Source organism: bacterium (assembly GCA_024224155.1).
In the GTDB taxonomy this organism is placed as follows: domain Bacteria; phylum Acidobacteriota; class Thermoanaerobaculia; order Multivoradales; family JAHEKO01; genus CALZIK01.
This window is the reverse complement of record JAAENP010000095.1, coordinates 57,672-147,354: the sequence shown is the minus strand read 5'-3', so window position 1 is coordinate 147,354 and position 89,683 is coordinate 57,672. Positions and strand designations below refer to the sequence as shown.

Annotated in this window: 84 protein-coding genes and 1 tRNA gene (1 of these 85 running past the window's edge); 63 read left to right on the top strand and 22 right to left on the bottom strand. The window is 64.0% G+C overall.

Annotated elements, in window-relative coordinates; genetic code table 11:
• Positions 1-384: endopeptidase La (locus GY769_05700; protein ID MCP4201414.1), on the top strand; the 384-nt coding region annotated here is incomplete at its 5' end.
• 93 nt (positions 385-477) lie between these two features.
• Here the strand turns inward: GY769_05700 and GY769_05695 are convergent.
• From GY769_05695 to GY769_05680, 4 genes are all read right to left on the bottom strand, one after another.
• A complete protein-coding gene (locus GY769_05695) occupies positions 478-1,296 on the bottom strand; it encodes a hypothetical protein (GenBank protein ID MCP4201413.1) in 819 nt (272 codons plus the stop codon).
• Between the two features lie 28 nt (positions 1,297-1,324).
• A complete protein-coding gene (locus GY769_05690) occupies positions 1,325-2,371 on the bottom strand; it encodes a S1 RNA-binding domain-containing protein (protein MCP4201412.1) in 1,047 nt (348 codons plus the stop codon).
• A gap of 128 nt (positions 2,372-2,499) precedes the next feature.
• Positions 2,500-6,057, bottom strand: a complete 3,558-nt coding sequence (gene smc / locus GY769_05685) for a chromosome segregation protein SMC (GenBank protein ID MCP4201411.1) — start codon at positions 6,055-6,057, stop codon at positions 2,500-2,502.
• Between the two features lie 83 nt (positions 6,058-6,140).
• Positions 6,141-7,142, bottom strand: a complete 1,002-nt coding sequence (locus tag GY769_05680) for an aldo/keto reductase (protein MCP4201410.1) — start codon at positions 7,140-7,142, stop codon at positions 6,141-6,143.
• 121 nt (positions 7,143-7,263) lie between these two features.
• Here GY769_05680 and GY769_05675 point away from each other — a divergent pair, with 121 nt between their 5' ends.
• The 10 genes from GY769_05675 to GY769_05630 all read left to right on the top strand — a co-directional run bounded on the left by GY769_05675 (position 7,264) and on the right by GY769_05630 (position 18,680).
• Positions 7,264-9,318, top strand: a complete 2,055-nt coding sequence (locus GY769_05675) for a M1 family metallopeptidase (GenBank protein ID MCP4201409.1) — start codon at positions 7,264-7,266, stop codon at positions 9,316-9,318.
• Entirely contained in the window at positions 9,315-10,253 is a 939-nt protein-coding gene (locus tag GY769_05670; GenBank protein ID MCP4201408.1) for a hypothetical protein, read from the top strand. Before GY769_05675 ends, GY769_05670 begins: the two co-directional genes overlap by 4 nt.
• Positions 10,250-11,452 carry a hypothetical protein gene (locus GY769_05665; GenBank protein ID MCP4201407.1) on the top strand — a complete coding sequence of 401 codons (1,203 nt, stop codon included), beginning with the start codon at positions 10,250-10,252 and terminating at the stop codon, positions 11,450-11,452. Before GY769_05670 ends, GY769_05665 begins: the two co-directional genes overlap by 4 nt.
• Positions 11,449-12,816: a M24 family metallopeptidase gene (locus tag GY769_05660; GenBank protein MCP4201406.1), complete on the top strand. Its 1,368-nt coding sequence runs from the start codon at positions 11,449-11,451 to the stop codon at positions 12,814-12,816. Before GY769_05665 ends, GY769_05660 begins: the two co-directional genes overlap by 4 nt.
• Before the next feature lie 160 nt (positions 12,817-12,976).
• The gene (pyrR, locus tag GY769_05655; GenBank protein ID MCP4201405.1) at positions 12,977-13,537 is read left to right on the top strand and encodes a bifunctional pyr operon transcriptional regulator/uracil phosphoribosyltransferase PyrR; all 561 of its coding nucleotides are present in this window, start codon (positions 12,977-12,979) and stop codon (positions 13,535-13,537) included.
• The gene (locus GY769_05650) at positions 13,534-14,475 is read left to right on the top strand and encodes an aspartate carbamoyltransferase catalytic subunit (protein ID MCP4201404.1); all 942 of its coding nucleotides are present in this window, start codon (positions 13,534-13,536) and stop codon (positions 14,473-14,475) included. Before pyrR ends, GY769_05650 begins: the two co-directional genes overlap by 4 nt.
• Complete coding sequence (locus GY769_05645) at positions 14,472-15,764, top strand: dihydroorotase (GenBank protein ID MCP4201403.1); 1,293 nt, start codon at positions 14,472-14,474, stop codon at positions 15,762-15,764. Before GY769_05650 ends, GY769_05645 begins: the two co-directional genes overlap by 4 nt.
• A 44-nt stretch (positions 15,765-15,808) precedes the next feature.
• Positions 15,809-16,657, top strand: coding sequence for an inositol monophosphatase (locus GY769_05640; protein MCP4201402.1), 849 nt, complete (start codon positions 15,809-15,811; stop codon positions 16,655-16,657).
• Between the two features lie 32 nt (positions 16,658-16,689).
• On the top strand, positions 16,690-17,739 hold the full coding sequence (locus tag GY769_05635) for a M23 family metallopeptidase (protein ID MCP4201401.1): 1,050 nt from the start codon (positions 16,690-16,692) through the stop codon (positions 17,737-17,739).
• Between the two features lie 227 nt (positions 17,740-17,966).
• Complete coding sequence (locus GY769_05630) at positions 17,967-18,680, top strand: hypothetical protein (protein ID MCP4201400.1); 714 nt, start codon at positions 17,967-17,969, stop codon at positions 18,678-18,680.
• A gap of 58 nt (positions 18,681-18,738) precedes the next feature.
• On the opposite strand, the gene aroC is transcribed toward GY769_05630, so the two are convergent.
• The 3 genes from aroC to GY769_05615 are packed head-to-tail and all read right to left on the bottom strand — an operon-like array spanning position 18,739 to position 21,080.
• A complete protein-coding gene (gene aroC / locus GY769_05625; protein MCP4201399.1) occupies positions 18,739-19,929 on the bottom strand; it encodes a chorismate synthase in 1,191 nt (396 codons plus the stop codon).
• Between the two features lie 21 nt (positions 19,930-19,950).
• Positions 19,951-20,376 carry an acyl-CoA thioesterase gene (locus GY769_05620; protein MCP4201398.1) on the bottom strand — a complete coding sequence of 142 codons (426 nt, stop codon included), beginning with the start codon at positions 20,374-20,376 and terminating at the stop codon, positions 19,951-19,953.
• Between the two features lie 14 nt (positions 20,377-20,390).
• Positions 20,391-21,080, bottom strand: coding sequence for a glycosyltransferase family 2 protein (locus tag GY769_05615; protein ID MCP4201397.1), 690 nt, complete (start codon positions 21,078-21,080; stop codon positions 20,391-20,393).
• 147 nt (positions 21,081-21,227) lie between these two features.
• On the opposite strand from GY769_05615, the gene GY769_05610 reads away from it, so the two are divergent.
• From GY769_05610 to GY769_05575, 8 genes are all read left to right on the top strand, one after another.
• Positions 21,228-21,749 (top strand): gamma carbonic anhydrase family protein, encoded by a 522-nt coding sequence (locus tag GY769_05610; GenBank protein MCP4201396.1) that lies wholly within the window; start codon positions 21,228-21,230, stop codon positions 21,747-21,749.
• Entirely contained in the window at positions 21,749-23,011 is a 1,263-nt protein-coding gene (locus GY769_05605) for a histidine--tRNA ligase (protein MCP4201395.1), read from the top strand. Before GY769_05610 ends, GY769_05605 begins: the two co-directional genes overlap by 1 nt.
• The gene (aspS, locus tag GY769_05600; protein ID MCP4201394.1) at positions 22,990-24,795 is read left to right on the top strand and encodes an aspartate--tRNA ligase; all 1,806 of its coding nucleotides are present in this window, start codon (positions 22,990-22,992) and stop codon (positions 24,793-24,795) included. The genes GY769_05605 and aspS overlap by 22 nt, the downstream gene beginning before the upstream one ends.
• Positions 24,796-24,843: 48 nt before the next feature.
• Positions 24,844-25,935 carry a 3-dehydroquinate synthase gene (locus GY769_05595; GenBank protein ID MCP4201393.1) on the top strand — a complete coding sequence of 364 codons (1,092 nt, stop codon included), beginning with the start codon at positions 24,844-24,846 and terminating at the stop codon, positions 25,933-25,935.
• Between the two features lie 84 nt (positions 25,936-26,019).
• Positions 26,020-27,768, top strand: coding sequence for an HD domain-containing protein (locus GY769_05590; GenBank protein ID MCP4201392.1), 1,749 nt, complete (start codon positions 26,020-26,022; stop codon positions 27,766-27,768).
• A gap of 30 nt (positions 27,769-27,798) precedes the next feature.
• Positions 27,799-28,164, top strand: a complete 366-nt coding sequence (locus GY769_05585; GenBank protein MCP4201391.1) for a hypothetical protein — start codon at positions 27,799-27,801, stop codon at positions 28,162-28,164.
• Between the two features lie 30 nt (positions 28,165-28,194).
• Positions 28,195-29,121, top strand: a complete 927-nt coding sequence (gene ftsY, locus GY769_05580; GenBank protein ID MCP4201390.1) for a signal recognition particle-docking protein FtsY — start codon at positions 28,195-28,197, stop codon at positions 29,119-29,121.
• Between the two features lie 818 nt (positions 29,122-29,939).
• Positions 29,940-31,163, top strand: a complete 1,224-nt coding sequence (locus GY769_05575; protein MCP4201389.1) for a low specificity L-threonine aldolase — start codon at positions 29,940-29,942, stop codon at positions 31,161-31,163.
• Between the two features lie 101 nt (positions 31,164-31,264).
• On the opposite strand, the gene GY769_05570 is transcribed toward GY769_05575, so the two are convergent.
• Together GY769_05570 and hpt are read right to left on the bottom strand one after the other, a co-directional pair.
• Positions 31,265-31,642 (bottom strand): RidA family protein, encoded by a 378-nt coding sequence (locus GY769_05570; GenBank protein ID MCP4201388.1) that lies wholly within the window; start codon positions 31,640-31,642, stop codon positions 31,265-31,267.
• A 1-nt stretch (position 31,643) separates the two neighbouring features.
• Entirely contained in the window at positions 31,644-32,189 is a 546-nt protein-coding gene (gene hpt, locus GY769_05565; GenBank protein MCP4201387.1) for a hypoxanthine phosphoribosyltransferase, read from the bottom strand.
• A gap of 46 nt (positions 32,190-32,235) precedes the next feature.
• Here hpt and GY769_05560 point away from each other — a divergent pair, with 46 nt between their 5' ends.
• Positions 32,236-33,759, top strand: a complete 1,524-nt coding sequence (locus GY769_05560; GenBank protein ID MCP4201386.1) for a hypothetical protein — start codon at positions 32,236-32,238, stop codon at positions 33,757-33,759.
• Positions 33,760-33,792: 33 nt separating this feature from the next.
• Here the strand turns inward: GY769_05560 and GY769_05555 are convergent, their stop codons facing one another.
• Complete coding sequence (locus tag GY769_05555; protein ID MCP4201385.1) at positions 33,793-34,626, bottom strand: purine-nucleoside phosphorylase; 834 nt, start codon at positions 34,624-34,626, stop codon at positions 33,793-33,795.
• Between the two features lie 145 nt (positions 34,627-34,771).
• Here GY769_05555 and GY769_05550 point away from each other — a divergent pair, with 145 nt between their 5' ends.
• The 19 genes from GY769_05550 (at position 34,772) to GY769_05460 (ending at position 53,638) form a co-directional block, all read left to right on the top strand.
• Positions 34,772-36,400: a lysine--tRNA ligase gene (locus GY769_05550; protein MCP4201384.1), complete on the top strand. Its 1,629-nt coding sequence runs from the start codon at positions 34,772-34,774 to the stop codon at positions 36,398-36,400.
• 20 nt (positions 36,401-36,420) lie between these two features.
• A complete protein-coding gene (locus GY769_05545) occupies positions 36,421-37,593 on the top strand; it encodes an FtsX-like permease family protein (GenBank protein ID MCP4201383.1) in 1,173 nt (390 codons plus the stop codon).
• 80 nt (positions 37,594-37,673) lie between these two features.
• On the top strand, positions 37,674-38,264 hold the full coding sequence (locus GY769_05540) for an ABC transporter ATP-binding protein (protein MCP4201382.1): 591 nt from the start codon (positions 37,674-37,676) through the stop codon (positions 38,262-38,264).
• Positions 38,265-38,309: 45 nt separating this feature from the next.
• A complete protein-coding gene (locus tag GY769_05535) occupies positions 38,310-40,736 on the top strand; it encodes an ATP-dependent Clp protease ATP-binding subunit (protein MCP4201381.1) in 2,427 nt (808 codons plus the stop codon).
• Positions 40,737-40,790: 54 nt separating this feature from the next.
• Complete coding sequence (gene bamA, locus GY769_05530; protein MCP4201380.1) at positions 40,791-43,238, top strand: outer membrane protein assembly factor BamA; 2,448 nt, start codon at positions 40,791-40,793, stop codon at positions 43,236-43,238.
• Between the two features lie 16 nt (positions 43,239-43,254).
• Complete coding sequence (locus tag GY769_05525) at positions 43,255-43,821, top strand: OmpH family outer membrane protein (GenBank protein MCP4201379.1); 567 nt, start codon at positions 43,255-43,257, stop codon at positions 43,819-43,821.
• A gap of 54 nt (positions 43,822-43,875) precedes the next feature.
• A complete protein-coding gene (gene fabZ, locus GY769_05520) occupies positions 43,876-44,298 on the top strand; it encodes a 3-hydroxyacyl-ACP dehydratase FabZ (protein MCP4201378.1) in 423 nt (140 codons plus the stop codon).
• Between the two features lie 14 nt (positions 44,299-44,312).
• Positions 44,313-45,131 carry an acyl-ACP--UDP-N-acetylglucosamine O-acyltransferase gene (gene lpxA, locus GY769_05515; protein ID MCP4201377.1) on the top strand — a complete coding sequence of 273 codons (819 nt, stop codon included), beginning with the start codon at positions 44,313-44,315 and terminating at the stop codon, positions 45,129-45,131.
• Complete coding sequence (locus tag GY769_05510) at positions 45,124-46,083, top strand: Gfo/Idh/MocA family oxidoreductase (protein MCP4201376.1); 960 nt, start codon at positions 45,124-45,126, stop codon at positions 46,081-46,083. The genes lpxA and GY769_05510 overlap by 8 nt, the downstream gene beginning before the upstream one ends.
• A 33-nt stretch (positions 46,084-46,116) precedes the next feature.
• A complete protein-coding gene (gene mtnP, locus GY769_05505; protein MCP4201375.1) occupies positions 46,117-46,983 on the top strand; it encodes an S-methyl-5'-thioadenosine phosphorylase in 867 nt (288 codons plus the stop codon).
• Positions 46,958-47,758 carry a 5'/3'-nucleotidase SurE gene (gene surE, locus GY769_05500; GenBank protein MCP4201374.1) on the top strand — a complete coding sequence of 267 codons (801 nt, stop codon included), beginning with the start codon at positions 46,958-46,960 and terminating at the stop codon, positions 47,756-47,758. The genes mtnP and surE overlap by 26 nt, the downstream gene beginning before the upstream one ends.
• Positions 47,755-48,411 carry a protein-L-isoaspartate(D-aspartate) O-methyltransferase gene (locus GY769_05495; GenBank protein ID MCP4201373.1) on the top strand — a complete coding sequence of 219 codons (657 nt, stop codon included), beginning with the start codon at positions 47,755-47,757 and terminating at the stop codon, positions 48,409-48,411. The genes surE and GY769_05495 overlap by 4 nt, the downstream gene beginning before the upstream one ends.
• Positions 48,412-48,422: 11 nt before the next feature.
• A complete protein-coding gene (locus GY769_05490) occupies positions 48,423-49,022 on the top strand; it encodes a DedA family protein (protein ID MCP4201372.1) in 600 nt (199 codons plus the stop codon).
• A 4-nt stretch (positions 49,023-49,026) separates the two neighbouring features.
• Complete coding sequence (locus GY769_05485; GenBank protein ID MCP4201371.1) at positions 49,027-49,305, top strand: acylphosphatase; 279 nt, start codon at positions 49,027-49,029, stop codon at positions 49,303-49,305.
• A gap of 14 nt (positions 49,306-49,319) precedes the next feature.
• Positions 49,320-49,841, top strand: coding sequence for an adenine phosphoribosyltransferase (locus tag GY769_05480; protein MCP4201370.1), 522 nt, complete (start codon positions 49,320-49,322; stop codon positions 49,839-49,841).
• Between the two features lie 89 nt (positions 49,842-49,930).
• Positions 49,931-50,007, top strand: a tRNA-Arg gene (locus tag GY769_05475).
• A gap of 25 nt (positions 50,008-50,032) precedes the next feature.
• Positions 50,033-50,773: a hypothetical protein gene (locus GY769_05470; GenBank protein MCP4201369.1), complete on the top strand. Its 741-nt coding sequence runs from the start codon at positions 50,033-50,035 to the stop codon at positions 50,771-50,773.
• Positions 50,774-50,816: 43 nt separating this feature from the next.
• On the top strand, positions 50,817-52,106 hold the full coding sequence (locus GY769_05465; GenBank protein MCP4201368.1) for a thymidine phosphorylase: 1,290 nt from the start codon (positions 50,817-50,819) through the stop codon (positions 52,104-52,106).
• A 38-nt stretch (positions 52,107-52,144) separates the two neighbouring features.
• On the top strand, positions 52,145-53,638 hold the full coding sequence (locus tag GY769_05460) for a hypothetical protein (protein ID MCP4201367.1): 1,494 nt from the start codon (positions 52,145-52,147) through the stop codon (positions 53,636-53,638).
• 90 nt (positions 53,639-53,728) lie between these two features.
• On the opposite strand, the gene GY769_05455 is transcribed toward GY769_05460, so the two are convergent.
• Together GY769_05455 and GY769_05450 are read right to left on the bottom strand one after the other, a co-directional pair.
• Entirely contained in the window at positions 53,729-54,904 is a 1,176-nt protein-coding gene (locus GY769_05455) for a hypothetical protein (protein MCP4201366.1), read from the bottom strand.
• Complete coding sequence (locus GY769_05450; GenBank protein ID MCP4201365.1) at positions 54,904-55,953, bottom strand: hypothetical protein; 1,050 nt, start codon at positions 55,951-55,953, stop codon at positions 54,904-54,906. The genes GY769_05455 and GY769_05450 overlap by 1 nt, the downstream gene beginning before the upstream one ends.
• A gap of 167 nt (positions 55,954-56,120) precedes the next feature.
• Here GY769_05450 and GY769_05445 point away from each other — a divergent pair, with 167 nt between their 5' ends.
• From GY769_05445 to guaA, 5 genes are read left to right on the top strand one after another with little or no spacing between them, the layout of a single operon-like run.
• A complete protein-coding gene (locus GY769_05445) occupies positions 56,121-57,416 on the top strand; it encodes a competence/damage-inducible protein A (GenBank protein MCP4201364.1) in 1,296 nt (431 codons plus the stop codon).
• Positions 57,413-58,024, top strand: a complete 612-nt coding sequence (gene thpR / locus GY769_05440; GenBank protein ID MCP4201363.1) for an RNA 2',3'-cyclic phosphodiesterase — start codon at positions 57,413-57,415, stop codon at positions 58,022-58,024. Before GY769_05445 ends, thpR begins: the two co-directional genes overlap by 4 nt.
• Entirely contained in the window at positions 58,021-58,635 is a 615-nt protein-coding gene (gene plsY, locus GY769_05435; protein ID MCP4201362.1) for a glycerol-3-phosphate 1-O-acyltransferase PlsY, read from the top strand. Before thpR ends, plsY begins: the two co-directional genes overlap by 4 nt.
• Positions 58,632-59,672, top strand: coding sequence for an NAD(P)-dependent glycerol-3-phosphate dehydrogenase (locus GY769_05430; GenBank protein ID MCP4201361.1), 1,041 nt, complete (start codon positions 58,632-58,634; stop codon positions 59,670-59,672). Before plsY ends, GY769_05430 begins: the two co-directional genes overlap by 4 nt.
• Positions 59,673-59,728: 56 nt before the next feature.
• Positions 59,729-61,273 (top strand): glutamine-hydrolyzing GMP synthase, encoded by a 1,545-nt coding sequence (gene guaA / locus GY769_05425; GenBank protein ID MCP4201360.1) that lies wholly within the window; start codon positions 59,729-59,731, stop codon positions 61,271-61,273.
• A 25-nt stretch (positions 61,274-61,298) separates the two neighbouring features.
• Here the strand turns inward: guaA and GY769_05420 are convergent, their stop codons facing one another.
• Together GY769_05420 and GY769_05415 are read right to left on the bottom strand one after the other, a co-directional pair.
• The gene (locus GY769_05420; GenBank protein ID MCP4201359.1) at positions 61,299-62,363 is read right to left on the bottom strand and encodes a hypothetical protein; all 1,065 of its coding nucleotides are present in this window, start codon (positions 62,361-62,363) and stop codon (positions 61,299-61,301) included.
• 16 nt (positions 62,364-62,379) lie between these two features.
• Positions 62,380-63,792 carry an FAD-binding oxidoreductase gene (locus GY769_05415; protein MCP4201358.1) on the bottom strand — a complete coding sequence of 471 codons (1,413 nt, stop codon included), beginning with the start codon at positions 63,790-63,792 and terminating at the stop codon, positions 62,380-62,382.
• Positions 63,793-63,917: 125 nt separating this feature from the next.
• Between GY769_05415 and GY769_05410 the strand changes: the two genes are divergently transcribed.
• A complete protein-coding gene (locus tag GY769_05410) occupies positions 63,918-64,718 on the top strand; it encodes a DUF547 domain-containing protein (GenBank protein ID MCP4201357.1) in 801 nt (266 codons plus the stop codon).
• Here the strand turns inward: GY769_05410 and GY769_05405 are convergent.
• From GY769_05405 to GY769_05385, 5 genes are all read right to left on the bottom strand, one after another.
• The gene (locus tag GY769_05405; GenBank protein ID MCP4201356.1) at positions 64,678-65,319 is read right to left on the bottom strand and encodes a GNAT family N-acetyltransferase; all 642 of its coding nucleotides are present in this window, start codon (positions 65,317-65,319) and stop codon (positions 64,678-64,680) included. The two genes, GY769_05410 and GY769_05405, sit on opposite strands and share 41 nt — an antisense overlap.
• A gap of 13 nt (positions 65,320-65,332) precedes the next feature.
• Entirely contained in the window at positions 65,333-66,787 is a 1,455-nt protein-coding gene (locus GY769_05400; GenBank protein MCP4201355.1) for an aminotransferase class V-fold PLP-dependent enzyme, read from the bottom strand.
• A 24-nt stretch (positions 66,788-66,811) separates the two neighbouring features.
• On the bottom strand, positions 66,812-67,969 hold the full coding sequence (locus GY769_05395) for a pyridoxal phosphate-dependent aminotransferase (GenBank protein MCP4201354.1): 1,158 nt from the start codon (positions 67,967-67,969) through the stop codon (positions 66,812-66,814).
• A complete protein-coding gene (locus GY769_05390; GenBank protein ID MCP4201353.1) occupies positions 67,960-68,154 on the bottom strand; it encodes a hypothetical protein in 195 nt (64 codons plus the stop codon). Before GY769_05390 ends, GY769_05395 begins: the two co-directional genes overlap by 10 nt.
• Before the next feature lie 85 nt (positions 68,155-68,239).
• On the bottom strand, positions 68,240-68,689 hold the full coding sequence (locus tag GY769_05385; protein ID MCP4201352.1) for a hypothetical protein: 450 nt from the start codon (positions 68,687-68,689) through the stop codon (positions 68,240-68,242).
• A 201-nt stretch (positions 68,690-68,890) separates the two neighbouring features.
• On the opposite strand from GY769_05385, the gene GY769_05380 reads away from it, so the two are divergent.
• The 7 genes from GY769_05380 to GY769_05350 all read left to right on the top strand — a co-directional run bounded on the left by GY769_05380 (position 68,891) and on the right by GY769_05350 (position 76,448).
• Positions 68,891-69,598, top strand: coding sequence for a hypothetical protein (locus GY769_05380; protein MCP4201351.1), 708 nt, complete (start codon positions 68,891-68,893; stop codon positions 69,596-69,598).
• Positions 69,599-69,699: 101 nt separating this feature from the next.
• Positions 69,700-70,521, top strand: coding sequence for a prolipoprotein diacylglyceryl transferase (locus tag GY769_05375; GenBank protein MCP4201350.1), 822 nt, complete (start codon positions 69,700-69,702; stop codon positions 70,519-70,521).
• Positions 70,518-71,384: a bifunctional hydroxymethylpyrimidine kinase/phosphomethylpyrimidine kinase gene (gene thiD / locus GY769_05370; GenBank protein MCP4201349.1), complete on the top strand. Its 867-nt coding sequence runs from the start codon at positions 70,518-70,520 to the stop codon at positions 71,382-71,384. Before GY769_05375 ends, thiD begins: the two co-directional genes overlap by 4 nt.
• On the top strand, positions 71,377-72,399 hold the full coding sequence (locus tag GY769_05365) for an NAD(P)-binding domain-containing protein (GenBank protein MCP4201348.1): 1,023 nt from the start codon (positions 71,377-71,379) through the stop codon (positions 72,397-72,399). Before thiD ends, GY769_05365 begins: the two co-directional genes overlap by 8 nt.
• Positions 72,400-72,452: 53 nt before the next feature.
• Positions 72,453-74,195: a VWA domain-containing protein gene (locus GY769_05360; protein ID MCP4201347.1), complete on the top strand. Its 1,743-nt coding sequence runs from the start codon at positions 72,453-72,455 to the stop codon at positions 74,193-74,195.
• Positions 74,196-74,244: 49 nt separating this feature from the next.
• Positions 74,245-75,954 (top strand): VWA domain-containing protein, encoded by a 1,710-nt coding sequence (locus GY769_05355; GenBank protein ID MCP4201346.1) that lies wholly within the window; start codon positions 74,245-74,247, stop codon positions 75,952-75,954.
• Positions 75,951-76,448: a hypothetical protein gene (locus GY769_05350; GenBank protein MCP4201345.1), complete on the top strand. Its 498-nt coding sequence runs from the start codon at positions 75,951-75,953 to the stop codon at positions 76,446-76,448. Before GY769_05355 ends, GY769_05350 begins: the two co-directional genes overlap by 4 nt.
• A 42-nt stretch (positions 76,449-76,490) precedes the next feature.
• Here GY769_05350 and GY769_05345 read toward each other — a convergent pair whose 3' ends face one another.
• Together GY769_05345 and GY769_05340 are read right to left on the bottom strand one after the other, a co-directional pair.
• Positions 76,491-76,682, bottom strand: a complete 192-nt coding sequence (locus tag GY769_05345; GenBank protein ID MCP4201344.1) for a DUF4177 domain-containing protein — start codon at positions 76,680-76,682, stop codon at positions 76,491-76,493.
• 44 nt (positions 76,683-76,726) lie between these two features.
• Positions 76,727-77,515 carry an SAM-dependent chlorinase/fluorinase gene (locus tag GY769_05340; GenBank protein MCP4201343.1) on the bottom strand — a complete coding sequence of 263 codons (789 nt, stop codon included), beginning with the start codon at positions 77,513-77,515 and terminating at the stop codon, positions 76,727-76,729.
• An 86-nt stretch (positions 77,516-77,601) separates the two neighbouring features.
• Here GY769_05340 and GY769_05335 point away from each other — a divergent pair, with 86 nt between their 5' ends.
• From GY769_05335 to GY769_05290, 10 genes are all read left to right on the top strand, one after another.
• A complete protein-coding gene (locus GY769_05335) occupies positions 77,602-78,294 on the top strand; it encodes a glycosyltransferase (protein MCP4201342.1) in 693 nt (230 codons plus the stop codon).
• Positions 78,291-79,919: an NAD(P)H-hydrate dehydratase gene (locus tag GY769_05330; GenBank protein MCP4201341.1), complete on the top strand. Its 1,629-nt coding sequence runs from the start codon at positions 78,291-78,293 to the stop codon at positions 79,917-79,919. Before GY769_05335 ends, GY769_05330 begins: the two co-directional genes overlap by 4 nt.
• Entirely contained in the window at positions 79,916-80,386 is a 471-nt protein-coding gene (gene tsaE / locus GY769_05325; GenBank protein ID MCP4201340.1) for a tRNA (adenosine(37)-N6)-threonylcarbamoyltransferase complex ATPase subunit type 1 TsaE, read from the top strand. The genes GY769_05330 and tsaE overlap by 4 nt, the downstream gene beginning before the upstream one ends.
• Positions 80,376-81,224 carry a 3-hydroxybutyryl-CoA dehydrogenase gene (locus tag GY769_05320; GenBank protein MCP4201339.1) on the top strand — a complete coding sequence of 283 codons (849 nt, stop codon included), beginning with the start codon at positions 80,376-80,378 and terminating at the stop codon, positions 81,222-81,224. Before tsaE ends, GY769_05320 begins: the two co-directional genes overlap by 11 nt.
• Positions 81,225-81,381: 157 nt before the next feature.
• Positions 81,382-82,368: a PhoH family protein gene (locus GY769_05315; GenBank protein ID MCP4201338.1), complete on the top strand. Its 987-nt coding sequence runs from the start codon at positions 81,382-81,384 to the stop codon at positions 82,366-82,368.
• A gap of 206 nt (positions 82,369-82,574) precedes the next feature.
• A complete protein-coding gene (ybeY, locus tag GY769_05310; GenBank protein ID MCP4201337.1) occupies positions 82,575-82,859 on the top strand; it encodes an rRNA maturation RNase YbeY in 285 nt (94 codons plus the stop codon).
• Positions 82,856-84,151, top strand: coding sequence for an HlyC/CorC family transporter (locus tag GY769_05305; GenBank protein MCP4201336.1), 1,296 nt, complete (start codon positions 82,856-82,858; stop codon positions 84,149-84,151). Before ybeY ends, GY769_05305 begins: the two co-directional genes overlap by 4 nt.
• Complete coding sequence (locus GY769_05300; GenBank protein MCP4201335.1) at positions 84,148-85,056, top strand: GTPase Era; 909 nt, start codon at positions 84,148-84,150, stop codon at positions 85,054-85,056. Before GY769_05305 ends, GY769_05300 begins: the two co-directional genes overlap by 4 nt.
• Before the next feature lie 87 nt (positions 85,057-85,143).
• Positions 85,144-85,893 carry a CPBP family intramembrane metalloprotease gene (locus GY769_05295; GenBank protein MCP4201334.1) on the top strand — a complete coding sequence of 250 codons (750 nt, stop codon included), beginning with the start codon at positions 85,144-85,146 and terminating at the stop codon, positions 85,891-85,893.
• Positions 85,894-85,949: 56 nt separating this feature from the next.
• Positions 85,950-86,477, top strand: coding sequence for a hypothetical protein (locus GY769_05290; protein ID MCP4201333.1), 528 nt, complete (start codon positions 85,950-85,952; stop codon positions 86,475-86,477).
• Positions 86,478-86,508: 31 nt separating this feature from the next.
• On the opposite strand, the gene GY769_05285 is transcribed toward GY769_05290, so the two are convergent.
• On the bottom strand, positions 86,509-88,587 hold the full coding sequence (locus GY769_05285) for a PQQ-binding-like beta-propeller repeat protein (protein MCP4201332.1): 2,079 nt from the start codon (positions 88,585-88,587) through the stop codon (positions 86,509-86,511).
• Positions 88,588-88,793: 206 nt separating this feature from the next.
• Between GY769_05285 and GY769_05280 the strand changes: the two genes are divergently transcribed.
• On the top strand, positions 88,794-89,683 hold the 5' portion of the coding sequence (locus GY769_05280; protein ID MCP4201331.1) for a VWA domain-containing protein. Its footprint extends 871 nt past the window's final position; the window shows 890 of its 1,761 coding nt (coding positions 1-890); the start codon lies at positions 88,794-88,796; its stop codon lies beyond the right edge, outside the window.

Below are 89,683 nucleotides of genomic sequence, written 5' to 3'. Positions count from 1 at the left end.
CCGGCCGGCGCGATTCCCAAGGACGGCCCGTCGGCAGGAGTCACAATGGCGACGGGCCTGGTGTCGGCGCTCTCAGGAGTGCCGGTGCGCCACGACCTGGCGATGACCGGGGAGATCACCCTCTCCGGCCGCGTGCTCACTATCGGTGGGGTGAAAGAGAAGGTCCTGGGCGCGGTCCGGTCGGGGATTCACGAGATTGTCTTGCCAAAGGAGAACGAGGCGGACCTGGAAGATGTGCCGGACGAGGTCCGCGAGAGCCTCCACGTCCATGCGGTGGAGCGGTTGAGCGAAGTTCTCGCCCTTGCGCTGCCCGGACTCCGTCCGGTGTCGAGCCAGGGCGCCGGCGTGGCCGCGCCGCGGGGGGCACGCCCCCTCGAGCACTAGGAAGCGCAACGCAGAGATCGGCGACGAGGGCCGGCCAGGTAGTAGCGATTTGGGTGTTACAGGCCACTAGGGGCGGCGGGCCGGCTCGCCGGTTCAGGGGTTGCCGGAGAAGTTCATCGCGACGCCCGTGGTTTCGCCGCGTGAGTTCACCGAGACGCTCAGTTCCTGACCCTCCGGACCCTTGCAGGTCAGAATGATCGCGGTGACTCCCGCGGCTTCGTAACTGGCTCTCTCTACCGTGAAGCCGCGGCCTTCGAGGTCGTCGGTCATCGCTTCGGCGACCTCTTCGATCGGGTCGGCCGTGCTGAAGGTGGCGGTACCGCTGACCTTGCCGCCGGTGCTCATGCTGAACGGGCTCGAGACCTCGGCACCCTTGTAGCTCGGCAGCCAGCTCGGCAGCTCACTCGCCCCCTGTCCCACTCTGACGCCGTCGCCGCCAATCGAGATCTCAGATGTCTCGCCGGTTTCGTCGGTGACCGTCGCCCCGAAGCTGCCGTCTTCGTTCTGGCCGATGTCGAAGTTCATCGTCTCGCCGTCGTCCGTTTCCACGCCGAGCTTGCCCTGCATGACCTCATCGAGGTTGAGCGTGAGGGTCTTGTCCTGTCTCTTGTCGTAGATCGTCAGGGTCCCGGCTTCCTCGTCTCGCTCGACGAGCTCCAGGTCCGGGTTCATCCGCACGACCATCTCCGCGGCGGACATGGCGGGATTGTCGCTGGCCTCTTCTACGAAGTCCTTGGCCTTCTTGGCCAGCATGGCGGTGCAGGCGAAGGTGAGAAGCCCTCCCAGGACGATAATGCCGATACAGCCGATCGCGATCCAGCCGAGGGCTCCTATGCCCTTCTTCTTCGGGGCGTCGGTTGGGGGTGGGGGTGGCGGCGGAGGTGGAGTCGTTGCTTGCTGCGGTTCGGACATGGTTTGCTCCTTCCGAGTGCGCTCTTGCTCAGTCCGAAGAGACCCCGCGGGCTTTCTCGAAGGCAGCCGCGAGAGCATTGAATGCCGGCTCTTCGGTCTGCTGCCGCTCGCGGAAAGAGTCGAAATCCGCTTGAGAGCCCTCTGTACCGGAGCCTTCGAGCCCGAGCGAGACGCGTCGCCTGCGTTTGTCGACACTGACGATCTGCACCGACACCTCTTTTCCGGGGTGGTAAACGCGCGCTGCGCTCGTATCGCGAGGTAGGGACATGTTCGAGGTGGGCAGCAGACCGGTGAGCCCAGGGGCGATCTCGACAAAGGCGCCGAAGTTCGCGGTGCGCTCGACGATTCCCTTCACGACTTTGCCCTGCGGGAACAGCTTCTCGGCGTCGCTCCAAGGATCCGGCTCGAGCGCCTTCATGGACAACGAGATTCGGCGGCCGCCCTTCTCGATTTTGAGAATCTTGACCTCGACTTCCTCGCCTTCTTGAAGCACCTCGCGGGGATCGTTGATCCGCTTTCGGCTGATCTCGGAAACGTGCAAGAGTCCCTGGACGCCTCCCAGGTCGATGAAGGCGCCGAAATCGGTCAGCGACGCCACGGTGCCGGCCAGAACCTGCCCCTGCTCCATCTCTCCGCGCAGCTTGCCGACCGCCTCGCGCAGATCGCTGTGGAGTCTGGCCTTGCGTGACAGCACGATTCGCTTGCCGCTCTTTTCGATTCTCAGGACACTGAAGGTGAACGTTTCGTCGACGTAGTCCTTCGGCTCGCGCGGTGCGCCGACTTCCATTTCCGACCGCGGGCAAAAGCCCGTTTTTCCGTCGACGACGACGTGGAAGCCACCGTTGTTCCAGCCGATGACCTTGCCTTCTACCGTCGGCAGCTCCGCCGACCGCTTTCTCGGCGTTGTCTCGGCCTTGTCACCGGTGTCGGCGTTATCGGAAACCGGCGGGCTATTCGATTCGGCGGTTAGGGTTTCGTCGCTTCGAGACTCTGGTTTGGAGGGCGTCTCGGCCGCGCTGTCTTGCGGGTCGGAACTGGCGGCGGATGTTTCCGCTGTGGGCGATTCTTCACTCATACCTGTGGAGTCGGGCGGGAAACGGGAAAAGGGGTTTGGGTTCTCGGCTAGGGGAGAGGATTATACGGTCTGGGCGGACCTGGGAGCAAGGCGAGGCCGCACCCTCGTTGGCGTTCGGTGTCGAGCGGTCAGGCCGTCGCCAGCTGCTCCGGCTCGGGGTGGATTTCGTCGAGCTCGACCGAAACCAGACGGGAGACTCCTCTCTCCTGCATGGTGACTCCGTAGAGCCGCGTGCTGGCTTCCATGGTGAGCTTGTTGTGGGTAATGACCACGAACTGGGTATCCGACGACATCTTTTGAAGCATCTGGACAAAGCGCAGGGTATTGATGTCATCGAGAGGCGCATCGACCTCGTCGAGGATGCAGAAGGGCGATGGCTTGGTGCGAAAAAGCGCAAAAAGAAGCGCGATGGCGGTCAACGCTTTCTCGCCACCCGACATCAACATGATGTTCTGCAGCCTTTTGCCGGGAGGCCGCGCGACGATCTCCAAGCCGCATTCGAGCGGGTCCTCCTCATCGAGGAGCCGCATTTCCGCCTGTCCGCCGCGGAACAGATCCTGAAAGGCTTGCCCAAAGAACTCGTTGACTTGAAGAAAGGTCTCCATGAACCGTTCACTCGAGGTCTGGTCGAGGTCACGGATCGTTTCCTTCAGGCTCTGTATCGAGCTCGCCACATCGGCTCGCTGCGCGGTGAGGAAGCCATGGCGCTCGTGGTGCTCGTCGAACTCTTCTGCCGCGAGCAGGTTGACCGGGCCGGTTCTGTCCAGCCGATCCTTGAGTTGAGCGAGATCGACCTCGAGCTCCTCGAGGTTCTTGGGTGGTGCTTCAGGGCGGTCCGGCAGGGACTCCGAGAAAGCCTCCCGGTATTGGCTCGCGAGGTGCTCGCGGTCCTGCCCAACGGCAGCCTGCTGGACCCGGAGCTCGCTCATGGCCTCTCGCATCTGATCCCGAATCTCACGTTTCTCATCAATCTCGGCCTCGAGCGCCGCGAGTCTGTCGCGATCGGCATTGAGAGCTTCCTGGCGTGCGATGACGTCCTGCTGAGCGCTCTCGCGTTGTTCGAGCGACTCCTGGAGGACGGTCTCGGCTTCGGTGACACCGGTTCGTAGCTCCGCCTGCCTTTCCTTCAGGCGGGCCTCTTCGGTCTGCCACGTTCGGATGGACTGCTCGTCTTCGCCGATGTCTCTGCGAGTGCGCTCGATGTCGCTGCCGAGCGATTCCAGCCGCTGATCGAGCAGGTCGAGACCGCCCCGGCGGCTGACGCCGGTCGTCTTCATCAGCTCGCGCTCGCTGCGCGCCTTGTCGGAGTCGCGTTGGGCGTGATCGAAGTCCTCCTCCAGCTGGGCATGCAGCTTCTCGGCCCGTTCGAGATCGGCCGACAGTTGGTCGGTGCGCTCCGCCACCAGGCTCAGCACACGGCCGATCTCCGCTTTTTCGGAGTGCAGCGTCTCGTGCTCGAGCGACAGGCGTCGGTGCCGGCTGGTCAGATCTTCCTTGCGGGCCTCCGCCACCGCGAACTCACGGCGACGTTCGGTCAGCGACTCGACGAACTCGTTGCGAAGGCGGCGGCGGTCTTCGAGCGTCGACTCGGCTTCGGCAACCTCCCGTCCCAGCTCTTCCAGCCGCTCGTTCAGAGTCGAGATCCGCTGCCCGACCTCCACCAGGTCATGCTCGCGCGTCAGAGTTCCAGGACGGGCCTCGCGCCCCTGGATGTGGAGTATTCCGGACTGCGCCCAGAGCCGATCACGGGTGATAAAGGCGACACCCGAGTGGCTCGCCGCCAACCGGCGAGCGTCGTCCGGCGACTCGACCAGGAAGGCGGGGGGAAGAGCGGTCGCGAGCTCGGCGGGCAGCCCGAGGGCCTCAGCCAGCGAGGCTCCGACCGCGGAATCTTCGATCTCGAAGGCTTTGGATATCTCGATATCGGTTGTCACCAGCTCGGCCGTCAAACGCCCGTCGGCCACCGCGTTCAGCACGACCGCCGCACCGCTGGTCTCGGACACGATGATCGCGTCGGAAAGTGACCCCAGGTAGAGATCGACGCTACGCTCCCAGCCTTCCGGGACCTTGATTCGATCGGCCAGATACTCGGGATCTCCGAGCCCGGCGTGCCGGAAGGCCTCCGACAAGGCCGCCCGCCGGGCGGCCTGGGCTCGGCCGAGCTCCTCGAGGACCTCGCGAGTTTGATCGAGCGACCGAAGCTCTTCGCGAACCGTTTCGTGCGTCTTGCGAAGCCGGTCGCGCACTGCGGCTTCCCCGCCAAGGGTCTCGCCGAGCTGTTCCAGGCGGGCTTCGCCGGCGCGGACTTCGCTAGAGAGCCGCTCATGGGCGGCGTCGGCTTCTTCCAACAAGCCCGTCGTCTGGCGAAGATCCTGGAGCTTCTGAGCAAACTCGTCTGCGAGGTGACGTTCGCGAAGGTCGTTCTTCTCACGCTCCACATTGCCTTCGTGAAGCTGGGTTCGCAGAGAGTTGAGGCGGCCGAGGGAGCCCAAGAGACGGTTTCGCAGGTCCTCGAGTCGACGTTCGCTCTCGGAGGCCAGCCTTTCGACCTCGTCGAGGCGAGCATCGTCTTCGCTGACTTCACTCGCGGCGCTGGCCCTTTCCTCTTGCAGCAGCCCGGCCTTGTCTTCGAGCTCGCGCAGGCCCGCGCCCACAGTTTCGATTCGCCGGGCCTTGACCTGGGCTTCGGCCCGGCCGGTCTGGAGGCGTTCGGCGATTTCTTCGATGCGGGCGCGCGAGCCGCGCAGGAACTCCTGCTTGCCCTCGATCCGCGCGGCCAGGTCCGCCTCGAGCTGGTGACGCTCCGCCAGCTCAACGGCCAACCGCTCTTGGTGGGTGCGGGCCGAGAGGAGCTCCGCTTCCAGCCGTTGAAGCTCGGTCGTTTCCTGGGTGGTGCGGTCGGACTGAGCGCGGAGGCTCTCGCCGATACTCTGAAGCCGAGCTTGTATTTTTCCCCATCGGCCGAGGAGCACCAGTTGGAGAAGCTCCTGGTAGGCTTCCTTTCGTTGCTTGAAGCGCCGGGCTGCGCCCGCTTGCCTCTTGAGGGATCGCAGACTCCGCTCGACCTCGGCAAGGATGTCGTCGAGCCTCTCGAGGTTGCCTCGCGCCTCCTCCAGTTTGACTTCGGCGTTTCTTCGGCGCTCTTTGTAGCGAGTGATCCCGGCCGCCTCCTCGAGCAAGCGCCGGCGCTCCTGTGGCTTGCCGGAGAGGATCATGCCGATCTTGCCCTGCTCGATGACCGAGTACGCTCGGATGCCGAGCCCGGTGTCCATGAGCAGGTCCCGAATGTCTTTCAAGCGCACGGTCTTGCCGTTCAGCGTGTATTGGCTCTCGCCCGAGCGATGGACGCGCCTGCCGATGGTCAGGTGCCCGTCTTCGGCGGCCTCAAAGGACGCCTCGGTAGTCAGGTTGAGCCGGACTTCGGCCATGCCCAGCGACTTGCGGGACTCCGAGCCGCTGAAGATGACGTCCTCCATCGTTTGGCCGCGGAGGTTCTTGGCGCTTCGTTCGCCCAGCACCCAGCAGACGGCGTCGCACACGTTGCTCTTGCCGCAGCCGTTGGGCCCGACGATTCCGGTGATGCCACCTGAGAAGTCGAGATGCTCGGGATCGACGAACGATTTGAAGCCCGAAAGCTCTAGGCGGTCCAGCTTGAACATAAGGAAAAAGGCGGTCCAGACCGCCACCGTAACTTTACCAGAGCGTCGGTTTCAACCACAAGGACTTGTATTTTTCAGGCCGACTTGCGCCACATGTTGGGGTTGGTCTTCTAGAGCACGGTTTCGCCGGGGGGCACGATCGCATCGACGGCTTCCCGGTCGGTTTCCGTCACCTGGACGCTCAATGACCGGAGGCAGCCCTCGAGCTGCTCGGAAGTGCGCGGGCCTATGATGGCCGAGGTGACGGCGGGTTCGGTCAAGGTCCATGCCAGCGAGAACTCGGCCATGTCGACGCCCTTGGTCTCAACCAGGCCCGCGAGCTTCTCGATCGCCGCGCGCCGGCGCTCGAACTTCGGGTCTTCGACGTTCTGGATCCAGCGTTCCAGGCGCGGGCTGGTTTCGGCGGGCTGTGCTCCGATGCGGTACCTGCCGCTCAGCCAGCCTCCTTCGAGGGGGCTCCAGACCATATTGCCCAGACCGGTGTGCCGCGACATCGGAAAGTGCTCGCGCTCCATCGCGCGGCGCAAAATCGAGTACGGCGGCTGCAGGCAGCAAAACTTCTCCCACCCCTTCAGTTCGCAACGCCGAAAGGTGTCGACGATCTCCCAGGCGCCCAGTACCGGAACCTCGCCCACCGGATGATGGTTGGTCGAGCAGCCCAGGTAGCGGATCTTGCCCTGGCGGACCAGATCGTCGAGGGTTGAAAGCGTCTCGTCCCAGGGAACCGAGGGATCCGGCCGGTGGATCAGATAGAGGTCGATGACCTCGGTGCCCAGCCGCCGAAGACTGTCCTCCAACTGTTCCTGAATCGCTTTGCGCGACAGGCCCTGACGGTTCGGTCCCCTCTTGCCGTCTTCGAACCCCCAGTACACCTTGGTGGCGAGCACGGCCTCCTCGCGCCGGCCGCGCAGCGCCTTGGCGACGATCTCTTCCGACTCGCCGTCCGAGTAGAGGTTTGCCGTGTCGATGAAGTTGATACCCGCATCCATTGCCCGGTGGATGATTCGCTCGCAATCGTCATGATCGGTGTTGCCCCAGGCTCCGAACATCATGGTGCCAAGACAGAGCGGCGAGACCTTGACGCCGGTCGGGCCGAGATTGCGGTAGTCCATCGGGTTCTCCCTGTGCAGAAGGTGCAGGGGCCGCACGCCGCGGCCGGCGCTCGAGATTAGCAAAGAGGTCGACGGCGGGCTTTGTGAAGCCGCGGTCCGTCTGTAGAATCCGCGGGCTTTTATGCTGAGCCGGCTACCCAGAGAGACGCTCGCGGCCTCCGTGGCTCTATGCGCGGTGGCGAGTGCGGGTCTGGCCGAGGGGCCTGCTCGGGCTGAGCCGCTGTCGCCACGCAACGCCAACTACACGATCTCGGTCTCCCTGGACCCGGAGACGAAGACGCTCGAGGGGCGTCAGATCGTTCATTGGCGCAACATTCAGGACGTGGCGACCGCGGAGTTGCGCTTTCATCTCTACTGGAACGCCTGGCGCAACGACCAGAGCACCTGGTTGAACGAGGACCGCTATCGGGGTCGCAGCGATCGAGGTGACGAGCTCAGGGCCGGCGACTGGTCCTATTGCGAGGTGGACTCGATTCACCTGCTCGACGCGGCCGGCGGGAAGGGCACCGACCTCATGCCGACGATGGTGTTCGTCGCTCCAGACGACGGCAACGACGCGGATCGCACGGTGTTCAAGGTGGATCTCCCCGAGCTCGTGGAGCCGGGCGAGACGGTCGATGTGAAGCTGGCATGGCGAGCTAAGGTGCCGCGGACGTTCGCGCGCACCGGCTTCCGCGGAGATTTTTTCTTCCTGGCACACTGGTTTCCGAAGCTCGGGGTGTTTGAGAACGGATATTGGAGCGCCAACCAGTTTCATGCCGCGACCGAGTTTTACTCCGACTACGGCGCCTACGACGTCGAGATGACCGTTCCAGAGGGCTGGGTTGTGGGCGCCACCGGAAGGGAGGTCGAGCGCCGGCAGCACGGGGACGGGACCGAGACGCACCGTTATCGGCAGGACGACGTCCACGCCTTCACCTGGACCACGAGTCCGGACTACCTGGAGTTTGGCGATCGTTTCGAAGAGCCCGGGCTGCCGAGCGTGGACATTCGGCTGCTCATGCAGCCCGAGCACCTGGGCCAGGCACGGCGTCATTTCGAGGCAACCAAGGCCGCGCTGCGCCTCTACGGCACTTGGTTCGGCGCCTACCCCTACGACCACGTTACCGTGGTGGACCCGGCCTACGGCAGCGGCGCCGGCGGTATGGAGTACCCGACTTTGTTCACCGCCGGTACCAGGTTGTTCAACCCTTTCGGCAGCGGCCGGCCGGAAGGTGTGACCATCCACGAGATGGGGCACCAGTTCTGGTACGGGGTGGTCGGTGACAACGAGTTCGAGTATGCGTGGATCGATGAGGGACTGAACTCGTTTTCCGATGCCCGCGTCTACGACGAGTGGTTAGGTGATTCGTATTGGACCCAACGCTACTTCGCGCCACCGGGCATTGAGCAGAAGGATGGGTTCTTCATCAAGCTCTTCGGTGATATCCCTCAGCCGAGAGCGACCGACGGCAACGGGTTTGCGCGCTACCGGGAGATGGCGATGGCCGACGTCCAGGCCCGACCGACCTGGCAGTATCACCCCGAGACCGCGTCCGGGATCAGCTACAGCAAGACCGCGCTCTGGCTCCACACGCTCGAGCGCTACCTCGGTTGGGAGACGCTGCGGCGCATTCTGTCGACCTTCTATGAGCGCTGGCAGTTCCGGCATCCGACCGATGAGGACTTCTTTGCCACCGCCAGCGAGGTCGCGAACCAGGACCTCGAGTGGTTCTTCGACGAGGTCGTGCGCGAAGCGAAGACCTTCGACTATGCGATCCAGTCGGTCTCGAGTCGTGAAGTGTCACCGCGGGGCTACGTCGAACGGGATGGCCGGCTCGAGCTTCTCGAAGGTACCAATGAGACCGGCGCTGCTACAGCTTACAGATCCGAGATCGTGGTGCGCCGGCGCGGGAGCGGCGTCTTTCCGGTCACGATTCGTCTCGAGTTCGAAGACGGCACCGAGGTCTATCGAGAGTGGGATGGGCGTTACCGCTGGAAACGTTTCGATTACGAGGGTCCGTCGCGTCTCGAGAGCGCGACGGTGGATCCGGAACGCATTCTGCTTCTCGACATGAATTACACGAATAACTCCAAGACCTTGAAGCCCGGCGACCGATGGCCGGCGTTCAAGTGGGCGGGCAAGTGGATGGTCTGGCTTCAAGACCTGATGCACACCTTGGCGTTCTTCGCATGACGGTTACCGGTGCGTTTCTCGAGGGGCTTCGGCGCATGTCGCGCGCTCCTGGCTTGGTGTTGGCGATCTGGGCGGCGAACCTCACCGTCGCGCTACCGCTCGGAGTCCTGGTTCTGCACTCGATCCATACCTTCACCGCGAACAGCGAGTATCACCAGGTTCTCCTCGAAGGCTTCGATACCGGCTGGCACGCGGAGTTCTCGACTTCTTATGGCGCGGTCGAGGAGACCTTCTCGCCAAGCCATGTCGGTGTCGGGGCCTGGCTCACCAATTTGGATCGTTGGTGGGACGGCAGAGTGTTTCTCGAGCAACCCATGCTGCTGGCCACCGGGGCGGTCTTCGTACTGCTCTGGCTGGTCTTGCTCGGCGGCGTGCTCGAGGCCGTGCGCGAAGGTGCGCCGCGGCCGCGGTTGCCGACCGTGCTTGCCGACGGCCTCGGCTTTTTCACCAGGATGCTGAGACTCGCGCTGGTGACCGGGGTCGGCTACTATCTCGTCTTCCGGCTGGTGCGCTGGCTCTTTCCCGCGGTCCATCGCATGACCATCGACTTCACGACCGAGAAACAGGTCCTGCTGTACAACCTGGCCGCCGCCGCCCTGGTCGTGCTGCTGGTCACCCTTATTCGCCTGGTGTCGGACTACGCCAAGGTCTCCATGGTCGTCGAGCGCCGTCGAAGCGCCCTGCTCGCGGCCTTCACCGGACTTCGCTTCGTCTTCGGGAATCCTCTCCGTGTCTTCGGCACAGCCTGCTTCTACGGGATCGTGATGGCCCTGTGGTACCTGGCCTACTCGATCGTGGCTCCGGGTAGCGGCGACTCGACGCCTCTTGCGATTCTGCTGGCGTTCGCTCTCAGCCAGCTTTTTCTGCTGGTGAAGCAGGCGCTACGAATCGCGTTTCTGGGTTCCGAGATGACCTTCTTCGAGGTCCTGGGATGACTCGGATCGAGGCGAGCCTGATGCGGTTGCTCGTGACCGCACTCGTGCTGCTTCCGGCAGTGGGGGAGGGGGCCTCGGGGCCCGTCCGAGAGGCGTCTGGTTCGCTGGATGATTTCGAGATTCTCGAGTACCTGGCTGTCGGACGCTATCCGCCCCGGACGTCGATCGAACTAGACAACAACAGCGAGATTCTCTGGGCTTGCCGCCGGGGGCGTAGCGCCGATCAACTGCGGCAAGCTGGAATCGAGTTCGCCGATAGCCAGATCGAATTTCTGATCGCGACGAACCTGCTGGTCAGAGACAGCCGCGGCGACTTCTACACGACGTTTCCGATTCTGGAAGAGGGGCAAGTGGCGGGGCTCCGCGAGGAGACCGCGAACCTCGCCGACGAGCTCTCGGCGGTTGTGGCTGCGGATGTCGAAGCGCTGTCGAGCAAGCTCGAGATTGCAGGTCTCGCCGACCATGCCTATTCCCTGGTCTTTTCCTACGTGCTCGACGGCATGGTGTGGGGTTTCTTCGAGGAGTACCAGAGCGTCGTGCCGAGGATGTTGTCGGCGCGGCGGCCGTTCTGGTCCGGAGAGAACTGGGCGATGCGACCCGGGCGGGAGTTCTCGGTGGGCGCAGGATCGTTCGAGAATCGGGACGTGAAGCTCAAGATCACCACGAGCAAGGCTTCTAGGAGCGACACCCGGAGGCTGTTGGCCGATTCCAGGGCCATCCGGCAGGCGTTGGAGCAGTTCGCTCCCCTGAGTCGTCTGGAGGCAGGGCGCCCGCGGGCACTCCTGGCCGAGTTCGGGTTGGTCGACGCCGACGGTTTCTGGGCGATCCCGGTGATCGATGAAATCGAGAAAGGGCCTGTGTTTCGGGCCGCCGAAACCCTGACCTCCAATCTGGTAGACGCGATTATCGAAAGGATCGACCTGGAGGGTCTGCAGGATCGTTACGGCTTTCGAGACGCCCCGCAGGCTCTGGTGATCGCGTACCACGAGCTGATGTGGGAACTGATGGAGCGCTTCGAGGCGGCCGGCCTGATTCAGAAGCCCGAGGTCGTCTCACAGCCGTCGAAGCAGAACCGAACCGATATGGCCGACGCGGCGTTTCTCGTCGACAGGCGCTCCAAGACGCCGAATCGGCAGGACGTTATCGAGCCTCGGACCGATTCCCCTGAAGGGGCGAAGAGTCGAAGCGACGGGCCATGAGTCTCGCGTCGGTTGCTCGCGCGCTTGCGCTGATCCTCACGGTCTTCGCGGCTGACGTTGCAGCCATGGCACAGGAGGTGAGCCAAGCCCGGCAGATCCACAGACCGGGTGCGGTCTTGAAAGTCAGGGAGCGTCCCGAGCCGGTCAATACCGCCCTCGAGGACCGGCTCGACAACCTGCTGCCCGGACTCATGCGCGAAACGGGTTTCGACATGTGGCTGGTGATCAACCGGGAGTACGCGGAGGACCCGGTCTACTTCTCGCTCGTTCCGGAGCCGGTTCACGCCGCCCGCCGCACCACGATGCTGGTGTTCTTCGATCGCGGAGTCGAGGAGGGAGTCGAGAGGCTGACCGTGAATCGGTACCCGTTCGACAGCCTGTACGAGTCCGGCTGGCAAGGCGGCAACCTGGAGGAGCAGTGGCGGGGCTTGTCAGAGCTCATCGCCGAGCGAAACCCAAGGCGGATCGGAATCAATGTCAGCCGTGAATGGCCGGTCGCCGACGGACTGACCGCCGGGCTGAAGGCCAGACTGATAGAGGTCTTGCCGCCGGATCTCAGCGCTCGCCTGGAACCGGCGGAGGAGCTGGTGGTGCGTTGGCTCGAGACCCGAACCGCGATCGAGCTGGATGCCTATCCCCACGTAGTCGCGCTGGCGCGGTCGGTCATCGCGGAGGCCTTCTCGGAACGGGTCATCACGCCCGGCGTGACGACCACCGATGACGTCGCCTGGTACATCGCCCAGCGCTTTTCCGACCTGAGCCTGCCGATCTGGTTCCATCCCTACGTCAACCTTCAGCGCGAGGGGGCGGCGTGCGCCGAGGACGAGGCCTTCTGCGGCACCAGCGGGGTGATCAAGCGCGGGGACGTACTGCACACGGACGTCGGGATCTGCTACTTGAGGCTCTGCACCGATACTCAGGAAATGGGCTATGTCCTCGGCTTGGGTGAGGCCGAGGTTCCGGGCGGTCTGCGCGCCACGCTCGCGACCGGCAACCGCTGGCAGGACCTGCTGACCCACGAGTTTCGCGCCGGCAGGACGGGTAACGAGATCCTGGCCGCAACGATCAAGGCAGCGGAGGCCGCGGGGATCACATCGAGTACCTACAGCCACCCGCTCGGTTTCTTCGGCCACGCGCCGGGCCCCACGATCGGCATGTGGGACAACCAGGGCGCAACGGTCGGGCGCGGCGACTGGCCGCTTCATCCCATGACCGCCTATGCAATCGAGGGCAACGTCAAGGTCGAGGTGCCCGAGTGGGACGGCCAACTCGTTCAGGTCAAGCTCGAGCAGAGCGCGGTGTTCGACGGCGAGCAAATTCGATACCTCGCGGGCCGACAGGACCGCTGGCATCTGGTTCATTAGCTCGTTCCGCCGCCCCTCCCGGGCCGTTCGCCAAAGGCGTGGCGAGGCCCAGTCGAGGGGATTTGTCTCCGTCGAGTCAGGCGGCTCGTCCTACCGGAGGGCTGAGAATTGACAGGCTTGCCGCCGCGGCATACCATCCCGCCGGCTTCAAGAGAATCTGATGGCCGGAAAGCTCAAGCAACGGCGGCGAATTCTGGGCTCGGACCAGATGCGCAAGGTGGTCCGGCGGATGGCGGGTGAGATTCTCGAGCTCAACGGTGAGACGAACGAGCTCCTGCTGGTCGGCATACGCACGCGCGGAGTGCCGCTGGCCAAGGCTCTGGCGGCGGAAATCGAGACTATGGAGGGTTTCAAGGTGCCCATCGGTGTGCTCGATATCACCCTGTATCGTGATGACCTTTCGACGGTCGCCTCCCAGCCGATCGTAAAGGGCACTCACTTCCCGACAACGTTGACCAACAGCCATCTTGTCCTTTGCGATGACGTGCTCTACACGGGACGCACCGTCCGTGCCGCTCTCGACCACCTGGTCGACTACGGCAGGCCTCGTAGGGTGCAGCTTGCGGTGCTCATCGACCGGGGCCATCGCGAGCTGCCGATCCAGGCGGACGTGGTCGGCAAGAAGGTCCCCACGGCCGCTAACGAGCTGGTGGAAGTCCGTTTCGACGACACCGACGGCGAACAGCACGTGTCGATCATGGAGCTGGTGGAAACCGAATGAGTGCCGTCAGTTGGGAACGCAAAGATCTGCTGACCATTGCCGATCTTTCTCCCGACGAAATCGAGCTGATTCTCGATACCGCCGAGTCCTTCCGCGAGATCGCCCACCGGCCGATCAAGAAGGTGCCGACGTTGCGCGGTCGCACGGTGGTGAATCTCTTCTTCGAGCCATCGACTCGGACGCGATCGAGTTTCGAGATTGCCGAGAAGAGGCTCTCGGCCGACTCGATTAACTTTTCGTCGTCGAGCTCGGGGCTGGTCAAAGGCGAGAGCCTTGTCGACACGGGGCGCAACCTCGAAGCGATGGCACCGGACATGATCGTGATTCGCCACGGTCATCCCGGTGTGCCTCGAATGCTTGCCGACAGGATCGGCGCGGCGGTGATCAACGCCGGTGACGGAGCCCACGAGCATCCCACCCAAGCCCTGCTGGACGCCTACACGATTCGTGAGGCAAAGGGGCGGCTGGCGGGTCTCAAGGTGGCGATTGTGGGCGACATACAGCACAGCCGGGTAGTGCGCTCGAACATTCATTTGCTGACCAAGATGGGCTCTGATGTCACGGTGGCGGGGCCTCGGACGATGATGCCGGTGGATGTCGACAGACTCGGTGTCAGGGTGGTTTACGACCTCGAGGAGGCAATTCAAGGGGCCGACGTGGTCATGATGCTGCGGGTACAGCTCGAGCGGCAGACCAGAAGCCTGTTTCCGTCGGCGCGGGAGTACTTCATGCTCTTCGGTTTGACCCGAGAACGGGTCAAGGCGGCCAAGCGTGGCGCGATCATTCTTCATCCCGGCCCGATGAACCGAGGCATCGAGATCGCCAGTGACGTTGCCGACGGCCCCTACTCGGTCATCCTGGATCAGGTAGCCAACGGCGTGGCCGTTCGAATGGCCGTTCTCTACCTGCTCTCGGGCGTTCACCGGGAGAGCCCATGAAGCTCTTGATACGCGGTGGCCGTGTCGTGGATCCGAGCCAGGACCTTGATGAAACCGTCGACCTGGTCGTCGAGGAAGGCTTCGTGGCGCAAGTGGGCGGCGGCCGGGCGCGCGCCGGCAGAAACGCCGAGGTATTCGACGCCAGCGGTCTGGTGGTGACGCCGGGCCTGATCGACATGCATGTCCACTTGCGCGAACCGGGGCACGAGTACAAGGAGACCATCGGCTCCGGCATGGCGGCGGCCGCCGCCGGAGGTTTCACCGCGGTGGCGTGCATGGCCAACACCGATCCGGTGAACGACAGCCGTTCGGTAACCGAGCACATGGTCGCCGAAGCGGCCCGTCACGACACGGCACGCGTCTATCCGATCGGTGCCGTCAGCAAAGGGCTGAAGGGCGAGGAGCTGGCCGAACTCGGAGAGATGGCGGAAGCCGGCATTGTCGCACTGTCGGACGACGGTCGGCCGGTGGAGAGCTCGGAGTTGATGCGGCGGGCGCTCGAGTACTCCCAGCATTTCGGCCTCGTGGTCATACAGCACGCCGAGGACCTCGACCTGGGAGCGGGGGGCGTGATGCATGAAGGCGAGTTCTCGACCCGCGCGGGCTTGCCCGGTCTACCCGGGGCCGCCGAGGACGTCATGGTCGCGCGCGATCTGATACTGCTCGAGGATTTCGGTGGCCACAACGGGCGCTACCACGTGGCCCACCTGTCGACCGCTCGCAGCCTCGATCTGGTTCGGGAGGCGAAATCCCGGGGGCTCCGAGTGACCTGCGAGGTGACCCCGCATCACCTTCTCCTGACCGACGGCGAGGTCTGGTCGAGCCATTTGTCGACCGATACCAAGATGAAGCCGCCTCTGCGTTCGGAGCGAGATCGAATCTCGCTTCTCGAGGGACTCGCTGACGGCTCGATCGACGTCATCGCCAGCGACCACGCTCCGCACCATGCGGATGAGAAGGACGTTCAGTTCTCGTGCGCCCCTTTCGGCATCGTGGGCTTGGAGAGCACGGTCAGTCTGTGCCTGGACCGGTTGGTGCGACCCGGAACGATTTCGCTGTCGCGGATGATCGAGTTACTTTCCTGCAATCCCGCCGAGATCCTGGGAGTGCCCGGCGGGACGCTGAAGGAAGGGGCTCTTGCGGACATCACCGTGATGTCGTTGACCTCCCGGACGACGATCAACCCAAAACGCTTTCGGAGCAAGGGCAAGAACACTCCCTTCGACGGCTGGAAACTGCGCGGGCGGGCAGTGAACACGTTCTTGGCCGGACGGCAGGTCGGCGGCTAGTCGGGGACCGCGCGGACGGCGCCGCGATTTGAAATAATGCCGTCGTGGCTGGAGCCGGGGATCGACTTGAAACAGCCCGTGAGGCGGCGCGTACCGGTGGCCGGATTCTGCGGGAGACCTTTCGGCAGGGGAACCTGGAGATCGAGCGCAAGGCGGCGCACGATTTCGTGACCTCGGCCGATCGGGCGAGCGAAGAGGCGATTCTCGATCTGTTGAAACGCGAGTACCCCGGGGATCAGGTGCTGAGTGAAGAAGAGGGACTGGTGGGGGCGCCCTCCGACTACCAGTGGATCATCGATCCCCTGGACGGGACCACCAACTTCCTCCGAGGCCTGGCCGCCTATGGCGTCTCTGTGGCCTGCCGTCGAGCCGGAGAGGTGGTTCTGGGAGTGGTTTTCGATCCCGTCAACGACCGGCTCTACTGCGCCGAACGCGGGGCCGGAGCCGAGTGCAACGGTCGCCGGATCGAGGTATCTCGACGAGAGGGCCTGGATGGCGCGTTTCTGGCGACCGGCTTTCCCTTCAAGGCCCGGGAGGGACTCGATCTCTACCTGGAGATCTTTCGCCGGGTCTTCCTCGACGCCAGCGCCATCCGCCGCTGCGGAGCCGCCGTGCTGGATCTGGCACATACCGCCGCTGGGGTCTACGACGGCTTCTTCGAGTTCCGATTGTCGGCCTGGGACCTGGCCGCAGGGGCGCTATTGATCGAGGAGGCCGGCGGCCGGGTCAGCGATCTCGACGGCGGAGGCCGCTATCTGGAAACCGGCAATCTGATAGCCGGCTCTGCGGGCGTGCATGCCGAGTTGTTCAAGAGAATAGCTGCTCTGGCCAGTGAGGCTGAGCTAGACTCCCTTGTGCCGCACTCTACGCCCGCCGACGGGGGAGCGTGCTAGGGTCAGTTCAGCCACCCGCAAGGAATCCACCGTTGAGCAAATCGCGCGCGCCCTTTCTGGAGATCCAGTTTCATCCCGGCGACATCCGGTCGAAGGTTCGCTATTTCTTCTTCTCGCGCAAGCAGGTGCGGCTCACCGCGGCCGGTGCTCTGTTTACGCTGTTGTTCGGTCTCTTCAACTTGTTCATCTTGCCGGGTGTGGTGCGCGATCTGCTGAGCCGGAGCACTTACCAGTCGGCGGTGCTGGAGCGCTCGCGGCAGGGAGAGCGCTTGCAGGCCTCGATTGCCCGCCTGGGGCGGCTCAATGGCGACAGTGAAGCGCTGCATCTGCGGATGAGCCGGATCTACCTGGCCTACGGACTCCAGGGGGATGAATCTCTGGGGCAGGGCGGTTTCCCGTTTCAGGGTCCGCCGGTGCCGGATTCGATCTACGCCGGAGCGGTCACCCGAGCCGGCCAGCTCGAAGCGGAGATCCGGGAGCAGCTCCAGGTTCTCGATACCTTCATTTCCGAAGTCCAGAGCTTCGAGAGCGCCCATGGGGGCCAAGTCCGGACCACGCCGTCGGTCTCGCCTCTCAAGTCCGAGGACTTCGTGCTGACCAGCCCGTTCGGGACGCGGCGCAGCCCCTTCACCAAGAAGATCGACTTCCACCCCGGTATTGACATGGCGGCGCCGGTCGGGACGCCCATCTACGCGCCGGCCGATGCGGTCGTGGTCTTCGCCGGCCGCTATCCGCTGAAGCAGAGCGTCTCGTGGTGGCGCTACGGCAACCTGGTGGCGCTTCGCAACGGCGAGGGTTTCATCACGCTGTTCGGTCACTGCGACGAGATCGGGGTGCGTAATGGCCAAAGGGTGGAGCAGGGGACCGTCATCGCGACAGTGGGCAATACCGGTTGGAGCACAAGCCCTCATCTCCACTATGAGGTCAGGCATCGCGACGGAGACGAGGGCTTTCGGCCCGTGGATCCGAGAATCTACATCCTCGATCACCAGTGGCGAGACGAGGAACAGCTGCTGGTCAGGGCGCGCAGGGCTCCCGACCAGCGCGCTTTCGAGCCCCTTCCGAGAATCATCGGCCGGTAGCCGCCGAGTGCCAAGGAGGTCGATTTGAGCACGCCCTACGCCGAAAAAGCGCCGACAATGATCATCCCATCCGGGACGGACATCCATGTGGACGTCCACGGGCAACTGTCCATCCGCACTCCGGGAAACCTCGTCATTCAGGACTCGGGCAGCTTCGCGACTCTCCAATCCGTGAACGGTTCGATTCGTATCGAGTCGGATGCTCAGGTCGAAGCAGTCACTGTTCAGTGCGCGGAGACCTGTTACGTCGAAGGCAGCCTCACGGCCTGGCGGGTCAAGGCGCAGTCGATCAACTCGAGGAAGCGGCGAAGGCCAACATCGTCTTCCAGGAGGCCGACCGGCTCGAGGTAGGCCAGAATGCGCGGTTGGTTGGCAACTTCAGCACCGAGAAGGAGCTCTTTCTTCTGTTCTCGCGCTTTGCCAACGAGCTTCGGTCGTTGCCCCTCTTCGCCGAGAGGAAGAAAGTGCCGGGAGGAGCGGAAACGGCGGACGATCAGAGCCCCGAACGGCTGCTGGCCGACGTCGCCAGCGTCGCCACCGAGGTCATCGAGTCCACGCCCGTCGGCGAAGAAGTTGTAGCGGAATCGGCGAGCAGGGATGGGGTCGAAAGCAGTTCACGGGGCACGTTCGAAGCGAGCGCGGCACCGCCGGAGTCCGAGGGCGGTTTTGGCCCGAAGTCCGATGACCCTCTTCCGGATCCGTTGTTCTACTCGCTCGTGATTCTGGAGCGTGAGTACACTCGGCCGTCCTACGGGCCGACGGCGCAACGAGCCATCGAGGAAATCGTCAAGCTGCTTCGCGATCGGGATCTCGAGACCCTGGGGCTGACGTACAGGACGCTGTTCGGCAGAATCGTCGAGCCGGGGCGGGATGTCGAGCGAGTCTACGAGTTGCTGGGCCGGCACTTCGAGGGCGAGGATTCCGGGGGACACAATACGTAATAGTCCCCAACGAAAACGGCGTCGAGCAGTCGTTTCGAGAGGGAAAAGACAGGGACTATTAGGTATTGTGTCCCCCCGGCCAGCGCCGCTGCTGGTCGCGGCTGGCTTCGAAGTGACGCAGGAGTTCCTGCAGCGAGTCGCCGCCGAACTTCTCCAACGCGGCGTCGGCGAGGACGAGCGCCATCATGGCTTCGGCGATCACGCCGGCCGCCGGAAGAGCCGTCACGTCTGAGCGCTCGTACTGCGATTGATGGGGCTCGAGGCTGTCGAGATCGACCGAGGGCAAGCCCTTGCGAAGAGTCGAGATTGGCTTCTTGTAGGCGGTGACGATCACATCCTCGCCATTTGTGACTCCGCCTTCCAGACCTCCGGCGCGGTTCGTCGGCCGTTGCCAACCGCTTTCGGCCGAATAGCCGATGGCGTCGTGGGCGGCGCTGCCGAGACCCGAGCTGGCAGCGATCGCAGCGCCTATCTCGATGGCCTTGACGGCCGGAACGGACATCAGGGCGCGGGCCAGGCGGCCATCGAGCTTGTCGTCCCAGTGTACGTAGGAGCCGAGGCCGGCCGGGACGTTGTGGGCGATCACGGTGACCGCTCCACCGAGGGTATCGCCGTTCTTCTTGGCCTCGTCGACGAGCTCGACCATGCGGTCTTCGAGATCGCGGTGAATCGCTCGCAACGGCGAACCGTCGTCGACCTGCTCGAGCTCGGTCCAACCGGGCGGCGGCCGGTCGGCCCCGATCGGGCCGAGGGAACGGACTCCGCTGCGAATCTCGACGCCCAGCTGGCCGAGGAGAAGCTTGGCGAGAGCGCCGGCGGCTACCCTGGCGGCGCTTTCCCGGGCCGAGGCGCGTTCGAGCACGTCTCTCAAATCGCGCCGCAGGTACTTCAGACCCCCGGCGAGATCGGCGTGCCCCGGTCGGGGTGACCTGAGACGCCGCTTCTCGGCCCGAACCGGATCGACCGCGTGGGCGTCCATGACGGCGCTCCAGTTCTCGAAGTCCCGATTCTCGATCCAGAACGCGACCGGAGAGCCCAACGTCTGGCCATTGCGGACACCGCCTCGGATGATCGCGTCGTCCTGCTCGATCTGCATCCGATGGCCGCGACCGTAGCCGTGCATCCGGCGGCGCATGTCGAGCGCGATCTTCTCCTCGATTACCGGAAGCCCGGCCGGCAGTCCCGAGAGCACCGCGGTGAGCCCCGGGCCATGACTCTCACCCGCCGTGGTCAAGCGTAGTTTCTTCATCTCTGCTCAGGCTATCAGCGGTCAGGCGACGAGAAGACTCGCGAACGGTGCGGCCAATCGATCGGGAACCCGGCAGGGTTTGCCACTGGCGACCTCGAACCAGACGTGCTCGGTGGTTCCGCGCGCCAGCAGTTCGTCGTGCACGTGAACCTCGTAGCCGAATCGCAGACCGCGGCTGGCGAGACGTTCGAGGCGGCACGTGGTGACCACTTCATCGGGATACCGGGCCGACTTTCGATAGTCGATCGAGAGTTTCGTGACCAGGAGCAAGTAACCGGAAGCCTCGATCTGGGCATAGGAAAATCCCGTGTGCCGGCAGAGGCGGGTCCGAGCCAGCTCGAACCAGACCGGGAATACGGCATGGTGAACGACACCCATCTGGTCGGTTTCGGCGTAGCGCACCTCCACCGTGACGGAAGCGGATCGGGGGCTGGGAGACGTTGACATCGGGGCTTCGATCTTTAGGCGCTGCGACTGTAGCGCATGACGGTGATCAAGATCTTGTAGCCGGCGAGCACCGTGCCGCGCAGTGTACCGGTGATCTTCGAGGCGCCGATTCGCCGGCGATAGCTCACCGGAACTTCAGCTACCGTGAGCCCCTGCCTCAAGGCCTTGACCTGCATCTCTGCCGTCCAGCCGAAGTCCGGGTCTCGCATCTCGAGGGACTCGAGGGCCTTCCAGGTGATGGCTCGGAACGGTCCCAGATCCGTATAGCGGTGGCCGTATAGCCAGCGGATCAGCGAGCACGCGACCCAGTTGCCGACACGCGCCTGCGGCAGAAGGGCTCCGCGCTCGCGATTGCCCAGGACCCGTGAGCCGATGACCATGTGAGCCCCGTGGCTCCGAATCGGCCCGATCAGGCGGGGCAGCTCATCCGGGTGATCCGAGTAGTCGCCGTCGAGAAAGACAACGGTCTCGGGGGGTCGATTGGCCTTCAGGTAGGCCAGCCCTTTCAGGCACGCGCTGCCGTAGCCCGGTCGGGCCTCGCTGACCACGATCGCTCCGCCTGTGCGAGCGATCTCGGCCGTGCGGTCGGTCGAGGCGTTGTCCACGACCACGATTCGGTCGACCGCGTCTCTGGGAATGGCAGCGAGGACCAGCGGCAGCGATTCCTCTTCGTTGAAGGCGGGAATGACGACGTCGACACGCATGAGTACGAGGTATGAAACGGTATCCGGAAGGTTGGCACAAGAAGCCGATCCCTGTCCCCCTTTTTCAACCTTTCTGGCCTGTTTCGATCAGGCCCTGCTAGACTTCCGCGTCCGATTTGACCGGCCTCACCTCTCCTTACGCCCGACATGCCTATTGTTCCGTACCGTGGAGTTGAGCCGCGGATCGAGTCCGGGGTCTTCGTAGCCCCGACCGCCTGGTTAGTTGGTGATGTGGTCGCGGGCCCGGATTGCTCCTTCTGGTTCAATTCGGCGGCGCGCGGCGATGTCCACAAGATCCGAATCGGGGCTCGCACGAACGTCCAGGACGGAGCTGTTCTCCACGTCAGCCACCGGACCCACGATCTCGAGATCGGCGACGGCGTGGTGATCGGACACGCCGCGGTGCTTCACGGCTGTTTCGTTGCCGACGGAGCGCTGGTTGGCATCGGTGCGCGCGTGCTTGACGGCGCCAAGGTCGGTGCCGGCGCTCAGATCGGTGCCGGCGCTCTGGTCTCACCCGGGACCCGCATCCCTCCCGGTACTCTGGCGCTGGGAATGCCGGCGAAGCCAGTGCGGGATCTCCGTCCCGAGGAGACGCGGAACATACGCGTCATCGTCGATCGCTACGTCGATCTCAAGGAACGGTATCGCCAGGAGAGTTGGACCTGATGCCGAACGTCAAGGGCACTCGGGACCTTCTGCCGCCCGAGAGCGGCGTTTGGGCGCGCGTCGAGGAGATCGCCCGGTGGGTCTTTTCGCTCTATGGCTATGGCGAGATTCGCACTCCGGTTCTGGAGCACACCGAGCTCTTCGTGCGCAGCGTTGGAGAGTCCACCGACATCGTCGGCAAGGAGATGTACTCCTTCGAGGACCGCAAGGGCAGGAGCTTGACCCTCCGACCCGAGAGCACGGCCGCGGTTGCCAGGTCGTTCGTCGATCACCGGCTCGGTGAGCTGCCGTTGCCGGTGAAGCTGTTCTACATCGGATCCCACTTTCGCTACGAGCGCCCTCAGAAAGGGCGGTATCGAGAGTTCCATCAGATCGGCGCCGAGTTGTTGGGTGATCCGGGACCGGCCTCGGATGCCGAGCTCATCGAGATGCTGGTTGGCTTTCTCAAAGAGCTGGGTTTCGAGGATCTGACCGTTCTGGTGCATACGGTGGGCGATCAGTCCTCTCGCGAGGCCTATCGGCAAGCCCTGGTCAAGTTCTTCGAGCCGCTGAAGGAGCAGCTGAGCTCGGAAAGTCTGGAGCGCCTCGAGCGCAATCCGCTGAGGATCCTCGACACCAAGGACCCCTCCGAGCGAGCGCTTCTCGTCGAGGCTCCCAGGCTGGAGGACTCGCTCTCCGCCGAAAGCCGTGAGCACTTTGACGGGCTGCTTTCCGCGCTCGGTAGTCTGGGAGTCGAGTACCGGGTCGATCCGGGCCTGGTGAGAGGGCTGGACTACTACACTCTGACAGTGTTCGAAATCGTCTCGAAGAGCCTCGGAGCCCAGAACGCGATCGTCGGCGGCGGCCGTTACGATCGGCTGCTTGCCGACCTGGGGGGACCGGATCTGCCGGCCATCGGTTTTGCTATTGGCCAGGACCGGTTGATCGAGTCGTTGCCGGCTTCGTTTCGCAAGAAATGCGCACGGGACCCGGCGGTGCACCTGATTGCCATCGATCCCGTGCCGAAGCTTGCCGCCATGGAGCTCGGTGAAGAGCTGCGCTCCAACGGTGTCGCGGCGGTGGTCGATTTCGGCGGCGGCCGGATGAAGGCGGCGCTCAAGCGCGCCCATCGTTCGGGCGCCCGCTACGTCCTCCTATTGGGAGAGGACGAGGTGGAACGAGGCGGCGTGACCTGCCGAGACCTGAGCGCCGGCGAGCAGAGTTTCGTACCTCGATCCGAGATCGCGGCGCTCTTGGGCAACTGGCAAGGGGGAAAAGAGTGAAACGTTCAGCCTCAGGGACACTGCGGGCCGAGGATGCGGGCACGCGCGTCAAGCTCCAAGGCTGGATCCACAGGAGGAGAGACCTGGGAGGCCTCACCTTTCTGCAGCTCCGAGACCGGTCGGGTGTGGTTCAGATCGTGGTGCGTCCGGAGGACCATCCGGAGTCGGCCGAGATCCTCGACCCCGTGCGTCTGGAGTGGGTTGTCGAGGTCGAAGGTGTCGTGGCCGAGCGTGATCCCGAGGCCGTCAACCCGGACATGGAAACCGGAGAGGTGGAGGTGGTGTGCGATCGCGCCGAGGTGTTGGCAAAAGCCGAGCCGTTGCCTTTCCTGCCGGACACTCCGGTCGAGGAAGTCGCCGAGGAAACCCGCCTCAGATACCGCTACCTCGACCTTCGCCGCACCGACCTCCAGCGCAACCTGATACTGCGTGACCGAATCACTCTCGAGATCCTCAACTACTTCCACGAGAATGGCTTCATTCATCTCGAGACGCCGATTCTGACACGATCGACGCCCGAGGGCGCGCGCGACTATCTGGTGCCGAGCCGAGTTCGCCGGGGCGCTTTCTACGCCCTGCCGCAGTCGCCGCAGATCTTCAAGCAGATTCTGATGGTCTCGGGCTTCGAGCGCTACGTCCAGATCGCCCGCTGTTTCCGGGACGAGGACCTGCGGGCGGACCGCCAGCCCGAGTTCACTCAGGTCGACGTCGAGATGTCGTTCCCCACCGAAGAGGACATCTTTGCCGTGATCGAGGGGCTGTTCGAACGGATTTTCCCGATGGTGGGGATCGCGGTGGCGCCGCCGTTCCCGCGCTTGACCTACGAGCAAGCCATGTTGCGCTACGGCAACGACAAACCGGACCTTCGGCTCGAGATCGAGATCGCCGATCTCTCGGAGGGACTCGCCAACAGCGACTTCCGGGCCTTTAAACGGACGATCGCCGCCGGCGGTGTGGTCCGGGGCTTCGCCGTTCCGGGCGGTGCCTCGGCGACCCGCAAACAGGTCGACGGCTGGGTCGAAACCGCTCGCGCCAGGGGAGCCGCCGGGGTCCTGACGCTGCGCAAGCGAGACGGCGAGCTGCAGTTTCAGGTCAAGAACGTGCTCAGCGAAACCGAGCTCGAGAGGATTGCCTCCGCAGTGGGGCTGAAGGACGGGGGCATCGCGGTTCTGGTGGCGGCGCCGGCCCCGGTGGCGGCGGCTGCATTGGGAGAGCTACGTCTCCAACTCGGCGACGAGTTCGATCTCGTCGAACCCGATGCGAATCGTTTTCTGTGGGTGACCGAGTTTCCCTTGGTGGAACGTGAATCCGATGAAGGTCGTTGGAACTCCTGCAATCACCCGTTCACGGCGCCCGATCCAGAGGATCTTCATCTACTCGATACGGATCCCGGGGCGGTGCGAGCCCGTGCCTATGACGTCGTTCTCAATGGTGTCGAGCTCGGCGGAGGTTCGATCAGAATCCACGACTCGGAGCTTCAGGAGCGTGTGTTCGGCTTGCTGGGGCTGAGCCCGGATGAAGCCAAGGACCGTTTCGGATTCCTGCTCGAGGCCCTTCGATTCGGTGCACCGCCTCACGGCGGGATCGCCCTCGGACTCGATCGAATCGTGATGCTGATGACCGGCGCGGCGTCGCTGCGCGATGTCATCGCCTTTCCCAAAACAACCTCGGCGACCTCGCTGATGACCGCGGCTCCGGCTCCGGTCGATTCGGAGCAGCTCGCGGAGCTCGGCATCGCCGTGATCGGCGGGGCCGCGGGCGACGACAGCTCCGAAGAAGGCTAGACCGATTCGGCGCGCCGGTGAGGAAGTCGGGCTAGAGGTCGAGCTTAGATGACGGAGGCGCCCCAACACCTCGACCTCGTTCATCGGGGCGGCTCGACCCGCATCTGGCTCGGCGCGGGCGCTCTGGCGAACGCCGCCTCGGAGGTTTCTCCATGGCTGGCTGGCCGGAGGCTTTTCGTGATCAGCTCGGCGCGGGTGCGCCGACTCCACCGAGATTCGCTACGGAATCTGGTGGCCGATGCGGTCGATGTCGTAGAGCTCGAGGTTGCAGACGGAGAGAGCGCCAAGAGCCTGACGACCGTAGAGCGGTTGACTCGCGAGATGCTGGTGGGGGGAGGAAAGCGAGACAGCCGGGCGATCACGCTGGGCGGAGGAACGGTCGGAGACGTCGGAGGATTCGCCGCCGGTTGTTTCCTCCGCGGTATCGAGTACGTCCAGATTCCCACGACCCTGCTTGGGCAAGCGGACGCGGCGATCGGCGGCAAGACGGGTGTCAACTTGCCCGAGGCCAAGAACTCGGTAGGTCTCTTCCACCAGCCGCGCTGGGTGATCTGCGACCCGAGTCACTTGAGCACGCTACCGGCTGAAGAGACACGCCAGGCGATCTTCGAGATCGTAAAAGCGGCGATCCTGGCCGACGAGTCGCTGTTCGAGCTGATCGAGTCGAACCTAGACGGTCTGCTTTCGGGGGATGCCGATCTTCTGGCTCGTGCGGTTCGGAGCGCCGTCGAGGTCAAGGTCGAGGTGGTCGCTGCCGACGAGCGCGAGGGTGACCAAAGACGGCTGCTCAATCTGGGACACACCTTGGGGCATGCACTCGAGACGGTGGTCGGGCACGGCAAGCTCAGGCACGGCGATGCGGTCGGGCACGGGCTGATGTTTGCGGTGGCCCTCGCCGAGCAGAGAGACCTGGCGCCCGAGGATGCAAGGCGGATTCGAGTGCTGCTCGATAGACTGGAATTGCCAGAGCTTCCCGACTTGACGCCCGCCTCGGTCTTGGAGGCGATGCAACGGGATAAGAAGGCGCGCGAATCGGGACTCGGCTGGGTGCTGCCCCTCGGAATCGGCTGTGCCGAAGTGGTGGTGATCCCGATGGCTTCCGTGGAACGTCAACTTGCGTCGTTTCTCGGGGGTTCCTAGAATAGATGCAGCGGTGGTAGCCGCTTCGGGATCCAGTTCAGTTTGTTGGTCTCGCTGTGGGCGTGGACCATCTATCAGGCCCTGATGAAGAACTTTCTGTCAAGACTCCCGCTCAGGCACCTGGTGCTTTTGACGCTCTTGCTGTCGGGCATCGTGCCGTTGGCGGTGAGCAGCCTGCTTCTCGTTCGCCAGAATCGCGACATTCTCGAAACCCAGGAGAAGAGCTATCTCACGCGCTCGGCGCAGTTCCTCTCGGTCGAGCTCTCGGGTTCCCTGGCCACGGCTCGGGATCAACTGCGGCAGCTCGGCGAGACCATGATGTCGCTGCCGGCGGAAGGTGGCATCGATGGCCAGTTGGCCTCACCGTGGTTGCAGCAGCGGGTGGCCGCATTCCTGGAGGCGCATCCGAGTTTTCTGGTCATGCGGCTCTTGAATCAAGCCGGCTCCGGACCGCAGTTTGCGGCGGCGCCGGTTTCGGCGGAAGGGCTGGAGGCACTTCAAGGAGCTTTTCGTGACCTTTCCGATTCCGACCGCCTGGCCTACCGGTTCGTTACCGATCCCGGCTCGGGTCGACCGGCGGCCGTGGTCGCTCTGGCACTTGGTCCTGAACGGGATCTCGTCCTCGAAGGGGTCGTCGAGGTGGGCTCGCTGGCCGCATTCTTCGAGGAGCAGGCGCAGGGTGATGTCGGTGTGTTCTTGATCGACCGAGTTGGTCGGGTCCTCTGGTCGGAGGGCTCCACCGAGGAGGTGGATCGGGCCATCGCGAACGCCGACCTGGTTCGTGACTTCGTCAACGTGCCGCTGAATCTGACCGCCGAGTACCCGCTCGAGATCGGCGGCAAGGAACACGAGATGCTGGGGCGGGTCAGCCCGGTCGCCGAGCCCGGCTGGGGAGTGGTGGTTCAGAAGCCCGCGGCGACCGCCTTCGGTGCGGCACGACAGATGGTGTTTCAGACCGCTCTCTCGACGGCAGTCTTGATCGTTTTGGCGTCCATCCTGGCGGCGTGGGTCTCGCGCAGGATCAGCCGGCCTATTCAGGAGCTGACCGAGACCAGCCACGAGATCGCGACCGGCAATTTCGGCAAACGGGTCGAGGTCGCCGGCGTCGGCTCCGAGATTCAGCAGCTCGGACGCGATTTCAATCAGATGAGCGAGCACGTGCAGGGGTATGTCGAGCGCCTTCAGAAGGCGGCACAGGCCAACCGCGAGCTCTTCATCGGATCAATGCGCGCCTTTGTCGCCGCGATCGACGCCAAGGACCCGTACACCCGCGGCCACTCGGAACGGGTTGCGGCTCACAGCCGAACGATTGCCAAGCGCCTCGGTCTGGATTCCGACATGCAGCATCGGGTGTGGGTGGGGGCGCTGCTACACGATGTCGGCAAGATCGGGATCGAGGATCGGATCCTCAAGAAGGGGGGCGTTCTCACCGACGACGAGTACGAGCAGATGAAGCTCCACCCGGTTATCGGCGCCGAGATCATGAGGCGAATCGAACAGCTGCGCGAGATGATCCCGGCCATCAGATGGCATCACGAAGCCTGGAACGGGGCCGGTTATCCCGATGGGTTGCTGGCCGACAAGATTCCCCTGATGGCGAGGATTATCGGCATTGCGGACACGTTCGACGCCATCACTACGAATCGGCCGTATCAAAGGGCCTATGAAACGGAGTTCGCGGTCAAGCGAATCACCGAGCTCGCCGGACAACGCTTCGACGCCAAAGTGGTGAGCGCATTCCTCCAGGCCTACAAGGCCGGTGAGGTTCAGGTCCGGAAGATCACGGCCGAAGTTCCACAGGCACCGGCCGAGGCCCTGGCTGTCGGTGGCTAGCCCAGTCTGCCCACGAAGCTGCTCCAGCGAATGCCGTTCAACTATGTTCTAGCGGACCTTCTCGCACGGGTGCCCGGGGCCGTCGCGGTCGCGTTTCTCGACGATTCCGGCGAGACCATTGAGGTGGCCACCACGGACTACTCACCCGAGGAGCTCAAGATCTTCGGCGCCTACTTCGGTATCAGCCTGCGCCAGGCGAGGACCCTGCTTGAGCCGACGGAGCTCGGAGATCCCGACCTGATCCATCTTCGGCAAGGGGACGTGAACGTCCATGCGGTGTGCCTGCCCGACGAGTATTACCTCGTGCTCTTGCAGTCGTCTCCGGCATCGACCGGCGTGGCTCGTCGCTATCTGAAAAGCGCGGTCGCCGACCTCGAGCGCGAGCTGTTCAGCTAGCTCGGCGTCTCACCGGGGAGGTTTCCTACTATGGTCGCGGAGAAGAGCTCGGGTCTGTGGAGCAAGCTCAAGCGCGGGCTCCTCATGACCCACACCGAGATGTTCGATCGGTTGGAGGCCGCCGTTCAGGACCGTGCGGTCATCGACGGCACCACGCTCGAGATGCTCGAGGAAGCGCTGATCGCCGCCGACGTGGGAGTCGAGACCTCGCTCGAGCTGGTCGCGAACGTGCGCCAGGACGCGCGGCGGTTCGAGGGCGGGGATCTCCTGAAGCTCAAAGAGCGGTTGACCGATCACCTTTCCGTTCTACTTCTCGACGCCCCCCAGCCTCCGGCGGTGCCCGATGGACCGCTGGTGACCCTGCTGGTCGGTGTCAACGGCGTCGGCAAGACGACCTCCGCCGCGAAGCTCGCCTACCACGCGCAAGAGCGCGGACGGAGAGTTCTGCTGGTAGCCGCGGACACCTTTCGCGCCGCCGCCATCGAGCAGCTTGCAGTATGGTCCGAGCGCCTGGGTATTGACGTCGTCAAGCAAGCATCGGGTGCGGATCCGGCAGCCGTGGTTTTCGATTCACTACAAGCGGCCAAAGCCCGCCAGGTGGACGAGATCATTATCGATACGGCCGGCCGCCTCCACACCAAAGACCACTTGATGGCGGAGCTGGCGAAGATCAAGCGCGTGATCGACCGCGAGGCTCCCGACTGGAATCGCCGGACGGTGCTCGTGCTCGACGCAACCACGGGCCAGAACGCGGTGGTTCAGGCCCGCGAGTTCGTGGACGCCGCCGAGGCCACGGGCGTCCTGCTGGCCAAGCTCGATGGTACGGCCAAGGGTGGGGTGGTGGTGGCGATCGCGCGCGAGCTCCGCCTTCCCGTCCTTTATCTCGGAGTGGGAGAAGGCGCGGCGGACCTGGTCGAGTTTGTTCCGCGTCGGTTCGCGGAGGCGCTGATCGGCTGATTCAACGTCACCCCACGGTAGACTCGACTCGTGTCGAATGTCCGATTCGAGGAGCAGTTTCCCGAGCCGCTGCGTTGCTGGATCGTGCACGCGCCCAGGCGTTGGCCAGGCCCGGGTGGGTGGTGGCTCGACCTTGCCCGCGAGGAGCTGGTCAACAACGCCGTCGAGACCGGAGAGTCGACGGCCGCCCTCGAGGGACCGGTGGATCTGGCCGATCTCGTCGACGTAGCCTATTTGCCACCGGTCGGCGCGGTCCTCAATTGGTGGCGCCAGGAGCTGCGCGAGCGGTTGGTCGAGGCCGGTGCCGACCCGATTGTTCAGTTCCTGCCTGGCGAGGAGATCGAGGCCGGAGGGGGGGTCCCGGTCCTGGATCTGACGCCCGCGCTCCTGCCGCCGAAGCTCGCTGCGCTCGACTCGGTTCCAGCCGGGATTCACTGCTGCTGGCCTTTGATTCCAGGGCTGACCTCGGATGAGAAGATCTGCCGGAAGGGGCTCGAGCGACTCGCCGGCGCCGGCGTTTCGGGGGTTCAAGCGACGGTCCCGAACCTGTCGTCGGCAGACCGGCGCAAGTTGGGCGACCTGACCAACCGGCGCGGCTACCAGGATCTTTTTCACGGCGCGCCGCCGGATGTTTGCCAGTTCTCGCGCTGGGCGAACGAGGCCGGCCTGGCCGCGTTCCTGGAGAGGCCGGTTTGCGGCCGCTCGGGGCGCGCGCTCAAGAACCGAAATATCGCGACCCGTCTCCATTTGATCGCCGAGCTGATTCAGAGGACTCGTGGCTCGGTCGACGAGAGTCTCTCGTTCTATCGAGCGGCACGATGGACCGATCGGGAGGCGCTCGACATCGAGGATCTAGTCCGGTCCGGCAATCTCGGACTGGTGCGGGAGGTGACCGCCGAGAGCGGCCGCGAGATCGAGTTGTTCGTCAATCGCCGGGAGTCGCTCCGACTCGCGAAGCTCGAGCTCGAGTACCTGGGCCCCGGGGCCGGGGTGGAGCCGTCTTGAGCGGCGCGGTCGTCGATCTGCGTTCCGACACGGTCACCCGTCCCGACGACGAGATGCGCCGGGCGATGTCCGTCGCCGAGGTGGGCGACGACGTTTTCGGCGAGGACCCGACGGTGATTCGCCTGGAGGAGGCGGCGGCTCGCGTGAGTGGAAACGAGGCGAGCCTTTTCGTGCCGTCGGGGACGATGGCCAACGAGATCGCCCTCCACGTACATGCTGCCCGAGGTAGTGAGGTGATCTGCGAGGCCGAGAGCCATGTTTTTCACTTTGAGCGCGGCGGAATGGCGGTGCTCTCCGGATTGATGCCGAGACCGCTGGTGGGGAAGCGAGGGCTGCTGAGCGCCGAACAGGTCGAGGCGGCGATCGCTCCTGACGCGGTCTATCGCGCACCGACGGGTCTGGTCTCGCTCGAGAACGCGGCGATGAGCGCCGGCGGCCTCGCCGGGGGCGCCGAGCCGCAGCAGGAGGTCGTCGAGGTCTGCCGCCGGCGGGGAATCCCGGTTCATCTGGACGGTGGCCGCGTGTTCAATGCTGCCGCCGCCTTGGGGGTTGAGGTCGCGACGTTGACCCACTTCTTCGACTCGGCGATGTTCTCGCTGTCCAAGGGCCTCGGTGCTCCGGCCGGTTCGATGCTTTGCGGCTCGCGAGAGTTCGTGGAAGCCGCTCGCGGCGTCCGTAAGCTCTTCGGCGGTGGTATGCGGCAGGTAGGAATTCTCGCCGCGGCCGGGCTGGTCGCGCTCGAGCGCGGAGCGGCCAGTCTCGTGGAAGACCACGTTCGGGCTCGGCGCCTGGCCGAGTCCCTGGCCCAGATGCCGGGAGTCGGGATCGATCCGCGCCTCGTCGAGACCAATATCGTGATCGTCGAAGTCGAGGGAAAGGGCGACGCGGCGGGGCGCTTGGTTGCCGCGCTCTCCGATCGTGGAGTCCTGACGGTGGCCCTGGATTGGGCGCGGGTTCGATTCGTAACCCATCGCGACGTCGGGAGCGAAGCCATGGGCACAGCGATCGATCGCATCGCGAACGCGCTGCGAAGCTAGAGCCTCGACGGCGGCCCCTGGCCGGCTGCTCTGCCGAGCGGCGCCGAAGCGCGAACCTGGCGGCGCGCGGCCTTTCCGCCCGAGCCAGCCCGTTACACCGCCTACGGCAGCTTGGCGATCAGATCGATCTCGACCAACGCGCCCTTGGGCAGGCCCGCCACCTGCACCGTCGAGCGTGCGGGCCGGTGATTGCCCATGGCCTCGCCGTAGAGCTCGTTCAGCCGCGGGAAGTCGGCCAGGTCGACCACGAACACGGTGGCCTTGACCACGTCCGAGAAGGCGCAGCCCGCCGAGCTCAACACCGCCTCGAGGTTGCTCAGGACCTTGCGTGCCTGAGTCTCGAAGTCCTCGCCGACCAGCTCGCCGGTGCTGGCGTCGAGGGCCACTTGACCGGAGGTGTAGAGAAAGCCGTCGACCGAGATCGCCTGTGAGTAAGGCCCAATGGCCGCCGGAGCCGCGTCCGAATGAAGGAAATCCATCTCAGCCCTCCTGGGTTTGTGCATCGTCGCTGTCGTAGACACCGATGTAAGGAAGCTCTCGGTAGCGCTCGTCGAGGTCGAGCCCGTAGCCGACCACGAATACGTTGTCGATCTTGAACCCCGAGTAATCCACGGATATCGGAACCTCGCGGGCTTCGTGCTTGTCGAGGAGGGCACATAGCCTGACGCTGCTGGCGCCGCGGAAGCGAAATAGCCCGAGCACCGTGCTCAGCGTATGGCCGGTATCGACGATGTCCTCGATGATCAAGACGTGCTTGCCCCGAATCGCGACGTCGACGTCTTTCCTAATGCGCACTTCGCCGGGCGTGGTTCCCGACCGGTAGCTCGAGGTCTGAAGGAAATCGATCTTGGCCGGTACGGTGACCTTCTTCAGGAGGTCGACCATGAAGAACACGGAGCCCTTCAGAACTCCGATGCAAAGGAGCTCCTCCTCCTGGTAGTCACGATCAATCTCCGCCGCCAGCTCGGCAATGCGATGCTGGAGCTCGTCCTCGGATATCAATACTCGTGGCGGCGATCTGTCCATTGACTACTCCATCCTCTAGAATGCTGCGTGACCGCTCGGATTCAACATGGTTCTAGCTGACGAAGTCAACCCCGTCAATCAGCTGTACCGAGAGCTGTCCCGCCGTTACAGGGCCAGCTGGACCTTTCACCGCTTCCTGCTCGGGCTTCGGAAGTTCTTCGGCAGCGAGGATCTGGACGATCGGACCAAGGACTTCCAGAGTCTCTACCAGAGTCTGCGCCAGGTTTCGCTGCGGCTCAACGACCTCGATATCCCCCCCGTGGTGGAGGAGCTCGAGGAGGCGCGGCGGCGGTTGGGCCAGTTGACCGAATCTCTCGATCAGCAGGACAGGAGGATCTCGCCGTCTCTCGTTCGCCTGTTCTTTCAGAGGGTGAAGACTCAGGACGAGCGGATTCTCATCGAGTTGATTCGATTCTACCTCGAGGCGCAGCGTGGCCGTGACTGGTGGCCCGAGCGTGCCGACAAGGTCGACTACCTGCTGAGTCGACTGGGCGAGGCCATCTCCGATCCCGCCAACGGTGGTGATCATGAGCGGCTGAAGAGAGTCCTGGGCGGGATTTCGGAGTACGTGAAGGTACCCGCCCCGAGCGATCCTCAGAAGATCGCCAACAGGATGAAGCTGATTCAAGCGGTCCGCAACGAGATCGAGCAGGTCGGCAGCTTCGAGGTGCTTGCCGAGCGCGAACTGGTGGCCCATTACCGCAGCCTCAAGCACGGCCTCGGGGCGTTGATCGTCGAGAAGTCCATTCTGCCCATGATCGTGAGTACGAATCTGGCAGTTTCCGCGCGCGTCGATGAGCTCACCGAGAAGGCCCAGGAGAAGATCTTCGAAGACTACGAGAGAGTCTCTCAGCTGGAGGAGCAGGGGCTTCTCGGCCGAGAGTTGGCCGAGCCGGTCTCGAAGCTCCACAACCAGGTCGGTAGCTTCAAGAAACAGGTCAAGGGTGGCACGCTCCGGCTGGACACAATGGCCGAGATTCAGAACTCGGTGAGGGATATCTTCGGGCGTATCGCATTTGACGAAACCGCGGACCCGGACGGAGAGCTGGCCACGGGCGGAGTGCTGGCGGCTGAGAACGCCCTGGCCACAGCAGCCGAGCGGGACCTGCTCGGGTCGCTTTTCGAAGATCTGGTAGAGGCTCTTCGGGAGACCCATCGAGGTTCAGACAGGACCAGCGGCCTAGACTCTCGGCTGCTCGACTTCCGGCTCGGGCATCGGGAGATAGAGGCGTTCGCACGGCTTTCGAGCGGTGCGACCTGCGATACGGAGCTCGAGCAGTTTCTCCTCGCGGCCTCGAGCCTGCGGCGCAAGATCAGGCTGCTTGTAGACCGGCTGCACGGTGTCGGAATCGAGGCCAGCTCGGGCGGCCGCAAGGTCGACTTCCTGGACGCCGGTGCGAGTTTGCGGCTCGGGGACCTCTACTTGCGCAGGTTCGGGCATTTTCTGGAGATGCGGCTGGCGGACCAGGAGACACCCCAGGTGCGCGAGCTGCAGTTCTCGAAGATGCACTTGATGCGCGAGTACTCGGGGCTCTGGCTTCTCGTAAACGAGACCCTGCGGCGGCGCTAGGGAGCGTCGCAGAAGCCAACCGGCATTGCGGGGCTATTCGTACAGACGCTCGCGGGTCAGAAGCTCTGTCAGCAGCCTTCCCAGCCGGCCCCCTGCCGCTTCGCTGGCCTCCAAAACCTTGAGGTGGTCCACGGCTTCGTTCGTTACACCGGCGGCGAGGTTGGCGATCAGCGAGAAGCAAAGACAGCGGACTCCCAGGTGCCGAGCCGCAATGACCTCGAGCACCGTGGACATCCCCACCAGGTCGGCGCCCAAGGTGCGAGCCATGTCGACTTCCGCCGCGGTCTCGAAGCTGGGACCGGCGAAGCCCGCATAGACACCGCGTGAGCATCGGATATCCAGCTCTTCGGCGACCCGAGCGGCGAGGTCTCCGAGCTCCGGGTCATGCGCGTTGAGCATGTCCGGGAACTGCGGTCCCCATTCCGGCGGCAGCTCGCCCCTGAGCGGATTGAGCCCCATCAGGTTGATCTGATCCTCGATGATCGCGATCTCGCCCGCCGACTGGCTCGCGTGCACGCCCCCGGCGGCGTTGGTCATCACCAGCCTCTTTGCGCCCCGCAGGGCAGCCAACCGCACGACGAAGACGGTCTCATTGGCGTCATAGCCCTGGTACGAGTGGACCCGGCCGCGCTGGTAGGCGACGAACCTGCCCGGGATCGGCTCGAGCATCTGGAATTCGAGCGGGTGGCCGACAACTCCGCGCACCGGAAACGGGACGACCTCCTCGAGGTCGGCCTGGTGCCTGGTTGCCCCGGCCAGGTCGACGGCGAGTCCGGAGCCAGAGACCAACAGCAGGTCGGGCGCCGGCCAGCCACGTTCTTGCCAGGCCTGACGGGCGGCGTGCAGTTGCTCCAGATGGCGCTCCATGTCGGTGGGAATGGTAGCAGTCGAGCGCGCCTTCCCGGCGCCGTGGTCTCGATGGAGGGAAACCCGCCCCCGTGAAGCGTGCGTGTTCCTCGCTTCCGAAATAGAATCGACCCGGGCGGCCCGAGGGGCGCTGTCCCTTTGCGACATGTCCGAACTCGATCAGCAGATGGAGAACCGCCGCAGTAAGCTCGATCTGATGCGCGCGCAAGGGGTCGAGCCCTACCCGAGTCGCGTCGAGTACGACCTCGAGCCCTCGGAGGTTCACGGACGATACGACGAACGAAGCGCTGAGGAGCTCGAGCACGCGGGACTGGTGCTCCGAGTCCCGGGCCGGATCACGGCGCTGCGCAAGCATGGCAAGACCACCTTTCTGGATCTGCACGACGGGGTCAAGCTTCAGGTCATGGCGCGCAAGACGATCTTGAGCGAACGGGCGGCGGAGCTCGTAGCGGATTTCGACCTTGGCGACTACGCTGTCGTCACCGGCGAGCTCATTCGCACACGAACCGGCGAGCTGACCCTAGCCGCCACCGACGTGTCGATGCTGGCCAAGGCGCTGAGACCGCTCCCCGAGAAGTGGCACGGCCTGGCCGCGGTCGAGGCCCGCTACCGCAGGCGGTACCTCGATCTCTTGGGCAATACCCAGTCACGCCGGGCCTTCGAGATTCGTGCCCGCGCGATTCGATATCTGCGCGACGTCTTCGATCGGCGGGGCTTTCTCGAGGTCGAGACGCCGATGATGCAGACGCTTGCCGGAGGAGCGGCGGCGCGGCCCTTTATGACGCACCACAACGCTCTCGATCTCGACCTATATCTGCGAATCGCGCCCGAGCTGTATCTGAAGCGCCTTTTGGTCGGAGGAATCCACCGCGTCTACGAGATCAATCGCAACTTTCGCAACGAGGGTATCTCGACCCAGCACAACCCAGAGTTCACCATGCTGGAGTTCTACTGGGCCTACTCGGACTACCTGCAGCTGATGGATTTCACCGAACGCCTGATTTCGGATTTGGCGATGGAGCTCTTGGGCGAGCCGGCGCTGATCTGGAAAGGCGAGCGCATCGAGGTCATGCCGCCCTGGCCTCGTTACACGGTTCGCCAAGCGATCGCCAAGTACGAGCAGATCGATGACAGCCAGCTGGACCACCCCGCGGACATCGCGCGGGAGCTCTCGCAGCGCGAGATTCCCTGGCCGGCGCAGGTGTCCGATCCCAGCCACCCGGTTCTGACCTGCGGCTCCCGTATGGCTTTCGAGCGCGATCATGCGGATGTCAAAGTGCCGGACGGTTGGTACGGTTTTCTGCTCATCAGGCTCTTTGAGGCCACGGTCGAGGACCGTCTCGTACAGCCGACCTTCATCACCGATTACCCGGTCGTTGTCTCGCCCTTTGCCAAGGCCTGTCCCGACGACCCGCGCTTCGTCGAGCGTTTCGAGCTTTTCGTCGGCGGTATGGAGATCGCCAATGCCTTCACTGAGTTGAACGATCCCGAGACCCAGGCCGAGCGCTTTCGGGCTCAGCTGCAGGCGCGCGAGCTCGGTGACGAGGAAGCTCACCGCTACGATGCGGACTACGTACTGGCCCTCGAGCACGGTATGCCGCCGGCGGGTGGCGAAGGGATCGGCGTTGACCGGCTCGCCATGCTGCTGACCGACAGCTCTTCGATTCGCGATGTCATTCTCTTTCCGCTCCTCAAGCCCGAGGCAAGCGAGTTCCTGGAGGCGTTGGCGGAGGAGAGCTCCGAGGGACCCGTGGAGTCCGAGGAATCGGATTGATCTTCCGGAGTCTCGGAGAGGTGACCCGATCGCCGCTGCCGGTGGTTCTGGCTGTCCGTTACCTGAAGAGCGGGCGCAAAGACTCGTTCGTCACGTTTCTCTCCGCTGTGGCTGCAGGCGGGATCGCCGTGGGAGTTGCCGCGTTGATTCTTGCGCTCAGCGCTCTGGCGGGTTTTCAGAGTGCTCTGCGTCGCGAGATTCTGCTGCGCACCCCGGAGATCGAGATCGAGGTTCCGGACCGCGTCGCGGCAGCGGCGCTCCAGGGCCGGCTGCTTGCGATGAGCGAGGTGCGCTCGGCTCAGATCACGGCGAGGGGGGCAGGTTGGATAGCTCATCGCGGCAGCATTCGGCCGGTGGCCATGCTCGGTTATGAAGGCCCGGTGCCGGTGATCTTCCCAGGCGCCGAGGGTCGCCCGAACGGGCTCTACGTGCCGGACTCCTTGGCCGACGCCTGGATTCTGGAGCCGGGGGAGGTCGTCGAGATCGCCTCCAGCAGGCCGACTCTGACCCCCCTCGGTCCTCAGCCTCGGGTCGTGCGGCTCGCGGTGACCGACTCATTCGACAGCGGCGTGACCGAGCAACGGAACAGGATCGCCTTGCCGCTGGCCGCGGCCGAGGCACTCTTGGGGCGTTCTGAATACAGGGTCCTGGTCGAGACCGGCGACCTGAGCTCGGCTCTTTCTCTCGTGGCGCGGTTGCGGGTCGAGAACGAGAGCGCGTTGCGGATGAGTTCCTGGCAGGACTTGAACCAGGCTCTGTTCTTCGCGCTGCGGCTGGAGAAGACGCTGATGTTTCTGGCTGTGCTCTTGATCGTCCTGGTGGCGGCCCTCGCCCTGGTCTCCGATATTCATTTGATCGTCGCCAGCAAGCGCAGGGAGATCGGGATTCTGGGCGCCATGGGCGCTACCCGGCGCACAATCACCCGGTCCTTCGTTCTGCTCGGCGGCGCACTCGGGCTTGCCGGAGTCGCGGTCGGTGGCTCGGTCGGTGCCTTGCTGGCGTGGCTGCTGGGCCGGTATCAGTTGCTCCGGCTTCCGGCGAGCGTCTACTTCCTCGACCACGTGCCCTTTGAAGTCGAGCCCGGCGATGTATTCCTGGTGATGGCCAGCGCCCTGGCGATCGCGGCTCTCGCTGCCGCTCTGGGGTCGCGATCGGCCGCTTCGCTGCGGCCGGTGGAGGTTCTTCACCGTTGACCGTGGCCGTGGTCGCTCGCGATGTCTTCAAGGCCTATCGGGACGGCGAGCGCCGGATCGAGGTTTTGCGCGGAGTCGACATGACCGTCGAGCCCGGCGAATCGGTGGCGGTCGTCGGGCAATCCGGAACCGGGAAATCGACCCTGCTGCATCTACTCGGAGCTCTCGATCGACCCGACAGCGGCTCGATTTCAGTGGGTGGCGCCGATCTGGCCGCCATGAACGCCGAAGAGCTGGCCGCTTTCCGGAATCGGACCATTGGCTTCGTGTTTCAGTTTCAGGAGCTGCTCGCCGACTTCACAGCGCTCGAGAATGTTCTCGTGCCGGGGCGGATCGCGGGTTTGCGCGGTGGAGCCCTGCAGGCGAAGGCCGCGGGCCTGCTCGACGAGGTCGGCTTGGCCGACCGCGCGGGCCATTTCCCGTCACAGCTCTCGGGCGGCGAGCAGCAGAGGGTCGCGCTCTGCCGGGCTCTGCTACTGGAGCCGCCCCTGCTGCTTGCGGACGAGCCGACCGGGAACCTGGATCCGGAGATCGGCGAGCAGGTATTCGAGCTGATGGTGGCGCTTCAGAAGCGCCGCGGGACGACCGCTTTGGTGGTCACTCACAACCGGGAAATAGCAAGGCGCTGTGGTAGAGTTTTGACGTTGCAGAAGGGTGTACTGCGCGAGTAAGCGGTCCGAATCGAATCGTTTGAGAGGCCTTGGAGTGCTCGTCGAATGTTCGAGAAATACAACGAAAAAGCACGCCGAGCCCTATTTTTCGCGCGCTACGAAGCCAGCAAGCTGGGCAGCCGCGTCATCGAGTCCGAGCACATCCTCTTAGGAATCCTTCGAGAGGGCGAAGAATCGGTCGGGGAGCTGTTCCAGCGCTTCCAGGTCAAAGCCGACGATCTCCGGCGGGAGATCGAAGGTGAGCGCGTGTTCGTCGAGCGGATCTCGTCGACCGCGGAGCTCCCGCTGTCGGAAGAGTCCAAGAAGATCCTCGCCTACGCCTCGCACGAGGCCGAGAGCATGCTCCACTCGACCGTCGGCTCGGAACATCTTCTGATAGGCATTCTCCGGGTTGAAAGATGTGTCGCGATGAGGCTGCTCTCGCGCCACGGCTTGGAGTTGGAGAAGGTCCGCAGTGAGGTCGTGGCGATCGCCAAGGAGCGAGAGGCCAGCCTGCAGAAGAAAGAGCTGCCGGTGCTGTCCGAGTTTGGACGCGATTTGACGCTGCTGGCCGCTCAGGGCGTCTTCGATCCGCTCATCGGGCGTGAGGCTGAAGTCGAGCGGATTATCCAGATTCTCTCTCGCCGCACCAAGAACAACCCGATTCTTCTCGGTGAGCCGGGGGTCGGCAAGACGGCGATCGTGGAAGGCCTCGCACAGCGGATCGTTCAGGGGTTGGTCCCGATTTTCTTGGCCCAGAAGAAGTTGTTCGCGATCGATCTGTCACTGATCGTGGCCGGAACCAAATACCGTGGACAGTTCGAGGAGAGGCTCAAGGCCATCCTCAAGGAGCTGCAGGAGAACCAAGAGGTCATTGTCTTCGTCGATGAGATTCACTCGCTTATCGGTGCGGGATCGGCCGAGGGTTCGCTCGACGCAGCCAACATTCTGAAGCCGGCGCTGTCGCGCGGTGAGATCTCGTGCATTGGCGCGACGACGCTGACCGAGTACCGGCGCTACATAGAGAAGGACAGGTCGCTCCTGCGCCGCTTTCAGTCGATTCAGGTAGAGCCGCCGAGCGATGAACAAACCCTGGCTATCTTGGAAGGCATCAAGACCCGCTACGAGGCCTTTCACAAGGTCCGCTACAACGACGCCGCGCTGCGTGCTGCGATCTATCAATCCGGCCGTTACATCAGCGATCGGCAACAGCCCGATAAAGCGATTGACGTCATCGATGAAGCCGGAGCCAAGGTCAAGCTGCGGCGCGTTCGGGACACCCAGAACGTGCGCCGTTTGGAGAGCGAGATCCAGGATGTCGTGGCCGAGATGAAGACCGCGATCTCGGACAAGGAGTTCGAACGAGCGGTCTACCTGCGAGAGCGCGAGATCGAGCTGCGTGAAGATCTCGAGAACGTCAGCGGTCAGGCCGAAGAGGCAGGGCTTTTGGTGGTGACTCCTCAGGACGTCGAGGACGTCATTTCCTCATGGACGGGCATTCCGATTTCGAGCTTGCGCAGCGACGAGGCCGAGCGCCTGATGAACATGGAGGAGTCGCTGCGTCGTTGGGTGGTTGGCCAGGATCACGCGGTGGATTCAATCTGCCGGGCGATTCGGCGCGCCCGCCTGGGCGTGAGCAATCCGCAGCGACCGGCGGGCTCGTTCATCTTGTTGGGCCCGTCGGGCGTCGGCAAGACCGAGACCGCCAGGCGGCTCGCGGAGTTCCTCTTCGGCAGCCAGCAGGCGCTGGTGCGGTTCGACATGAGCGAGTACATGGAGAAGCACGCTGTCTCCAAGATGATCGGATCGCCCCCCGGTTATGTGGGGCACGACGAGGGTGGCCAACTGACCGAGCGTATTCGGCGACAGCCCTATTCGGTGGTGCTTTTCGACGAGATCGAGAAGGCGCATCCCGACGTCGCGAACCTGCTGCTTCAAATACTCGAAGACGGCATGCTCACCGACGCCTACGGCAACAAGGTGGATTTCAAAAACACGCTGGTGATCATGACTTCGAACATCGGTAGCAAGCTGGTGGCCAGTGGGGGCCGTATGGGCTTCGGCGAGGCCAGTGAGGAGCAGAGCTTCGATCGTTTGCGGCAAGAGATACTGGGCGAGTTGCGTCGAACGTTCAGTCCGGAGTTCATCAATCGCCTTGACGAGCTGATCGTGTATCGGCCCCTCGGGAGCAAGGAGCTGCGCGCCATCGTCGACATTCTCCTGGCCGAGATCAATGCCACGCTGGGCGAGCGAGGCCTTTCGGTCACGCTGTCCGAGGAAGCCAAGGTCTGGCTCCTCGACAAGGCCGGCATCGATCCCTCGACGGGCGCTCGTCCGCTGCGGCGAGCAATCCAGAGGCATGTTCAGGATGCCGTATCCGAGATCCTGATCGCGCGTTCGGGCGGCTCCGTCGAGGAGGTCGCAGTGTCCGTTGTCGGAGACGAGCTCGACTTCCAGGAGCGCATGCGCGAGCCCGTCGGAGAAGAGACCTAGCCCGTTTTCCGACCCGTCGCTTCTGGCTCAGGTTTTGCTTGGATGATGTCCATCATGCAGTTGCGTTCTTCGGGGTTTAAGATCGCCAGAGCTTTCGGCCGAGCCAGATCGGCACCTTGGGAGTCACCAACGGCGCGGCTCCTACCGAGACTAATCCTGGGACTCTGCTTTCTGGCGCAGGGGCTGATTCCCGGCCTCACGCTCGCACAGGGCCTGGCCGGAAAGCCGATTCGCGAGATCCGCTACGAGGGGCTGGACAGCCTCGCCCCGGAGACGCTCGATTTCTACCTCGAGATCGCGGCCGGTAAGGTCTACGATCCGACCGCCCTCAACCGCAAGATTCACGATCTGTGGGACAAGAAGCTCGTCGACGACATCGCCACCGAAGCCTCGGCGGTGGACGGCGGCGTCCTGCTGGTGGTGTCGGTAAGGGAGCGGGCCATTCTGCGCTCGGTGGAGTACGTCGGCCTCAAGCGCGTCAGCCGCAGCGATATCGCGGACCGGATCGCTCGGGACAACGTCCGGGTTCGTGAAGGCGATCCGCTCAATCTCGGAGAGCTCAATCGTCTAAAGGCTCTCATCGAGGATCTGTACAAGGAGAAGGGTTACCGGTTGGCCGAAGCCGTCTACGAGCTCGAGACCGTGAGCGGAACCGAGCGGCGAGCGACCTACACGATCGACGAGGGCGACAAGATCCGGATCTCGGAGATCGACTTCGAGGGCAATACCGTTTTCAGCGACCGGCTCCTCAAGCTCTCCATGCGCAAGACCAAGGAGAGCGGACCGATCGCAAGGGTCTTTAAGAAGGACGTCTACAAGCCGGCGACTCTCGAAGAGGACCTCGAGAAAGTCCGCAAGCGCTACAAGAAAGCCGGTTACAAGAACGTCGTCGTCGGGGACCCGAAGGCGGAGGTCAAGGCGACCCGTCCGGACGCGACCGATCCGGACAAGCAGCGCCGCCGGCTCGTGGTGACGGTGCCTCTGGAGGAAGGCAACCGGTGGCGCCTGGGTGAGATTCGAGTCGAAGGCGCCGAGAAGTTCGAGCCCGAGTTGTTGCGGGCGCAGTTCCCGAAGCCGAACGGGGGCTGGCTGAGGTCGACGATCATCGAAGAAGGTGTCGAGACGATCAACAACGTCTATCAGAATTCCGGGCACATCTACGCCCGCGTCGATACCGAAATCGAGGAAGTCACCGAGGATACCGCCGATTTGGTCGTCAAGGTGACGGAAGGCGATCGCTATACGGTTGGGCGGATCGAGTTCGAGGGCAACCGCAAGACCAGAGACAAGGTTCTTCGCCGTTCCATGGGTCTGCAGGAGAGCATGGTGATGAACTCCGGCGCTCTCAAGAACAGCCTGCTGCGGATCCGCCAGCTCGAGTACTTCACCGTCGACGATAACGATCCGGTGCAGATCGACGTCGACAACGAAGACAAGACGGTAGACCTGACGGTGAAAGGCGCCGAAGGCGATCGCACGGAGATGCAGTTCGGAGCCGGCTTCAGTGAGTTGGACGGATTCTTCGGAACGTTTTCTTTCCGGACGAGGAACTTCATGGGCCGGGGGGAGACCCTGGGCGTCAGCGTCCAATCCGGCGGCCGGCAGGACGTCTTGGATCTGTCCTATTTCGTGCCCTGGTTCCTGGATCGCCCACAATCGGTGGGCATCCAGTTGTTTCTTCGAGAGCTGGACTTCGACTTTCTGGTGGGGCAGAGGATCCGGCAGGAGACCAAGGGCGGCACTCTGACCTATGGCCGCAACCTCGGCCTGTTCAGGAACCTGTCACTTTCCTACAGCTTGTTTGACTCGCTCGATCAGCAGCAGATTGACGGCGTCAGCGGACCGATCGACCTCACTACCGATCGGAGAGTCTCCTCTTTGCGGCTTTCGCACAGCTTCGATCGCCGGGACAGCCGCTTCGAGCCGACGCGCGGGCGGAGCTACAACATCGGTCTCGAGTATGCGGGGGACTTCCTCGGCGGAGACACGGATTTCATCAGGCCCAGGGCTGGCTTCAACATCTACCTGCCGGTGACTCGAGAGGGCTTGCACACGGTGGCGGGGTTGAACGTGGAGGCCGGTTACATCGAAGCTCTGGGCGACCGGCCGCTGTTCTCGCTGGACCGTTTCTTCTTGGGCGGTGAGAACTCGATCCGGGGATTCCAGCCGCGGACGCTCTGGGTTCGGGACAAAGACGGCAACACCGTACTCGACGAGTTCGGGCGGCCACTCGGCGGCGAGACTTTTCTTCAGATGAATCTGGAGTATCATTTCGTCCTTGGCGGACCGTTCCGGTTGCTGGCTTTCGCCGACTTCGGCGGGGTCTTCGCCAAGGATCAGTCCTTCGATTATTCGCTGATGCGGCACTCATTGGGAGTGGAGTTGCGAGTTCTGGTGCCGATTTTCGGGGCTCCGCTGCGGTTTATCTACGCCCTCAATCCGGATGAGTACCCGGACGATCGGTTTCGGAAGTTTCAATTCAGTATCGGCACCACGTTCTAGGAGCATACGAAAGACCATGAGGCAATTGAGATTGATTCTGTGCTCGGCGGCTGCCGCCGGGCTTGTCGTGGCATGCGTCACTCCGGCGGCTTTCGCGCAGGAGGCGCTGAAGGTCGCGGTGATCAACGTCGTCCAGCTGTTGGAGGAGTCGGAGCCGGGCAGGCAGGGCATCGACGCCTTGAAGGTCCTGCAGAAGGAGAAGACGGACGAGCGCAACGCGATGCAGACCGAAGCGCAAGATCTACGCGCGAAGATCACCGAGGGTCAGTTCTCGCTCACCGAAGAGAAGCTGGCCGAGTTGCAGAAGGAGTTGGAAGACAGGTTGATCGAGCTGCAGCGGTTCAACGATGACGCCAATCGAGAGTTGCAGAAGCGTCAAGAAGAGATGCTTCAGGACATTCAGGGCAAGGTCATGCCGATCATCAATGCCGTCGGTCAGGAGGGTGGCTACACGATGATCTTCAACAAGTTCGAGAGCGGCTTGGTGTACGCCAACGAAGCCATCGACATCACGGCCGAAGTTATGCAGCGGCTCAATAGCAGCGTGTCGGAAGCCGCTGCCCCTGCCGAGTCGGGGAGCTAGCACCTGACGCAGGCGCCAGACGCCGCCAGCGGCACGAGCGGCGACTCATACGGTATCGACTGGATCAAGTCGGTCCTGCCGCACCGCTACCCGTTTCTGCTCGTCGACAAGGTTCTCGAGCTCGAATCGGGCGAGCGCGCCCGCGCCGTGAAGAACGTCACGGTCAACGAGCCGTTCTTTGTCGGCCATTTTCCGGGCCAGCCGGTGATGCCGGGCGTGCTGGTGATCGAGGCCCTGGCGCAGGCGGCCGGGATTCTGCTGATCCACGACCGATCGGATCGCGCGGAACATCTGATCTATCTCGCCGGGGTCGACGATGCCAAGTTCCGCCGCCCGGTGCGCCCCGGGGACCAGCTCATTCTGGATGTCGAGATCATCAGGGCGCGGCCGTCGTTCGCGAAAGTGCACGGCGTGGCCCGTGTCGACGGGCAGGTCGCGGCGGAGGCCATGCTCACTTCGGCCATGGTGCCAAGCTAGTAAGGAAGCACGAGATGCCCGTAGCCATTCATCCCACAGCGGTCGTCGATCCCGATGCCGAGCTCGGCTCGAGTGTCAGTGTCGGCCCGTACGCAGTGATCGGAGCCGAGGTCGTGGTGGGTGACGATTGTGAGATCGGCTCCGCGGCGCAGCTTCAGGGGCCGTGCATCCTGGGCTCCGGAAACCGTATCTTCCCGCACGCCTGTGTCGGGCTCGATCCGCAGGACCTCAAATACCAGGGCGAGCGGACAACCCTCGAGGTCGGTGACGGCAACACCTTTCGGGAGTTCTGCACCGTCAACCGGGGCACCGGGCTGGGCGGAGGCAGCACTACCATCGGCAACCAGAACCTGCTGATGGCCTATTCCCATGTCGCCCACGATTGTCACATCGCGAATCGCGCCATCTTGACCAACGCGGCGACTCTGGCCGGTCACGTCATCGTCGAAGACTACGCGGCCATCGGAGCCTTCAGCGCGGTCCAGCAGTTCTGCCGCGTCGGGCGACACGCCTATATCGGCGGCTACTCGATCATCACCAAGGACGCCCTGCCCTACATGAAGACGGTGGGAGCGAAGCCCGCTTGCATCGGTGTCAACCGAATAGGTCTACAGCGCCGGGGGTTCGATGAGGCCCGAATCAAGCCGATCGAGGCCGCGGCCCGGGTTCTGCTCAGGTCATCCCTCAACACCAGTCAAGCCCTCGAGCAGTTGAAGAGCGAGTTCGCCGGTAACCCGGACATCGAGCTCTTGATCGAGTACCTGGAGAGCTCCGAGCTGGGCGTCATCAAGGCTTTGCCGGGCCAGCGTTCGGCACGAGGCAGCGGTGGGTGATCCCGGACGGCGACTTCGAATCGGTGTTGTAGGCACCGGAGCACTCGGCAGGCATCACGTTCGAATCCTGTCGGAGCTCGAGACGGCCGAGCTAGTTGGCGCGTTCGACATCGAGCGGTCGAAGGCCGAGGCCGTTTGCGGAGAGTTCGGCGCGGAAGTCTTCGGCGACTTGGACTCGCTGGCGGCGGCGGCCGACGCCGTGGTCGTCGCAGCACCCACGCGGGATCACGCCGAGATTGGCTGCCGACTGCTTGAAGGTGGGCTTCACGTGATGGTGGAGAAGCCCATCACCCGTACCTTGGAAGAGGCGGACGCCTTGATCGCCGCGGCCGGCGACCGGGTCCTGGCGGTGGGACACGTGGAGTTCTACAACCCGGCGGTCCAAGCGCTACTTGGGATCGGGCTGCCGCCCGGCTTTGCGGAGGTTCATCGCATGGGTGAGTTCTCGTCCCGCAGCCTCGACATCGACGTGGTGCGAGATCTCATGATTCACGACCTGCAGATCTTGCAGAGACTGGATCCGTCGCCTCTAAAGAGTCTTGCAGCGGTCGGAGTGAACGTCTTGACCGATCGCGATGACATTGCCAACGCCCGCCTCGAGTTCGAGTCGGGACTGGTCGCCAACCTGACGGCCTCGCGAGTGTCCGATCACAAGATCCGCAAACTGAGAGTCATCGTCCCGGGGATCTACCTGTCGCTCGATTATCAAAAGCAGGAAATCAAGGGTTATCGGCTGCGCAAGGGCGGCGGAGTTCGCGACCTCGAGCGCATGGATGTTGCTATCGAACGGGAGGAGCCGCTCAAATGTGAGCTTCGTGCCTTTGTCTCAGCCTGCCGGGGAGAAGAGGTCCCGCTCGTCACCGGCGAAGACGGCCGGCGTGCGCTGGCTGCGGCGCAGGACGTTTGCGATCAGATCGAGCAGCAGCGGAGCGCGGTCCAAGCATTCGCATAATCGGAGTTCCGGCGAGACTTCTCTGGAGGAATGATGTCTGACGTAAGGATAGGTGTGATCGGGGGCAGCGGCCTCTATGAGATGGAAGGCATGCGAATTCTGGAGGAGCGGGTGATCGAGACCCCGTTCGGCGATCCCTCGGACGCCTACATTGTCGGAGAGCTTCACGGCAAGAAGGTCGCTTTCTTGCCGCGCCACGGGCGTGGGCACCGGCTGCTGCCGTCCGAGCTCAACTACCGGGCCAACATCTTCGGCATGAAGGTCCTCGGGGTGGAGTGGATCGTGTCGGTCTCGGCCGTGGGCAGCCTGAAAGAAGAGTACGTACCGACCCATCTCTTGGTCCCGGACCAGTTCTTCGACAGGACGCGCCACCGGCCCGATACTTTCTACGGCAAAGGTCTGGTGGGGCATGTGAGCTTCGCTCACCCGGTTTGCGGAAAGCTGTCGGAGTGGCTGATTGCCGGATCTCGGGACGCCGGAGCGACGGTGCACGAGGGCGGTGTCTACGTGTGCATGGAGGGTCCGCTGTTTTCGACGCTGGCCGAATCTCTCTACTATCGTCGGAACGATTTCGACGTCATCGGGATGACCGGTCTGCAGGAAGCCAAGCTGGCTCGCGAGGCCGAGATGAGCTACGCGACCATGGCGATGATCACCGACTACGACTGCTGGCATGAAGAAGAAGACGACGTGAACGCGACCGCCGTCATGGAAGTGCTTCAGAAGAACGTCAAGACGGCCAAAGAAGCGGTTCGTCGAACGATCGACAGGATCGATGAGTCTCAGGACAGCCCCTTCAAGGGGATCCTGGCGACTTCGCTGATGACCGATCCCTCTCGGATCCCACCGGAGACGCTCGAGGCTTTGTCGCCTATTGTCGGGCCTTACATCAAGGGCTGAAGGGCTTGGCGTGAAGCGAATACTCATAACCAACGACGACGGCGTCTTCTCCGAGGGAGTCAAGCTCCTCAGGGACGCACTGGCCGAGGTGGCCGACGTCACGGTGGTCGCACCGGATCGCGAGCAGAGCGCGAGCGGCCACTCGCTGACTCTGGACCGACCGCTCCGCATGCAGATGCTCGAGGAAGGGCGGTATTCGGTCGACGGCACACCGACCGACTGTGTCAACCTCGCGCTGCAGTGGTTGATGAAGGACGATCCGCCGGACCTCATCGTGTCGGGCATCAACTTCGGCTTCAATCTGGGCGATGACGTCACCTACTCAGGCACCGTAAGCGCGACATTCGAAGGCACGCTCATGGGCATTCCCTCGGTCGCCTTCAGCCAGGAGGTGAGTGAGGGATTCTCTTTCGAAGGCGCCGCCCGTTTCGCTCGCCGGCTCCTCGGGCTGCTGATCACCAAGAAGCTGCCGCCCGATCTTCTCCTCAATGTCAACGTGCCGGCCGGCGTCATCAAGGGGGTCCGTTTGACCCGCTTGGGACGGCGCGTCTATAAGCAGTCGGTCGTGGAGAAGTTCGATCCGCGAGGCAGAAGGTACTTCTGGATCGCCGGGAAACCGGTCTGGCACGAAGACACCGGCACCGATCATGAGGCCGTCTTGAACGGGTATGTCTCGATCACGCCGCTTCACCTGGACCTCACCGACTATCGCTCTCTCGATTCGTATGACTGGTTGAGCGCCGAGCTGGATGGAGTGGCGAATCTCTCGCAATGACGAGCGATTTCAAATTCCAGCGACGAAGGATGGTCGAGGATCTGATCCGGACGTATGGCATCAGGGATGAGCGGGTGCTCGATGCGATGAGGGCGGTGCCGAGGCATCTGTTCGTGCGCGAGCACCTGCGCAACCAGTCCTACGGCGACCACGCGCTGCCTTCAGAGGCAGCGCAGACGATTTCGCAACCCTATGTGGTCGCGCGCATGACCGAGCTGTTGAATGTCTCGAAGCAGCACTCGGTGCTCGAGATCGGCACCGGTACCGGCTACCAGACGGCAATACTCGCCCATCTGGCGTCGAGGGTTTTCAGCCTCGAGCGCATCGGCAGCCTTGCCCGACAGGCGATCTCCCGCATCCGAGACCTGGGGCTCCAGAACGTCAAGATTCAGATCTTCGACGGCACCGTCGGCTGGAGCGAAGCTGCCCCCTTCGACCGTATTCTGGTGACGGCGGGAGCTCCTTCGGTGCCGGAGCCGCTTCTCGAGCAGCTGACCGTGGGCGGGATTCTCGTGGTCCCGGAGGGCGATCTGGAGCGGCAGAGGCTGGTGAAGTACCGCAAGCTCCGCGGCGGCGGCCACCGCCGTGAAGAGGGTGAGATGGTGGCGTTCGTGCCGTTGGTTGGCCGGTTCGGCTGGCAGGACGTGGGGTAGCGGGCGGCACGATGGAGTGGGTTCGAGAGCTTTTTCATTGGGTCGTGGACCTGGCCGAAACGCCATACGCCACGTGGGCGCTCTTCGGAGTCTCGTTTGCCGAGAGTAGCTTCTTTCCGGTTCCGCCGGACGCCCTCTTGATCGCGCTCTGCGTTGGTCAGCCGGAGCGCTCACTCTGGTTCGCGCTGGTCTGTTCGGTGGCCTCGGTGCTCGGCGGGGCGGCGGGCTATGGAATCGGTTGGGTGGGGGGCCGGCCTCTATTGCAGAGGCTCTTCAATCCGCAGCGCCTCGAGAAGGTTAGCTCGTACTACGATCGGTACAACGCCTGGGCCGTGGGCATCGCCGGACTGACGCCGCTTCCGTACAAGCTCTTCACCGTCTCCGGCGGAGCCCTACAGATCAACTTCAAGGTGTTCGTCCTGGCGTCGATCGTTTCTCGCACCTTGCGTTTCCTCGCCGTCGGCTTGCTCATGAGGTGGCTCGGAGAGTCCGCCCAGCTCTTTATCGAGCGGCATCTCGGCTGGCTTTCGATCGCATTTGTTATTCTTCTGATTGTCGGGTTCTGGCTGGTTGGCAGAAAGGCGCACTCTGCGGCTCGGCACGATGGCTGATTCAATGGCCCAGAGCGGCTGGAAGTTCCGAATTCATGGTCGCGTTCAGGGGGTCGGTTTTCGCTGGTATACCCAGCGGGAGGCCGACAGGCTCGGTGTGCGGGGCTGGGTGCGCAATTGTGCGGACGGCACCGTGGAGGCCTTGGCGATCGGATCGAGCGGCCAGGTAGATGCGTTCGCGGAGGCGGTCCGGAAGGGCCCGGCCATGTCAAGAGTCAGCTCGGTAGAGCGAACCGAGTCGATGGCGGCCGAGACCTCAGATTCATTCGAGATTCAGTTCTGACGGGGGACGACCAGATGGACATGCTCAAGGACTACATTCGAGAAATACCGGACTTTCCCAAGCCGGGCATTCTTTTCTATGACATTTCGACTTTGCTCAAGGACCCCAAAGCCCTGAGAATGACAGTCGACAGCTTCGTGTGGTTCTTTTCGGACCAGCACGTGGACAAGGTCGTCGGGATCGAGTCTCGGGGTTTCATGTTTGCTCCGATCGTGGCCTACAACCTCAACGCAGGCTTCGTGCCGGTGCGAAAACCGGGCAAGCTGCCCGGCGAGACCGTGACGCAATCGTACGATCTGGAGTACGGCTCGGACCAGGTCGAAATGCACGAGGACGGTGTCGAGCCCGGTGAGAGAGTCCTGATCGTGGACGACCTTCTTGCGACCGGCGGCACCGCGGCCGCGACGGCAGAGCTCGTTAAGTCCCAGGGCGGCGAGGTGGCCGGATTCGGCTTTGTCGTCGAGTTGCTGTTCCTGGGGGGGCGCGACAAGCTCAACAACTACCCCTTGGAGGCACTGATTACCTACGAGGACTAGCTGCATTCTTGATTCCGAGGGGGCGGTGCCGCAGAGATGTCGAGTGTTTGTCCGTCGTCGTTTGCTGGGGTAGTATCTTCGGTCTTTGAGCGGCTGTAGCTCAGCTGGATAGAGCGGGAGCTTCCTAAGCTCTAGGTCGGGGGTTCGAGTCCTCCCAGCCGCACCAACTCAGGGAGTCAGGCAGTGAATCGATGAGTCGACTGACACGCAAGGACATGAAGCGGGACGAGGTTCTCGATTGGGTCGGGCGCACCGTTCAGTACGTTCGGGGGCACGGGCGCAGCCTGCTCGCGATCGCTGTGGCGGTGGTTGCCGTAGCGGCGATCGTCGCTGCCGTGACGGCCTACAGCGACCGCCAGGTGGAGCGTGCCAATACCCTGCTGGCGCAGGCTCTGGCAATCCACAGTGCCCCGATCGACGCCGTGAACCCGACCCCGGACGATCCCAAGGATCCGTCATTTCCTGATGAAACCAGCCGTAACCTGAGGGCCAGATCGAGCTTCGAAGCCCTCCACGAGGAGTTCAAGGGGAAGAGCCTGGGGGCGATTGCGGCGGCGTACCTCGGAGACCTGGCTGCCGCCGCCGGGGATGACGAAACAGCCGAGGCTCTGTGGCGTGAGGCCATGGCCGGCGTCGACGACACACTGCTCGCGGGGCGCTTGCAGATGAACCTGATCAACCTGGGCAAAAGCCAGGGTCGTGGTGAAGCGGTGGTCGAGGAGCTCCGAGGCTTGTTGAGCTCGGGGAGCTCGGCGCTGCCGCCGGACGCGGTTCTGTACGAGCTCGCCCGTGCCCTCGAAGGGCTGGGGCGAGCGGATGAAGCCGTCGGTGCCTACGAGCGGCTGGTTGACGAGTACGAGAGCTCGGTCTATGCCCCGGACGCGAGACGTAAGCTGGCCGAGTCCGCTGCACCTTCATCCGTGACTCCCTGAGCGCCGGAGTCCGCGACGCTTCGCCTGCCTCGGCTTGCACGACATGATCAGCCCCTACGCCATTCTGGCCCGTAAGCGTAACGGCGATCGGCTCGAAGAGAGCGAGATACGGCGGATCGTAGAAGGCGCCGCCAGCGGAGCCTGGAGCGACGCCCAGCTCGGCGCTTTTCTGATGGCCGCCGCGATTCGCGGGCTCGACGGAGAAGAAACTCGGGCTCTGACGATCGCGATGTTGGAGTCGGGCGAGCAATGGGATCTCGGTTCTCGTTTTCCGACGCTTGCCGATAAGCATTCCACGGGTGGTGTCGGCGACAAGGTATCGTTGGTTCTGTCGCCGATCCTGGCGGCGTGCGGGCAGCCCGTCGTTATGCTGACCGGCCGCGGCCTCGGCCACACCGGGGGTACCGCCGACAAACTCGAGACCATTCCCGGGCTCGATCTGGACTTCGATCGAGCTCGCTGTATTGAGCTGCTCGAAACCTGCGGCATGGCCATCGGAATGGCCACCGGCGAGGTGGCTCCGGCCGATCGCAAGCTCTACGCGCTGCGGGACGTGACCGCTACCGTCGACTCGATTCCTCTGATCACCGGGAGCATCCTGTCGAAGAAGCTCGCAACGGGCGCTGCTGCAATGGTTCTGGATGTAAAGACCGGCAGCGGCGCCTTCATTCCCGATCTCGAGGAAGCCGGGCTTCTGGCCCGGAATCTGGTCGACACGGCTGAGGCTTGCGGTATGAGAACGTCGGCGATTCTGACCGACATGAGTCAGCCCCTGGGCGAGTGGGTCGGGCACCGTTCCGAAGTGCTCGAAACCATGCGCTGCTTGGAGGGGCAGGGCCCCGCCGACCTCATGGAAGTCACCTATGCGCTGGCCTTGGAAGTGTCGAGGCTGAGCGGGGTGTCGTTGCGGCGAGAGGATCTCGAGGCGGCGGTTTCGTCGGGCCGGGCCCGAAGCCAGTTTCTGGCCTGGGCCGAGGCCCAGGGAGGCGATCCGAGTTGGCTGGAGGCGGACATCGAGCTGGCTCCCACGGTGGTCGGGGTAGCGGCATCGCGATCCGGTTACCTCGCGGAGGTGAACACGCAGGGCCTGGGATTGGCGCTGGCACAGGCCGGAGGCGGGCGTCTGCGCGACGGTGACCGGATCGATGGCGGCGTGTCGATGCGTTTCCGTTCGGGGCTCGGCCAAGCAGTGGAAGGCGGGCAGGAGTTGGCGACGCTCTTCTTGCGCGAGCCACAGCCTGAGATCGTGGCGAACATCGAAGGCTGCTTCCGGATCGTCGACGAGCCGGTCGAGCCGCCCCCCCTGATCGGCGACCACATCGCCGCCGGTTAGGCTAGGTCCACTCCGCACTCCGCTGCTAGACTGCGCCGGTGAACACCAGCGTTGCGGACCGTTCCGCCCCGCGCGCCCGGACGGTCCTCTCGCGGGTTTTCGGGCCCATGTTCTGGCTCGTCGTTCAGTTTGTGCTCCTGGCTCGGCGCTTCGTGACCACCGGACAGCTCGAGCCGCAGCGAGTTCCGGACACCCTGAGCTACGAGGTCATGGCAGGAGTCACCTCGCTTCGGGATGCCCTTTCAGGCGTTCGCACCTACGGCTATCCCCTGTTCTTGAAGCTCTGCGGGCCGCTTTCCGAGGACTATGCTCTGATCCCTATCATCCAAATGGCTCTGTTTTTCCTTGCGGTAACGCTCTTCTATGCCGCAGTTCGTGAGTTCTCAGGGTCGTCCTGGATGGCGCTTGCCATCGCTTCGCCACTCCTTTATACGTGCGGTCTCGTATACATCAAGCGGATCGGGACCGATGCTCCGGCAATCGCATTAGCGCTCACCGCCGTCTCACTTTTGTTACTTGTCGCCAAGAGACCGGGCAGCGCGCTGCGTTGGATCGGGCTCGGGCTCGCTGTTTTTCTCGCTTGCCAGGTTCGACCATCGAGCTTGTTTCTGCTGCTTCTGATACCGCTTGCCGGGGTGGTCGTCGGCGCCTGCGCACGCGGTCCCGCGCTCCGGGTCTTGCCATTTGCCTCGGCACTGGCGGCCGTCACCACTGGCCCGTTTCTGCTCTTTTGTCTGCTCCGTCTCTTCGTGGTCGGGGAATTCGGCCTGGTCAGCTTCACAGGCTACAACGCCATCGGAATCGCGGCCTCGATGCTCGACGCTGAAGTGCTGAGAGAGCTGCCCGAAGAGAATCATCTCCTCGCCTGGGCCATCTTGAGAGAACGGAAGCGGCGCAACATGAGGCCCTTCACTTTCCACAGCGCGCCACGGCCATTTTTCGAACTCTACTCGAGGAACATCTTCTACATCGCCGAGCCACTCGGAACCGCGATGGCGAGCGGAGTCCGGGATCCGGATGAGCTTCTGCAGGTCCCTTTGCTCAAACAGCGAGAGAATCCCAAGACTCTGCCACCTCTTTACGGCGAGCGGGTGCTGACCATGAACAGGATGTTCTCGTCGCTATCGAGCCAGGTCTTCCGAGCCAGACCCGGGCTCTACTTGAAGTGGGTCCGCGACTCCTTTACCGGTGGGCTGGCGCGCATCGTCGCCTGCCCGAGCCACGTCCTTCTCACCGGCCTGCTGCTATTGGCCTACCCTCTTGCTCTGCTCCGGCAGCGGGAGGCGACTCCGGCGGCTTCGTCGCCGGCGATCCTCAGCATGACGACGATCGCGGTGGGAGGTGTCGCCGTGGCCTTTGTGGTCTTCCAGCTGCTTCTGACCGCGGTGGTCAACCGGCCCGACGACCGACTGGTCGGTCCCGCGTTTCTGCTCGTGCCATCCTTTCTGGGCGCCCTGCTTTTCGACCTCGGACGCCTCATCGGAACTTCGGGTTCCGCGAGTACGCCCGGCCGCGGTCGGAGCGCGCGCTAGCGCAGGGACTCTCCGAAGCTCGGAAGTCGCCCGCTTCCCGGGTCTCGTCTCGCTAGTCGGTGATGAAGCCCCGGGCGGTTCGTCCGACGACTACAGCGAGGACTTGCCGAAGTTGCGCGACAGGGTATCGAGGTCGATCTCGTCGATGAATCCGTCGCGATTGAAGTCCCAGGTCAGCAAATAACCGGGGTCGGTGGAGTCGAGCCCGAAGTGGAGGGCGAAACTCACTAAATCGGCGCCGTCGACCGAGCAGTCGAAGTTCACGTCGCCGGGTAGGACGGTTCGGCCGTCGATGTCGTAGATCGCGACCGTGCGATCGAGCGCATTGGGCGGTTGCGCCAGATCCCTGGCGAGCACCCGAAGAACCGCTCGGCATCCGAGAGCCTTCTTGCCCTGATGGACCAGCTCCACCTTCCTTTTGTCGCCATTGCCGTCGGTTCCATCGGCGACGACATTGCCGTTGATCAGGAGCCTGGTCGCCTCCAGGTCGAGCCCGTCTCCATTCTTGAAGTCGTAGACCGGAATCCTGATCCTGATGTTGGCAGGCACCTTGTTGGGCAGCGATCCGGGCTCGAAGTTGCCGACCACGGGCGGCTGCGAGTCGATCTCGTTCAAGAGGTCCGCGAAGGCGTCCGCGAGCTTGTCGTATCCGACACCGTTCAGGTGCCCGACACGGTCTGCCTCGTCGTTGTCGTAGTAGTCCGCGAAGACCTCGGGCACGGTTTCAGGATCGAAGAGGTCGTAGGCGTCGGCGAAGCGGAGGTTTCGGCCGATGGCCAACTCGCGAAGCTCGCCGGCAAAGGATGCCGTGACACGGTTGTTCCGGTCTCGCTTGGCCCGCGGCGACCTTGGAATCACCGATGACAGTACGGGCTCGATCCCGGCCTCGCGGGTTTTCGAGATCATCGCGTCGATGTTGGCGAGCGTGCTCTCGACCGATAACCCTCCCTCGACCATGTGAGTGACGTCGTTGGTACCTTCCATGAGGAGGAGCACGTCGCCGCCCTCGCCGAGGGCCGGTCCGATCCGCGAGAGGCCCATGGCGGTCTCCTCGGCGGGCTCACCGAGGTTGACCACTGTGGAGCCCTCGCCGAGCTTCTGCTCGAGCCTCTTGGGGTATCCCAGGGCCTCCTCGTCACCGATTCCGGAGGTTAGCGAATCGCCAAAAGCGAGCACCTTGATCTCGATGGCGGCGGCCCGGCTCACCGCTCCGGCGGCCGCAAGGGCTGCTATCGCCAGAATGGGCAGCGGCGAGAGTCTCTTCATCAGCGCCGAACGCCCCATCGTACGGTCGCCGAGCGGCCTGGCCGAAGCCACCTGAGAATCGGTCCGCTGGAGCCGATGCCGGCGACGACCGGCCTTTGACTTCGGGTGTCATGGATCCGGCCCCGGCGCGGGATCGGCGATCCGCCGTTTAACTCGGTCACCGACCAGCCTCTTGGCCGGGCGGTCCGGTACAGCGCCATGAGCGTGTCGTCCGAGCGCACCAGGGTCGGAAAGGCCGATCCGGCAGGGCCCAGGACCCGCTCGCTTTGCCATTCGCCGGATCGGAATCGCCGCGCCAGAAGACGGTACTCGCCCCCGTCCATCCGACTCCAGACCAGGGCCGCGCCACGGCCGGCAGCGGCGAGCGCAGGAGTGATGTCGGGAGTGCTGTTGTCGGCTCCGACGCGAGCCGGTGAGGACCAGGTCGATCCCTCGCGCAGGCTCCAGAAGATTTCGTCGTCTGAGCCGTCGAAGCGGCTCCAGGCCAGCAGCACGTCGCCGTTGCGCAGGGTGGTTCCGCTGAGGCCGGTCTGACTACCGGGACCCGGTCGCGAGACTGTCCGTGCCGGTCCCCAACCGATACCGGTCCATTCGGCGAACCGGACCGCCATCGTGCGCTGACTCTCGCCTTCCAGCCAGGCCGCTCCAGTCAGCCGCCGGTCGTGAACTAGAAGCACCGGACGTAGCTGCAGCGCGTCGCGTTGCTCGAGCGCGGGGAGCCGCGCGCCGGTTTCGGTTGCCGAGGACATCAGAAAGACCGAGCTGCCGGTCTCGCTCGTGCGCACGCCGCCGAGGACCCAGCCCGATACGGTTTCGGCGACGGTGGTCGAGGTCTCCTCCCGGTGAAGGGCCACCCGGCGACGGCCCCGATCGCTCTGGATCCGGGCCCAGCCCGGGCGCGACAGCAGCACCAGGTGGCTGGTGCTGTCGGTGGGCTGGATTGCGGTCACCGGCTTCCGCGCCTTGTGGCTTCGCGCCGCGGCAGGCAGCGCAACGAGCAGCAGGCAAATGACCGGAATCGCGCAAAGCTCGGTAGTCAAGCGGCGCATGGCTGGCCGGCACATGCTACGGCGGCTCAATAGGGACTGTCAACGCGGTGTCCTTTCCTCCAGGGGCAGAACCAGCCCTCACGGGCCAGTGCCAGTCCTCCCGAGCAGAACCAGTCGGGAGGGGACACGAAGGAAGAGTGGCCTCGATATCCGGGTATTATCTGGCGATGCGAGCAACGATCATCGCGGTCGGCAGCGAGCTCCTCGGTGCGGATCGAAGCGACACCAACTCGCTGTTTCTCGCCGATCAACTGGCCCGTTACGGCATCGAGGTCGCGCGCAAGGTAATTGTGGGCGATCGGCTGGAGGATATCCAGGTAGAGCTCGATCGATCGCGCGATGAGGCCGCGTTGGTCCTCGTGACCGGAGGGCTGGGACCCACCCGGGATGATCTGACCCGGGAAGCGGTGGCCAGGTCTTTGGGCCGTCGTCTAGTGCGAGATCCGGAGATCATTGAAGATATTCAAAGGAAGTTCGCCAGCTTTGGCCGCGAGATGGCGCCGGTCAACGAACGCCAGGCGGACGTGATCGACGGTGCCCAGGTCCTCGAGAACCGGAGGGGAACGGCGCCGGGCTTGCGAATCGAGGACGCCCACGCGACTCTGTTTCTTTTCCCGGGAGTGCCCACCGAGCTCCACGGCTTGGTGGAGCGGACTCTGGTGCCGTGGCTCGAGAGTCATGCTCCGGGCGGTGGTTTCGAGCGTCGAGTCTTCAAGGTCGCCTGCATCCCGGAGTCGGACCTCGAAGAGCGGCTCGAGTCGCTCTACGCCCGCTTCGGCAACGAAGGAGTCTCGCTGCTGCCTTCGCCTGGAGAGGTAATGGTGGGTCTGACCCGAGGAGGATCGCCCGATGAGCGAGCCGTGTGGTTCGAACCGAGAGAGCGGCTGCTGGAGCAGCTCCTCGGGGACCACGTCTTTGGGCGCGCCGAAGAGGCCCTGCTCGAGGCCGAGGTCGGACGCCTTCTCGACAAAGGTGGCAAGACCGTGGCCACGGCGGAGTCCTGTACGGGCGGCGGAGTCGCCGAGAGGCTGACCGCCGTTCCCGGCAGCAGTGCGTACTTTCTGGGCGCCGCGGTGACCTACTCGAACGAGCTCAAGGCCAGCCTGCTCGGAGTGCCGCGACGGGTCATCGACGACCATGGGGCGGTGAGCTCGCAGGTCGCGCAGGCCATGGCTCTTGGCGTTCGCGCGAGGCTGGGTTCAGACTTCGGCCTTGCCGTTACTGGGATTGCCGGCCCTGGAGGTGGCTCCGAAGAAAAGCCGGTGGGGACGGTGCACGTGGCGCTTGCCGGCGACGACGAACCGAAAACGGTTGAACGTCGCTTTCAATTCCCGGGCAATCGCGCCCGGGTGCGGCGGTTGACGACGCAGTGGGCTCTGGATCTGCTTCGCAGGCGACTGCTGGGCGCCGAGGCCTCTGCGCAGGGGCAGCCGGTGGATGGCGACGCGCGGGACGTCGGGTGAAGGCATTCATCGCCCTCGAGGTCCCCGAGAGGGTGACCGTCGGCCTCGCCGAGGCGCTGGCGAATCTGCGCGCCAGACTCCCCCCCGCGAGGTGGGTCCCGGCGCCGAACCGGCACCTCACACTGGTGTTTTTGGGTACCGTTACGGAGGGAGATCTGACGCGCCTGGATGATTCGCTCGGCCCGGTATTTGCGGCTGAGGTCCCGTTCGAGCTCGAGCTCGGGCACTGCGGGACTTTTCCGGCCGGCCGGCCGGGCCGAGTGGTCTGGGTGGGGTTCCGGCCGTCCAAGGCGCTCGGCCGGCTTCAAGAAGCGGTCGCCGAGGCTTGTCGGTCGCTCGACTTCGACATCGAGCGACGACCTTTCTCCCCCCATCTGACCCTGGCCCGATGTCGCAAGCCCTGGTCGAGGCGAGCCTGCGAAGTCTGGAGCAGCGGCCCATCCGGCGGTACCGCAAGGAGCCTTCGGGAGAATGCCTTCACGGTGGACCGCGGCTGCCTTTTCGAGAGCGTGCCGAGAGAGCGGGGGGTGCACTACAGCGTGGTTCGGTCGTATCCTCTGGGGATGCGGACCCCTGAAACGGCTTCCGCGACTCGAGACAGCGAATGAATCCGACCTTGCTTCTGCTTGCGGTTTTCCTGCTGGGCTCCATCCCGTTCAGCTACCTGGCGGTTCGGGTGAGAACCGGCAGTGATCTGCGTCAGGTGGGCAGCCGCAACCCCGGGGCCACGAACGCTCTTCGGACTGCCGGGCCGGTCGTTGCTCTCTTCGGCCTGATGCTCGATATCGGTAAGGGCTTCGTTCCGATCTGGCTCGGGCGGAGCGCCGGTCTGTCCGACGGGATTCTGGCGGCGGCCGCCGTCGCCTGCGTGCTGGGGCATGTCTTTTCGCCGTTTCTCGGGTTTCGTGGCGGCAAGGGTGTTGCCACGGGTTTTGGCGCGCTCAGCGCCCTCAACCCGATCGCTTCGTTGATTGCGGTGGCGATCTTCGCCGCGGCCGTCGCCGTGTGGCGTATCGTCTCGCTGGGATCGATTCTGGCGGTGGCCGCTCTTCCGCTGCTCTGGGTCTTGCCGGAGCAGTGGGGCTATCCGTTGGCCGCGGGACGAATGGGATGGCTGGCCGCGGCGGTCGTCTGCGGGCTGGTGCTCGTGCGCCACACCACCAACTTCCGGAGACTGAGGGCCGGCACCGAATCGCGCCTGGGAGGAAGACCGGTATGACCTGGAAACTGGGGGTGCTCGGAGCGGGATCTTGGGGTACCGCGCTGGCGGTGCATTTCGCCGATGCCGGGCACGAGGTCCTGCTCTGGGCACGGGATGAGGCCTTTGCAGGTGAGTTGGCGAGAAGACGTCAGAACGACAGGTATCTGCCCGGCGTCGAGTTCCCGGAGAATCTCCGTGTCGGGCACGACTTGAGAGAGGTCCACGACAGCGCCCTCGTGCTGGTCGTCGTGCCTTCCCATGGGTTCAGGGAATCCGTTCGGGCCTTTCTTGCGGCGGCGCCGTTCCCAGGAGGGACTGGGACTGAGGGAGCCCGACCGGCGACCCTGATCTCCGCTACCAAAGGCGTCGAGACCGATTCCACCGCGCGCATGAGCGAAGTCTGTGCCGAAGAGGCTTCCGCGGCCGAGTGCGAGGTCCGGTTCGCGGTTCTCTCGGGCCCGACCTTTGCCGCCGAGCTCGCCCGCAATGCGCCCACCGCCGCCGTTGTGGCATCGGAGGTTCCCGAGCTTGCGAAGCGCCTGCGCGAGATGCTGGCGACTCCGAGCTTCAGGCTCTACTCCACGACCGACGTTGTCGGCGTCGAGCTCGGCGGCGCGGCCAAGAACGTGATCGCGGTCGCGGCGGGAGTGGTCACCGGCCTCGACCTCGGGCACAACACCGTGGCGGCCTTGATCACTCGCGGACTTCACGAAATGACCCGACTCGGCGTCGCCTGCGGTGGCGAGGCTCAGACCTTCTCCGGTCTGGCGGGACTGGGCGACCTGGTCTTGACGTGTACGGGAGGACTCTCCCGCAACCGCCGCACCGGTATGGCCCTTGCCGCCGGCAAGAGCCTGGCCGAGATCCAGGCGGAGACCTCGATGGTGGCCGAGGGCATTCGCAACTCGCGCTCGCTGACCCGCCTGGCCGAGCGCCATGGGATCGAGATTCCCATCACCAGTCAGATGATGCGTGTACTCTACGAGGACAAGGATCCGCGCGAAGCGCTGGAGGAGCTGATGAGTCGCGAAAGAAAATCGGAGCACGAGCTTTGACGGACGCCGCCCGCAAACCGTCCAACGTCGTCAACCTGCGCGGCAAGGAAACCGATCTGTCCGTTCGTCACGAGACCGTTGTGGTGCTCGATTTCGGGAGCCAGTACACGCAGCTCATCGCCAGGCGCCTGCGCGAGAATCGTGTGTACTGCGAAGTGCATCCCTGCGGCATGGCGGCGGGCGATATCGCCGAGCTCGCGCCGATTGGCATCATTCTGTCGGGGGGGCCGCAATCGGTCTATGACGACGACGCTCCCCAGCTGGACTCCGGTGTCTTCAACCTGGGCGTTCCGGTTCTGGGCATCTGCTACGGCTTTCAGCTAGTCGCTCAGCAGCTCGGAGGCAAGGTCGAGGCCTCCGGCAAGCGGGAGTACGGTCGCGCCGAGGTCGCGATCTCCGGTGGCAGCGAGCTCTTCAGCAGCCTGGCTTCCAGCGAAACCGTATGGATGAGCCACGGCGACCGGGTGACCGGAGTACCGAAGGGATTTCAGCGTATCGCTTCGAGCGAAAGCGCTCCTGTCGTGGGCCTGGAGAACCCCGAGCGCGGCATCTACGGGATCCAGTTTCACCCCGAGGTGTCGCACACGGTCTCGGGCGACGAGATTCTGCGCAACTTCCTGTACCGAATTTGCTGTGCGAGCGGAGACTGGGCCATGGCCTCGTATCTGGAGGAGGCCATCGCGACGATTCGAAGGCAGGCTCCGGAGGGCCGCGTTCTCTGCGGCATCTCGGGCGGCGTCGATTCGTCCGTGGTCGCGGTTTTGCTTCAGCGTGCGGTCGGAGATCGACTCAGCGCGGTCTTCGTGGACACCGGTCTGCTGCGCAAAGACGAGCGCCGGCACATGGAAAACAGCCTCGGTACGGGTCTGGGGCTCCCGGTTACCGTCGTCGATGCCAAGGAGCGGTTTCTAGAGGCGCTGGCGGGCGTGAGTGAACCCGAAGAGAAGCGTCGAACGATCGGCCGTGTCTTTATTGAAGTGTTCGAAAGGGAGGCGGAGAAGCTCGACGGAGCCAGATACCTGGCCCAGGGAACGCTCTACCCGGATGTCATCGAGTCGGTGTCGGTCAAGGGGCCCTCGGCGGTCATCAAGACCCACCACAATGTCGGCGGATTGCCCGAGAAACTCGGTTTCGAGCTCATCGAGCCGTTGCGTATGCTGTTCAAGGACGAGGTCAGACAGTTGGGGAGGGAGCTGGGACTCGCCGAGGAGTTCATCGGCCGCCACCCGTTCCCAGGACCCGGGCTGGGAGTGCGAATCCTGGGCCGGATCACGCCCGAGCGGGTCAACACCCTGCAGGAGGCCGACGCCATCTTCATCCAGGAGCTACGTGGACGTGACCTCTACAACAAGGTGAGCCAGGCGTTCGCGGTCCTGCTGCCGGTTCACACGGTGGGAGTGATGGGTGACAGCCGAACCTATGAGAATGTCGTAGCGCTTCGAGCGGTCGAGACCCAGGACTTCATGACCGCGGACTGGAGCCCCTTGCCGCACGATTTCCTGGGCTCGGTCGCCAGTCGAATCGTGAACGAAGTTCCCGGTGTGAACCGCGTCGTCTATGACGTGACCAGTAAACCGCCGGCCACGATCGAGTGGGAATAAACGGAACCGCCGGCGGGCGGCTTGGCTAGTCGGGCGCCGGGCCGCGGCTCGACTCCTTCATCGCGATCGGCGAAAGCCGTTCCGGCTTCTTCTTGAGGATCCCGGCAAGCCGCTGAGCGAGGTAGGTTTGCAGGCCCTCCGCCGTTCCGCTCCGGGTGCCGGCCCACTGAATCCAGCCCCCCGCCATCATGCCGTGGCCGCCGCCCTTGCCGCGACGGCCCAGGAGGCGACGCATGAGCCTTCCGGCATCGGCTCTCGAATTGGTCGTCCGCAGAGACACATACAGGCGATCGCCGTGTACGCCGGTGCAGAACGACCAGGTCATGCCCTTCATTCGGAGCAGAAGGTCGGCGATCTCAGGGACTGCATCCGGATTGTCCACCTCGCCGAGGTTGCTGACGACCAGCGTGCCAACGGATTGTAGGCTCTCGAGCGCCTCGTGGAGTGTCTGGTAGTAGGACAGATCGAGCCTGGGGGCCTGGATCCTCGCCAGGGCCCTGAGATCCGCCTGCTGCAAGAGCTCGTCGAACAGCATACGGTCCGGGGCCGAGAACTCGCGCCCGAAGTCCTGCGTTTCCGAGCGCACAGCGTAGAGGAACGCGGTCGCCTCCCTTTTGGTCAGCTCCCAGCCGCTGGCGGCGATGTACTCGGCGATCATCGTTGCGGTCGCTCCGTAGGCGGTGCGAATGTCGGCGAACGGAACCTTCCGCGTTGCGCTGCGGATTGGATGGTGGTCAAAAACCAGGTCTGGCGTGATGCCATCGAGTTGGTTGTTGCCGGTACCCGGCTGCGTGTCGACCAGTGCGTAGTACCTGTAGTTGCGCACATCCAGCCGTCGGATGTGGCTGAGCCGCACGCCGAGCTCCTTGACCATTTCCTGGTTCTCGGCGCGACCGATGATCCCGCCGTAGGCGACGCGAACCTGGCGCCGGAAGGAGCGTCGCAGGATCTTGGCCAGACCGGCCGCGGAGGCGATCGAATCCGGATCCGGGTTGTCGTGCGTGAGGACGAGCCAGCGGCCGGTCTGGGACCTTCTCCGCACCATCTTGGCGAAGAGCTCGTACCTCTCGCGAGTGAGATCGCTGAGCATGTCTAGGCGCCAGATTCTAGCAGCCGGGTTCTGGGAAGACCTTCCCCGGATTGAGAATACCTCTCGGATCCAACGCTTGCTTGATCGCCGCCATTGCAGAAAGCGCTGCGGGCGTCGCTACCTTCGCTAGGTGCCTGCGTTGAGTCCAGCCGATGCCATGCTCTCCTGAGACCGTCCCGCCCAACGATGCAGCGAGCTCGAACAACTCCTCCTCGGCTCGGTCGCGCCGCCGGCGCCAGAGATCGTCCTGGAGGTTCCCCTGCAGCAGATTGACGTGCAGGTTGCCGTCGCCGGCGTGGCCGTAGCAGATCGCGGTCAGCTCGCAGCGCTCGGCGATCCGATGTGCGGAGGCGACGTAGCCGGCCAGACTCCCACGAGGCACCACGGCGTCGGCTTCCTTATAGGAAGATCGGCTCTTGACGGCTTCGCCGATGCGCTCGCGGATGCGCCAGAGTCGGCGTTGCTCGGAGGCGTCGGTCGCGACGAGCGCCTCGGCGCTCAGCTGACCGGCAAACAGAGCGTCGATCTCTGCGGCGGCGGGTAAGAGCGTGTCCGCGGAGTCGCCGTGGAGCTCGAGAAACAGCGCTGCGCCACTCTGAGCCAGCGCCTTCGGGACCGGCTCGAACGGAGCGACCGCCGCCAGCGCCGCCTGCTCCACGAACTCGCATGCCGCCGGGTCGTGACCGGCGAGAAAGATCTCGGCAACGGCGTGAGCGGCGGCGGCGAGCTCGCCGAAGGGCAGGATGAGCGTGAGCCGGGACCGCGGCTGAGCGATCAAGCGCAGGACGGCGGCAGTGATCACGGCGAGAGTCCCTTCCGAGCCGACCAGGAGTTGTGTCAGGTTGTAACCGGCGACGTCTTTGCGGGCGTCGCTGCCGGTTCGCAGGACGGTACCGTCGGCGAGCACCGCCTCGAGCCCGAGCACCCACTTCCGGGTCGATCCATACTTGCAGGACCGGGGTCCGGCCGAATCCTCGGCTAGATTGCCTCCCAGAAGGCACGAGTCGTGGCTCGCCGGGTCCGGCGGGTAGTACAGGCCACTGTCTTGGGCATGCCGCTGCAGATCGCCGGTCACTACCCCGGCTTCGGCCTCAATCAGCAGGTTATCCGGTTCGAAGCGGCGAATCCGATTCAATCGCTCCAGCGACAGCACCCAGCCCCCCTCGACCGGCAGGGCGCCGCCGGAGAGACCGGTACCCGCCCCGCGTGGCACGATGGGGACGCGATGCTCGTGGGCTGTTTCAAGGGTGGCGCAGACTTGCTCGACGGTGTCGGGGAGCACCGCGAGGTCGGGCGGGAACACGAAGCTCTCGGTCTCGTCGCGGCCGTATTTGTCGAGAGCGTCCTCGTCCTGCCGAATCGCCTCGGCCGGGAGCTTCCGGCGCAACGCCGCCAGCGCCTCACCGACTCTGGACTCGCTCGGGCTCACCCGAGGATTGTAGCGGTGAACTCTTCGCCTCGGTGGCCGCCGCTCGGGCTCGAGCTGGAATCACCGGGCGGGTAATCCTCGGGGAATAGCCCTCCGTATCTAACCGTTGTCAGGGGGGAGATCACATGAATGCAAGTAGACGCAACGTTCTCATCGCACTTTTGCTGCTCGGCATTGTGAGCCCGGCCTGCTCTGGAGCCGCTGAGACCGCGTCGGAGGCCGTTGATACGATGCTGGGCCCACTGCCGACGGACGCGCCCTGGGCGCGTGTTCTGGAGAATCATCACGAGTCGGGAGGACTGGACTACGCGGCTCTCAAGGCGGCGCCGGACGACTTGGAGTCCTATCTCGCCAGTCTTGCGGATGCGCGGCCGGTCGAGGCCGAGCGCGAGGAGCGGATCGCCTTCTGGAGCAACGCCTACAACGCCGTCACGGCGAGGTACGTGCTCGAGCTGTATCCAGAGATCGAATCGGTCAAGGATGTCGACGGTTTCTTCGACACCCGGACCTTTCCGGTGGCCGGAGAGCAGCTGACACTCGACGAGATCGAGGGGCGGGCGCGCGCCGAAGGCGACCCGCGAGTCCATTTCGCCGTGGTCTGCGCCTCGACCAGCTGTCCGGACCTGCGGTTCGAGCCCTACCGGGCCGTTGAATTGGATCGACAGCTGGAAGAACAGACCCGAGGTTTCCTGGCGGATCGCGCCAAAGGACTGCGCCTCGCCGGTGGAGAGCTGTGGCTGTCCTCGATCTTCAAGTGGTACGCGGGCGACTTCACCGGGGGTAGCACGGTGGTTGCGTTCTTCGCGCGCAGCGAGATCGTGGACTGGGTCCTGGCGCATTTGCCCGACGACCTGGCCGAGCAGATCCGCACCGTCGATCCGTCGGTCAAGTACCTCGACTATGACTGGTCGTTGAACGACCGGTAGCGGGATCTGAGCTCGATCGGCGCTGCTCTGCCCGGCTGTCATCGGTCCCTACCGCTAGCTCCATTATGAGGTCGACCTGCGGGTCGGAGCCGAGCAGAAACGTGTGCGTGCCGACGACCTCGAAGCCCCAGCGCTCGTAGAACGAGATGGCCCGCGGATTGTGCTCCCAGACTCCCAGCCATACGGTCTGGTTGCCTCTCCTGGCCGCCACCGCGAGGCACTCCTTCATCAAAGCCGCGCCAACGCCGCGTCCGAGAACCTCGCGGTCTACGTAGAGTCGCTCCAGCTCGACGGAGAGCAAGCCCCTCACCGAGGGCTTCGGCTCACCCGATCTGACCTTGGCGTAGCCGATCGGCTTGTCGGCAGGCTCGCCAAAGGCCAGCAGAAAGATGTTCGCCGGGTCGTCGAGTTCCGTTCGGATCTGTGCCGGCGAGAACGAGCGCGCCAGATAGCTCTCCATGTCTTCGGGGGTGTTCTGTGACTGGAAGGTATCCCGGAACGTGCTCTTCGCCAGGCTCGAGAGCGCGACCAGGTCCCCAGCGAGGGCGGGGCGAACATGGAGGCCGCCTCCCGTTCGTGGTCGTCCAGGGTCTCTGCTCACTGTTGGGGTTAGTTCAGCCGATCGATCGGGATGGGAGCTTGTTCTCAGCGAGGAGCTCACTCACGGAGTTTCGAATATCGTCTAGGCACATCTCCATACGGTCGCGGTGGGTTCTAAAACTCAGCACACAGATCCGAATGACGAAGCGGCCGTCGAGCAGGGTCCCGGTTAGAAAAACCCGCTTGCGATCGTTGATCCGCCGGATGAGCTCGCGATTGAGCCGATCGAGATCCTCCTCTTCGAGGTTCGAAGGAGCCAGCCTGAAGGCGACCACCGACAGCTGTGGCGCCGCCACGATCTCGATGCCCTCGATGGTCTGAAGCTCGCCATAGGCCCACTGCGTCAGGTCGAGCTTCTCGTCCAGTGCTTTCCGGAAGCTCTCCAGGCCGTGAATCTTGAGCGGCAGCCATATCCGCAAGCCCCGGTAGTCACGAGACAGTTCGGGCGAGATCTCGCAGAAATCCACCAGCTCGTCCGAGTCCTGCATCGGCGGCATGTAGTCCGCCTGAACCGTGTGCGCGCGCCTCAGGGTGGCGACGTCCCTGACCAGCAGGCAGCCGGTCCCGTAGGGCAGAAAGAGCCCCTTGTGGGGATCAAGGGTAATCGAGTCGGCGCGTTCGATGCCTGCCATGCTTCGACGACCCCGCTCCGTCAGGGCGAAGAAACCCCCGTAGGCCGCGTCGAGGTGGAGCCAGAGCCGTTCCCGCTCGGCGATGTCGGCCAGGGCCTCGAGGTCGTCGACGGCGCCGGTGTTGGTGGTGCCGACGCTACCGACCACCAAAAAGGGCTTGCGTCCCCTAGTGCGATCCGCAGAGATCAGCTCTTCCAGATCGCGGACCTTGATTCGTCGGTCCTCGTCGACGGCCACGTCGCGCACGGCCGACGTCGGGAAGCCGGCGAGCGTCGCCGCTCGCCTGACCGAGTGGTGAATCTGGTTCGAAACGTAGATCGTGCCGTCGAGAAAGTCCTCGGAAAGGCGCTCTCGTCGCGCGGTGAAGATGGCGGAGAAGTTCGCCAGGGAACCACCGCTCGACAGGAAGCCACCGGCGCACTCGGCGTAGCCGAGCATCCGACAGAACCAATTGATGACGTTGACCTCCAGCTGGACCAAGCCCGGTGCGGCCGCCCAGACCGTGACGTAGCGGTTGATCCCGCCGGCAATGAAATCGGCGAGCGCCGATTCGAAGAGCCCACCGCCTGGGATGTAGGCCATGAACCCCGGTCCCGGATTGGTGAAGCTCGTCGGCGTGACGCGCTCGAAGATCAGCTCGAGGAGCTCTCGAGGCGAGGTCCCGAATTCGGGGGCATCTTCCACGAGGGAGGCCGCTAGCTCGCGCCCGCCCGCGGTCTCTAGCGACGGCAGCGAGGGTAGCGATTCGATATGAGCGACGATCCGATCGGTCGCGAGGCGAGTCATCTCGCGCATCTCCTCGGGAGTCGGTTCCAGGGCGCTCCGCCGGTCGGGCATTGCGCGATCCTACTAGAGCGCTGTTCAGCGAAGCGCGGCGTCGAATCGAGCGGTGAGACCTTTGAGGCGATGGGGCGGCTCGTTCGAATAGACCAGGCGCAGGAGTCGATCGCTTCGGCTTCCGCCCCAGCCGGTCATCGGCGTGGCCGCGACCTTGCCTCTTTCCAGGAGGCGGGCGGAGGCCTCGGTGGCGCTCATCCCGAACTCGCCGACATCCATCAGCATCGACCATCCTCCGAGCGGTTTGACGACGTCATAACCCGTCAGCTCGTCGAGAATCACGTCGCGACGCTCCTGCCACGCGGTCGTGGCGGCCGCGAGATCCGAGTCCGGGGCACGGAGAGCCACGGCGGCTGCGCGCTGGGCGATACCGACGTTGCAGACGACGTTCGAGATGTTGACCAAGCCGATGTCGTTGACGATCGCCGGGGGAGCGACGATCCAGCCCACGCGCCAGCCGATCATTCGGTACTCCTTCGACACGGTCCCCACGGTGATCGTCCGATCAACCATCCCGGCGAGCGAGGCCGGGTGCAGCGGCTCGAGCCCGTCGAAGAGAATGCGCTCCATGGCGCTGTTGTAGATCATCCAGGCTCCGGCATCGCGGCAGGCGGCGCAGACGGCGTCCCAGTCCTCTCGAGTGAGCACGGCACCGGAGGGCATGGCGGGGCTCATCATCAGGAACGCTCGGGTGCGCGCGGTTACCGCCGACGCCAGGCTGGAATGACTCAGGCGCCAGATGCCGTCGCGGATCTCGCAGCGAGCCAATCGCGGAACGCCACCGGCAAGGCGTACCCGATTGAGGAGGCCGACGTAGATCGGGTCGGTAAGGACAACTTCGTCGCCCGGCTCGAGAACCGCCAGAAGGACGTTGAGAATGCCGTTCAATCCGCCGGCCGAGATCACGACGGACTTCCTCCACTCGTAGACCGCACCCACGCTTCTCGATACCAGGTCGGCCGCGGCCTGGCGCAGGTCGTCGGCCCCGAGAAACGGGAGATAGCTATTGGCATCGTCTCGTTCCGCAGCCGCCCGGGTGGCCTCCACCACACCCGGCGGCGGGCGCAGGTCGGTGTCGAGGTTCTCCAGGCGCAGGAGCTCCGGGTCGGCTGTCCGATCGGCCAGATCGCCCATCCGATCGACGCCGATTCCGGCTATACCGGAGAGACGACTTACAGGCACTCGGCTTCTTCTCCAAGCGCCCTGAACTCGTGCGTATTCGCGATGTCGGCGGCCACTTCGGCCTCGAAGAGAGGCACCAGAACTCGCGGGTAGCCCGATCCCTCGAAGCGGTTGCGGCAGGCACCACCCGCGCGCAGGCGATTCAACCGCTGTAGCTCACCCAGGTTTTCGGTCGAGAATCCCATGATGTCGAGTCGAGCCGCGTCAGAATACCGTGCCGGTTCTGAGCCGTCGAACTCTCTGCCGGGGAGATGTGGGATCGTCGGCGCGCTAATGCGAGCCGGTCCGATGCAAGCGGACCTCGCGTCCGTTCCGCGTGTAGGTGAGGCGGTCGTCGTTGATCGACCACTCGAGCCTACCCCCGTCCGTTTCGAGCTTGGTCCACTCCTCCGTGCTCGTGTAACGAGCGAGTGGCGTCTCCGGGCGATCGTCCAGGACATTCGTCTCCCAACCCTTGTCCTCGCCGGTGTAGGTCAGAAAGACGAACTCGTGTCCTTTGGAGGTCTCCAGCCTGGCCCGAACCGAATCCCTGAACGACAGATCCTCTTGCTGGATCCTCAGGTTGACGCTCCACTTTCCAATCCAGAAGTCGAACTGCCGATCGGGTTCGCTGGCGAATGCAGAAAAGGCGCGCTCCGGTGGCGCCTCGACTCGTTCATCGGCCCAGAGGTGGCCGGCGGCTAGGGCGAGAGTGGAAGCGAGCAGAATCGGACGCCGCATGTTGGTTCTCCTACCTGATTCTCGAGTTCGGTTCTTATATGCGAGTTGTCTCGAGGAGGTTCTGCGAACTGGACTGGCGTGGGTGGGTGGTGTTTGGAAGTCGAAGAAAGAGATTAGCGCCCGCGAAAGGTCGAAGGCCTGCACCTGGGATAAAATCCACCGCACCGCGCGCTCGTTGGGCCGGAAGGGTGGTTGGCAGGAATGAAGCAAAAGGTCGCGATTGTCTCGAGCGAAGAAGGGCTTGCTGCCCTTGAACCGATTCTCGAGCAGGCTCAGGGCACGGTTTTCGAGCACATCGCGAACCCGGAGGGGGCGGCCAAGAGGCTCACCGAGTCCGCCCCTGAGCTTCTAGTGCTCGTCCATCCTCTGCCCGGGTACGAGACCGTTTCTCTCTGGGATGAACTCAGCGGGCACTTTGGCTCGGCGATGCCGACGACGGTCGTCGTGGCGGAGCAGGAGGACATTTTCGATCTGGAGGCGCTTCGGGAGGCGGGCGTACATCTGGTAACCCTCGGACAGCCTGAAGGGGGCTTCGAGTCGACGCTCTCGTCGTTTCTGCGCAAGGCCCCTCGGCCCCACGCTCGAGTGATGGTGAAGGTCGCCGTCGAGTTGGGCGCCGGCAGGGTTCTCCGGATCGCGCAAACGGTCAACGTCTCTCGATCCGGCCTTCTGATTCGAACGCAGGAGCAGTTTCCGGCGGGTTCGACTCTCGACTTGAAGATGGAGCTTCCCGACGACCCGGACCCGATCGAGGCGCGCGCCGAGGTCGTCCGCATGGCCAATCCCGAGATCGAGGACGTGAGCGGTTTAGGGGCCCGCTTCATATGGTTTCGGGGCAGGGACGAGGAGCGTTTTGACGAGTTCATGCGTCGAGCGGTGATCGATTCGGCCGCGGCCCGTCCGGTCTGAAGGATGGTCGACCCCGGGCGGATGGGTGCTGGGCATCCCCGCCAGCCCTGTTACGATAAGTGCCTCCGCTCGCCGGCAAGGCCGGCGCGATCTCAAATCAGATGATTCGCGAGCTCTTCCACATCGGTTCTTTTTCCATCAGCCCGTTCGGCCTGATGATGGTGCTGGCGTTCCTGGCTTCCTGGGCGGTACTGAGGTGGGGGCTTCGCCGGCTCGAGCTGGGCGACGAGGAAGACTCCAGCGCCCTGCTCCTGGCCGCCGGCATCGGCGGCATCGGCGGTGCCAAGATCTACTACGCGATTCTCTACGGCGACTGGCATCTGCTCTTCGATCGCTCCGGACTGGTTTGGTACGGCGCCTTGATTGGAGGGGCCGTGGCCGTGCTCTGGACGATCCGGCGCCGCAAGCTGGCGGCCTGGCCGGTGACTGATGTCGCCGGGCCGACGGTGGCGATTGGCTATGCGGTGGGGCGAGTGGGTTGTTTCCTGGTGGGAGACGACTACGGTTTTCCCACGGACCTTCCCTGGGGAGTGAAGTTCCCTTACGGTCTGCCCGCGCCGACCACAGCGGGTTTCATGCGCAGCGAGTACGGTGCGGTGATTTCGGACGGTGTCACGGCCAACGAGCTGATCGCCGTGCATCCAACTCAGCTCTATGAGACCTTGGCAGGCCTGATCATCTGTGTTCTGGGCATCACACTGATCAAGAAGCGCATACCGGTTGGCCGGGTGGCCATCATCTCGTTTGGTCTCCTGGCTCTCGAGCGTTTCGGAGTCGAGTTCTTGCGAGCCAAGGACGACCGGATCTTGGACGGTTTTACGGTAGCGCAGGTCCTGAGTGTCGCTGTGATCCTGGTTCTGGGAGGCTTGTGGCTGGTGCTCAGACGCAGAGACGCCCGCCTCGCGACCGAAGCGCCTCGATGACCGATCCGAAGCCTCAGCGCACGCCGCCGCGAGTCTTGACCATTGCGGGCTCCGACTCCGGCGGGGGAGCAGGCATCCAGGCCGATCTCAAGACCTTCTGCGCCCACGGGGCGTACGGCATGTCGGTGGTGACCGCGGTGACCGCGCAGAACACTCGCGCGGTGACGGCGGTCCACCCGATTCCACCCGAGCTGATCTCGGCGCAGATCGAGGCGGTGCTTTCCGACATCGGCGCCGATGCCATCAAGATTGGCATGCTGGCCGACGCTGCGATCGTGCGCGCGGTCGCCGAGGGACTCCGTGGACACGTCCCAGCCGCGGAGGCGCGGATACCGATCGTGCTCGACCCGGTGATGGTCGCCAAGAGCGGCGACGCGCTGTTGGCCGACGACGCGGTAGCCGCCCTGCGCGACGAGCTCATCCCCCTGGCGACCGTGATGACGCCCAATCTGCCGGAGGCCGAGGTCTTGGCGGGTCGCTCGGCGACGTCGCTCGGGGACCGTCTCGAGCTCGCCAAGGCCCTTGCCGCGCTCGGCCCGGCGGTGGTCTTGAAGGGAGGGCACGCCGAAGACGGCGCCGGGTGCCCGAGTAGGGAGATCGAGGACATTCTCTGTGACGGATCTACGACGGAGACTTTTGTGCACCCGAGAATCCAGTCGAGTTCGACCCACGGCACGGGTTGTACACTGTCGTCGGCGATTGCGGCGCGTCTGGCCAGGGGAGACACGGTGCGTGCTGCCGTCGCCGGAGCGATCGAGTATCTACAAGGCGCGATCGCGACCGCCTTCGATGTCGGAAAGGCGGCGCCGGACCGCCACGGCCCGGTGAATCATCTCTACCGGTGGAGCGTAGACGATGGCTGATCCCGCCGAAGGTCGGGCTCTCGACCTTTTGGTCGTCGGCGCCGGGCCGACCGGCATCGCGATCGGTGCTCGAGCGCGCCAGGCTGGCCTTGACGTCGTGCTGGTCGACCGCGGTCCGCTGGCCGCGGCGTTGGTCGACTTCCCGGTGTACATGAACTTCTTCACCACTCGCGACCTGATGGAGATCGCGGGAGTGCCCTTGACGACGCCGCACGACAAGCCAAGCCGGCGGGAGGCTCTGGCCTATTACCGTGCTGTGGCCGCGCAGTTCGAGATCCCCCTGGCGTTGAATCAGGAGGTCGTCCGGTTGCACAAAGGGGGAGACGCCTTCGAGGTCGTCAGCCGGAGGTCGGGCGAGGGGAGTCCGGAGAGAGTCTGGCGTGCCCGCGCCGTGGCTCTGGCTCAGGGATATTTCCACCGGCCGCGCTTGCTCTCGAAACCGGGCGAAGAGCATGCCTGGGTTCATTGTCGCTACCTCGAGCCCTATCGGCACTTCGGCGAGCATGTCGCTATCGTCGGTGGCGGGAACTCGGCGTTGGAAGCGGCTCTGGATCTGTGGCGCAACCACGTGCGGGTCACGGTCATTCACCGCGGTGACTCGGTTAAAGACACAGTCAAGTACTGGCTGAAGCCCGATTTCGAGAATCGGGTCGCCGAGGGCTCGATCGAGTTTCGGCCGAGCTCGATCGTCCGTGCCTTCGAACAGGGCGGCGACGGTTCTCGGTCGCTCGAGCTCGAGACCCCGGCCGGGGTCGAGTCTCTCGCGGTCGACGCGGCCTATGTTCTGATCGGCTACGAGCCCGATACCGGGCTCGCTCGTCAGTGCGGCGTGACGTTCGCCGAGGAGACCCTGGTGCCCACATTCGACCGCGAGTCCTGCGAGTCCAATGTCGAGGGTCTTTACCTGGCCGGTACGATCCAGGCCGGCCGCGACATCGGCACGCTGTTTATCGAGAACTCCCGGGTCCATGCGGATCGCATCGTCGAGCATGTCGTGTCCAGGAGGAAGGAATAGAGCTCAAAGGGGGCTGGATGCCCCCGGCATGAGGTTTGCGTTCAGGAGTTGGTATGAGACACACGACGCTTTTTCTCGCTGTCTTCGCTGTGCTGGTTTCTGGCCTCCTTGCCTCGCCGCTGGCCGTCCGGGCGCAGGATGACCGTTCGACCGCGGAGCCGGCCGCCCAAGAGGTGGCTCCTTCGCCACTGCCGGGAGTTTTCGGTGAGGTGCTGGATGTCAGGGTGATCAACCTGGAGGTCGTGGTCACCGACAAACAGGAGACACAGGTCCTGGGCTTGGGGGCGGACGACTTCAAGTTGATGGTCGACGGCGCCGACGTCCCGATCGACTATTTCAGTGAGATCCGGGGAGGGGTGGCGCTGGAGGCCCCGGCTCCGGGCGCTGGCGAGGCCAAAGGGCTGCCCGGGGTCCTTTCGGTGACGCCCGGCGAGGCCGTCGGCACGAGCTATCTGGTCTTCATCGACGACTTCTTCGCCATCAAGACCGATCGCGATGCCGTACTGCGGTCGCTCAAGGATGATCTTCCTTACCTCAAGCCGGAAGACCGAATGGCGATCGTCGCCTATGACGGCAAGGATCTCGAGATGCTGAGCAGCTGGAGCGGTCTGCAGCGGCCTCTCGAGCGCGCGATCGATGACGCCATGGGTCGGAGGTCCCAGGGCCTGTTGAGGCTCGCCGAGAGGAAGCGTTACGATTTTCTGACCTTCGACGGGCTCGAGTTCCTCAGCGACGACCTCCAGGTTGGAAGCAGCATATTCAGAACCGAGCTCACCCCCGAGGAGAGGACGTACGTCGAGCTGGTCACCGAGCAGGTCAACCGATCCGTCGCCGCGGCATCGGCGACGCTGCGCAGCTTTGCCAAGCCCCCGGGGCGCAAGGTCATGATTATTCTGTCCGGCGGCTGGCCGTTCGTGCCCGCCGACTTCCTGTTGAGCGACGCCAGCCGGATTCTCTTCGATCGGGGCGGCCCCTATGGCAACAACCTCTACCGGCGTCTGGTGGAGACCGCCAACGTGCTTGGCTACACGCTCTACCCGGTCGATCTTCCGGGTCTGGATCGTCAGATTACCGACATCACGCGAGCCGAGTTCTCCAATGTTCCCGAGCCCGGAACCGTGGAGACCAGCGGTTTCCTGCGCGAAGTCGAGGTGCATTCGACACTGCGCTATCTGGCCAAGGAGACCGGGGGCGAGGCCCGGATCAACTCCCAACGCATGGGAGCTCTGGAGCGGGTCTCGGATGACGTTCAGTCGTACTACTGGCTGGGCTTCACGCCCCAGCGCGAGCGCGACGACGCGTCCCACGAAGTCGAGATCCAGCTCCGCAATCCTGACTTCATTGCCCGCTCGCGCGGCAGCTTTCTGGATTCCTCGCGAGAGCGGGAGGTGTCGATGGCGGTTGAAAGCACGCTTCTTTTCGGCAACGCCGCGGCGGCGGGCTCGGTCGACGTCGAGGTCGGCACTCCGGTCGATGCGGTCAAGCGCCGCATGGAGATACCGATCAAGGTGTCGATCCCGCTTGATCAGGTCACCATTCTGCCGATCGGGGATCGTTTTGCCACCGAGCTCGAGTTGAGGGTTGCCGTACAGGACGAAGATGGCCAGCAGGCCCCGATTCCGGTGATCCCGTGGAGACTCGCCTTCGCCGAGATGCCGCCCGCCGGGGCCGTCGGGACCTACGAAACCACGCTGCTCCTGCGCCGAAAGATCCACGATGCCGTGGTCGCGGTCCACGATCCCGCCAGTGGTAGGATCTTCGCGACCGGTTTCGGGATCACTCCTGTCGACAGGTAGGCGCGGCCGGGGCGTCGCAGACGACCGCCCAACCTCGTTTCAGCCAGGCATGACAACCAGAATCAAGCTATCGCTGTTGCTGCCCGTTGTGCTGCTTCTGGGTGCCGGTCCGATTCTGGGACAGGAGCAGGCCGGAGAAGAGGCCGCCACGGACGACTTCTTCTTCGAGACGGTCGACGTCAATGTGGTCAACGTCGAGGTCTACGTGACCGACAGGAAAGGCGAGCCGATCACGGGACTGACAAGGAACGATTTCGAGATTCTCGAAGACAAACGTCCCATGGAGATCACCAATTTCTACGTCACCGAAGAGGGTCGGCCGATCATCCCGACCCGGGTGGAACTGCCGGAAACGGCGGCGGAGATTCCGGGAATCGAACGTTCGGCGATGTCACTGATTCCGGAGAGTCAGAGGCTCTACGTCGCGGTCTATATCGACAACTTCAACATCCGGCCCTTCAACCGCAATCGAGTGTTTCGCGATCTGCGACAGTTTCTCAGTGACGAGCTGACCGAGCAGGATCAGGTCATGCTGGTTTCCTACGATCGCAGCCTGAAGGTGCGCCACGCGTTCACCAACGATGCGGGAGTGATCTCGCGTGCCTTGTTCGAGCTGGAGAATCTGACCGGCCATGCCCTGGCTCGCGACTCCGAGCGGCGCGAGCTGCTGCAGGAGATCGATCAAGCCGATGAGCTGGTTGAGGTCGAGTACCGGGTCAGGCAGTACGCGGAGGAGCTCTACAACAACGCCAGCTTCACCTTGAGCGCGCTCAAGGAGTACATTGGCTCTCTCGCCGGCTTGGAGGGAAGAAAGGCGCTCATCTACGTCAGCGACGGTCTCGAGATGATCCAGGGCGAGGACCTATTCAACGCTCTTCAGCGGAAATTCCTGCACTCTTCCGGTCTTTCGGGCATGATGGACTTCAACACCCAGCGGGAGTTTCAGAGAGTCACCCAGCTGGCGAATTCGAATCGCGTCGCCCTGTACACGGTCGATGCCGCGGGCCTGCGCGTTTCGTCGAGCGTGTCCGCGGATTCGAAAGGGCTCCAGACCCCCGGGTTGGGCTCGTTCGTCGACTCGATCTACATCAGCAACCTGCAGTCGCCACTGATCTACATGGCCGAACAGACCGGCGGACAGGCGATCATCAATTCCAACCGGGTCGGACCCGGGCTGGCAAAGATCGGTCGCGACTTCGACACCTACTATTCGCTAGGGTACGCGCCCAGCCATACCGGCGATGGCAAGTACCACAAGATCACGGTGCGTCTGAAGGACCAGCGGAAGGGCATCAAGCTCCGCCATCGAGAGGGCTATCGCGACAAGGACCTGAGAGGGCGAATGGCCGACAAAACCACTTCGACCCTGATGTACGGTTTCGAGAGCAACCCGATGGCGGTGGCCTTGCACGTCGGCAAGGAGAACCTCCGGGAGGGCGGCAACTACGTTGTGCCGGTGGCGGTGATGGTACCGATCGGCGAGCTGGAGCTGGTGCCTCGGGAGCGCTTCCACCAGGGACGAGTCAAGCTCTTCTTCTCGGCGATGGACGACGAGGGAAGGATGTCCGACCTTCAAGAAATACCGCTCGACATTCAGATACCCACCGACGAGGTCGAGATCGCCGTCGAGAAGCCCTACGTCTACACGGTCTCGCTGGAAATGCGGGGTGGCAGCCACCGGCTCGCAGTCGGAGTGCGAGACGAGATCGGAGCGACGGAGTCGTTCGTTTCCAGAACGGTCTACGTCGGGGCGGGATGAGTCGGTGGCATAGCCGCTGGTCCGATCTGCTGGCTCCCCTGGGCCAGGCGGGCCTGGATCTGGCTCGAGCCGAGTACGACGTCGTATCGAGCGAGATCCGGACCTCCGGCAGAACGCTGGTCAGGGCTCTTCTGCTGCTCTTGATCGGGATGTTCGCTCTCTTCTGGGCGGTTGGCGTCGTGGCGCTGGTTCTGGTCGAGGTCGGCTCTCTTTGGCTGCCGCGGTGGGGCGCGGCGCTGGGTGTCCTCGGACTGTTCCTTCTGGTCGGTCTGATCTTCGCCGTCGTCGCCCGCCGGAGGCTTGGTCGGATCGAGCGCCCGACCGAGACCGTGAGGCGGCGGTTGAGCGAGCACCGAGATTGGTGGGACCGGCGAATCGCTGCGGGAGGTCCACCGCACCGGCGTGCCCCGGGCCACGGAGACTCTTCGGGGGACACGCGCGGCGGGGGAGCGCACCCCGGACCCGACACCGAGTCTTCCGACGACCGCTTGTAGCAAGAAGCCGCAGCTTGTCTGCTTGTCTGACCTGGCCGACCGCTAGGCCGCCGAAGCTGGCCTCTTGAACACCATGGCGATGTTGTCCGTGGCGCCGCTCTTGAAATTAACCGACGTCAGTCCGACCAGCTCCCAACCGTCTTCGCCGAGGACGTTCAGCTGAGGTGCCGCGTTCGGGTCAAGTCGGTAATTCTCGCTGCGGATGTTGATTATCTTGTACTCCCACTTCGTCATTCCGACCTCCTCACTGCCATGGCGGTACCTAGTTTACCAATATTCTAACGAAAACTGATTCTCAGAGTCTGTTTGCGCGTGATACCGCTCTTGGCGGCGGCACTCTCCTGATTCAGTGAGACCTCGAGTGTCCCCAGGGAGCCGGGTATCAAGGCGGCCTCTCCGGGCGCGAGCTCGGCATAATGAGTCGCCCAGCGGCGAATCTCGAGTCCCGGGAGCCGGCATTCGAACTCGGGGACCCGATCGTCGGGGAACCAGCGGCTGGGGATGTCGGTGACCAAGTTGCCGAAGCGATCGATGTGCACGATCCGACCCTCGAGAGAGCCCTCGCGCCTTTTGGGTGGCTCGTGGTCGAGTTGAAGAGGGTTCTTCATCGGGCTTCCCAAGGCCTCGAACGGCTCTCCCCGTGCCAGGTACGCGGCGACCGGCGCGAACCGATCGCGGCCATGGAAAGTCTCGCCCGGTGCGTCGATGAAGACTTCGGCGGCCTCGACCTGGCGCACCTCCGCGCCGTCTAGCAGATAGGAGAGCAAGCCGTTGTCCGGGGCGACGAAGTGGGCGTTCTCGCCACGAGCCGCGAGGATTCTGCGGTGACCGCCAACGCCCGGATCGATGACCGCCAGGTGGATGGTGCCGGGCGGGAAGTGCCGGTGAGAGGCGCCGAGGAGAAAGGCCCCCTCCTCAATGTCTCCAGGCGAAACCTGGTGGGTGATGTCGATCAGAAGCGCCTGGGGCGCCAAGCGTAGGAGGGTGCCCTTGAGAGCTCCCACGTAGTAGTCCTCGGTTCCGAAGTCGGTGAGCAGCGTGATAACGGGTTGCGGCGGTTTCGACATACATACGAGTATAAGGATCTCGCCGGCCTTCGGTTCTGTGCAGATCCGCCACCGACTCGCTCGGTTACAGGCCATACAATGGTGGGGTGCGGGATGCGTGCCTTCTGCTGTTCACGAAACCTGCCCGGCCGGGGCGGGTAAAAACTCGTCTGATTGGGAATCGAGGCGACGGGAGTCAGAACGGGTTGACCGCTGAGCAGGCGGCAGATCTCCACCGGGCCTTTCTCGACGATCTGGCCAAACGGCTGAGCGATGGACGATTCGATCTGGTTCTGGCCTGGGCTTTGGACGAAGGCGAGGTTCTGCCGGAATCCGAGCATCCGGCGGTTCGCCAAGAGGGCGACGATCTGGGGGAACGGTTGTTTTCAGCCTTGCAGGGGGCGGCCGAAAAGTATCGTCTGGTGGGCGCGGTCGGCTCGGACCATCCGGAGGTACCCCTGGAGGAAGTGGAGCGCGGATTCGCGCTCTTGCGTGGGGGCGTGGATGTGGTGCTGGGGCCGGCGGTCGACGGCGGCTACTATTTCGTGGGCCAGCGTGCGGCAAGCCTCAGGCCGGAGTTGTTTTCCGGGATCGAGTGGAGCACGCCCGAGGTGCTGGAGACAACGCTGCAGCGTTGCCGAGATCTGTCTTTGAGCCTGATGCTGCTGCGAGAGGGCTCGGATGTCGACACTCTCGAGGACCTCGATCGCCTGTCGCGGCGGCTCGAGGACTCGATGGACTCGCTATCCGGCGAGTGTCCGCGCACAGCGGAGCTCTTCAGACAGTGGAGAAGCGCATGAAGATACTCAGTACCGATGCGATGCGGGAAGTGGACCGCCTGGCGATTGAGGAGCTCGGAGTGCCGGGTGTCGTGCTCATGGAGAACGCGGCGCTGGGCGCCGTCGAGGCCGCTCTCGCCGAGGCCCCGAATGCGGAGTCGGCGGTGGTCTTCTGCGGCCCCGGGAACAACGGGGGCGACGGGCTTGCGATAGCACGTCACCTGGCGGTCCGGGGACTCGAGGTCGTGGCGCTGATCGCTACCGGCGGCCAAGACTACACGGGCGATGCGCTGGTCCAGCACCGGGTGGCGTGCAAGATGAGCGGCATGGGACTGGAGCTGCGAGTTCTGGACGCCGGCGCCGAGGTGGCGCCCGCACTCGAAGCGGTCGCAGGCGTCGACCTGGCGATCGACGCGCTCTTTGGCACGGGTTTGTCGCGGTCGCTCGAGGGGCAGTTCGCGGATCTCGTCGCGGGGATCAACGCGCTCGCCATGCCGACGGTGGCGGTGGACCTGCCGAGCGGCCTCAATGGTGATCAACAGAACCCCCTGGGTCCACACATCGAAGCCGACCTCACCGTGACCTTTGCGGCCCTCAAGGTGGCTCATGTGTTTCCGCCAGCTGCCGCTGCTGCGGGAAAAGTCGTGATTGCCGATCTGGGCATCCCCTTCGATCTGGTCGAGCGCGCGGAGGGCGATTTGCATCTGCTGGACGCCGATGACCTGGCGCCGCTCTTGGGGCCGCGCCCGCGGGTGGCGCACAAAGGAGACTTCGGACACCTTCTGGTCGTGGCCGGATCGATCGGGAAGTCGGGAGCCGCGGTGCTCACCGCGCAGGCGGCGGTGCGGGCCGGAGCGGGACTGGTGACAGCGGCGGTTCCGGAAAGCATATTGGAGACTTTTGAGGCGGCCTCGATCGAGACCATGAGCACGCCGCTGCCGATCTCGGCCGCAGGCGAGCTGGCCGGCGAAGCCCATGCCGCCCTGGTGCGCGCCGCACGGGGCAAGAACGCGGTTGCGCTCGGACCGGGCCTTGGCACCTCGAGCGGTACCGCGGAGATCATCCGCTCATTCTGTTTGGATCTCGAGCTGCCCCTGGTGGTCGATGCCGACGGCCTCACGGCCTTTGCCGGTCGGCTTGGCAAGTTTCGTGAGCGCGGACGGGAGACGATTCTGACTCCGCATCCGGGAGAGCTGGGGCGCTTGCTCGGGGTCGGAACAGAAGACGTCGTGGCCGATCGCCTGGGGTCGGTGCGCAGAGCCGCCGGGGAATCCGGTGCGATTGTCGTCCTGAAAGGACACCGCAGTCTGATTGCCGATCCGCAGGGTGGAGTCTATGTCAGCCCTACCGGCAACCCGGGCATGGCGACCGGGGGTTCCGGCGACGTCTTGACGGGCATGATCGGCGCATTGCTGGCTCAGCGCATGGATCCTCTTTCGGCCGCTCAGCTCGGAACCTTCGTCCACGGCGCGGCGGGCGACGCCGCGGCGGCGGAAGTCGGAGAGGTGTCCCTGGCGGCCGGCGATCTACTCGGTTACGTGCCCTCGTCGTTCGAAGCATTGGCCGGTCGGGCGCGGTTCGAATCAGTGGCGAGCCGCGGCGCGAAAGCGGTGCCGGTGGCGCCAGGCTCCGAATCCCCGGCATGAGGCTCTGGAATTCGACCTCGGAGGACGCGACGCTCGCGATCGGTTCGCAACTGGCCGAAGAGCTGGCTCCGGACGGAGTCCTGCTTCTCTTCGGCGAGCTCGGCAGCGGCAAGACGGTTCTCGCCCAGGGCGTCGCGAAGAAACTCGGCTTCGAGAGGCGAGAGATCCAGTCGCCTACCTACACCCTGGTCAACGAGTACGAGCGCTCTGGAACGCGCCTGGTTCATGTCGATCTGTATCGACTCGAGCCCGAGCAGGTCGAGGTGCTCGGGGTCGAAGAGGTGCTTGCCGGGCCGGGGGTAAAAGTGGTGGAGTGGGCGGACAGGCTGCCGTTTCCGGTGGCCGGCGCGGTCCTGGCCCGAATCTCGGTCGAGGTCACGGGCGCGCGCCGGATCGAAGCGTTCCGGCACAGAATCGAACCGGAGTTTCCGGCAAGAGAACCAGAGGGAGGAAAAGATGAAGATTGAAAAGGTAGGAGTGCTGGGCTGCGGACTGATGGGGTCAGGGATCGCCGAGGTCTGCGCAAAGGCGGGGGTGACGACGGTCGTGCGCGAAGTCAACGACGAGTTTCTCGAGAAGGGCCTGGGTAAGCTCCACAAGTCGCTGGGCCGGGCCGTCGACAAGGGCAAGTTGAGCGCCGAGGATCGCGACGCGACTCTGAACCGTCTCTCGGGCACCACCGACGATGCCGATCTGGCGGACTGCGACCTGATCGTCGAAGCGATTATCGAGAATGTCGAGGAGAAGTGCCGCACCTATGCCGCCCTCGACAAGATCGTGAAGAAAGAAGCCCTGTTCGCCAGCAATACCTCGTCGCTGACCATCACCGAGTTGGCGATGTCGACCGAGCGCTCCGACCGTTTCCTGGGCCTTCACTTCTTCAATCCGGTACCGGTGATGAAGCTGGTGGAGGTTGTGCGGACGCTCATGACGTCGGACGAGGCCTTTGCTGCGGCCTTCGAGTTCGCGAAAGCCATCGGCAAGGAACCGGTAGCGGCGAACGACAACTCCGGCTTCATCGTGAATCGATTGCTGGTTCCGTACCTGCTCGACGCGATTCGGGCCTATGAGAACGGTGTCGGGACGGTGGAGGACATCGACAAGGCGATGCAACTCGGCTGCGCCCATCCGATGGGTCCGCTTCGTCTGCTCGACTTCGTAGGTCTCGATACCACTTACTACATCGCCAACATCATGTTCGAGGAGTACCGCGAGACGCGCTTTGCGCCGCCGCCGTTGCTCAAGAAAATGGTCCTGGCGGGCCGTTACGGCCGGAAGAGTGGGCGCGGGTTCTACGAGTATTGAAATCGGGGCACCATTCCATGGTGTCCCCTCCCGATTCTCCGTGGGAGGCTCGACTTTCTGCTAGAATCGAGACGCGAGCGCAGCATGCATCTCCCGCACGAGATCCCATCCCGCCCCTTCCTCGAACCCGAACTCTGTTGACGAAAACCATTTCTCGATGCCTCAAGTGACCCTCGCTCAAGAGGGCATCGATGCTCTGTTTGGAGCTCGAGACCAGAACCTCAAACGCATCGAGCGAGCCTTCAACGTTACCCTGTCCGCCCGCGGCAATCAGGCCAAGATCGACGGCGAGCCGGAAGAGGCTGTGGTCGTCGAGCATCTGCTGAACGAGTTCTCGGCGTTGATGGGACGGGGCTTCCAGGTACGGCCCAGGGACGTCGACACCGCGATCCGGGTGCTAAAAGAAACGCCGGATGCCTCGCTGGTGCAGTTCTTCTCCGGCGACGGCATTCTGAGCTCGGTTCGCCGGTTGGTGAACCCGCGCAGCCTCGCGCAGCAGATGTACTTGAAGGCGATGGCCGATCACGACATGGTGATCTCGATCGGTCCGGCGGGTACCGGCAAGACGTATCTGGCTGTGGCGATGGCGGCCGCGGCGCTTAAAGAGAGGAAGATTCGTCGCATTGTGCTGACCCGGCCCGCTGTGGAGGCCGGAGAGAAGCTCGGCTATCTCCCCGGAGACCTGGCCGATAAGGTCAATCCGTACCTCAGGCCTCTCTACGACGCCCTCTACGCTCTCATCGGCTTCGAGAAAGTGATGAGGATGCTCGAGCGCGGAACCATTGAGGTGGCCCCGTTGGCATTCATGCGCGGTCGTACGCTTAACGACGCGTTTATCATCCTTGATGAGGCGCAGAACACGACCAGCGAGCAGATGAAAATGTTCTTGACTCGAATCGGCTTTGACTCCAAGGCTGTCATCAATGGCGACATCACCCAGGTCGATCTGCCCTCGGGCACGGCGTCGGGGCTGCGCGAAGCGAATCAAATCCTGAAGGGCGTCGAGGGCATCGCGTTCGTTCGATTCACCGAGCGAGATGTCGTTCGCCACCCGTTGGTGCAGAAGGTCATCAGTGCCTACGAGCGTCACGAGAACGGTCGCAGGCAAGCCGGCGGCGACGGGAAGAGCGAAGAGACCGAGTGACGGTGCTGGCGGTCTTGGACGAACCTGAGCCGGCGCCCGTCGACTCCCGCGCAGGTCACGCGGCCCGGAGGGTCCAGATCGACAATCCGAACCGCTATCGGGAGTCCGGCGCGCGCCGACTGCGTCCGTGGCTCGGAGAGCTGCTCGCGCAGGTGTCGCGAGATCCGTCGTCGACACTCGCGGTGCGCTTCGTAGGCGATCGGGAGATGAGGCGCCTGAATCGAGCGTTTCGCGGCAAGGACCGGCCCACAGACGTTCTCAGCTTCCCAGGTGAGACAACGATGGACGGGATCCACCTGGGAGACATCGCGGTATCGGTGCCTGCTGCCAGACGACAGGCCCTGGAGCGCGGCCATTCCGTTGAGCGCGAGCTCAAGGTTCTGCTACTGCACGGAGTTCTTCACTGCCTTGGGCACGACCACGAAACTGACAGCGGTGAGATGGACCGACTGGAGCGACGACTCCGGCGGCGGTGGGTGCCAGCCCCGTGAACGGCGGACTGGGCAACCCGGCCTTTCTCGCGCTGATTGCCGGGCTCGTCGGCGTGGTGGCGATCCTCTTTCAAGTGCTGGCCGCGATGTTGGACCGGCCGGGTCCGATTCGAGTGCGGCATTGGGCCGAAGAGGCCGGCGGCAAGCTGGAGGAGCTCTACACCGCGCCGACCAGGTTCGAGGCGTTTCGTTACCTTCTGAGCTTCCTCGCCAAGGCCCTGCCGATAGCCCTCGTGCTGAGCGTGGCGGCGGTCGCGCGCGGCGTTGGAGCCGCGGAGCGCTCAGCGATGTTCTGGGGAGTCGGGATTGCGGTGGTGGTGCTGCTTGCGACCGAGATCTTCAATCGAGTTTTCGTCGGCACCAACGCCGAGAGGGTGCTTCGCCGGCTCACGCCGACCTACCGATTGGCGCGTTGGATTTTGAGCCCGTTCGTGCCTCTGATCTCGCGGATCGTGCACGCGGCCGCCGATGAGAACGGGGACTCGGGCGAGCCCGAAGACGAGGCTTCGGACGGGGAGATCGAGGCGTTTCTGGATGTCGGTGCCAAGGAGGGAATCATCGAGCCCGACGAGGGCGACCTCATCATGCGGGTCATTGATTTCGGTGACTCCATCGTCAGGAGCGTGATGACGCCCAGAATCGACATGGTGTGCGCGCCCGCGACAACCGATCTAGACGACCTGGTCGCACTGTTTCTGGAGTCGCAGCACTCGCGGATTCCCCTCTACGTCGATTCGGTGGACGATATACGCGGGGTGCTTCACATTCGTGACGTCTTGGCGGCGTCGCAGTCGGAGGCGCCGCCGCCTCCGCGCAGCCTGGCTCGCGAGGCCTTCATCGTGCCCGAGACCAAGCCACTCGCCGAGCTGCTGCGCGAGATGCAGGCCGGTCACCACCAGATGGCGATCGTGGTCGAGGAGTATGGAGGCATCGCGGGCCTGGTCACGGTCGAGGATCTGCTCGAGGAGATCGTGGGTGAGATCGTCGACGAGCACGAGGAAGACGAATTCGGAGCCAGGCAGTTGGAAGCCGGCGGCTGGCGCCTGGAGGGCATGACGCCTCTCGACGATCTCGAGGATCTGTTCGATGTCGAGTTGGATGACGAGCCCTACGAAACCGTTGGCGGCCTGATATTCGGTCATCTGGGCGATTTGCCCGAGCCCGGTGCGATTGTCGAGGCCCATGGACTGCGATTCGTGGTCGAGCGAGTCGGCGAGAGACGGGTAGAGCGGCTCAGGGTCGAACGCGCGTCCAACTCCGACGGGAACGCCGAATCTACGGAAACACCATGACCCGTTTTCGTTCCGGCACGGTGGCTCTGGTCGGGCGGCCCAACGCTGGCAAATCGACCCTGATGAACCGCTACCTGGGCGAGAAGCTGGCCATCGTGTCCGACAAGCCGCAGACGACGAGACACCGGTTGGTCGGCATTCTGACCACCGAACGCGGGCAGATGGTCTTCTACGACACTCCGGGGGTCCACAAACCTCTTCACCAGCTCAATCGGCGCATGGTCCAGTATGCGGTAGATGCGCTCAACGACGCCGACGTCGTCTGCCTCCTGGCCGACGCCACCCAGAAGTTCGCCGGCGGCGACGCGCATATGCTGGCGCTGCTCGAGCGCACGAATGTGCGTCGCTTTGTAGCTCTGAACAAGGTCGACATCGTCGCGAAGCCCAAACTGTTGCCCCTGATCGGACGCTACGCCGAGTCTGCGCTGTTCGAGGAGATCATCCCGATCTCGGCGCTCGACGGAGATGGTTGTGACACGCTTCTGGACTTCCTCTTCGAGGCACTGCCCGAGGGCGAGCCGCTGTACGATCCCGAGCTCCTGACCCTGCATCCGGAGAAGTTCCTGTCCGCGGAGCTCATTCGCGAGAAGGTTCTGCTCGAGACGCGGGACGAGCTGCCGTACACGACCGCGGTGGTGATCGAGCTGTGGGAGGACAACGAGCCCAGAAACCTGACCAGGATTCACGCGTCCCTGCTGGTCGAGAAGCCCGGCCAAAAGGCGATCCTGATCGGCCGTCAGGGCGCGACCATCAAGAAGCTCGGCACCGCTGCCCGCCTCGATCTCGAACGGCTCCTGGGCCGCCGCGTCTTTCTCGATCTCAACGTTCGTTGCGAGCCTCGCTGGCGTGAGAGCAGGCGGCTTCTCAACGACCTCGACCGCGACCTCCTGCCGCATTCGCTCTAGCGCGCTTGCGCCGTGACTCCTCCGGTTGTGCCGCGCGGCCGCCGCCGACGCCTGGAGCGGTCCCGGTGTGTGTCAAGATCCGAGCAAGTGACCGACCCGAAAGACAGCCGGCAAATCGGCGAGAGCTCCGTGGTGGCCGAAGGGCGGTTGCATGATCCGCGGCGCAGACTCGCTTGGATCGCTGTTCTGGTCGTCGTTGGCGTGCACCTTGCCTTTGCGCTCTTGAGCGGGAACTTGGGCGCCAGCACCGGTGCCGGCAATGCGGCTGCGCTCGGAGGCACGCTATCGAGCCTGGTGCTGGTGTTCGTCTTTCAGCGCGCGCTGGGGCTCGAGGTCGGTGAATTTGGCCTGAGGCGACCCGCAAGCTGGCCTCGGGTCATCGCCTTGGGGGTTCTGGTGGCCCTAGTGAGCGGAACGCTGGCGCAGGGCCTGATGGCCTACGTGATCAGTCCTTTGATCAGCGCTGCTCCGCCCGACGTGACCCGCTTCGACGCCGTTCGGGGAAACCTGAGCAGGCTGCTGATGACGGTGCCGACCGTCTGGCTGACCAGCGCTTTTCCCGAGGAGGTGATCTGGCGCGGATTCTTGATGACACGCATCGCCAAACTGGTCGGGGGTTCGAGCAGCGCCTGGGCGCTGGCTCTGGTCCTCACCTCGCTGCACTTCGGGTTGATTCACTTCTATCAGGGTGTATCCGGTATGGCGGTCACCGGTATCGTGGGCTTGCTGTACGGCGGAGCGTTTCTGATCTTTGGCCGCAACCTCTGGGTGCCGATCGTGGCGCACGCGGCTACCCACCTGATCAGCTTCACCGCGATGTACATGGGATTCGTGTAGCCGTCGAGCGCAGCTATCTAGCCGGGGCAAAGACCCGGCAAGAAAGGAGCAATGAAGTGAGAGTGACAATCTTTCTATTGGCGGCGGCGCTGCTCGTTCCCCAGGCGGCGCGGGCCGTGATCACCTTCACACAGCTCGACGACGACGTCTTCGTCGTCAGTCACCGGGTCAAGGTCATCGGACTGCGCGGCAAGGCCATGAAGCTGGTCTACACGAAGACGGCCTCTCTCTGTGTGGCCGCCGGCTACTCCCACCTGAGGATTCTCGAACAGGAGTCCGAAACCGGCCAGGCCGACGATTCGGCGAACGCGAGCATCCGGGCCCAGTTCTACTTTGCCGACGGCGAAGACCGGGTCGGTTGCGAGCGAAACGCCGACCCCGAGTACATCCAGCAGGCGCGGGCGAAGCTGGCGAAACAGGGCTATCGGCCTCCGGAGCCGGGTGCCGTGGGCGCGAAAGCCGCCGAAGGTGCAAGCTCGGGCAGCGTCAAACCGGAAGGCAGCTCGTGCGCCATAGAACAGATCGCCGCCATGGCCAGGGCCGGCCTTTCGGACGAGCAGATCAGAGCCGCCTGCGTCCAGTAGGCGCTGCTTTCCAGGCCTTCGGGGCCAAGCCCTAGGGCGCGAAGTCGTCGACTCGCTCGTAGCCTTCCGGTAGCTCGAGTTTGAAGGCCGCGGGCACCACGTCCGGGTCCACACTGAGCTCGCTCACGGTGATGTCGATCGCGCCCTCGCCCTGAGGAGTGTTGAAGATCCGTATCCGTCTGCGGGGGAGGTAGTCCTGGGTGGAGAAGAACCAGGTCGACTCACCTTGGCCACCGGCGTAGGTCACGTGGATCTTGTAGCATTCCACGCCGGCGACGTTCTCGGTCCCCATGAGCTCGGCCTTGTCGCCGTTGATCTCGTCGTCGAACGGCGTCGGGTGGATGAACTCGATCATTCGGATGTTGCCGAGAGTCCGGCCGCCCGACCCTGTGACGTTGGGATCCATATCGACGTAGGCCTTCTGGGTCTTATGATCGATCAAGAAGTAGAGGTCTCCGTCTCCCCCGGCGGTCAGCTCGATCGGTTCGTCGGAGCCAACCCGTGTGCTCTTGACGTTGGTGTGGAAGTTCTCCGGTCCGGTACCGGTCCAGCCGAACATCAGGGCATCGCCCGCGGTGGGGGCGGCGAAGTTGGTAGCGGCGCCACTCGGCTTGCTGGTTGCCTTGTAGCGAACGCCGGAGACCGCTTTGGTCGCGGCGTCGACCTTCCTCAGAATCCTGAGTGCTTCGGGCTCGTTGGGATCTTCCTCCAGGGCGCCCAGGCTGCTCTCGACAGAATCGAACGCCGCCTCGGCGACATCTGTTGCCTCCGCCTCGAGAGCAACCTCGACGGCCTCCGCGACCCCGGTCGCGACGTCTTCGCCATCCGGACTCGACGTCTCGGTACTCAGATCCAGAGCCATGATGTTGACCTTGTCGCGCACGTACATGGTCTTGCCCACGATGGTCGGTGCCGTCCAGGCCACCCGGTTCAGGAGCTCGACCTCGGAGTGGATCGTCATGTCTTCGGGCGTCGCGGTGGTGAGGTAGAGCTTGCCGTCTTCGTCGAGCACGATCACCCGGCCGTCGGCGAAAACGGTGTTGGCCTTGGCGAAACCGCGCCGCCGCCACGGAATCTCGCCCGTCTTGACATTGATGGCCGACATAAAGGCGGGTGAGCCGCCGCCGCTGGTGCCGTAGACATAGTCGCCATCGCCGACGCTAGTCACGTGGTAGAACTGGATCTTGCGCGTCGACCAGAGCTCCTTGACTTGGGTCTTTCCGTCGTCGCTACGGATGAGCTCGAGGCCGTGCGAACCGGCTTGTAGCGAGGACAGAAAGAGATACCTGCCGTCGACCAGAGTCGGCGGGTTGATGTTCTGCTGGAACTGGTTCTCCACCGGGTGGCTCCAGAGCAGCTCGCCGTTGGTCGGGTCGACCCCGACGAGCTCCTGGGCCATGAACGTGACCAGCTGGTCCTGGCCTTGGATATCGAAGATCTTGGGCGTCGCGTAGCTGTTGGCGAAGCTCAGACTCTGCCAGGCCACGGAACCGTCCTTCTTGTTGAAGGCAACGATGCTCTTGTTCTCGCCGCCGACGAGCGCGATGACGGTGTCTGCGTACTCGACCGGGCTCGAGGCGTACCCATGAGGAAGCAGATTGCCGCCGAACTCCTCTCCCCAAAGGTCCTGTGACCAGATGACCTCGCCGGTGGACTTGTCGAGGACGTGCAAGCGGCCGGCAACTCCGATGGTGTAGATCCGCTCGCCCGAGACGAGAGGGGTGGCTCGCGGGCCGATTCCGAACTGCGTGACGTGGTTCTCATGCGGGTCGTGGTCGTAGCGTCGCTCCCAGAGCGTCTTGCCGCTTTCGGCGTCGAGGCAGATCACCGCCTCCTCCTCGCCGGCCCGGTACATGGTGTAGAGACGGCCGCCCTCGACCAGAACCGTGGAATAGCCGTCGCCGAGCTCGCGAGACCAGAGCCTCTTGGGACCGGTAGCGGGCCAGCGCTGGGCTATGTCGGCAGCCGGTGCTTTGAAATCTTGGCTGGGACCGCCCCAGCGCGTCCAGTCTTCGGTGTCGCCGGCGGGTGTCGGGGCTGGGAGAGCCAAGACAAAGGAGGCAAGCAGGAGAGATACGAGCAGCGAACTGGTGAGACTGGATGACCTCATGTGTACACCTTTCTTGCGATACGGACGTTTCGAGCAGCCACCGCGCGATCGGCGCGCCGGGAGTCGTCGGTTCAGTTGGCTACTCGGAGCGGGTAGTGTCTCACGACCATGCAGCCAGATACGACTCGGTCGCCATGAAGTTGCCTTCGCGGTGGCGCGGATCTTGCTGTTCTGGGCTTGCGACGACAACTCACGGAGGTGGTTCCATGACCCACAAGGCGGCGCAAGCGTCCTCTGTCCTCTTGGCTCTGTTCTTGGTGACCTCTTTTGCGGTCGCCGATGAAGATCCGGCAGCTATTTTCGGGGAGAGGGTCGAGGTTCGAGTGGTCAACGTCGAGGTAGTGGTCGAAGACCGTGAAGGGAACCGTGTCCATAATCTAGCCCTTGATGATTTCGTTCTTAGGATCGACGGGAAAGCGGTTCCGATCGGCTTCTTCTCCGAGATTGCCGACGGTCGTGTACTCGACCGGAGGCTTCTTGAGACGGACGTCGACACTCCAGTCTCCGGCGTCAAGGGGCTCGATGCCGGCCAGGAGGTGGGCACCAGCTACCTGGTGTTCATCGACGACTACTTCACCACCGTTGCTCGAGATCGCAACCAGGTGATTCAAGGCATCATCGACGGTCTTTACCGCCTCGGATCCGAGGACCGCATGGCGATTGTCGCGTTCGACGGCCGCAAGATCGAGATGCTGAGCTCGTGGTCCCAGTCCCGGTCCCGGTTGAGTTCGACCCTCGAGCGGGCAAAGCTGCGCCAGGCTCGAGGTATCCGGACGAACACGGAGACGCAGCGAGCTGACAGCAATACTCGGCTCGGTGCGGTCCAGCCGGCGGCGGCACGCATACCGGCCGAGGCGCAAGCTGCATTCGAGAATGCCGGCGAAGCGATCCCAGTCACGGACCTGCCGCCACTCGATGTCGCCAGCCCGGAGGCCGATTCCTGTGCCGCGATCAACTTCCTGGAGAGACAGCTCCGACGGGTGACATCGGGAGTCACGGCGACATTGCGGAGTTTCTCATCTCCTCCAGGGCGTAAGGTCATGCTGGTCCTGTCCGGGGGCTGGCCGAGTTCCGCCTACGACTACCTTCTCGGTCC

Coding starts and splice junctions, on each gene's coding strand:
- GY769_05695 (MCP4201413.1), bottom strand. CDS start 1,296: ATGTCCGAACCGCAGCAAGCAACGACTCCACCTCCGCCGCCACCCCCA.
- GY769_05690 (MCP4201412.1), bottom strand. CDS start 2,371: ATGAGTGAAGAATCGCCCACAGCGGAAACATCCGCCGCCAGTTCCGAC.
- GY769_05680 (MCP4201410.1), bottom strand. CDS start 7,142: ATGGACTACCGCAATCTCGGCCCGACCGGCGTCAAGGTCTCGCCGCTC.
- GY769_05675 (MCP4201409.1), top strand. CDS start 7,264: ATGCTGAGCCGGCTACCCAGAGAGACGCTCGCGGCCTCCGTGGCTCTA.
- GY769_05670 (MCP4201408.1), top strand. CDS start 9,315: ATGACGGTTACCGGTGCGTTTCTCGAGGGGCTTCGGCGCATGTCGCGC.
- GY769_05665 (MCP4201407.1), top strand. CDS start 10,250: ATGACTCGGATCGAGGCGAGCCTGATGCGGTTGCTCGTGACCGCACTC.
- GY769_05660 (MCP4201406.1), top strand. CDS start 11,449: ATGAGTCTCGCGTCGGTTGCTCGCGCGCTTGCGCTGATCCTCACGGTC.
- pyrR (MCP4201405.1), top strand. CDS start 12,977: ATGGCCGGAAAGCTCAAGCAACGGCGGCGAATTCTGGGCTCGGACCAG.
- GY769_05650 (MCP4201404.1), top strand. CDS start 13,534: ATGAGTGCCGTCAGTTGGGAACGCAAAGATCTGCTGACCATTGCCGAT.
- GY769_05645 (MCP4201403.1), top strand. CDS start 14,472: ATGAAGCTCTTGATACGCGGTGGCCGTGTCGTGGATCCGAGCCAGGAC.
- aroC (MCP4201399.1), bottom strand. CDS start 19,929: ATGAAGAAACTACGCTTGACCACGGCGGGTGAGAGTCATGGCCCGGGG.
- GY769_05620 (MCP4201398.1), bottom strand. CDS start 20,376: ATGTCAACGTCTCCCAGCCCCCGATCCGCTTCCGTCACGGTGGAGGTG.
- GY769_05615 (MCP4201397.1), bottom strand. CDS start 21,080: ATGCGTGTCGACGTCGTCATTCCCGCCTTCAACGAAGAGGAATCGCTG.
- GY769_05610 (MCP4201396.1), top strand. CDS start 21,228: ATGCCTATTGTTCCGTACCGTGGAGTTGAGCCGCGGATCGAGTCCGGG.
- GY769_05605 (MCP4201395.1), top strand. CDS start 21,749: ATGCCGAACGTCAAGGGCACTCGGGACCTTCTGCCGCCCGAGAGCGGC.
- GY769_05595 (MCP4201393.1), top strand. CDS start 24,844: ATGACGGAGGCGCCCCAACACCTCGACCTCGTTCATCGGGGCGGCTCG.
- GY769_05590 (MCP4201392.1), top strand. CDS start 26,020: ATGAAGAACTTTCTGTCAAGACTCCCGCTCAGGCACCTGGTGCTTTTG.
- GY769_05585 (MCP4201391.1), top strand. CDS start 27,799: ATGCCGTTCAACTATGTTCTAGCGGACCTTCTCGCACGGGTGCCCGGG.
- ftsY (MCP4201390.1), top strand. CDS start 28,195: ATGGTCGCGGAGAAGAGCTCGGGTCTGTGGAGCAAGCTCAAGCGCGGG.
- GY769_05575 (MCP4201389.1), top strand. CDS start 29,940: ATGGACCGATCGGGAGGCGCTCGACATCGAGGATCTAGTCCGGTCCGG.
- GY769_05570 (MCP4201388.1), bottom strand. CDS start 31,642: ATGGATTTCCTTCATTCGGACGCGGCTCCGGCGGCCATTGGGCCTTAC.
- hpt (MCP4201387.1), bottom strand. CDS start 32,189: ATGGACAGATCGCCGCCACGAGTATTGATATCCGAGGACGAGCTCCAG.
- GY769_05560 (MCP4201386.1), top strand. CDS start 32,236: ATGGTTCTAGCTGACGAAGTCAACCCCGTCAATCAGCTGTACCGAGAG.
- GY769_05555 (MCP4201385.1), bottom strand. CDS start 34,626: ATGGAGCGCCATCTGGAGCAACTGCACGCCGCCCGTCAGGCCTGGCAA.
- GY769_05550 (MCP4201384.1), top strand. CDS start 34,772: ATGTCCGAACTCGATCAGCAGATGGAGAACCGCCGCAGTAAGCTCGAT.
- GY769_05540 (MCP4201382.1), top strand. CDS start 37,674: ATGACCGTCGAGCCCGGCGAATCGGTGGCGGTCGTCGGGCAATCCGGA.
- GY769_05535 (MCP4201381.1), top strand. CDS start 38,310: ATGTTCGAGAAATACAACGAAAAAGCACGCCGAGCCCTATTTTTCGCG.
- bamA (MCP4201380.1), top strand. CDS start 40,791: ATGCAGTTGCGTTCTTCGGGGTTTAAGATCGCCAGAGCTTTCGGCCGA.
- GY769_05525 (MCP4201379.1), top strand. CDS start 43,255: ATGAGGCAATTGAGATTGATTCTGTGCTCGGCGGCTGCCGCCGGGCTT.
- lpxA (MCP4201377.1), top strand. CDS start 44,313: ATGCCCGTAGCCATTCATCCCACAGCGGTCGTCGATCCCGATGCCGAG.
- mtnP (MCP4201375.1), top strand. CDS start 46,117: ATGTCTGACGTAAGGATAGGTGTGATCGGGGGCAGCGGCCTCTATGAG.
- GY769_05495 (MCP4201373.1), top strand. CDS start 47,755: ATGACGAGCGATTTCAAATTCCAGCGACGAAGGATGGTCGAGGATCTG.
- GY769_05490 (MCP4201372.1), top strand. CDS start 48,423: ATGGAGTGGGTTCGAGAGCTTTTTCATTGGGTCGTGGACCTGGCCGAA.
- GY769_05485 (MCP4201371.1), top strand. CDS start 49,027: ATGGCCCAGAGCGGCTGGAAGTTCCGAATTCATGGTCGCGTTCAGGGG.
- GY769_05480 (MCP4201370.1), top strand. CDS start 49,320: ATGGACATGCTCAAGGACTACATTCGAGAAATACCGGACTTTCCCAAG.
- GY769_05470 (MCP4201369.1), top strand. CDS start 50,033: ATGAGTCGACTGACACGCAAGGACATGAAGCGGGACGAGGTTCTCGAT.
- GY769_05465 (MCP4201368.1), top strand. CDS start 50,817: ATGATCAGCCCCTACGCCATTCTGGCCCGTAAGCGTAACGGCGATCGG.
- GY769_05455 (MCP4201366.1), bottom strand. CDS start 54,904: ATGAAGAGACTCTCGCCGCTGCCCATTCTGGCGATAGCAGCCCTTGCG.
- GY769_05450 (MCP4201365.1), bottom strand. CDS start 55,953: ATGCGCCGCTTGACTACCGAGCTTTGCGCGATTCCGGTCATTTGCCTG.
- GY769_05445 (MCP4201364.1), top strand. CDS start 56,121: ATGCGAGCAACGATCATCGCGGTCGGCAGCGAGCTCCTCGGTGCGGAT.
- plsY (MCP4201362.1), top strand. CDS start 58,021: ATGAATCCGACCTTGCTTCTGCTTGCGGTTTTCCTGCTGGGCTCCATC.
- GY769_05430 (MCP4201361.1), top strand. CDS start 58,632: ATGACCTGGAAACTGGGGGTGCTCGGAGCGGGATCTTGGGGTACCGCG.
- GY769_05420 (MCP4201359.1), bottom strand. CDS start 62,363: ATGCTCAGCGATCTCACTCGCGAGAGGTACGAGCTCTTCGCCAAGATG.
- GY769_05410 (MCP4201357.1), top strand. CDS start 63,918: ATGAATGCAAGTAGACGCAACGTTCTCATCGCACTTTTGCTGCTCGGC.
- GY769_05400 (MCP4201355.1), bottom strand. CDS start 66,787: ATGCCCGACCGGCGGAGCGCCCTGGAACCGACTCCCGAGGAGATGCGC.
- GY769_05390 (MCP4201353.1), bottom strand. CDS start 68,154: ATGGGATTCTCGACCGAAAACCTGGGTGAGCTACAGCGGTTGAATCGC.
- GY769_05385 (MCP4201352.1), bottom strand. CDS start 68,689: ATGCGGCGTCCGATTCTGCTCGCTTCCACTCTCGCCCTAGCCGCCGGC.
- GY769_05380 (MCP4201351.1), top strand. CDS start 68,891: ATGAAGCAAAAGGTCGCGATTGTCTCGAGCGAAGAAGGGCTTGCTGCC.
- GY769_05375 (MCP4201350.1), top strand. CDS start 69,700: ATGATTCGCGAGCTCTTCCACATCGGTTCTTTTTCCATCAGCCCGTTC.
- thiD (MCP4201349.1), top strand. CDS start 70,518: ATGACCGATCCGAAGCCTCAGCGCACGCCGCCGCGAGTCTTGACCATT.
- GY769_05365 (MCP4201348.1), top strand. CDS start 71,377: ATGGCTGATCCCGCCGAAGGTCGGGCTCTCGACCTTTTGGTCGTCGGC.
- GY769_05360 (MCP4201347.1), top strand. CDS start 72,453: ATGAGACACACGACGCTTTTTCTCGCTGTCTTCGCTGTGCTGGTTTCT.
- GY769_05355 (MCP4201346.1), top strand. CDS start 74,245: ATGACAACCAGAATCAAGCTATCGCTGTTGCTGCCCGTTGTGCTGCTT.
- GY769_05350 (MCP4201345.1), top strand. CDS start 75,951: ATGAGTCGGTGGCATAGCCGCTGGTCCGATCTGCTGGCTCCCCTGGGC.
- GY769_05345 (MCP4201344.1), bottom strand. CDS start 76,682: ATGACGAAGTGGGAGTACAAGATAATCAACATCCGCAGCGAGAATTAC.
- GY769_05340 (MCP4201343.1), bottom strand. CDS start 77,515: ATGTCGAAACCGCCGCAACCCGTTATCACGCTGCTCACCGACTTCGGA.
- GY769_05330 (MCP4201341.1), top strand. CDS start 78,291: ATGAAGATACTCAGTACCGATGCGATGCGGGAAGTGGACCGCCTGGCG.
- tsaE (MCP4201340.1), top strand. CDS start 79,916: ATGAGGCTCTGGAATTCGACCTCGGAGGACGCGACGCTCGCGATCGGT.
- GY769_05320 (MCP4201339.1), top strand. CDS start 80,376: ATGAAGATTGAAAAGGTAGGAGTGCTGGGCTGCGGACTGATGGGGTCA.
- GY769_05315 (MCP4201338.1), top strand. CDS start 81,382: ATGCCTCAAGTGACCCTCGCTCAAGAGGGCATCGATGCTCTGTTTGGA.
- ybeY (MCP4201337.1), top strand. CDS start 82,575: ATGAGGCGCCTGAATCGAGCGTTTCGCGGCAAGGACCGGCCCACAGAC.
- GY769_05300 (MCP4201335.1), top strand. CDS start 84,148: ATGACCCGTTTTCGTTCCGGCACGGTGGCTCTGGTCGGGCGGCCCAAC.
- GY769_05285 (MCP4201332.1), bottom strand. CDS start 88,587: ATGAGGTCATCCAGTCTCACCAGTTCGCTGCTCGTATCTCTCCTGCTT.